The organism is Nitrobacter sp. NHB1, from assembly GCF_036964665.1.
Lineage (GTDB): Bacteria > Pseudomonadota > Alphaproteobacteria > Rhizobiales > Xanthobacteraceae > Nitrobacter.
This window is the reverse complement of record NZ_JBAMDA010000001.1, coordinates 1,960,001-2,074,534: the sequence shown is the minus strand read 5'-3', so window position 1 is coordinate 2,074,534 and position 114,534 is coordinate 1,960,001. Positions and strand designations below refer to the sequence as shown.

The window sequence follows — 114,534 nt, the reverse complement described above, 5'->3', positions numbered from 1 at the left end:
CGTCGCCGGCGACAGCAGCGAGACGGTATTTCTGATCGAGCACAATCATACGCCGGTCGGGGTGGCCGGCGTTGACTGGAGCGAGCCGGATGCGCCCGAACTCGGCTACTGGTTCGGCGTCGATCACTGGGGGCTGGGTTTCGCCACCGAGGCCGCGCGCGCGGTGATCGACTACACCTTCGAGACGTTCGCGATCGACCAGATGATTTCCGGCGCGCGCGTCGTCAATCCCAAGTCGCGCAACGTGCTGGAGAAGTGCGGCTTCCAGTGGAGCGGCGTCGAGTTGCATCGCTTCAGGGCGCTGGGGTCATCGACGCCGGTCGATCGCTTTCGCCTCACGCGCGGCGTGTGGTCGTCGCTGAAGAACTGGAGCAACGCCGCGCGCCGCGAACGCTAGCTCTCGGAACGAACACGTCGTCATCCCGGCGAGGCGGGCGGGGCGAACGCGCGCCGGGAACAAACGACCGAATTCATGGTTTGGGACCTGATTGCCCCATCGCTGGGTGACACGCGATGTCCCGGGGCGTGCCGGTTCCGGCTTGCGCTTTCAGCGCGTCCCGAATGATGACATACTTTCACGCCGGCGGGTTCATAGCGGTTTCGTCGCGGCCGGGGCGGTCGCAATCGTCTGAAGGTGGTACCATAACTGCTGTCCCCTGCGGGTTCGATGGTGTAGCGGTTGGAGGTCCTGGTTCGCGGCGCTGAATTCGAATGACCTTGCTCCTGATCCTCGTGTTCGCGATCGCCGTCATCTCGTTGGCGGAGCGCAGCGTTGCGCATCTCGGGCTGGCGGTTGCCGGACTGTGTTTCAGCGCCGCGCTGCTGCTGTTCGTCGTTGGCGATGCCGGACGAGCCATCCTGCTGGCGTCGATGCTGGCTGCCGCCGTATCAGGCGCATCGATGGTCAAATACAAGCATAGCGGGCTGAAACTGGTCGTGACGGATCTGCCGCTGGCGTTCGCAGGCACCGTGCCGTTCCTTGTGGTGCAATATCCGCTGGCGGTAGTGGAGGTCGTCACCGGCGGCGTCGCGCTAGCGTGCGCTGGTATCGCCACGCTGCTTTATGTGCAGGGCTCCCCGGTTTCATTCGGATGGCAGATCGTTATTTTCATCGCGGCCCTGGCCGGTCTGGTCGCGGCCTACCGGGTGGGCGGCGGAACGGTTGCTTTCCAGCCTATCGCGATACAGCGCCGCTGTTTCCTGTCGGCCCTCATTGCCTCGTTGCTCGATCCGAGGTCCTGGCGGCAGTTCGGCCGTCTGGAACTCTGCGATATCGCCAGCGAGCGGTTGCCGTTGATGCCGGCGGTTCCCGCACGTACCCTGATGTATCCCGACATCATCGTTATCCAGCATGAATCGATTTTTGATCCGCGGACTTACGGACTGCCGGTCGAGCCCGGTGTCGCGGCCTTTCTGTCCCCGGCACATGGCTGCTACGGGAGTCTCAACGTCGATATTTTCGGCGGCGGATCGTGGCAATCCGAATTCAGCCTGCTGACGGGCCTGTCCAGCGCGAGCTTCGGCTCCAACGCGTATTATCTGTTCAAGCGCGGCGTCGGCCGCTTTCATCACAGTCTGCCCAACTGGCTTACGTCGCTGGGCTACAGGACGGTGCTGACGTCAAGTTGCCGCCGCGACTTTCTCAACTACGATGCCTTCTACCGGGCGATCGGAATCGGCGATCGCATGTTTGCCGATGACTTTCCGCCGCCCTTCGATGTCAACAGGTTCGAGACGACCAGTTCCGATGCCGTATTTCTGGACGCCGCCATCGGGGCGCACGTCCGGCGGATCGCCGAAGACGCCTCGCCGCGATTTCTCTACGCACTGACCAATTTCAATCATGGCCCGCACAGCCGGCGGCTGGTCGCGCCCGGACATTTTGAGAGCGAGCGGGCGTTTGCATTATCCAGCAACCCCGATCCGAATTACGCGGAATACTACTCGCGCCTCGCCGAGACCGCCGCGACCTGGAGCAGGCTCAGGGCCGGCCTCGCCGCGCGTTTTCCGGACCGGCCCATGCTGGTCATTCACTACGGCGATCATCAGCCCGTCATGACGCGAAGGATCGAGGCGAAATGCAGACTGGCCCCCGACGCGCGCCGTCAGTTTCGTACCTTCTACGCCATCGAGGCCTTGAACGGCGCTGCCGACGGACTTGTCGCCGGGCGGGGCCGGGCGCTCGATATCGCCTTTCTCGGGACCGTTGCCCTGCAACTGGCGGGTCTGCCGCTGGACGAGATTTTCGCCACGCGCGCGAGCCTGCTCGATCAGTGCGGCGAGGCTTATTTCGCGTCATCGTCGGAGCGCAAGCGCCGTTTCCACCGCACGCTGGTGGAGTGCGGCGCGATTGATGTGGCAGGCGCGCGGGATATCGGCGTCAGGCCGCTAGTCAGTCTCTCGAAGTCCTGAAAACGGCCGCGTTTCGCTGGAATGCCAGTGAAACGGGATGCGAATGTCGAAATCGCACCCTTGGAGCTTGACGGTTGCTCCGCGCGTCCTGCCGCACTACCTATCTCCCATGAAATTCCTCGATGAAGCCAAGGTCTATATCCGCTCCGGCGACGGCGGCAACGGTTGCGTGGCGTTCCGCCGCGAGAAGTTCATCGAGTTCGGCGGCCCCTCCGGCGGCAATGGCGGACGCGGCGGCGACGTCCTCGTCGAGGTTGCCGACGGCCTCAACACCCTGATCGACTATCGCTATCAGCAGCATTTCAAGGCGCCGAAGGGCACCAACGGCATGGGCTCGGATCGGCACGGCGCCAACGGCAAGGCCATCGTGCTCAAGGTGCCGCTCGGCACCCAGATCATCGACGAGGATCGCGAAACCCTGATCCATGACTTCACCACGCTCGGCGAACGCTTCGTGCTGGCCGAGGGCGGCAACGGCGGTTTCGGCAACGCGCATTTCAAGTCGTCCACCAACCGCGCGCCGCGCAATGCCAATCCCGGCCAGCCAGGGGAGGAGCGCTGGATCTGGCTGCGGCTGAAGCTGATCGCGGATGCCGGCCTGGTCGGCCTGCCCAATGCGGGCAAGTCGACGTTCCTGTCAAAGGTCAGCGCGGCGAAGCCGAAGATCGCTGACTATCCGTTCACCACGCTGCACCCGCAACTCGGCGTGGTGAATGTCGGTGACCGCGAATTCGTTTTGGCGGATATTCCCGGCCTGATCGAGGGCGCCCATGAAGGCGTGGGGCTTGGCGACAGATTTTTAGGCCATGTCGAGCGCTGTCGCGTGCTGCTGCATCTGGTGGACGCCACCTGCGAGCATGCGGGCAAGGCCTACAAGACCGTGCGCGGCGAACTGGAAGCCTATGCCGGAACGCTCGCGGAGAAGGTCGAGGTTGTCGCGCTCAACAAGATCGACGCGGTCTCAGCCGAAGACTTGAAGAAGCAGCGCGATCGGCTCAAGCGCGCGGCGAAAAAAATGCCGCTGCTGCTGTCGGGCATCGCCGGCAAGGGCGTGCCCGAGGCTTTGCAGACACTTGTCGCCGTGATCGGCGAGGCGCCGGTGTCGGACAAAGCGAAGGGCGCCGAGGCCGCGGCGGCGCAGGCGATCGTGACCCCGGTGGCGCAGGCCAAGCCGTGGTCGCCGTAGGCGTTGTTGCGCCCAGGGCCGTCCGTCATTTTCCGTAAAGCCACGAGCGCAACCGTCTTGCGATGCAATGATCCGGTCCGGCATTCCGCTTTCCAAGCCGCCGCTTTCCAAGCTGCCGCTTTCATGTGATGAAAGCGGCGATTTCGTTTCGATTGACCGCCGACCGCCATGATCCGTCCGCAACTCAAGAAATTCCGCCGCATCGTCGTCAAGGTCGGCTCGTCGCTGCTGATCGATTCCGATGCCGGCGAGGTACGCGCGGCGTGGCTGTCGGCGCTGGCCGATGATATCGCCGGGCTTCATGGCGAGGGGCGCGACGTGATGATCGTCTCGTCCGGCTCGATCGCGCTCGGTCGCAGCAAACTCAAACTGCCGCGCGGCCCGCTGAAGTTGGAGGAGAGTCAGGCCGCCGCCGCCGTCGGACAGATCGCGCTGGCGCGGATCTGGTCGAAGGTGCTGGCCGATCACGGCATCGGCGCGGGGCAGGTTCTGGTGACCTTGCAGGACACCGAGGAGCGCCGCCGCTATCTCAATGCGCGCTCGACCATCGCAAAACTGCTCGACTGGCGCGCGGTCCCCGTCATCAACGAGAACGACACGGTGGCCACCAACGAAATCCGCTACGGCGACAATGACCGTCTCGCCGCGCGCGTCGCCACCATGGCGAGCGCCGATTTGCTGATTCTGTTGTCGGATATCGACGGGCTCTACGACGCGCCGCCCCATCTCGATCCGGATGCGAAACTGGTTCCGGTCGTGAAGCGGGTCACCGCCGACATCGAGGCGATGGCGGGCAGCGCCGCGTCCGAACTGGCGCGCGGCGGGATGCAGACCAAGATCGAGGCGGCGAAGATCGCAACGACCGCCGGCACGCACATGCTGATCGCCTCCGGCAAGATCGATCATCCGCTGCAGGCCGTCATGGACGGCGGCCGCTGCACCTGGTTTCTGACGCCGGCAAATCCGGTCACGGCGCGCAAACGCTGGATCGCCGGTTCGCTGGAGCCGAAAGGCACGCTGACCATCGATGCCGGCGCGGTCGCCGCGCTGCGCGCGGGAAAAAGCCTGCTGCCGGCCGGCGTGATCCGGGTCGACGGGCAATTCGCGCGGGGCGATGCCGTCATCGTGCGCGGTCCCAATACGCATGAGATCGGCCGCGGCCTCGTCGCCTACGACGCCGAGGACGCGGAGAAGATCAAGGGACGCTCGTCCTCCGATGCGGCGCAGATTCTCGGCATCAGCGGCCGGGCCGAAATGATCCATCGCGACGATCTCGTGGTCGGCGGGCCGCGCGGCGATGCCAGCTAGAGCATTTCCCGGTGAAGTGGAAGCCGGTTCACCGTAAGGAAATGCGACCACTCAACAGTCTAGAGCGGATCAGGTGATTGAATCGCCAAGCCCGGCTTTATGCCGGGCTATGACGCGTGTTGGTTCTGGCTAGGTGGAATGCGGTTTACGTGAAAAAAATACACTCAATCAACAACTTGCGCGTATTATGATCGCAAACCCAACAATGACTGGAGCGAGCCGGAAAACGCATTAGCTCAGGATCGCGTAGATAATTCCCATCACCGTCATGAGAGAGGCGGCAGCCGCTATCGGCAGCAATATCTCGGTCGCCGCCTGCGCGGCGCTCTGCTGGCTGCCCCAAACCGCAAACTTGCCCGTGCTCCAATCCCGGAACGGGACCTCGTTCGGATGCTTGCCGGATTCCGGCTGATGTCTGTACGACACCAGAAACGATCCGCTGAAACACAGGCCGACTACCAGAAACAGCACGGTGATGAAGGCCAGCGGAAGTGCGATGAGGCTCGAGCTCTGCCCGTCAAAAAAGATCCATGCCATCAGCACGAACCAGATAACAAGGCCGGCGGCAATCTTTGGGATGCTGGAGTGAAGCTGAGTGTAGGTCTCGTTCGCCGGATGATTATGATCGACAAGTTCTCTAGACATGGAAGTTGCCTTTCTTGAGAAGGTGCGCAATGCGGGTGAGTGCCGGTTCGAATGGCGAGACGCCACACCGCGGCATTGGGGGCTGGTGCCGACCGCATTGAGCCAACCAGCCGTACAGAAGGAAAACCACTTCGATCGCAGCGGGTTTCAGGGTCACGGAGAATTGTGTTGATGTTGCAAAGCTGATCCTTGGTGCGGTTCTGTTTCCCGCCCTGGGTTTCCGCCTTGCTGCCGGAAGAACTTCCCAGAATGCGGGCATCGAATCGCGCCTCGGATCACCTCATGCTTTCGATGTTTTCACAGGCGCGATGCGACGCGTCATGCGTGGACCAAACCGTTCGAAGAACGGCGCCGCTCCGCCTTGCCTGCGTGTCCCGAAAACCATGCTCTTTTCGGAAGAAGGGATGCTTTCGAAAGAGGCGCGCGCGCCTCGCCGGACACAGATTTCTGTGCTAGGACATGACCTTAAGTGAGAACGGAACCGCCGGACTGCACCCTGACATGACAGCCCCCCTGAAGGCGACCTGCGCCTCGGCCGATCTTCCGGTCCTGATGAACGACCTTGCAACGCAGGCGCGCGCCGCCGCGCGCGTGCTCGGTCTCGCGTCGACGGCGCAGAAAAATCAGGCGCTCGATGCAATGGCGGGCGCAATCCGCGCCGATGCGGCTGCGATTCTCAATGCCAATGCCGAGGATGTCACCGAGGCGCGCGCCGGCGGCGCCACCTCCGCTTTCGTCGATCGTCTCACGCTCACGCAAGCGCGCATCGATGCGATGGCCGATGGCGTGAAAGTGGTGCGCGGGATCGACGATCCCGTGGGCAAGGTCACCGAGCGCTGGCAGCGTCCCAACGGCATGATCATCGAGCGCGTGCGCGTGCCGCTCGGCGTGGTCGCCGTGATCTTCGAGAGCCGCCCCAACGTCTGTGCCGATGCCGGCGTGTTATGCCTGAAGTCCGGCAACGCCGTGATCCTGCGCGGCGGTTCGGACAGTTTCCGGTCGTGCCGCGCGATCCATGCGTGTCTGGTGCAGGGATTGCGCGAGGCGGGATTGCCGGAGGCTGCGATCACGCTGGTGCCGACGCGCGACCGCGCCGCGGTCGGGTTGCTGCTGAGCGGGTTGAACGGCGGCATCGACGTGATCGTGCCGCGCGGCGGCAAGAGCCTTGTGGCGCGCGTCGAGGCCGAGGCGCGCGTACCGGTATTCGCGCATCTGGAAGGCGTCAACCACGTCTATGTCGATGGCGCCGCCGATCTCGCCATGGCGAAGTCGATCGTGCTCAACGCCAAGATGCGCCGTCCCGGCGTCTGCGGCGCGGCGGAGACGCTGCTGATCGATCGCGCCGGCGCGCCGAATGCCCTGAAACCGCTGGTCGAAATGCTGATCGGTGCGGGCTGCGAAGTGCGTGGCGATGCCGCCGTGCAAGGGGTCGATGCGCGCGTCAAGCCCGCGACCGATGACGACTGGGACACCGAATACGAGGACGCGATCATTGCCGCGCGCGTGGTCGATGGCATCAGTGATGCGATCGACCATATCCAGCGTCACGGCTCGCACCACACCGATGCGATCGTGACCGACGATCCGAAGACCGCCGCGCGGTTTCTCGACGAGGTGGATTCTGCGATCGTGCTGCACAACGCCTCGACCCAATTCGCCGACGGCGGCGAATTCGGCTTCGGCGCGGAAATCGGCATCGCGACCGGCAAATTCCACGCGCGCGGACCGGTCGGCGCCGAGCAACTGACCAGTTTCAAATATCGTGTACACGGTACCGGGCAGACCCGGCCGTGAGCGTAACCTCAGTCAAGCGCGCGATGATCGTATCGTCGAACCGCACACACTTCAGCGGATCATGCACAGCGCTGCGCGGAGACTGACTTGGGGCCGCGTTCAGTCGCTTCGTCCGGTGTCATCCCGCTTCATTTCGACGGTATGCGCATCGGTCTGCTCGGCGGCTCGTTCAATCCGCCCCATGCCGCGCATCGCGCCATCAGCCTGTATGCCCTGAAGCGGCTGCAACTCGACCGGGTCTGGTGGCTGGTATCACCCGCCAACCCGCTCAAGGATGCGCGCGCACTGCATGACCTCGGCGAACGCGCCGCTGCGGCGCGGGCGATGGCCAGCGATCCGCGGATCGACGTCAGTTGTCTCGAGGCTGTCATCGGTACGCGCTACACCATCGATACCATTACCTATCTGCGACGCAGGTGCTCCAACGTGCGCTTTGTCTGGATCATGGGCGCTGACAATCTGGAGCAGTTCCATCGCTGGGAAAACTGGCGGCGGATCGCCGCCGAGGTGCCGATCGCGGTAATGGATCGCCCGCCGCACAGTTTCCGTGCCCTCGCGGCGCCTGCCGCGCAGACACTTGCGCGGTGGCGTCTGCCTGAAGCCGGGGCCGACCGGCTGGCCACGCATCGTCCGCCGGCCTGGGTCTTTCTCACCGGGATGAAATCGAGGCTGTCCTCGACCGGGCTGCGGAACCGGGATGGAACATGGAAAGGCGGGAGCCTGAAAACATGAAGCCGCCGCATCACTGGAATATTGAAACCATCGACGCTACATGCCTAATATAACCATCCGGCGCCAAGGATTCGGCGTTCGCGATACAGCGAAAGGAAATGGTCCCTGACCGCACCTGTATTGTCCAGGTCTGCCTCGTCCTCTGCACCCTCGTCGGCGCCGAAGCGAACGACATCGAAGACCGCCAGGTCGAGAGCACCCAAGACTTCGGCAGACGCTGCTTCGGCAGACACTACTTCGGCAGACACTGTGGTTGCGAAGGCGCGACCCGACGTCGAAGAGACCCTCAAGCTGATCCTTTCCCGCCTCGAGGATATGAAGGCGGAAGATGCAGTCACCATCGACCTTCGCGGCAGATCGGCGTTTTCGGACTACATGGTCATCGCCACCGGCCGGTCCAACCGGCACGTTGGTGCGGTCGCCGAAAGCGTCGCCAAGGGCCTCAAGGAAACCGGAGCCAAGACCGTCCATATCGAAGGTCTGCCCAATTGCGACTGGGTGCTGATCGATTCCGGCGATGTGATCGTGCACGTGTTCAGGCCTGAGGTTCGCGAATTCTACAATCTCGAGAGATTGTGGATGCAAAACACGGCGACGGCGAAGACGGTCTGAACCGTCGCGCCTGCCAACTGATGGAGCGCGTGCTAGCTTGCGCGGATGCGACTCGTCGTCATTGCCATTGGGCGTCTCAAGCAGGGTCCGGAGCGGGAACTTGCCGATCGCTATCGCGGACGCCTTGATGATATCGGCCGCAAGCTCGGCTTCCGTGGCCTCGACGTCCATGAAATCCCGGAAAGCCGCGCCCGCGATGCCGGACAACGGATTCGCGAAGAGGCCGCGGCAATTTTCGCTTTGGTCCCCGAGGGAGCGGCCCTGGTGGCGCTGGACGAAAAGGGCAAAAACATCGACAGCGCCGCATTCGCGGATCATCTCGGCCGCTGGCGGGATGAGTCGGTGGCCAGCACTGTTTTCGTCGTCGGCGGCGCGGACGGACTTTCGCCCGAATTGCGGCGCAAGGCTAGATTGAGCGTCGCGTTCGGCGCGGCCACCTGGCCGCACCAGATCGTGCGTGTGATGCTGCTGGAACAGATCTACCGGGCCGCGACCATCCTGGCCGGCCATCCTTATCACCGCGGTTAGCGCGCCCTGCCGGATGCGCTGACGCGATCGGGTTAACATGGTACGAACAAGCCGGCGCCTATCACCTGACATGCGGCCGATCCAGGGCCTTCGTTTGGAAGCGCGCGGCGGACAACCGCCGTCGGCTACCATGCTTGTCATCTCGGCTTGCCTGCTCGCAGGCTTTTCATCCGCGGTTTCTTCGTCCGCGATGGCGCAGGTGGCCGGGACGCCTGCGCCGGCTGCCGCTCCGTCGGCGGACGACATCAAGCAGCGCGAGCAGGAACTGGAGGCGGTGCGGTCGCAGCAAAAGAGCGCGGCCAAACTGCAGGAGCGACTGAAGGTCGATATCGCGGCGATTGGTCAGAACCGCGCCAAGCTCAATCAACAGTTAATCGATGCTGCCGCCGGGGTCCGCGCCATCGAGACCAAGATTGCTGAGGCGGAAGCGCGTCTGCTGCCGCTCGACGCGCGCGAAAAGGAAATCCGCGGCTCGCTCGATTCGCGGCGCTCGGAAATCGTGGAAGTGCTTGCCGCCCTGCAGCGCGTCGGCCGTCGCACACCGCCCGCTTTGCTGGTGCGGCCGGAGGATGCGTTGCAGTCGCTGCGTACCGCGATACTGCTCGGCTCCGTGGTGCCGGAGATTCGCGCGCGCGCGAAAAAGCTTGTGGCTGATCTCGAGGAACTCGTCGGCCTGCGCAAATCAATCGCCGCCGAACGTGATCTGATGGCGGTCGATCGCGACAGGCTCAAGGACGACCAAACCCGTCTGGCGACGCTGGTGGATGAACGGCAACGGCAGCAAAGCAGCATCGAAAAGGACATGGCCGCGGAGAGCGCGCGCGCGATTGAACTGTCGCACCAGGTCGACAGCCTGCAAGGCCTGATCGCCAAGATGGAGCAGGATCTGAAGAGCGCGGCCAAGGCGGCGGCGACAGCCAGCCGGCAAGGCGCTCCCGCTCCGCTCAACGGCAAGCCGAATCTGGCCGCGCTCAAGAATCCCGGCCGGCTCAGTCCGGCCATCGCCTTTGCGTCCGCCAAGGGCTTGTTGGCGTTTCCGGTTAACGGCACGAAGATACGTGACTTTGGCGGTTCCGACGGCGTCGGCGGTGTGGAAAAAGGCATTTCGTTGGCAGCCCGTCCGGGTGCGCAGGTCACAACACCGTGTGATGGCTGGGTGGTCTATGCCGGACCGTTCCGCAGCTATGGACAACTCTTGATCCTCAATGCCGGGGGCGGGTATCATGTGCTGATCGCCGGAATGGAGCGTATTTCGGTTAACATCGGCCAGTTCGTGTTGACCGGAGAACCGGTAGCGACGATGGGATCGACTTCCCGTGTCGCCTCGATTCTCGCGGCAAACGTGAGTCAGCCTGTTCTCTACATCGAGTTCCGTAAGGACGGCACTCCCATTGATCCTGGCCCGTGGTGGGCCGCAAATAAAGGCCAAAAGGTTCGCGGATGATGCGCAAGGTTTCCCTTATTCTTCTCAGCGTCGCCGCGGGTGCGGCGCTGACGCTGTTCGTGACCCAGCCGCGGTCGGTGCTGATGGGATCGAGCGCGCGAGCCGCGACTTCGGATACCTATCGCCAGCTCAACCTGTTCGGCGATGTGTTCGAGCGGGTCCGTAGCGACTATGTCGAGAAGCCCGACGACAGCAAGCTGATCGAATCGGCCATCAGCGGCATGCTGTCGGGTCTCGATCCGCATTCGAGCTACATGGACGCCAAGAGCTTCCGCGACATGCAGGTGCAGACGCGCGGCGAGTTCGGCGGCCTCGGCATCGAGGTCACGATGGAGGACGGCCTGGTCAAGGTGGTTTCGCCGATCGACGACACGCCGGCATCCAAGGCGGGCATCCTGGCCAACGACATTATCACCAATCTTGACGACGAGGCGGTGCAGGGACTCACCCTCAACCAGGCCGTCGACAAAATGCGCGGTCCGATCGGCACCAAGATCAAGCTGAAGATCGTCCGCAAGGGCCAGGACAATCCGATCGATGTGACGCTGGTGCGCGACAACATCCGCGTCCGCTCGGTGCGCTCGCACGTCGAGGCCGACGACATCGCCTATATCCGCATCACCACCTTCAACGAGCAGACCACCGAAGGCCTCAAGAAGTCGATTTCCGACCTGCAAGGCCAGATCGGGGACAAGCTCAAGGGCTACATCATCGATCTGCGCAACAACCCCGGCGGATTGCTCGAAGAAGCGGTGACCGTTTCCGACAGCTTCCTCGATCGCGGTGAGATTGTGTCGACGCGCGGCCGCAACGCCGAGGAAACCCAGCGTCGCAGCGCGCATCCCGGCGACCTCACCAAGGGCAAGCCGGTGATCGTTCTGATCAACGGCGGGTCGGCATCGGCTTCCGAAATCGTCGCCGGTGCGTTGCAGGACCACAAGCGGGCGACACTGATCGGCACCCGTTCATTCGGCAAGGGTTCCGTGCAGACCATCATTCCGCTCGGGTCGGGCAACGGCGCGCTCCGCCTGACGACGGCGCGCTATTACACGCCGTCGGGCCGCTCGATTCAGGCCAAGGGTATCGTTCCGGATGTCGAGGTGCTTCAGGATGTGCCCGATGAACTGAAGTCGCGGACCGACACCAAGGGCGAGGCATCGCTGCGCGGCCATCTGCGGAACGGCAACGACGAAAAGACCGGCTCGCAATCCTACGTTCCGCCGGACGCCAAGAACGACAAGGCGCTCAAGATGGCCGATGACCTTCTGCACGGCATCAAGGTCAACGCCTCGTCGCCGGCTCCCGGCGACAAGGCGGCGATCGAGAAGCCCGCGAAAAAGGCAACGAACTGAAATAAGTTGGATTTTTCGGATTCGGGCGTCCTTTGGACGCCCGTTTTCCTTTTTCCGCCAAGGTCGATTGGCCGGCGACTACGCGTGATCGCGGCCTGCCGCCTTTGCGAGCGTCCATGGTATCGTCGAATCGGATGATTCGGGGAGCTCGATGGCCGACACGACGGACGATCTCAGCGCGCCACTTGGACAGAACTCCGCGCCCAAGCGCCGTTTCCGGCTCCCTTTCACGTTGCCACAGGCAACGGCGGTTTTGCTCGGATTCATTCTTGTCGTCTTCGTGGGCTTTGCTCTTTTCAACCACGATCCTCTGGGCGGCGAGCCCACGGCGCGGGTTGCGATCCGGCAAACCGTGGCCCCCGAGGACAAGTCCGCGACGACCCCACCAGCGTCACAAAAGCCGGCCAGCGCCACCGCCGTCGCCGCACAGCCCGAGGCCGGTCGGAAAACCATCACCATCATCGACGGCTCCAGCGGAACGCGCCAGGATGTCGTTGTCGCGGGCGCGGATTCCGGCACGGCTGGCGGCGGCGCCGCGCCGGTGACGATGGCCGGAATCGATCCGCGTCTGTTGGAGAAGTCGCGTTACGGAATGATCCCGGTTGCCGCCGACGGGTTGAAGCCCTTCAAGGCTTACGCGACGGGCACCGATGCGGATCGCGCGAAGGCGGCGACGATGCCGGTGGTCGCGATCGTGGTCGGCGGTCTCGGCGTCGGCGCGGCCAAAACCACCGATGCCATCATGAAACTGCCGCCGGCCGTGACGCTGGCGTTCACGCCTTACGGGTCCGATCCGGGCGAGCTGGTGGAGCAGGCGCGCGCGCAACGCCACGAGATTCTGTTGCAGGTCCCCATGGAGCCCTATGACTATCCCGACAACGACCCCGGACCGCAGACCCTGCTGACGACGCTCGGTACTGAACAGAATATCGATCGCCTGCATTGGCACCTCAGCCGCTTTCAGGGCTATGTCGGTCTCGCCAATTTCATGGGAGCCCGATTTGTCGCCGCCGCTGCGGTCATGCAGCCGATCATTCGCGAAGCAGCCAAGCGCGGCCTTGGCTATCTTGACGACGGCTCCACTCCGAGGAGCGTCGCGGGTCAGCTCGCGGAGGGGCAGGCGATGCCGTTCGCCAAGGCCGACCTGACCATTGATGCCGTCCCGACCTCGGTGGAAATCGACAAGGCGCTCGCAAGACTTGAAGACCTGGCGAAGGAGCGGGGGGCTGCCATTGGCATGGCTTCGGCGCTTCCGGTTTCCATCGCCCGAATCGACGCCTGGACCAAGGGTCTCGAAAGCCGTGGCGTGATGCTTGTGCCGTTGACGACCGCGATGCTGAAATCAAAATCGGGCTAGACTCCGATCCAACTGCGTTGAATCGGAGTCTAGCCTTATCCTTTTGATTGAGCATAATCTTACCCGAAACCCGGTTTCCACTTTTCGGGATCCTGCTCTGATATCCGAATCCGCGTCCCGTCGTTTTTCAAAAGCGGGGAGGCGCGAAAGGCATTGACGGAAATGGCACGCTACGACGATCTACCCTACCGCACTTGCGTCGGCATGATGCTGATCAACGAGGGGGGACTTGTCTTCATCGGTCGCCGGGCCGGCGGCATTGAGCACGTCGACGACGAGCATGTCTGGCAGATGCCGCAAGGTGGCGTCGACCCCGGCGAGGACACATGGCTCGCGGCGAAACGCGAACTCTATGAGGAAACCAGCGTTCGCTCGGTCGAGAAGCTCGCCGAGGTATCCGACTGGCTGATCTATGATATTCCGCGCACGGTGGCCGGACGGGCCTGGAAGGGCCGCTATCGCGGACAGCGCCAGAAGTGGTATGCGATGCGCTTCACCGGCAAGGACAACGAGATCGATGTCGCCAATCCGGGCGATGGCCACAAGCCGGAATTCATCACTTGGCGCTGGGAGCCGATGCAGAACCTGCCCCGGTTAATCGTGCCTTTCAAGCGCCCGGTCTATGAGCGTGTTGTCGAGGAATTCGCGAGCCTCTCGAGCGGTTAGAGCGTTCCCGAGCGAAGTGGGTACCGGTCGCGCGAAGAAAACGCGTCAAATCAAAATCATAGAGCCACGCTTCTGATTCCATCAGAAGCGAAAAGCTCTTCTTGATGGCATGGAATCGATCTGTGTTCCGGCGTCATGCGGGCGCATAGCCGTTCGAGGAACGGCGTTGCGTCTGCTCGCCTATGACCCGCGCATCCAGCTTCTTTCGAAGATTGATGGATTGCCGGGTCAAGCCAGGCAATGACGGCAGTGCGGCGCATCCGAAAACGATGCTCAGCTATGAGGCTCAGTGCAGCGCCGTCGTATTGAGCTGGCTCTGAATGCTCTTGAAGTGATCCAGCCGCTCGATGGCCTTGTCGAGTTCGGAGCCTTCCTTTTCCGCCAGCTTGGCCTCCATGCTCGCGATCCTGTCAGCGAACTGGGCGCGATCAATCTCCTCGATGGAGGTCGCGACGTCGGCGAGCACTGTCAGGCCCTTTTCTGAGACTTCGGCCAGACCGCCGAGCACGATGATCTTCTGTTGCCTGCCGCCAGCGGTGACGGTCAGGATTCCGGGACGGATCGCCGCGACGACGGGTGCGTGGCCGGCAAGAACGCCGAAGTCGCCCTCGACGCCGGGAATGTCGACCTGATCGACCTCGCCGGAGAAGGCGAGCTTTTCAGGGGAGACAAGATCGAAGTGGAAGGTGGCCATGATCAATTAGCGAATAGCGAATAGCGAATAGCGAATAGATCGCGCTTCATTCTTCACCGGTTCCTATTCGCTACTCCCTGTTTGCTATTCGCCCAGCTTACGCCGCTTCGGTCGCGAGCTTCTTGCCCTTCTCGACGGCTTCCTCGATGGTGCCGACCATGTAGAACGCTGCTTCCGGCAGATGGTCGTATTTGCCTTGGCAAAGGTCGCGGAAGCCCTTGATGGTGTCGGCGAGGTCGACGAATTTGCCGGGCGAGCCGGTGAACACTTCGGCGACGAAGAACGGTTGCGACAGGAAGCGCTCGATCTTGCGGGCGCGGGCCACGGCCACCTTGTCCTCTTCGGACAGTTCGTCCATGCCGAGAATGGCGATGATGTCCTGCAGGGACTTGTAGCGCTGCAGCACCTGCTGAACCATGCGCGCGGTCTGATAGTGTTCCTCGCCGACGATCAGCGGCGACAGCATGCGGGAGGTCGAGTCGAGCGGATCCACCGCGGGATAGATGCCCTTTTCGGAGATCGCACGGTTCAGCGTCGTGGTCGCGTCCAGGTGGGCGAACGAGGTTGCCGGCGCCGGGTCGGTCAGGTCGTCGGCTGGCACGTAGATCGCCTGAATTGAGGTGATCGAGCCCTTGGTGGTGGTGGTGATGCGCTCCTGCAGCGCGCCCATGTCGGTCGCGAGCGTCGGCTGATAACCCACGGCTGACGGAATACGTCCGAGCAGCGCCGACACTTCCGAGCCAGCCTGCGTGAAACGGAAGATGTTGTCGACGAAGAACAGCACGTCCTGGCCCTGATCGCGGAAGTGCTCGGCGACGGTCAGACCGGACAGCGCAACGCGGGCGCGAGCGCCCGGAGGCTCGTTCATCTGGCCATAGACCAGCGCACACTTGGAGCCTTCGCCGCCGCCCTTCTTGTTGACGCCGGATTCGATGAACTCGTGATAGAGGTCGTTGCCCTCACGGGTCCGCTCGCCGACGCCGGCGAACACCGAGTAGCCGCCGTGCGCCTTGGCGACGTTGTTTATCAGTTCCTGAATCAGCACGGTCTTGCCGACACCGGCGCCGCCGAACAGGCCGATCTTGCCGCCCTTGGCGTAAGGCGCCAGCAGATCGACGACCTTGATGCCGGTGACGAGAATTTCGGCTTCGGTCGACTGGTCGGTGTAGCTCGGCGCTTCCTGATGGATCGCGCGCAGGCCGTCTGACTTGACCGGACCCTGTTCGTCGACCGGCTCACCGATGACATTGATGATGCGGCCCAGCGTGCCAACGCCGACCGGCACCATGATCGGGTTGCCGGTGTCGGTGACTTCCTGACCACGGACCAGACCCTCGGTGGTGTCCATGGCTATGGTGCGCACAGTGGATTCGCCGAGATGCTGGGCAACCTCGAGAACCAGGCGGTTATTGCCGTTCTTGGTTTCGATGGCGTTGAGAATGGCCGGCAGGTGGCCTTCGAACTGCACGTCGACGACGGCGCCGATGACTTGCGTGATGCGTCCGGTCTGATTGGCGGGGGATGCCATTAGAAATATCTCCTGAGAACTCGTTTTAGTTGGCGCGTGATCTAATCCGGGAACTGGTTTCCACTTTCCGGGATCAAGCGCTTTAGACGGCGGTCAATTTGACGGGCACGTTGCCCTTGGTCGCCTTGGAATAAGGACAGATGGTGTGAGCGTCTTCGATCAGCGCTTGCAGCTTGGCCCTGTCGGCACCGGGCAGCGCAACCTTCAATTCGGCAGCGAGCGAGAATGCGCCGTCATTGACATTAAGCGTGACTTCGCAGGTCACCTTGGCGGCCTGCCCGTCGAGGCCATGCTTCTTCGCCAGAACGAGAATGGCCTGTCCAAAGCAGGAGGACCAGCCAAGCGCGAACAACTGTTCCGGGTTGTGGCCGTCGCCGGCACCGCCGAGATCTTTCGGCAGCGCCATCGCCAGTGCCAGCGCACCGCCGTCGAGGACGGCGCGGCCGTTGCGGCCGCCGCTCGTTGTCGCCTTCGTGACGTAAGCCATGAACGCTCCTGCTGCTAGATGGCCTCGGCGCCGGAGATGATTTCGATCAGCTCCTTCGTGATCATCGCCTGACGGGTCCGGTTGTAAACCAACGTCTGCTTGCGGATCATGTCGCCCGCGTTCCGCGTCGCGTTGTCCATCGCGCTCATCTGCGCGCCGTAGAACGACGCGTTGTTTTCCAGAAGCGCGCGGAAAACCTGCACCGCGAGATTGCGCGGAAGCAGCCGGTTGAGAATTTCATCCTCTTCCGGTTCGTATTCGTAGGACGGCGCAGAATCGCCAGTCCCGGCCGAGGCTTCAATTGCCAGCGGAATGATCTGCTGGGCGGTCGGAACCTGGGCAATGACCGACTGGAAGCGCGAATAGAACAGGGTGCAGACGTCGAACTCGCCGGCCTCGAACCGTGCCAGCACCTTCTTCGCAATCGCCTCGGCATTGACGAAGCCAAGCTGGCGCACCGAACGCAGTTCGACGGTCTCGACGATCTGTTTCTCGAAGATACGGCGAAGCTGCTCGAAGCCCTTGCGCCCGACGCAGAAGAACCTGACCTCCTTGCCCTGGTTCATCAGGGCGAGCGCCCTGTCACGGGCGAGGCGGACGATGGCCGAGTTGAATGCTCCCGACAGGCCGCGCTCGCCGGTGCAGACCAGCAGCAGGTGAACCTGATCCTTCCCGGTGCCGACCAGAAGCGGCGACGCATTGGGTGAGCCCGCTGCGGCGCTGGCGATGTTGGAAATCACCGCGTCCATCTTCTGGGCGTAGGGCCGCGCTGCTTCCGCGGCGTTCTGCGCGCGGCGGAGCTTGGACGCCGCCACCATCTGCATGGCCTTGGTGATCTTCTGCGTCGCCTTGGTCGAGGCGATGCGGACGCGCATGTCTTTAAGGCTGGCCATCGGTAACTCTGTCTATCCTCTTGCTCGGCCTTTTCCCTCTCCCGCATGCGGGCGAGGATTAGGGAGGGGGCCGAAGTCTATCGCAAAATCCCCCACCCGACCGGCTGCGCCGGTCGACCTCTCCCGCGAGCGGGAGAGGTGAAGAACGATCAAGCGAAGGTCTTGGCGTAGCCCTCGACGGCAGCCTTGAGCTTGGCGGCGGTATCGTCGCTCAGATCACGGCTTTCGCGGATGGTGCTGAGGACGTCGGCGTGCTTGCCGTGCAGCAACGACAAAAGCCCGTCCTCGAACGCGCGCACCTTGTTGAGGGGGAGCTTATCGAGATAGCCGTTGGTGCCGGCCCAGATCACCACCACCTGCTCCTCCATCTTCAGCGGCGAGAATTGCGGCTGCTTCAGAAGCTCGGTCAGGCGGGAGCCGCGGTTGAGCAGACGCTGGGTCGAGGCATCGAGATCGGAGCCGAACTGCGCGAACGCCGCCATTTCGCGGTATTGCGCCAGTTCGCCCTTGATCTTGCCGGCGACTTTCTTCATCGCCTTGGTCTGCGCCGACGAGCCGACGCGCGACACCGACAGACCGACGTTCACCGCCGGGCGGATGCCCTGGAAAAACAGGTCGGTTTCGAGGAAGATCTGGCCGTCGGTGATCGAAATCACGTTGGTCGGGATGTAGGCCGACACGTCGTTGGCCTGGGTCTCGATCACAGGCAGCGCGGTCAGCGAGCCGTTGCCCTGGCTGTCGTTCAGCTTCGCGGCGCGCTCCAGAAGGCGCGAATGCAGGTAGAACACGTCGCCCGGATAGGCCTCGCGCCCCGGCGGACGGCGCAGCAACAGCGACATCTGGCGATAGGCGACGGCCTGCTTGGAGAGGTCGTCATAGATAATGACGGCGTGCATGCCGTTGTCACGGAAGTATTCGCCCATGGTGCAGCCGGTGAACGGCGCGAGGTACTGCATCGGGGCCGGATCGGAGGCGGTCGCCGCGACCACGATCGAATATTCCAGCGCGCCCTGCTCCTCGAGCACCTTGACGAACTGGGCAACGGTCGAGCGCTTCTGGCCGACCGCGACGTAGACGCAATAGAGCTTCTGGCTCTCGGGGGCGCCCGCGACGTTCAGCGGCTTCTGATTGAGAATGGTGTCGAGCGCGATTGCGGTCTTGCCGGTCTGACGGTCGCCGATGATCAACTCGCGCTGGCCGCGGCCGATCGGGATCAGGGCGTCGATGGCCTTGAGACCGGTGGCCATCGGCTCGTGCACCGACTTGCGCGGAATGATGCCGGGCGCCTTGACGTCGACGCGCTTGCGCTCGGTGGCCTGGATCGGACCCTTGCCGTCGATCGGATTGCCAAGCGCATCGACGACGCGGCCGAGCAGACCCTTGCCGACCGGCGCATCGACGATGGCGCGGGTGCGCTTGACGGTCTGGCCTTCCTTGATCTCGCGGTCGGCGCCGAAAATCACGATACCGACATTGTCGGTTTCGAGGTTCAGCGCCATGCCGCGCGTCCCGTTTTCGAACTCGACCATCTCGCCAGCCTGGATGTTGTCGAGGCCATAGACGCGGGCAATGCCGTCGCCGACGGACAGCACCTGTCCGACTTCGGAAACTTCGGCCTCCTTGCCGAAATTTTTGATCTGGTCCTTCAGGATCGCGGAAATTTCCGCGGCGCGGATGTCCATCAGCCTGCCTCTTTCATCGCGTGCTTGATCGAATTGAGTTTGGTGCGGAGCGAACTGTCCACCATGCGGCTGCCGAGCTTGACGACAAGCCCGCCGATGATGGACGGATCGACCTTCACGCTGAGCGTGATGTCCTTGCCCGTCACTGATTTCAGCGCGGTCGTCAGCGCGTCCAGATTCTTCTTATTAAGCGTTTCGGCGACGGTGACCTCTGCCGTGGCCTCGCCCTTGAACTTCGCGACCAGCGCGCGGAACGCCCGGATCACGTCAGTGACCGCAAACAGCCGGCGGTTGGCAGTCAAAACTTTCAGGAACTTCGCGGTCGTGCCGCCGATTCCGGCCTTGTCGAGCACGGCGCCGAGCGCCTTGGCCTGCGTATCGGCGCTGAAAACCGGGCTGCGCACCAGGCGGACCAGTTCAGGGCTGTCCGCCAGCATGGCATCGAGCCTGTCGAGGTCGGCCTTGACGGCGTCTATCGATTTGTCTTCGCGGGCCAGTTCGAACAGGGCCGTCGCATAACGGCCGGACACACCGGAAACCGAGGATTCTACAGCAGCCACCAGAGCGCTCTTCAAGCTGTCAAATTCGCAAGGGAAAAGCCGTCGCCAACAAGCGGCGCTAAAAGCGGCCCAAGCCCTTGGAATTCAAGAGGGACTTCGATTTCCGACCGACACAAGCGTATCGGCAGCGTTAAAATCGCGGCTTTGCTAACATAGCGCACGCGCAGGTGCAACATGACGGCAGCGTGCGGCGATACCTTGTCGCATGGCGGGAATTCGCCAGGCCGGACATTCAGCCGAACGATTGGAGCGCGAGGGTGCGTTTCCGCCGTACAGTAATTCAGACGGGCATGCCGGTGTCTGAAGAAGCGCAAGTTAGTCCCGTGCGGCAGCGGTTTTCTCTCCGGCTTCCGATCGGGCCGGTGTCGAAACGCGCTGTAATACTTGCTGAATGGTTACCGGTGCCGTGACAGGGCTTTCTTTTACAGTACATGCAAGCACAGCGTCGTACATATTCTATTAAAATAAGTATTGATACGATTAGTTGGTCACTACCTGCCGATCAAAAGATATTTCAGCCGAGTCATGAAGCAGTTTCCTGCCTATTTTACGCCTTAGTTGGAGGTTTAACGCTGCGGCGACTCAACGGTTAGGGGTTTCACTTGCCGCAGAGGCGGCAATACTTTTAAGGGGTCCTTCAATATGGTGCACTCGCTAAAGTCGACGTGGGGGTTTCTAATCCGGCCGCGCACGGTAGCTGCCGTGATCGCCGCTACCGTTCTGATTGCGGGGAGCGTGACCGAGGCATCGGCCCGCTCGCGCAACCATCACCGGCATCATCATTATCATCATCACCATCACGACCGGGCACATCATGCTGCGGGCCACGGCACCGCGGGCTCGTCTTGGATGAACGCCAATGCGTCCTTGGGGCGTTCCGCCGGTTCGCACCGGTCGTTCTCCGGCATGGCCTCCTATTACGGCAGTGAGTCCGGCAGCCGCACCGCGTCCGGCCAGCGCTTCAACCAGAACGCCATGACCGCCGCCCATCGCAGTCTGCCGTTCGGGACCAGACTGAGGGTCACCCATGGCAGCCGCAGCGTGGTCGTCACCATCAACGATCGCGGTCCGTTCATCCGCGGCCGCGTGCTGGATCTTTCGAAAGGCGCCGCCCGCGCGATAGGGTTGACCGGCCGCGGCGTCGGCCGCGTGGTCGCCGAGGTGATGTAAGCGCCGCGTCAAGGCGCTCTCCGGCGAAGCGGGTGTCGGTCCGGATGAGGGCGGCGCGTCAGGATGCTCACGCTGCGTCCGAAATGCGGAGCAACCTCAAAGAAAGCTCTGGGGATCGACGTCGATCTCCAGCTTGAGATTGCCTTTGGTCTTCGGTCCCGCGGCGAGCCATTCGCGCAAATAGCCGGACAGATCCACGCCGCGCGCCGACTTCACCAGCAGCCGGAAACGATAGCGGCCCTTGATCACGGCGAGCGGCGCTTCCGCCGGTCCGAGCACCTGAATGCGCTCGTCGATCGGCGTGATCGCCGCCAGGTGGCGGGCAAAACTCTCTGCGGTCGGGCGGTCGCCTGCGGAAATAATCAGGCTCGCCAGCCGGCCGAACGGCGGATAGCCCGAGCGCTCCCGTGCCTCGATCTCGCTGGCGTAGAACGCTTCGCGGTCGCTTGCGACCAGCGCCCTCATCACCGGATGTTCGGGCTGATGGGTTTGCAGATAGCCGATGCCGTGGCCCTGCTCGCGGCCGGTGCGGCCGATCACCTGGTTGAGCAGTTGGAAGGTTCGCTCCGCGGCGCGAGGATCGCCGTTGCCGAGTCCGAGGTCGGCGTCGATGACGCCGACGAGGTTCAGGCGCGGAAAGTGATGTCCCTTGGCCACCAGTTGCGTGCCGATGATGATGTCGACGCGGCCCTCCGCGATGTCATTGAGTTCCGAGCGCATGGTTTCGATCGAGGTGACCAGATCGCTCGACAGCACCAGGGTGCGGGCCTCGGGAAATAGCGCGGCGGCTTCTTCCTGCAACCGCTCGACGCCGGGGCCGACCGCCACCAGCGATCCCTCGGCGGCGCAATGCGGGCATTGGTGCGGGCGCGGCATCGAGAAGCCGCAGTGATGGCACACCAGCCGCTGGCGGAAGCGGTGATCGACCAGCCATGCATCGCAGATGGTGCAGGCGAAGCGATGGCCGCAGGCCCGGCACAAGGTCAGCGGTGCATAGCCACGGCGGTTGAGAAACAGCAGCGCTTGCTCCCGCCGTTCGATGGCGGTGCGAATCTCGCCTGCGAGACGCGGGGAAATGAAGCGGCCGCGCGGCGGTCCCTCGCGGCGCAGATCGATCAGCTCGATCTGCGGCATGTGCTGACCGCCGAACCGGGACGTCAGCGCGATGCGCTGGTAGCGTCCCTTGCGCGCATTGACCTCGCTCTCCACCGATGGGGTCGCCGACGCCAGCACGATCGGGATTTTCGCGATATGCGCGCGCACCACGGCCATGTCGCGGGCGTGATAGTGCGTGCCTTCGTCCTGCTTATAGGCCTGGTCGTGCTCCTCATCGACGATGATCAATCCGAGATCGGCATAAGGGAGAAACAGCGCCGAGCGTGCGCCGACCACGACTTGCGCCTCGCCCGCCGCGAGGGCAGCCCAGTTGCGCGCGCGGGTGCGCGGTGTCAGTTCGGAATGCCACTCCAGCGGCCGCTCGCCGAAGCGGGCGGCGAAACGGTCACGGAACTGCCCGGTCAGCACGATCTCCGGCATCAGGATCAGCGCCTGTTTACCGCGGCGGATGGTTTCGGCGACTGCTTCGAAGTAGACCTCAGTCTTGCCCGAGCCGGTGACGCCGTCGAGCAGCGCGACGTGGAACGTGCCGTTCGACGCCAGCGCGCGCATCGCGTCCACGGCCGTCCGCTGCGATCGGGAAAAATCCGGCACGGCGAAGTCCGGGTCAGGCGGCGGTGGCGGCGACGGCCGCGGCATCGGCTCAATCGTCAGCGTGCCCTCGTCGACGAGCCCGTCGACGACGCCGGCGCTGACGCCGGCCTCCTTTGCCGCGTCGGATTTTCCGTGCAGCAGACCATCGGACAACGCCGCGATCAGCCGCTGTCGCGCCGCCGTCATGCGCTGCGGCGGTTCGCCGGTCAGCCGCACGCCGGGGCGCGCCCGCTCCGGCCCTAAGTGCTCGCCCATTCGCAGGCTCATGCGCATCACCATGCCGCGCGCCGACAGCGTGTAGTTGGCGACCCAGTCGACCAGCGTGCGCAGTTCATCCTTGAGCGGCGGCACGTCGAGTTTTTCGCCGATGTCTTTCAAGCGGTTGTGCAGGCGCGGATCGGGTGCGGGGTTCTCGGCCCAGACCACGGCGATCACCTCGCGGGGTCCGAGCGGCACCGTCACCACGTCGCCGGGCGCAACTTCCATGCCGCGCGGCACGCGATAGGAATAGGCCTGATCGATCGCGACGGGAACCAGCACGTCGACGACGCGTGTCGTCGATGACGATACCGGGGACGTGTCGTTGCGCGAGAAATGATCCATCCAAGAATCGGCTTCGATTGTGAGTGCGCGCTAAAGTTAGGCGGCGTCGCCGCAGGAGGCCAGCCATGGTCCGGAAAGTTAGCGAACGATAAACGAAGGCGGTGCGATATAATCACCGGAATCGTCGCGTTCGAGCCATTTCGCTCGAAAACGCTATATGGGGACGAATCATGGCCAAACCCGCGCCAGAGCCGCTTCCCGATCTCGCCTGTGCGGCCCCGGATCTGGGGCAGCAAATGGTGCGATGGCTGGCGCATCTGCGGGCCGAGCGCCGGCTATCGCCCAAGACGTGTGAGGCCTATGCGCGGGACGCCCGGCAGTGCCTGATGTTTCTCAGTCAGCATTGGGGTGGGTTGGTGACGCTAAAGCGCTTTGCTTCGCTGGAGGCGAGCGATGTCAGGGCCTTCATGGCCGCGCGCCGCGCCGATGACATCGGTGGCCGCTCGCTGATGCGGGCGCTGGCGGGCCTGCGTTCGTTCGCGCGATTCCTGGAACGGGAAGGGCTCGGCAAGGTCGGCGCGTTAAGCGCGATCCGCGCGCCGAAAGTCGGCAAGAGCCTGCCGAAGCCGATCCATATCAGCGCGGCGAAGCGGTTTGCGGACGCGTCCGAGCGGGCCGGCGAGGATCGCGAGCCCTGGATCTGGGCGCGCGATGCGGCGGTGATGGCGCTGCTATACGGATCGGGCTTGCGAATTTCCGAAGCGCTCGGGCTGAAGCGCCGCGATGTGCCGCAACCTGGCGCGGGCGACGTTCTGGTCGTCACCGGCAAGGGCAACAAGACGCGGATGGTGCCGGTGCTGCAAAACGTGCTGGCGCTGGTCCAAGAATATGTAGCGATGTGCCCGCATTCGCTGCCGCCGGAAGGGCCGATCTTCGTCGGTGCGCGGGGCGGCCCGCTTAAGGCCCGCATCATCCAGCTTGTCATGGCGCGAATGCGCGGCGCGCTGGGCCTGCCCGACAGCGCGACGCCACACGCGTTGCGCCATTCATTTGCGACGCACCTCTTAAGCCGCGGCGGCGACCTGCGCGCGATCCAGGAACTGCTTGGCCACGCCTCGCTCTCGACCACCCAGATCTACACCGGCATCGACAGCGAACGGCTGTTTGAGGTCTACAAGACCGCCCATCCTCGCGCCTGATGGCATGACCCGCAGCATCACATGTGGATGGCGCGTTTGCCTACGGCGAGGGCGGCTTCCTTGATGGCTTCCGATCGCGTCGGGTGAGCGTGGCAGGTGCGGGCGAGGTCTTCCGCCGAGCCGCCGAATTCCATCAGCACGCAGGCCTCGTGGATCATCTCGCCGGCCTCGCGGCCGATGATGTGCACGCCGAGCACGCGATCGGTCTTGGCATCCGCGAGAATCTTCACAAAGCCGTCGGTGGTCTGGTTGACCTTGGAGCGGCCATTGGCCGTGAACGGAAACTTGCCGACGGTGTAGGCCGTTCCCGCCTGCTTCAACTCGTCCTCGGTCTTGCCGACCGAGGAGACCTCGGGCGTGGTGTAGATCACGCCGGGTATCACGTCGTAGTTCACATGGCCGGCCTGGCCGGCGAGGATTTCCGCGCAGGCCACGCCCTCGTCCTCGGCCTTGTGCGCGAGCATCGGTCCCGCGACCACGTCGCCGATGGCATAGACGCCTTTCACATTGGTCGCGAAATGCGCGTCGATCTCGACACGGCCGCGATCGTCGAGCGCGACACCCGCTTCCTTCAGGCCAAGGCCGTCGGTGTAGGGCGTGCGGCCGATCGCGACCAGCACCACGTCGGCTTCGATCGTCTCGGCCGCGCCGCCCGCGGCTGGCTCGACCTGCGCCACCAGCGTCTTGCCTGAGGTATCGACGCCGGTGACCTTGGCGCCGAGCTTGAACGCAAAGCCCTGCTTTTCGAGGATGCGCTGGAATTGCTTGGCGATCTCCCCGTCCATGCCGGGCAGGATGCGATCGAGGAATTCCACCACCGTGACCTGCGCACCGAGCCGGTGCCACACCGAGCCGAGTTCGAGGCCGATCACGCCGGCGCCGACGATCAGAAGCTTGCCCGGCACCTTGTCGAGCGACAGCGCGCCGGTCGAGGACACGATGCGCTTCTCGTCGATGTCGATGCCCTTGAGCTTCGCGACATCGGAGCCGGTGGCGATAACGATGGTCTTGGTTTCCACGGTTTGCTTCTTGCCGTCGGCGCCTGACACCTCGACCTTGCGGGCGGCGAGAATCCTGCCCGTGCCGCTGATGACGTCGATCTTGTTCTTTTTCATTAAAAACTCGACGCCCTTGACGTTGCCGTCGATGCCCTGCTGCTTGAAGTTCATCATCGTTGGCAGGTCGAGTTTCGGCGCGGAGACCGTCACGCCCATCTTTGCAAACGAATGCCCGGCTTCCTCGAACATTTCCGAGGCGTACAGCAGCGCCTTCGAGGGCATGCAGCCGACATTGAGACAGGTGCCCCCGAGCGTCGGGTTCTTCTCGACCACGGCGACCTTCATGCCGAGCTGTGCCGCGCGAATGGCGCAGACGTAACCTCCAGGGCCGGTGCCGATAACGATGAGGTCGTAAGTCGCCATAGTCTCAAATCCTGTCGTTTCAATCCTTGTGACGCGCCTGGAGCTTTGCTTCTGAGGGGATCAGAAGCAAAGCTCCAGGTTGTTGTTTTGGCGCGTTTTTTTTCACGCGAACCAGTATCCATCCTCGGGTCAAGCCCGAGGACATACTTCGCTCGAAAACGCTATAGCATCCGCCGGAGACGTTCGTCGTCATGCCAGCGACACAGGAGGCTTCGTCAAACAACAGTCTGGCGATGGCGTTGGCGATTTCATCCGCGGTGCCGCCGCGCTGCGGCCAATACGAAGCTCGAACTGCGTGGTTTCAAGAGCGCCTCTCAACCCGTTTGGTCCGGTCCGGGGAGCAATTTTGCACGCTGGTCGAATAGCAATCCGCCGACTAGTCGGTTGACCTCGTCTGGGTCGGCTCCGTCGGTGATCAGCTTTCGCCTCAAAGAGTGCGCCTTGTCGAGGTTGTCGAGCTTTTTCTCGATCGCCAGTTGATGCTTTTCTTCAACTTTCGCGTTTTCCGGATCGGCCTTCGCCCGTCGCCTCTGGTTGTCATGGTAGAACAGAGTTCGCGACAAGACCCAGTCCGCGGATTTTTTCGAGATGTTTTCGAAAGATCCAAGAGCGTTGAAAGAGTTTTCACAGTCAATGCTTTTAATTTCCCCGGCGTATTCGAAGGCGTAAATCTTTGCAGCGGATGGCCCATGCTCAAAGCTCAAGCAAGCCAAATAAAACAGTTCTAAAATGACTGCATTCAGCTCCAGATCGATTGAGGTCAAATGACCAAACTCGGTGGTTTTGGTGTCGGACTTCAGCAAGATTTGCGTCATGTGGTTCCCCCTTAGCTTGAACTACAAATCCAGCACCAGTCGGGCCGGGTCTTCAAGCGATTCCTTGACGCGCACGAGGAAGGTGACGGCGTCCTTGCCGTCGATGACGCGGTGGTCGTAGGACAGCGCCAGATACATCATCGGGCGGATTTCGACCTTGCCGCCGATCGCCATCGGCCGCTCCTGAATCTTGTGCATACCCAGAATGCCGGCCTGCGGCGCGTTCAGGATCGGCGTCGACATCAGCGAGCCGTAGATACCGCCATTGGTGATGGTGAAGGTGCCGCCCTGCATCTCGTCGATCTTGAGCTGACCGTCGCGGGCGCGGCGGCCGTAATCGGCGATGCTTTTCTCGATCTCGGCGATCGACTTGCGGTCGCAGTCGCGCACCACGGGCACGACGAGACCCTTGTCGGTGCCCACTGCAATGCCGATGTGGTAGTAATTCTTGTAGATCAGGTCGGTGCCGTCGATTTCGGCGTTGGCGGCGGGAATGTCCTTCAATGCCTGCACGCAGGCCTTGGTGAAGAAGCCCATGAAGCCGAGCTTGGAGCCGTGCTTCCTCTCGAACGCCTCCTTGTAGTGCGTACGGAGCGTCATGACGCCGGTCATGTCGACCTCGTTGAAGGTCGTCAGCATTGCGGCGGTGTTCTGCACCTCCTTGAGGCGGCGCGCGATGGTCTGGCGCAGCCGCGTCATCTTCACGCGCTCCTCGCGCGCGGCGTCGTCGGCGGGCGAGGGCGCGCGCACCTGCACGGCGGCGGCCGGCTGGTTGACCGGGGTCGCCGTGGATGCGGCCTTCTCGATCGCGGCCAGCATGTCGCCCTTGGTGACGCGGCCGTCCTTGCCGGAGCCCGGCACGGTCGAGGCGTCGACGCCGCTCTCAGTGGAGAGTTTTCGCACCGAGGGCGCGAGCGGCGCGTCGGATGGCGGCGATTTTTGCGCCGGGGCAGGGGAAGCCGGAGCAGTGACAGCAGGCTGCGCCGCCGGTGCGGCAGCCTTCGCGGGTGCCGCACCTTCGGAAATCTGCCCAAGCAGTGCGCCGACGGCAACCGTCTCGCCGTCCCTGGCGACGATCTCGCCAAGCGTGCCGGCGGAGGGTGCGGGCACTTCGATGGTCACCTTGTCGGTTTCGAGCTCGACGAGCGGCTCGTCGACGGCCACGGCGTCGCCTGGCTTCTTGAACCATTTTCCGATTGTCGCCTCGGTCACCGATTCGCCGAGCGTCGGAACGCGTATCTCAATCATTGTTGTTTTGTCCTCAATAAAACTCCGCAGTGACCATCCGCGAACGCGGATGATAGTCCGAGGCGCGTCATGCGGGAGCACCGGCGCTGCATGGTACTGGATGCCTCGCTTTCGCGGAGCATGACAATTCCTCAGTCCAGGGCCTCGTCGATCAACGCCTTGAGTTGCGCAAGATGCTTCGACAGCAACCCGGTCGCGGTGGCCGCGGCGGCGGCGCGTCCGGCATAACGCGGGCGCTTGTTGGGTGCGTCGATCTGGTTGAGAACCCATTCGAGATAGGGTTCGATGAAGTGCCACGCGCCCATGTTGCGCGGCTCTTCCTGGCACCAGACGATCTCGGCCTTCTTGAAGCTGCCGAGGACCTGCACCAGCGCCTTCAGCGGCACCGGATACAACTGTTCGATCCGCACCAGGTAGACATCGGTGATGTCGCGCTTCTCGCGTTCCTCGTAGAGGTCGTAGTAGACCTTGCCGGAGCACAGCACCACGCGGCGGATCTTCTCGTCCTCCACCAACCTGATTTTCTGGTCCGGCAGCATCGCCGCGTCGTCGTAAAGGATACGGTGGAATGCGGTGTCGGCGGCGAGCTCGTCGAGACGCGATACCGCCCGCTTGTGACGCAGCAGCGACTTCGGCGTCATCATGATTAGCGGCTTGCGGATCTGGCGGTTCAACTGCCGGCGCAGCGCATGGAAGTGGTTTGCCGGCGTGGTGAGGTTGACCACCTGCATGTTGTCTTCCGCGCACATCTGCAGGAATCGCTCCAGCCGCGCCGAGGAATGCTCCGGTCCTTGGCCTTCATAGCCGTGAGGCAGCATGCAGACGAGGCCCGACATGCGCAGCCACTTGCGCTCTCCGGCGGAGATGAACTGGTCGAACACCACCTGCGCGCCGTTGGCGAAATCGCCGAACTGCGCTTCCCATAGCGTGAGCGTGTTGGGCTCCGCGAGCGAATAGCCGTATTCGAAGCCGAGCACCGCTTCTTCCGACAGCAGCGAGTTGATGACCTCGTAGCTGCCCTGGTCCTTGCCGAGATGGTTGAACGGCGTGTAGCGGCTCTCGTCCTGCTGGTCGAACAGCACCGAATGCCGCTGCGAGAAGGTGCCGCGCTCGCTGTCCTGGCCGGACAGCCGGACGTTATGGCCCTCCAGCACCAGGGTGCAAAACGCCAGCGCCTCGGCCGTCGCCCAGTCGAGACCGACACCGCTGTCGATCGCCGTGGCGCGGTGGTCGAGAAAGCGCTGCACCGTGCGATGCACGCGGAAACCGTCCGGCACCCGCGTGATGCTGCGGCCGATCTCCTTCAGCGTCGCGATGTCCACGCCGGTGATGCCACGGCGCGGCTCCTCGTCCTGCTCGGCGAGCTTGAGGCCTGCCCACTTGCCGTCGAGCCAGTCGGCTTTGTTCGGCTTGTAGCCGGCGCCGGCCTCGAATTCGGCGTCGAGCCGTGCGCGCCAGTCGGCTTTCAGTTTTTCGATCTCGCCCTCGGTTATGAGGCTCTCAGCGGTCAGCCGCTTCGCGTACAGTTCGAGCGTCGAGGGGTGCGTCGCGATCTTCTTGTACATCATCGGATTGGTGAACGACGGCTCGTCGCCTTCGTTATGGCCGTGACGGCGATAGCAGAACATGTCGATCACCACCGGCTTGTGGAACTTCTGCCGGAATTCGATCGCCACCTTGGCGGCGAACACCACGGCTTCCGGATCGTCGCCGTTGACGTGGAAGATCGGCGCATCGATCATCTTCGCGAGGTCGGACGGATAGGGCGACGAGCGCGAGTAGCGCGGATAGGTGGTGAAGCCGATCTGGTTGTTGACGATGAAGTGGATCGAGCCGCCGGTGCGGTAGCCCTTGAGGTCCGACAGCGCGAAACATTCCGCCACCACGCCTTGCCCCGCGAAGGCGGCGTCGCCGTGCATCAAGAGCGGCAGCACCGAGTCGCGCTGGTCGGGCGGATCGCCGTGCTGGTCCTGCTTGGCGCGCACCTTGCCGAGCACTACCGGATCGACGATTTCGAGGTGCGAGGGGTTGGCGGTCAGCGACAGGTGGATCCGGTTGTTGTCGAACTCGCGGTCCGACGACGCGCCGAGATGATACTTGACGTCGCCCGAGCCCTCGACCACGTCGGGATTTGCCGAGCCGCCCTTGAATTCGTGGAACAGCGCGCGGTGCGGCTTGCCCATCACCTGCGTCAGCACGTTCAGCCGTCCGCGGTGCGGCATGCCGATCACGATTTCCTTGACGCCGAGGTTGCCGCCGCGCTTGATGATCTGCTCCAGCGCCGGAATCAGCGATTCGCCGCCGTCGAGACCGAAGCGCTTGGTGCCGGTGAACTTGACGTCGCAGAACTTCTCGAAGCCCTCCGCCTCAACGAGTTTCTTCAGGATGGCGCGACGGCCTTCCGGCGTGAAGCTGATCTCCTTGTCCGGCCCCTCGATGCGCTCCTGAATCCAGCCCTTCTGCGCGCCGTTCGAAATGTGCATGAACTCGACGCCGAGCGTCTGGCAGTAGGTCCGCTCGCAGATCGCCACGATCTCGCGCAGCGTGCCGTATTCGAGGCCGAGGACGTGGTCGAGGAAGATCTTGCGATCCATGTCGGCATCGGTGAAGCCGTAGGCGCGCGGGTCGAGTTCTTCGTGATCGCGCGGAGGTTCGAGACCGAGCGGGTCGAGCCTGGCATGGAAATGCCCGCGCATGCGATAGGCACGGATCAGCATCAGCGCGCGAACCGAATCGCGGGTGGCCTGGTTGACATCGACGCCGGCCAGCGCCGAATCCCTCTTCTCCTTTGCCTTGGCCTGTACCTTGGCGCCCACGGCCTTCTCGACCTGCGTCCAGTTGCCGTCGAGCGCGGAGGTGAGGTCGTCCTGCGGCGCCGGCGGCCAGTTCGCCTTCTCCCAGGACGGGCCTTTTGCGTTCTTCCGGACGTCCTCGGGAGAGTCCTTCAGGCTTTTGAAGAAGTCCTGCCACTCGGCATCGACCGAGCCGGGGTCTTTCTCGTAGCGGGCGTAGAGGCCGTCGATATAAGTGGCATTCGCGCCCTGCAGGAACGAGGAAAGGGCAAATGCTGCATTCGCGTTCTGGCGAGACATATCGCGTCCTGACGAATTTTGGCCTTGCGCGTAACAGACGGCGCGTCCGCCGATTCCGGGCCGGGATCAGCGCGAATTCGAACTTTTTACCTTATTTGGGGCGAAACTTCGCGCCGAAAAGAACCAAAGTTTGAATCATGACTTCAATTTTTCGACAAGAGTCTTTCCGAGCCGCGCCGGAGACGGAGAGACGCTGATGCCGGCCGCTTCCATGGCTGCGGTCTTGGATGCGGCATCGCCCTTGCCGCCGGAAATGATCGCGCCGGCATGGCCCATGCGGCGGCCGGGAGGCGCGGTGACGCCGGCGATAAAGCCGACCACGGGCTTGTTGCGGCCGCGCCTGGCCTCGTCGATCAGGAACTGGGCGGCGTCTTCCTCGGCCGAACCGCCGATCTCGCCGATCATCACGATCGAGCTGGTCTTGGGGTCGGCCAGGAAAATTTCCAGAATATCGATGAATTCGGTGCCCTTGACGGGGTCGCCGCCGATGCCGACCGCCGTGGTCTGACCGAGGCCTTCCTGGCTGGTCTGGAATACCGCCTCATAGGTCAGCGTGCCCGAGCGGGAGACGATGCCGACATTGCCCGGCTTGAAGATGTTCGCGGGCATGATGCCGATCTTGCATTGTCCGGCCGTCACGACGCCCGGGCAATTCGGTCCGATCAGCCGCGATTTCGATTCCGACAGCGCGCGCCTGACGCGCACCATGTCCAGCACCGGAATGCCCTCGGTGATGCAGACGATCAACGGGATTTCGGCGTCGATCGCCTCGCAGATCGCGTCCGCCGCACCCGGCGGCGGTACGTAGATCACGCTGGCGTCGGCGCCTGTCGCCTCGCGCGCTTCGCGGACGGTGTCGAACACCGGCAGGTCGAGGTGCTTGATGCCGCCCTTGCCCGGCGAGGTGCCGCCGACCATCTTGGTGCCGTAGGCGATGGCGGCCTCGGAGTGAAACGTGCCGTTCTTGCCGGTAAAGCCCTGGCAGATGACCCTGGTGTTCTTATCGATCAGAATGGACATGCTGGGATCGCTTTCACGAAACGGTCTTTGGAGGACGAGCGGAGAGCCTTAGCCCCTCACGGCCTTGACAATCTTCTGTGCGGCGTCGTCGAGATCGTCGGCGGGTAGCACGTTGAGGCCGGATTCGCGGATGATCTTTTTGCCGGCATCGACGTTGGTGCCTTCGAGACGAACCACCAGCGGGACATTGAGGCCGACCTGCTTCACGGCGGCGACGACGCCCTCGGCAATGACGTCGCATTTCATGATGCCGCCGAAAATGTTGACCAGAATGCCCTTCACGTTCGGATCGGCGGTGATGATCTTGAAGGCGGCTGCGACCTTGTCCTTGGTGGCGCCGCCGCCGACATCGAGAAAGTTCGCAGGCGCCATGCCGTAGAGCTTGATGATGTCCATGGTCGCCATGGCAAGGCCGGCGCCGTTGACCATGCAGCCGATCTGGCCGTCGAGCGCGACGTAGCTCAGATCGAACCTCGACGCCTCGATTTCCTTGGCGTCCTCCTCGCTCTCGTCGCGTAGCGCCACCGCGTCGGGATGGCGGTATAGCGCGTTGTCGTCGAACGACACCTTGGCGTCGAGCACGCGCAGTTCGCCCTGCCTGGTGACGACCAGCGGATTGATCTCCAGCATCGCCATGTCCTTGGCGATGAAGGCGTTGTAGAGCTGCGCGACCAGCTTCTCCGCCTGCTTGCCGAGATCGCCGCGCAGTCCCAGCGCCTTGGCGACAGTGCGGCCGTGGTGGCTCATCACGCCGGTGGCGGGATCGACCGAGAAGCTCACGATTTTCTCAGGCGTGGTGTGGGCGACGTCCTCGATGTTCACCCCGCCCTCGGTGGAGACCACGAACGCGACCCTTGAGGTTTCGCGGTCGACCAGCGCGGAGAGATAGAACTCCTTGTCGATGTCGGAGCCTTCCTCGATGTAGAGGCGGTTGACCTGCTTGCCGGCGGGGCCGGTCTGCACCGTGACCAGCGTCGCGCCGAGCATCTGGCTGGCGAACTGCTTCACCTCGTCGATCGATTTGGCGAGGCGGACGCCGCCCTTGTCGCCGGCGGAGGCTTCCTTGAACTTGCCCTTGCCGCGGCCGCCCGCGTGAATCTGGCTTTTCACCACCCAGACCGGGCCGCCCAACGTTTCCGCCGCGGCCTCGGCTTCCGATGCCTTCAGCACCGGGACCCCGCGCGAGACCGGCACGCCAAATTCGCGCAGCAACGCCTTGGCCTGATATTCGTGGATGTTCATCTGGATGCCCCTTATGGCGTCAGTGCGAGCGTAGCGAAGCAATCCAGAAACCACAAAATTAAGAACTGGATTGCTTCGTCGCGTCGCTCCTCGCAATGACGGATCGATGAAAGTCCTATTTCGGAAATGTCACTTCCCCAGCAGATCGGGCGCGATCTTCTTGCAGGCATCGACGAGCCCCTGAACCGCGCCGACCGATTTGTCGAAGGCCTCGCGATCCTTGCCCGCCAGTTCGATCTCGACAACGCGCTCGACGCCCCTGGCGCCGATCACGACGGGCACGCCGACATACATGTCTTTCACGCCGAACTCGCCGTTGAGATAGGCGGCGCATGGCAGCACGCGCTTCTTGTCGCGCAGGTAGCTTTCCGCCATCGCGATCGCGGAGGCCGCGGGCGCATAGAACGCCGAACCGGTTTTCAGCAGGTTGACGATCTCGGCGCCGCCGTTGCGGGTGCGATCGACGATCTCGTCGATGCGCGCCTGCGAGGTCCAGCCCATCTTGACGAGGTCCGGCAGCGGAATGCCGGCCACGGTCGAGTACTTCACCAGCGGCACCATGCTGTCGCCGTGACCGCCGAGCACGAAGGCCGTGACGTCTTCCACCGACACGTCGAACTCGTCGGCGAGGAAATAGCGGAAGCGCGAGGAGTCCAGCACGCCCGCCATGCCGACCACCTTCTTCGCCGGCATACCCGAGGCTTTCTGAAGCGCCCACACCATGGCGTCCAGCGGATTGGTGATGCAGATGACGAAGGCGTCGGGCGCGTACTTCTTGATGCCGGCGCCGACCTGCTCCATCACCTTGAGGTTGATGCTCAAGAGATCGTCGCGGCTCATGCCCGGCTTGCGCGGGATGCCGGCGGTGACGATGCAGACCTTGGCGCCCTCGAGCGCTTCATAGGAATTGGCGCCGGTCAGTTTGGCGTCGAACCCGTCCACCGGGGACGACTGCGCGATATCGAGAGATTTGCCCTGTGGAATGCCTTCGGCGATATCGAACATCACGACATCGCCGAGTTCTTTCAGTCCGATGAGATGAGCAAGCGTTCCTCCGATCTGACCGGAGCCGATCAAGGCAATCTTGTCGCGCGCCATGGAAATCTGTCCTTTGATGACAACAGAGGCAGGAAGGAAAAATCTCGACAAGATCGTGGTTAGACCTTTCGTCTCGCCCGTTCAAGTCGCCGCAACGTGCATTCGTTCCATACCCGGATTTCGACCTCGCAATGACGGAATCAATGTCACGTTTCCACCAATCCGGTGGCCGCTCCGCTGGCGGCGGAATCGCTGCGGCCGTGGGCCTGCGCCAGATAGGATTCCGAGCCCATCTCGATCAGACGCGAGGAGGTGCGCTTGAATTCGTTCGCCTCATAGCCGTCGGTGGCGCGATAGAGCGACAGCGGATCGGTATCGCTCGACGCCATCAGTTTCACGCCGGTGTCATAGAGCGTGTCGATCAAGGCGATGAATCGCTTGGCGGCGTTGCGGTCGGCGTAGTCCATCACCGGGATGCGGTCGATCATAAGCGTGTGATAGTCGTGCGCGAGCCGTAAGTAGTCGGAAGCCGCAAGCGGCTCCTCGCAGAGTTCGGCAAAGGAAAACCGGGCGACGCCGTGGGCCGAGCATGGCACATGCAGGATGCGGCCCTTGATCGCGATGTCGCGCGGCCTGCAGGGCGCACCGCCGGTCATGAGCGCCCAGGCCTTGTCGAGCGCCGTTTCGGCGGCAGCGTCGGCGGGTGTCAGCCACATCGTGACGCCGGCGAGCTTTTCCATGCGGAAGTCGGTGCGGGCATCGAGACGCAGCACGTCCATGCGCTCCTCGATCTGTGCGATGAACGGCAGGAACAGTACGCGGTTGAGGCCACCCTCATAGAGGTGTTCGGGCGGGACGTTGGATGTCGCCACCACGACCGTGCCAAGTTCGAACAGCCGCGCGAACAAGCGGCCGAGGATCATGGCATCGGCGATGTCGGTGACATGGAATTCGTCGAAGCACAAAAGCCACGCTTCCTCGAAAATCGAGATCGCGGTGAGGTGAATGACGTCGGCGTCCGCCATCTCGCCGCGTGCGATGGTCTGGCGGAAGGCGTAGATGCGTTCGTGAACGTCGGCCATGAACTCGTGGAAGTGAACACGGCGTTTGTGCGCGACCGGACTCTCCTGGAAGAACAGGTCCATCAGCATGGTCTTGCCGCGTCCGACCTCGCCGTAGATATAAAGTCCCTTCGGGGCAGGTTCGTCGTCGGAATGGAACAGCTTGTCGAGAAAGCCGCCTTTGCCCGCCGGCTTGTAGGCCGTGAGCCGCTCGTCCAGCGTGGCGAGAGCTTCCACCGCTTGCGCCTGCGCAGGGTCCGCCTCGATCGCGCCTGACGCGACGAGGGCCTGATAGTGTTCGCGGAACGAGGGCGGCGAGGCCGAATGCATCGAATACCTTACGGTCCCATACGCGCCGAAATGCAAGCCGTGAATTGGTTGAAGATCTGTGCAGATCGGGCGATCACGCGCTGAGCGCGTAGGAGTCCTCGACCACGTAGGGGCCGCCGCCGACCGACGCGCGCGAGGAGAACAGCACGAATCGCTCGGCGGTGAACGCCCTGGCCGGGAAATAGCCGCGCACCGACAGATAATCCGCGACGTCCTGGTTGGACGCATCGCGCAAGCGCGCCAGCGTGACGTGGGGCGTGAACTTGCGGCCCTCGGGATCGAGTCCGCAGCGCCGCATCAGCCGTTCGAGCTCGCCCTGCAATTCGACCAGCGGGCTGCTCGGCTCCACTGAGGCGACGACGGCGCGCGGTTTCTTGCCGCCGAAACTCGACAGTCCCCGCAGCGTCACCTCGAACGGCTTGCGGTTGACCCGGAACAGCATCGACGCGATCTCGTTGGCGGAGGCGCCGTCGATATCGCCGATGAAGCGGAGCGTGAGGTGGTAGTTTTCGGGATCGATCCAGCGGGCGCCCGGCAGGCCGCCGCGTAAACTCGACAGCGTCTGGCCGATATCGGGCGGAATCTCCAGCCCGGTGAACAAACGCGGCATCGCAAAACCCTCGATGCTTAGGCTCGCCCCCGAAAAGTGGCTCGGCGAAAATCGAGCCTCGAAATCAATCCGGTGACGAATCACCGATATCCGTTTTTATCGTAGTTATGTGACGGTGCAAGGGCGAGGCGTGGGTGCGGTGTAACGTATGCTCTTTCTCAACCCTTCGGCGCATGGATGGCGCTGAGAAAGGCTTCAACCGTGGGCAGGATACGGCCGACGATCACCGCTATGCCGGCGGCGGTCGGATGCATTCCGTCGGCCTGATTGAGCCTTGTATTCGCCGCGACGCCGTCGAGGAAGAACGGATAAAGCGGCACGTCGTAGGTCTTCGCGAGATCGGGAAAGATCGCATTGAACTGAGAGACATACTCGGCCCCGTAATTCGGCGGCGCGATCATGCCGCACAGCAGGACCGCGACATCGCGGGCCTTCAGCCGCTTCAGGATTTCTTCCAGTGCGGCGCGCGTCACCTTGGGATCGATGCCGCGCAGGGCATCGTTTGCGCCCAGTTCGAGGATCACGCCCTGCGTGCCGGCAGGCACCGACCAGTCGAGCCGGCCGAGACCGCCGGACGCGGTGTCGCCGGAGACGCCAGCATTGTCGATCGCCACGTTCAGGCCTTTGTCTTTCAAGGCCTTTTCCAGTTGTGCCGGGAATGCGTCGGCGGCCGGAAGTCCGAGTCCGGCGCTCAAGGAGTCGCCGAGCACGACGATCTTGACGGGGCCATCGGCCGCCTGTGCCGGCACTGCCATGGCGATGCCCGCGCCAAGCAGCAGCCACGCGAACGTGCGCATCAACCTCTCGACCGCCGCAAAAAAAGTGCCATATGACATTTGCATGGATAGTCTCATCGAACGCTCGTCACCGGCCGGTTATTCCGAAATTCCGGACACCATCGCCATCTCCAATGTCAACCTCTCGCTCGGCAGCGGCGCGGCTCGGGTCCACATCCTCAAGGACATCGATCTCCGTATTGCCCGCGCCGAAGCCGTCGGTCTGATCGGCCCGTCGGGGTCGGGAAAATCCACGCTGCTCATGGTGATGGCGGGGCTGGAGCGTCCCGACAGCGGAGAGGTAGTGGTCGACGGCACCGCTTTCAATGCTCTCGACGAAGACGGTCTGGCGCGATTTCGCGGCCGTCACGTCGGCATCGTGTTCCAGTCCTTTCATCTGATTCCGACCATGACGGCGCTGGAGAACGTCGCGGTGCCGCTCGAACTCGCAGGCATTGCCGACGCCTCAAAGCGCGCCGCGCGCGAACTGGAGACTGTGGGTCTCGGCGAGCGGCTGCATCATTATCCGGCGCAGTTGTCGGGCGGCGAGCAGCAGCGCGTGGCGCTGGCGCGGGCGCTCGCGCCCGATCCCGCGATTCTCGTCGCCGACGAGCCGACCGGCAATCTGGATGAGGCGACCGGTCAGCAGATCGTCGATCTCCTGTTCACCAAACATGCCGAGCGCGGCATGACGCTGGTGCTGGTCACGCACGATATCGCGCTCGCGCAACGCTGCGACCGCGTGGTGCGGCTGCGCTCGGGACGCATCGATGGGACGGCTCGATGAGTTATCGTTACGTCATTCCGGGCCGCAAACCATCCGTCATTCCGGGGCGTGGCCGAAAGGCCACGAACCCGGAATCCATACGCCCGGTCTGTGTTCATGGATTCCGGGTTCGCGAACTTCGTTCGCGCCCCGGAATGACGAAGTAGACGAAGATGAGTCGCGCGCCTTTCCTTCCCCTGCGTCTGGCATTGCGCGAACTGCGCAGCGGCCTGCGCGGCTTCTATGTCTTCATCACCTGCATCGCGCTCGGCGTCATGGCGATTGCCGGCGTCGGCTCCGTGGCGTCGAGCCTGTCGGACGGCCTGGCGCGTGAGGGCCGCACGCTGCTTGGCGGCGATGTCGCATTTTCGTTGATTCAGCGCGAGGCGAAGCCGGACGAGATCGCATTCCTGCGCGCGCGAGGAACAGTCTCGGTGGCGGCGACGCTGCGCGCGATGGCGCGCGCGCCGGACGGCAAGCTGGCGCTGGTCGAGCTCAAGGCGGTGGATCGGGCCTATCCCATGCTCGGCGCGCTGACGCTGGCGCCAAACATCCCGATGGCCGGTCTGCTCGCCGAACGTGACGGGGTATTCGGCGCGGCCGCCGATCCGACCCTGCTGGCGCGGCTGGATCTCAAGGTCGGCGATCGTGTTACGATCGGCAGCGCCACCTTCGCGATCCGCAGCGCGGTCGACGCCGAGCCCGACAAGCTGGCCGGCCGTCTTGGATTCGGTCCGCGCTTTCTGGTCAGCATCGACGGTTTGCGCGCCACCGCCTTGCTGCAGCCCGGCAGTCTGGTGCGCTGGACTTACAGGGTGCGGCTTGCCGGCGACGGTGCCGACGACAAGGCGGCGACGGCGCTGGCCGACGATGCGCGGGCGGCGCTGCCGGAGGCGGGCTGGGATATCCGGAGCCGCAACAATGCCTCGCCGCAACTCGAGCGGACCATCTCGCGGTTCACGCAGTTTCTGACCCTGGTCGGGCTCGCCGCCTTGCTGGTGGGGGGCGTCGGCGTCGGGAATGCGGTCAAGAGCCACATCGACCGCCGCCGCGATGTCATTGCATCGTTCAAGGCGCTGGGCGCGACCGGACGCGATGTGTTTGCGATCTATCTGACGCAGGTCATGGTGCTGGCCGCTCTCGGCTCACTCGCCGGTCTGGTTGTCGGCGCGGCGCTGCCCTTCATCATCGTCGGCGCGTTCGGCCATCTTCTGCCGTTGCCGGTGGTCCCGGCGCTGCACCCCGAGGCATTGGCGGTATCGGCCGTATATGGCCTGTTGACCGCGCTGGCGTTCGGCATCTGGCCGCTGGCGCGGGTCCATGACATTCCGGTCGCGGCGCTGTTTCGCGATACCGTCGCAAATGAAGCCTACCGGCCGCAGACCCGCTACCTGGTCTGGATGGCGCTCCTGATCGCGCTTCTGGCCGGGATCGCCATCGGCCTTTCCTACGACAAGCGCGTGGCTTTGGTGTTCGTGGCGGCGTCGGCGATGGTGTTCGCGTTGTTGCGCGGCATCGCCTCCGCCCTGATGGTGCTGGCGCGCCGGCTGCCGCGATCCCGGATCACCATGGTGCGGCTTGCGATCTCGAACATTCATCGTCCGGGAACGCTGACGCCGTCGGTGGTGCTGTCGCTCGGTCTCGGGCTTGCCGTGCTGGTCACGATCACCCAGATCGACGGCAATCTGCGGCGGCAGTTCCTGGCGGCATTGCCGGAGCGCGCGCCGTCGTTTTTTTTCATCGACATTCCCTCCTCGATGGCGGATCGGTTCACGGCATTCCTCAAGCAGCAGGCGCCGCAGGCAAAGGTGGAGGACGTGCCGATGCTGCGCGGGCGCATGGTCGCGGCGCGCGGCGTCAGGGCCGAAGACCTGAAACCCTCCCACGATGCCGCATGGGTGCTGCAAAGTGATCGCGGCCTCACCTACACCGGCGAGGTGCCGAAGGGGTCGAAGGTGGTCGAGGGCGAGTGGTGGGGAGCGGACTATGACGGGCCGCCGCTGGTATCGTTCGAGAAGAAGATCGCCGACGGGCTCGGGCTTAAGCTCGGCGATACCGTCGTGGTGAATGTGCTCGGCCGCGACATCACCGCCACCATCAGCAACATGCGCAGCGTGGACTGGCAGAGCCTCGGCATCAATTTCGTGCTGGTGTTCTCGCCCAACGCCTTTCGCGGCGCGCCGCACACCCATATCGCGACCCTGACCGAGACACATGACAGCGTTGCCAAAGATACCGCCATCATCAAGGCCGTCGCCGACGCCTTCCCGATGGTGACGAGCGTGCGGGTCCGCGAGGCCATGGAAACCATCGGGACCGTCGTCACCAACCTGGTGCTGGCGATCCGCGGTGCCAGCTCCGTTACCCTGATTTCGGCGATTCTCGTCCTCGGCGGCGCGCTGGCGGCCGGCCATCGCCATCGTGTCTACGACGCGGTGATCCTGAAAACCCTCGGCGCCACCCGGCTGCGGCTGCTCGGCGCCTACACGCTGGAATACTTGATGCTCGGCGCGGCCACCGCGGTGTTCGGTGTGGCCGCCGGTTCCATCGCGGCGTGGCTGATCGTGACGCGGCTGATGACGCTCGGCTTCGAATGGCAGGCGGGCAGCGCGGTCCTGGTGGTGGCCGCCGCGCTGCTGGTCACGGTCGCGCTGGGGCTGACCGGCACGCTGATGGCGCTCAACCAGAAGCCGGCCTCGGTATTGCGGAATTTATGACAAAATTAATGACGATATGTGGCATGCGTCACGGCGACCGTATCCACGGTTCCAGCCATGAGACGGGATCAAGGATTCTCTTGCGGGTTTGGCGCTTTTGGCGCATCGGTCTGCCGTGGATGGGGCCGATACCCTCGCCGGAGGGCGACATTCAGCCGCGCGTGGAAGCTTGCGCCGATTGTGCTAGTTTCCCACATACAGCTTGGGTCGGATACTGGCCTGATGACCAAAAATCAATATCAGCAGGCCAAAGGCATCCGAGACAGATTCGAACTGGCGCGTAAATCCTTTGCGGCGCCAGACAACCACGGGAATTCGACCATGTCGGACTTAGACCGTAACTATGCCTCTCCGTTTGGCCGGACCGCCGGGCGCGTTGATCGCGCGGCCGTCGACGCCGGTCTGCGTGCCTACATGCTCAAGATCTACAACTACATGTCGATCGGTCTCGCTATCACCGGCCTGGCCGCGCTCGGCGTGTACATGTTCGCCGTGACCGGTGACGCTAACCTTGCAGCCAAGTCGGCGACGGGTGCTTCGCTCGCCCTGAAGGGTGGACAATACCTGACGCCATTTGGCTTTACGATGTATGCCAGCCCGCTGAAGTGGGTGTTCATTTTTGCACCGCTGGCGATGGTTTTCGCCATCTCGTTTGGCATCAACCGGCTGAAGCCTGCAACCGCGCAAATGCTGTTCTGGGCGTTCTCGGCGCTGATGGGCGTGTCGCTGTCGTCGATCTTCCTGGTGTACACCCACACCTCGATCGTGCGGGTGTTCTTCATCACGGCGGCCTCGTTCGGCGCGCTGAGCCTCTATGGCTACACCACCAAGCGCGACATGACCGGCATGGGCTCGTTCCTGATCATGGGCCTGTTCGGCGTCATCATCGCGAGCGTCGTCAACATCTTCGTGGCGAGCTCGATGCTGCAGTTCTTGGTGTCGATCGTCGGCGTGCTGGTGTTCGCAGGTCTCACCGCCTACGACACCCAGCGGCTGAAGAACGACTACATCTACGGCTACGCCTCGCAGGGCGGCGAGATCGCGGAGCGCGCGGCGATTACCGGTGCGCTATCGCTCTACCTGAACTTCATCAACCTGTTCACGCTACTCCTGCAGTTGCTCGGACAGCGCGAATAGGCATGATCCCGAAAAGGGGTCTTCCGGTTTTCGGAGGATCATGCCTCAACGAACAACCAGACGATCTGACACGCGAAGCCCCGGCCAAGGCCGGGGCTTTTTCGTTGCGCCTGGGCACCGTCGAGCGCCGGGACTCGAACGGCTCCAGCGCCCGCTTATTGCGCCGGGACAAGCCGTCGCGCGAAGCCGACCGGCTGGAGACACTGAAGCGGATGTGACGTCCGGCGTCACGAGCGCGATCGGACGCAAAACCGGAATCCACTTTTGCTGATCGCGCTCCATGACCATTGACGGCGGAATGCTGGTTCCCCATCTGCCTCACACTGTTTATGGTTTATGCTGCTGATATGCGCGGGCGCTGACGCCCGCAGGAGAGCCACGATGCCGAACGACGACACCAGGAACTTGCGCGTCAGCCACGACAGCCTGTCGCGTTTCCTGGGCGGCTCGCCGCTGGCGGTTGCGTTTCGCCTCATCCTGCTATCGACGCTGGTCGGGGTAATGCTCGCGGCGATCGGCTTCGACCCCTGGAATATCGTGCAAAGCATTCGCCTGCTGGTCGAACGGGTCTGGAATCTCGGCTTCGATGCGATCAACGGATTGTGGCGCTACTTCGTGCTCGGCGCCGTCATCGTGATCCCGATCTGGCTGTTGTCGCGCTTGTTCGGCGCGCCACGCGGGCGGTAGAGCATTTCCCGGTGAAGTGGAAAAACCGGTTCACCGTAAGGAAATGCGATCACTCAACAGTTTGAGCATGATCCCGAAAAGTGGAAACCGGTTTTCGGATAAGATCATGCTCAATCAAAAGGATAAGGCGAGAGCGTTTCGAGCGAAGCATGTCCTCGGGCTTGACCCGAGGATGGGTAGCGGTTCGCGTGAAGAAAACGCGTCAATTCAAAATCATAGAGCCTCGCTCCTGATTCCATCAGAAGCGAAAAGGCTTTAGCCCGGCCAGTCTTCCGCCGTAATTGTCGCGGCGTCCGCGCCGACGATGTCCGACAGCGAGTCGTGTCCCGTCCGCAGCAGCGTGGACATCAGATCGCGCTTGATGTCGTCGACCAATCCGAGTCCCTTGTAGACCAGCGACGAATAAAGCTGGATCAGGGTAGCGCCGGCGCGAATCTTGGTCAGTGCGGCGCCACCGGAGTCGATGCCGCCGACCCCTACAAGCGGGAACGCGCCCTCGGTGCGCACATAGGTCTCCGCCACCATCCGGGTCGACAGCCGGAACAGCGGTCGTCCCGACAGCCCGCCCTGTTCTTTCGCACGCGATTGATCGCGCAGGGTTGATGGCCGCGCCAATGTCGTGTTGCCGACGATCATGCCGTCGATACGGCGCGAGCGTGCGATGTGAACGACGTCGTCGAGTTCTGCCAGTGTCAGGTCGGGTGCGATCTTGAGCAGCACCGGCGTGTCGCCGGCATTCTGACGGACCCGCTCGCGGGCGTCGATCACCTTCGCCAGCAGTTCGTCGAGCGCCGCCGCCTGCTGCAGGTTGCGCAGGCCCGGCGTATTGGGCGACGACACGTTGACGGTGAAGTAGCTCGCCACCGGCGCGAAGATTTCGATCAGTCTGACATAGTCGGCGACGCGATTGCCCGAGTCCTTGTTGGCGCCGACGTTGACGCCGATGATGCCGCCGGAATGCGCACGGGCCGCCAGCCGGCGCAGCACGACGTGGGCGCCGTCGTTGTTGAATCCCATGCGGTTGATCACGCCCTCGTCGCGTTCGAGCCGGAACACACGCGGGCGCGGATTGCCGGGCTGCGGCCTCGGCGTCACCGAACCGATCTCGACAAAGCCGAATCCCAGTTTCAGCAGCGCGTCCGGGACTTCGGCGCTCTTGTCAAAGCCGGCGGCCATGCCGATCGGGTTGGGAAAATTCAAACCGAAGGCGCGCACCGCGAGTTTCGGATCATCGGCGCGCTGGCGTATCGGCGGCAGCAGCCGCAATCCCTGCAACGCCATGCGATGCGCGTCCTCGGGATCGAGCCAGCGCAACAGCGGCAACGAGAAATTGTCGAAGGCGCGGATCACGGCGCAAGCTCCGGGATGTCGTGGTAACCGTCCGCTCGTGCGCGCATGTCCAGCACCGCCGTGACATGGCTGAGATGGAGTTCGCCATAGAGATGGGGAAACAGTTCGCCGCCGCGCGATACCTCCCAGCGCAGCGCCTCACCGAGTGCATCGGCATCGATCGCGATCAGGAGCAGATCGGTCTGGCCAACGAAGTGCTTGCGGGCCGTGCCTTCGAGCTGAGACGCGGTGGAAAAATGAATGAACCCGTCGCGCAAATCGTCGGCACTGCCGCGAAAAACGCCGTGCCGCTCGGCCTCCCGCCAGGCCGAAGCAGGACAGATTTTGTAGATCGTGCGCACGTGTGCCCCGAGCCCGTCATTGCGCCCCCAAGATACTGAAAAGCGCATGATTATGTGTCCACTCGCTTAAATTGCAGCGGATCATGCGTGACCGTATCGGGGGCCCGGTCACACTTCAAGAGCCGCGTTTTATCTGTCCGGTGCATTGCAGGCTCGCGTCGGTTGAGGTAATAATTCCTAGTCTTTGACAGAATTCACCGCCCCGGGGAGCGGACATCAGGACGCGCCACATGGCCATGCTGACACACGCCCAGATCTGGATGGCGCTGGATCGTCTCGCGGAGCGCTCCGGCCTGTCGCCATCGGGCCTCGCGAGAAAAGCCGGGCTCGACCCGACCACCTTCAACAAATCGAAACGCATCACCGGCGACGGCCGCGAGCGCTGGCCTTCCACCGAGTCGGTCGCGAAAGCGCTCGCGGCTACCGATACCGCGATCGACACCTTCGTGCAGTTCATCGAGGATACGGCGCGTGCCGCGCAGGCGGTGCCGCTGCTCGGTTTTGCCGAGGCCGGCGCCGGCGGGTATTTCGACGACGGCGGCTTTCCTGTCGGCAAGGGCTGGGACGAGGTGGGTCTTCCCTCCGTCCACGATGAGCACGCCTATGCGCTAGAGATATCCGGCGACTCGATGAAGCCCGCCTATCGCGACGGCGACGTCATCGTGGTCTCGCCGGGGACGCCGATCCGGCGCGGCGACCGCGTGGTGGTCAAGACCCGCGACGGCGAGGTGATGGTGAAGGAACTCAAGCGCCGAACCGCGAAGATGATCGAACTGCAATCGCTCAATCCGAATCACGTCAACCGCACGCTGGCCGCCACCGACGTGGAATGGATCGCTCGGATCGTGTGGGCGAGCCAGTGATCCTCTGTCCTCCGCGCTATAGCGGTTCATGTTTGACGGAAATATCTCGATTATCCGTCATTGCCGGGCTTGACCCGGCAATCTATCAGTCTTTCGAAGAAGATGGATGCGCGGGTCGAGCCCGCGCACGACGCCAGAGTACGGAATGATTCCGTCTCAAATTAAAAGGATCAGAGTCTGGTTCGGACTCTGAAGCGGGAAGAACGATGTGCTGCTTCAATCGATCTACGCCACGGCGCCGTCCTTCTTGTTCTGACGATTCTTGACGAGGTCGGTGACGACGCCGGGATCGGCCAGCGTCGTGGTGTCGCCGAGGCTGGACGGCTCGTCCTCGGCAATCTTGCGCAGGATGCGGCGCATGATCTTGCCGGAGCGGGTTTTCGGCAGGCCCGGCGCGAACTGGATCAGGTCGGGCGACGCGATCGGGCCGATGTCCTTGCGCACCCAGGCGACCAGTTCCTTGCGCAGCGTCTCGCTCGGCTCCACGCCCTGCATCAGGGTCACGTAAGCGTAGATGCCCTGGCCCTTGATGTTATGGGGATAGCCGACCACGGCGGCCTCCGACACGCTCTCATGTGCCACCAGCGAGCTTTCGACTTCCGCCGTGCCCATGCGGTGGCCGGAGACGTTGATGACGTCATCGACGCGGCCGGTGATCCAGTAGTAGCCGTCGGCGTCGCGGCGGCAGCCGTCACCGGAGAAGTACTTGCCTTTGTAGGAGGAGAAGTAGGTCTGCTCGAAGCGGGCGTGATCGCCATAGACCGTGCGCACCTGGGCCGGCCACGACCGCGCGATACACAGATTGCCGCTGCATTCGCCTTCCAGCACCTTGCCGTCGGCATCGACGATCTCGGGCACGATTCCGAAGAACGGCTTGGTCGCGGAGCCGGGCTTCTGCGCGATCGCGCCCGGCAGCGGCGAAATCATGATGCCGCCGGTCTCGGTCTGCCACCAGGTATCGACCACCGGGCAGCGGCTGTCGCCGACCACGCGGTAATACCATTCCCAGGCTTCCGGATTGATCGGCTCGCCGACCGAACCAAGCAGGCGTAGGCTTGCGCGCGAGGTTTTCTTCACCGGATCGTCGCCCGCCTGCATCAAGGCGCGGATCGCGGTCGGCGCGGTGTAGAAGATGTTGACCTTGTGCTTGTCGATTACATTCCAGAACCGCGAATTGTCCGGATAGTTCGGCACGCCCTCGAACATCATCGTGGTCGCGCCGTTGCACAGCGGCCCGTAGAGAATGTAGCTGTGGCCGGTGACCCAGCCGACGTCCGCGGTGCACCAGTAGATGTCGCCGTCGTGATAGTCGAACACGTACTGGTGCGTCATCGACACGAAGATCAGATAGCCTGCGGTGGTGTGCAGCACGCCCTTGGGCTGTCCGGTCGAGCCCGAGGTGTAGAGGATGAACAGCGGGTCTTCCGCGTTCATCGGCTCGCACGGGCATTCGCTTTCGACCACGGCCGCTGCCTCGTGATACCAGACATCACGCGTCGGGTTCATGTTGACCTTGCCGCCGGTTCGCTTGACGACGATTACCCAGTCGACCTCGCCGTTGACCTTCTCGATCGCGGTATCGACGTTGGCCTTCATTGCGATGGTGCGGCCGCCGCGCAGGCCCTCGTCGGAAGTGATGACGACGCGGGATTTGCAATCGCGCAGGCGTCCGGCGATGGAATCGGGCGAGAAGCCGCCGAACACCACCGAGTGGATCGCGCCGATCCGCGCGCAGGCGAGGATCGCGTAGGCCGCTTCCGGAATCATCGGCAGGTAGATGGTGACGCGATCGCCCTTCTTGACGTTGCGCAGCCGCAGGATGTTGGCCATCTTGCAGACTTCGTCGTGCAGTTCGCGATAGGTGATGTGCTTCGACTGCGAGGGATCGTCGCCTTCCCAGATGATCGCGGTCTGGTCGCCGCGCTTTTCCAGATGCCGGTCGATGCAATTGTAGGCGGCGTTGAGCACACCGTCCTCGAACCATTTGATCGACACCTTGCCGAGTTCGAACGAGGTGTTCTCGACCTTGGTGAAGGGCTTGATCCAGTCGACCCGCTTGGCTGCCTCGGACCAGAATCCGTTCGGGTCCTTGATCGAGCGCGCATACATCTCGCGATATTTGGCGTCGTCGACCCAGGCCCGCTTGGCCCAATCCGCGCTTACGTCATAAATCTTGTCGGACATTGTTTTTGCTCCACCGCAGGACCCGCGTTCGCAACAGAGCCGGGTCCGTCTTCACCGTTGCGACAATTATGCGTCGCGACGCGGTACGGCGACAAGCCGTCAGCACTAGATTCTGATTTAACGGCATTAAACCAGAATCCGGCCGCACCCTTTTGATTGAGCATGATCGGATCCGAAAACCGGTTTCCACTTTTCGGGATCATGCTCCAGAACCCTGGTCGGACGGTCGTGCTGCTGCGCGTCTGGTAACATATAACCATACCGCGGCCGAAATTCGAGGTTGTTCGGGCTCATTTTGGCCGATTCTATCGTTGTGCCACTGGAAACTCGCTTGCGGCACCTCGTCATCGCGCTCGAGTCGCGAATTCTCGCCTTTACTTTCCAAAAGTGGATTGCCGGGATCAGGTCCGGCGGCGACTGGCGCCCCCTTATAGTCCTCCCATCTTGCAGACCATTTTCCATTCCGCCGGCGTCACCGGCTGCACCGAGAGGCGCGAATATTTAACCAGCGCCATCTCGGTCAGGCGCTTGTCGGCCTTGACGGCGGTGATCGTCACCGGCGTCTTCAGCGGCTTGTCCGCCTTGATGTCGACGCAGACGAACCTGCCGGTCTTGTCGGTGGGGTCGGGATAGGCCTCGCGAATGATTTCGGCGATGCCGACGATCTCCTTGCCCTCATTGGAATGATAGAAGAAGGCCTGGTCGCCTTTTTTCATGGCGACGAGGTTCTGCCGCGCGGTGAAGTTGCGCACGCCGGTCCAGGCCTCGCCCTTGGCGCCTTTCGCCATCTGCTGCTGCCACGACCACGCCGAAGGCTCCGATTTCACCAGCCAGTACGCCATCGCTATCCCTCCGCCCGGAACGGCCGCGTCAGCAGATTGTCGATGGCCGTCTCGATCGTCAATCGGCCGGCGAGAATGGCCGCGACCGCGTTTGCGACGGGCATCTCGACACCATTCGCCGCCGCCAGTTCGAGCAGCGCCGGCGCGGTGAACGCGCCTTCGCTGAGTTTGCCGCGCGGCGCGCTTTCGCCACGCCCGAGCGCAATGCCGAGCGAGAAATTGCGCGACTGCGGGCTCGAACAGGTGAGGATGAGATCGCCGAGGCCGGACAGACCGGAAAGCGTCTCGCTGCGCGCGCCGCAGGCAAGTCCAAGACGGACCAGTTCGCTGAATCCGCGCGTGGTCAGCGCGGCCTGCGCCGATGCGCCGAGTTGTTTGCCGACCACGATTCCGGCCGCGATCGCGAGGACGTTTTTCGCGGCGCCGCCGATCTCGACCCCGCGCAGATCGGTGGTGTGATAGGGACGGAAGGCGGCCGAGCCCAGCGCATGGACCAGCGCGACCGCCATCGCTTCATTTTTCGCCGCCAGCGTCACCGCGGTCGGCAGCCCCCGCGCCACGTCGTCGGCAAAACTCGGTCCGGACAAGATCGCGGGCACAGTTTGGGGCGCGGCCTCTTCGATCACCTCGGTCATGAAGCGCCTGGTGCCGTGCTCGATGCCCTTGGCGCTGGCGATGACGGGCGTCCCGGCTGCGAGATGGGGGGCCAATGCGGCGACCGCCATGCGCGAATTTTGGGCGGGGACCGCGATCACGACGATATCGGCGCGGCCGGCAGCGGCGATGTCGTGCGTCACGACGATGCTGCGGTCGAGGGGGATGCCGGGCAGTCGCGGATTGTCCCGCGTTGCCGAGATCGCCGCGGCCGTCGCCGCATCGCGCGCATACAGCATCACCTCGCGTCCCGCGCGCGCGGCGACGCCGGCCAGCGCCGTGCCCCAGGCTCCGGCGCCGATCACGCAAACGCGGTTGAGAGGTTTCATCGCGACAACGCCTTCAAAATCCGGCGCGGGTCTTGGCGAAGCCCGCGGGGGCGTGAGCGTTGGCGTCGAGCAGCCAGCGGGCGCGCGGAGGAGCCTCGAGGGTGTCGGTCAATCCGGCCGCCAGCCGTTCGGCGCCGGCCCATGCGATCATGGCGCCATTATCGGTGCACAAGGCCGGCGGCGGGATGATGAGCGTGGTCTGTGCCTTGGCGGCAACGCCCTCGAGCGCGCCGCGGATCGCCTGGTTGGCGGCGACGCCGCCGGCGGCGACCAGCGCGCGCGGCGTACCAAATCGCTCCTGAAACAGTCTGAGGCCGACACTGAGCCGATCCGCGGTCGCCTCCAGCACCGCGGCCTGAAACCCGGCGCAGAGGTCGTTGATGTCCTGCGGCTCCAGCGGGTCGATGCGGGCGGCCTCGTTGCGCACCGCCGTTTTCAGGCCGGAGAGCGAGAAGTTGGCGTCGGGACGGCCGAGCATCGGCCGCGGAAAATTAAATCGCGTGGCATCGCCATCAGCCGCGGCGCGCTCGACCTCCGGGCCGCCGGGGTAAGGCAGGCCGAGCATCTTCGCCACCTTGTCGAAGGCTTCGCCCATGGCATCGTCGACCGTGGTGCCGAGCCGGACATAGTTGCCGACGCCGAGTACCGCGACGATCTGGGTATGGCCGCCGGAGGCGAGGAACAGGCAGTAGGGAAATTCCAGCGCGCTGGTCAACCGCGGCGTCAGCGCGTGGGCTTCGAGATGATTGACCGCGATCAGCGGCGTGCGATGCACCAGTGCGATCGCCTTGGCCGTGGTCAGCCCCACGATCACACCGCCGATCAGGCCCGGTCCGGCGGCGGCCGCGACCCCGGACAGCCGGGAAAAACCGACGCTCGATTGCTTCATCGCGCTGGCGACGATGCCGTCGAGCATATCGACATGGGCACGCGCCGCGATTTCCGGGACGACGCCGCCGTAGGGGGCATGTTCTCCGGTCTGGGATCGCACGATATTGGAGAGAATCAAGGCGCCGCCGTCCGCCCGGCGCTCGACCACGGCGGCTGCGGTTTCATCGCAGGTGGTCTCGATCCCTAGCACCAGCATCGGCGTGTCGTACCTAGATATAGGCCCTTGCGTTATCGGGCAAACCAGCGTTTCCCTCTCTTCACGGCGTAGCATTATGAGGTCTTGGCGTGCAATCCTCCGGTGAAACAGACATTCTGGCGACGATAGGCACCCGGGGTAGCGCGCTGGCGCTGGCGCAGGCCAATGAGGTGCGGGACCGGCTGGCGCGAGCGCATCAGGTGGCGCCCGAGCGGATCGCCATCAAGACCATCCGGACCTCGGGCGATGCCATTCAGGACCGGCCGCTGTTCGATGTCGGCGGCAAGGGACTTTTTACCAAGGAGATCGAGGAAGCCCTGTTGGCCGGCAGCATCGACTTCGCGGTGCATTCGTCCAAGGACGTGCCGACGTTTCTGCCCGATGCCACCTGGCTGCCGGCGTTTCTGCCACGCGAGGACGTGCGCGACGTCTTCATCAGTCCGCGCGCCGCGTCATTGAACGATCTACCGGCGGGCTCGATCGTCGGGACCGCGTCGCTGCGGCGGCAGGCCATGGTGCTGCGGCTGCGCCCGGATCTGAAAGTGAGCGTCATCCGTGGCAATGTCGAGACGCGCCTGCGCAAGCTCGTAGCGGGGGAGGCCGACGCCACGCTGCTGGCGCTGGCCGGCCTGAACCGCCTCGGCTTGCAGGACAGGGCGACGCGCATTCTCGAGACCGACGAATTCCTGCCGGCGGTCGGGCAGGGCGCCATCGCGATCGAATCGCGGCGTGACGACGACCGCATCAACGCGTTCGTAAAGGCGATCGGCGATTCTGATACGGAAGTGGCTTTGAGCGCCGAGCGAAGCTTTCTGGCGCTGCTCGACGGCTCCTGCCGCACGCCGATCGGCGGCCATTGTCGCGTCAACGGCGACCGCATTCATTTCCGCGGCCTCATTATTTCTCCCGACGGCACGCAGTCCTACGAGACCACGCGCGAAGGCGCGCGCGCGGATGCCGCCGCGCTTGGTGCGGACGCGGCGCATGAATTGCGCGAGCGCGCAGGCGAGAAATTCTTCACGCTGTTCGCCGGAGCCTGAGGCGTGGCGGTTCTCGTCACGCGACCTGAACCGGACAATGAAGCCACCGCCGCCGTCCTGCGGGCGAGGGGGCTTGAGGTTCTGTTGTCGCCGGTGTTGCGCTTCGAGGCGGTCGCTTTCGAAATCGATCCGGATGCGCGCTATGGCGCCGTCGTCGTGACCAGCGGCAACGCGTTGCGCGCGCTCGCCGCCCATCCGGCTCGAGAGTCGCTGCTGAAGCTGGCGGTGTTCGCGGTGGGCCGGCACACCGCGGAGGCCGCGCGCCAGGCCGGATTTCAGGATGTGGTCGCGGCAGGCGGAGATGCGGTGGCATTGCGCGAACTCATTATAAAGAGTGCTCGCGCGAAACCCCTGGCGAAGGGGGCGAGGATTCTTTATCTCGCAGCGGCCGATCGCTCATGCGATCTCGCCGGAGAGCTCGGAGCGCGCGGTTTGGCTGTCGTGACGGCGACGTGTTACCGGATGGCGCCGGTGGCGATCCTGTCGCGCGAGGTCTGTGATGCGTTTGCCGCGCACCGGATATCGGCGGTGCTGCACTATTCGCGACGCAGCGCCCGGGCGTTCCTGGACGCCGTCCGCACCGGGGGCGTCGAGATATCGGCTTTGGCGGTCCCGCAATGTTGCATCTCCGGCACCGTGGCCTCGATTCTGCGAGACGCCGGCGCTCCCCATGTGGTAATGGCGCGCGCGCCGGCCGAAAATGCGGTATTGGAGGCGCTGGATTGTGCGTTGCGGCCGCTATCGCGGTAAGCCGCTATCGCGGTAACTAGTGCGTTACGGCCGTTATCGCGGTAATAGGGAGATGGGTCTCGATCTGATACTGATGTGTCGCCGCAATGGGGAACCGTGACGATGGCAGACGACAGGCACGATGACGTGTCGCAGGAGGGGAGCTCGCAAAAGCATTCGCTTCCCACGGACATTGAAACGACTGGAGCTTCCGCGTCAGCGGATCATGCCGGTCCCGGGGACGCGGGCTGGCAGGACCTCTCGTCTCCCGCAGACCTCGAAGCCAACCGAATTTCCGGGACGGCGGATGATGCCGGTTCAGGGGATGCGGACGGAGCGGCTGACGATCGACAGCCCATCGGCGAGCAGCCGGCTCCTCCGCGCGCACCGTCCCGCGCTTTGTCGGCCGTGATCGCCGCGGTCGCCGGTGCGGTCGCCGCCGGGCTCGTTGTTGGCGGCACGTGGCTGACGGGCTGGCCGCCGTTATCCTCCGCACCCTCTGCTGCGCCGCAAGCGCAAGTCAGTGCGGCGGAATTTGGCGCTCTTTCGAATCGGGTAGCCAGTGTCGAGTCGAGGGCCAGCAAGCCGGCTGCTCCGGCGCCCGATCCGGCCGCCGCGGCGCGTATCGGTGCTCTGGAAAAATCCGTTGCATCCTTGCGCGGCGAACTGGCAACCGTTCGCGGTCAATCCGACAAGTTGGCTGCGGCCTTGAAGGACGGAGCATCCGTGCCGCATGGCGCCGAGCAGGCGTCTGACCTTGCGGCCATCAGCGCGCGGCTCGCCCAAGTCGAGCACCAGGTCGAGCAGACGACGCAAACCCTGACCGCCGAGGCAACCAAGCATGGCGCTGCTCCGGCCGACGACGTGCCGCTTCGCCGGGCCGTGGCGGCGACGCTGCTGAACGTGTCGGTGCGCCACGGGCAGCCTTATGGCGATCTGCTGGCGGCATCGAAGGCCCTGGTTGCCGACCCCGACGCGTTGAAGCCGCTGGAGACGTTCGCGGACTCGGGCGTGCCGAGCGCGACCGTGCTGTCTCACGAACTGCTTGCGATCGTGCCAAAGCTCGCGCCGGCACCGGCACCGGTCCTGGCGACGACCGGCAGCAGCCTCGTGGACCGGTTGCAGGAGGGCGCCGCGCGTCTGGTGCGTATCGAACGCATCGATGCTTCACCCGCGGATTCCACCGGCGCCGTGGTTGCGCGCATCACGGCATCGGCAAAGCAAAACGATGTTGCTGCCGCGAAGGCGGAATTGAACGCGCTTCCTCCAGCCGATCGCACTGCCGCCGAGCCCTGGATCGCCAAGGCCGACGCATACGATGCCGCTCTTGCCGCGTCGCGTCAGTTCGCAGCCGACGCGATGGCGGCGCTGACCAAACCAGCGCCATAGGTTTCAGATGTTTCGCATCATCCTGTTCCTCGTTCTAATCGCGCTCGCGGCATTGGGCGCCACCTGGGTTGCCGATCAGACCGGCACGATCGTGATGTCGTGGGATGTCTGGCGAATCGAGACCACGCTACCGGCTTTCGCACTTGGGTTGGGCCTGCTTGTCGTTGCCACCCTGCTGGTGTGGAGCATCGTGCGGGGTCTGTGGCAAGCACCGAGACGCATCCGGCGTGCGCGCCGGGAGCGTCGGAGCAGGCGCGGCCGGGACGCGATTACCCGTGGCCTGCTTGCGATCGGTCACGGCGACGCCGCGGCCGCACGGACGCATGCCAAGGTTGCCCGGCGTCTGGTGTCGCACGAGCCGTTGGCGCTGCTATTGCACGCGCAGTCCGCGCAGCTCGACGGCGATGCGGACCGCGCGCAGCGTGCGTTCCGCGCCATGGCAGAGCGAGCGGATACGCGGTTATTGGGCTTGCGCGGGCTTTTCATCGAAGCCCAGCGGGCCGACGATCCGCAGGCTGCGGTGGCGATCGCCGAGGAAGCGCTGAAGGTATCGCCGTCCTCGATATGGGCCTCGCAAGCCGCGCTGGGCTTTCGCTGCGCCAGGGGCGACTGGACCGGCGCACTCGCCATCCTCGAGAAAAACGTCGCGTCGGGTCTGATCGACAAGGCGCTGTACCGCCGTCAGCGCGGCGTGCTGTTGACCGCGCGGGCGCTGGAGCTTGAAAAGTCGGATCGCGATGCGTCGCGCAATACGGTGATGGAGGCGGTGAAGTACGCACCGACGCTGATTCCGGCCGTGGTGCTTGCGAGCAAGTATCTGAGCGAAGCGAATCAGATGCGGCGTGCGATGCGGATCATCGAGACCGCGTGGCTGGCACAGCCGCATCCTGATCTCGCCGACGCCTACGCTCATGTCATGCCCGGCGATTCGGCGCGGGAGCGGCTGGCGCGTGTCGAGACGCTGGCGGAAAATGCGTCCGGTCATCCGGAAAGCGTGATGGCGATTGCGCGCGCGGCGATCGATGCCAGCGAATTCGCCCGGGCGCGCGAGGTGCTGGAGCCGCTGATCGCAGCGCCGACGCAACGCGTTGCGATGCTGATGGCCGAAATCGAGCACAACGAGCACGGCGACAGCGGCCGCGCCCGCGCCTGGACGCTGCGTGCCGTGCGTGCCCTGCACGATCCGGTCTGGACCGCGGATGGCTACGTGTCGGACCACTGGCGTCCGGTTTCGCCGGTGACCGGCCGGCTTGACGCGTTTCAGTGGCAGGCCCCGCTGGCGGCGCTGCCTTCGAGCAGGCCCGCCTTGGTCGAGGCGGAGTTTTCGGACCAGATCGCGGGCGATGCGCCGCGTTTCGAAGCGCTGCCCGCAGCATCCCAGTCCGCCGCTCAGGACGGTGCAACGGTTGCGGTCGAATCGTCATCGTCCGAAACTGTCGCCGCGTCGGCCGAGGCCGCGACATCGCCGACCTTTCGCACGCAATCGGACCCGAACAAGGCCGAGGCCGCATCCGACATCCCTGCCGTGATCGCGATCGTTCGCGCTCCCGACGATCCGGGCGTGGATGACAGCCCCCAAGATGATGGATTTGCTGAAGAAACCTCCCAGGTCGCGCGCCAGGCCGGTGGGTTGCGCGGGTTGCTGTCGCGCCGGGGAAGCTGACGGCGACCGGGCGGCGATATATGCCGGCGGCGCGGCGGCGGGTTCTTGCAAAGGGGGACGGTGCCCGATATCAGAGGCTCGGCGCGCCGGACCGTTGCCGGGTGCGCCGCAACGCACCATAGTATGGCGTGTGTGAAGGGTTAAGCCGCTTTAGCTCAGTTGGTAGAGCACATCATTCGTAATGATGGGGTCAGGTGTTCGAGTCACCTAAGCGGCACCACCTCACTTCCACGGTGCAGGGATGACCTTTTCCAAGCATAACAGTTTCGCTTCTGCACCGCCAATCACAGTAAGAACAGATGCGCCCGACGGATTGCGCTTTGCCGTAATTCAGAATGCATACGATTGCGGTCCAAGTTATGGCCAGATTCGATCTGTCGTTTGCCGAGTGCTGCTAACCGCTCCAGCCCCAAATAACTGGAGCGAAGTCCCGAATATTCGCGACGAGGTGCTCTACGACATTCGCCAGTGCGTCTGATACAAAGTCTATGACTTGCCGAAGCCGCTAGATGAAGCGGTAAGCAGCTATATGGATTCGCCTCGCAACACGGGCGACATGTCAGCGAGCAAAGCAGACCAGCGCCGGAAGACGCAGAATTGCTTGTGCAGGTATCCTGCGCGATCTGCACATACCTGTCCAAGAGGAACCCCTAAGGGAGTTCTTGAAAACAAGGCAGCAGCAAGCTGACCAACGGAGAGACGTGCCTATTGATGTAGATCAAATCATGCATCTAAAAGCGATGTTAAACGGATGCTGGTCGGCCCTGCACGGGGCTGTCACGAATCGCCGGCCAGGAGACCAGCCCGGCGATGTTGAGGCCCGCCCTGGGCCTGTTTCCTCCTCTGACTTAGCCCGGCCGCTTTAATCGGCGGTCGGGTCTTTTGTTGTTTCAGGACTGCCCCAGCAGATTCGCGATTTCCTCGAGATTTTCGAGGGTCTTCGCTGCCTAGCGGCCCCCACAAGACGCTTGTCATCGCGATGGTCAGCGGGAGCGCCCGGATTCGCCGGAGGCTCCATGTCCTGAGAGGGGTGGGGTGGGGCGGATATCGCTAACGTGGTTCGGTTGACCTGACTAGCCGGATCGCATCAAAAGTCAGCACGATCAATTGTGCGCCGCCGTATATCAAGAACGCTAAATAGAATTTTGGCGGGCTACCGTCTGCTGCGGAGGCTAACGCTCCCGCGACCACGACAATTATAGCGCTCACGGCATTGACGAACACGGCCTTGCCGATTGTGTTCGGCCACCTCTTGGCAGCCAGCCCAACCAGCCGCGATATCAAGTAGGCCGCCACCAAAGCCACGACGATAACAAAGAGCATCGATCCTCCGACGTGAATCCAAAATTGGTTGCACCCCAAAGGGGTGTACCAATTCAGCGAGAAGGTGCAGGCGGAGCTTTACACCTCCCGCCAAAGGGTGTTGCCGAGCCTGTTTGGCCCAAGGGCGATCATTGCCGAGATCATCAGATTGGGCAAGGATCCCGCCATTTCTCTAGCAGGCGTTCCAGTCCTTCTCTTCTGAAGTAGACGATTACGCGGTCGCCGGATCGGTCTTCCTTTTTATACGCGACTAGCTAGCGCCACGTCATCGCCATCCAGAAACGTCGCCAGGGCGACCTTGCTGACGATCCATTGACCACCGCCGACGCGGCGCCCAATGCCATCCTCGATGCACCAGTAGACCGCGAGCAAGCGAAGTATAAAAACGAGCAGTGGGTCGTTTTGAATAAGGCAGCGAACGAAACGACTTGCGGGATGGACCAAAGGGCGCTACTCGCCTCTTATGGCCCCGAAGCGTCCCAAACCTGGTGTGCGAGCCCGCGATGGCGGTGAATATACCTGTCCCGGTTGCGGGGCCGTCTACAAAGTGACGGTCTTTACCAGCCCATTCAAGGACACAGGCCATGCAGAGTGTGACGTCTGCAACCTGCTCATTAAAAGCTGGAACCAGGCGACTGCATGGTGGTCCTATAAGTTGACCAGGCGGCCACGGGCAGGGTCGAATTCACGATGAAGCGGCCGAAGAGCGCGGTGGCGAGAGATTGACGCCAATCTCCGGTCTGGCCCTCCTATTCGGGCCTCAGATGAGCCTCGATCAATTCCCGTGCAGCTTCGTAGATGCGTTCCACGGCGGGATCATCGCCCTGCTGCGTTTCGATCATGAGCAGGGCATTTTCATAAATTTCACGCGCACCTCGCGGCGATAGGACGCCGGTATTGACCAGCGCCGGTATTAACGCTGCAATCAGCGACGCGGAAACCAGCCCGGACGCCGCGACGGATTCGAGAGGGTCTAGGTCCGGCATCTGTGGGCCTCCGCTCGGCGGTGTTAGCGCGGACACATGGCCACGCGCAGATTCAAAATCGCAGTGTCGCGCGGGCCTAAGCGAGGGCGCCGGACCGCGGCGGGAACGCTGTCCTGGGGTGTTGCTCATGGAGCACCACAGCCAGGCGACGCCGGGTGTCGAGGTCGCTTGATGCGGCCTCGAAGATTCGTTCCTGCATATCTCGCGGTAGGTCCGGCCAGAGCCGAAACACTGCCCGACCAAGCAATCCTTCCAAGTCGTTCATCGTGTCGCTCCATTGGCGCTGTGCGCTGGCCAGGGGTTTGACGGCCGGTCGCGTAGCATTGCACTTCCAGGAAATCGAAGCCGCCGTCGACCCCAGGTCGAGCCGACGATCGGCAAGATCGAGTCCGAGTGACTGGTCTTCATCCCATTGTCTTCATCCCATTAGCGAGCGGCGCCGCAACCGGTAAGAGCGCTCAGTATAGCATGCTCGGATCGAGGCCAGCATCAATGCCGCTTGCCGAGGTGGTGGGCGCTGAAGGGCCGCCCTTGGCGTCGCCCGGCTCCAGGCGGCCGGACGCGGCAACGTCCGGTTGCTCGAGTCCCGAAGCCGTGATTGGCGTGAGCTAAAACATCCGAGTACGTATTCGCAGGGGGCGGCCCTGGGAGACCCTAATCATGTCGGTTGATTCCATTCTCATTCTCGGAGGTCTGATCGCGGTCTTTTTGGCTTTAACCCTGAGCTTGGCTTGGGGGAGCTATCAGACCAGTAGGCGCGACTAAAACTGGCGTCGCGCGATGCTCGGATTGCTTAAATTCATGAAATGAACTGTCGCGTTGACCGGGCAGAGCGCGGGATCGTACGACGCGATTTACGCGACTTTCGCCCGCCGTATGTCCGGTGATGAAGCGAAGGCCCGCGCCGGGAGAGCAATTGCGTGACGCCTTGTGAGCCTTTGTTTGCCTATGCTATGTGTTTCGTAATAATGGGGCCGCGTGTTCGAGCCACGCATGCGGCGCCAGTCCCTTCATCGTCCGGCCCAGGACGCGTGCGATATTTTGGTGCCGGCAAGCGCCGGTCGATTGACAGGGTGCAGCCAGATTTCAACCCGACTTGATGGAGCGTCGATGATTCGGTTTGCCGCCATTTTATCGCTTCTTCCCCTTCTCGCGATGAGCGCAGCGGCGTCGGCGCGAACCGCCGCGGAGAAACACCATTCCGAGTGCGCGCGTGACGTGGCGCGGTATTGCCGGGCCAAGATGAACGACGACGATATGGTCGTTCTCGCGTGCTTGAAGGAACACCGTGCCAAACTTAGCAAGAAGTGCGCCAGGACCTTGGCAGAGCACGGCCAGTAGGCACACCACCTCCGCGAGCCGCTGCCTTGCCGAAGTGTAATCTCCTCGCGGGGAACGCTGGCAAAGGGCGCATGTTTTACTTCGGCCCGTGTTGTGAACGCGGCCATATGACCCAAACATTGCGGCAGGCGGATCGATGCTCGATAGATTGCGTCATTTCATCACCGAGGTTGTAACCCTCGAAGCCCCAGAGCATCGGTCATTCGATGAAACAGGGTGCAAACTTGCGGCAACGGCGCTGTTCATCCATGTCATTTCGCTCGACGGCGAACCTTCCGATGTCGAAATCCGCAAACTGCACGAACTGATCGAAAGCCGGTTTGGGCTGACCCCGGGTACCGCTGACAAGCTGATCGCGTCGGCTGCGCTGGAGGAGGGCGAGGCGGTCGACCTCTATCGTTTCACCAGCGTGCTCATGCGCTCGCTGAATGACGAGGACCGCTTGCGCATCGTCGAAATGATGTGGGAACTGGTCTATGCGGACGGTCGCGTCACCGAATTCGAGGAGAACGTGGTGTGGCGCGCCGCCGATCTCCTAGCTATCTCCTCGCGTGATCGCATCGAGCTCAAGCATCGCGTCGCCGGCAAAGGGTCGGCGATCGATCCCGCGACCTGAGGGGGCGGTCACAAAACGCAGAGCGCCGATCCGCGCTGCGCCGGGCCAACCCCGTCTTTATTTCGGACATTGACGTTGATATCTGGCAGTTCGTTTCAAGAGCGTGGATCGTGACCCATCCGGTGACGTTGATAACAGGCGCTTCCTCCGGGATCGGCGCCGAACTGGCGCGGGTGTTTTCCGCCCATGAGCATCGGGTGGCTCTGGTCGCCCGGCGGGCCGATCGCCTCGAAGCGCTGGCGGCCGAAATCGGCGCAGCGGGCGGCGCGCCCCCGATCGTGATTCCGTGTGACCTCGGCCGCACCGATGCCGGCGACAGGATTGCGGCGGCGCTCGCTGCCGAGAGCGCCGACGTCGAATATCTCGTGAACAATGCCGGCTATGGGCTGTTCGGCAGTGCCGCTGAACTGGATCGCGCCGATCAACTCGCGATGATCGACCTCAACGTCCGGGCGCTGACGGATTTGTCGCTGCGGTTTTCCGAAAGCCTGATCCGGTTGCGCGGCGGCATTCTCAACGTCGGGTCGATCGCGGGATTTCTGCCGGGTCCCGGCATGGCCGTCTATTATGCGTCGAAGGCCTATGTCCTGTCGTTCAGCGAGGCGCTGCGCGGCGAACTCGGCCCCCGCGGCGTCCGTGTCACCGTGATCTGTCCCGGCCCGGTACCGACGGAATTTCAGGCGCGGGCGGGCGTGAAGCCCGGTTTCGACTCCGCGATCCTGAACGTGTCCGCGAAGGACATTGCTCGGGACGGCTACCGCGGTCTGATGGCTAACAGAAGGGCCGTGCTTCCCGGCCTCGGGATCAAGTTGGTGCCGTTTCTGCTTCGGCTGTTTCCGCGCGACGTCATCCTGCGAGCGGTCACCGGCTTCCAGATGCGAAGGCGATCGTGACGTTCGATCTGCGGCTCCTCACCACGCGTAGCGGACGATGCCCTTGCCGGCGTAGGATTGTGTGACGTTGGAGAGCTCGCCCTCGAAGGTGGCGGCCATTGACCAGTTGTTGATCCATTTCATCTCGGCCGCGCCGGTGACGAGCGCTGCGTCGGAGGCCATAGCTGTGCCGTTCACGACGAAGCTGGCGCCAGGCAAGGTCTGGAATGTCGCGGCGACGGTGCGATCCGGATTGAAATCGTGCGCCCATGCAAGACGTCCGCGCAGGGTCAGGATCGCGTCCTGCACCGCGTAGGATTTGTCGGTGCGGACACCGAGTTCGCTGCGGGGATCCGTCACGCTCTTGGCGTTATAGGCCTGCGCAAACGTGTTGGCGCCGGACAGAATGCTTTCGGCGTAAGCCGGCAGATCGAAGGTGGTGAACTGGCCAGCCGCATAAGGCGTGATCCCGACGCCGCCCATCGCCGGGCTGACCACGCGATAGCCGCCTTCGACACGGCCCGACCATGCGTTGGCGCTGAAGCGCGCCTGCAACCGGTCGGAGCCGGCGATCGTCACGATGCGGTTGGTGGTGATGTCCTGCCAGCCGTAAGCGAGCGCTCCGGAGAGATAGGCGGCGCCGGTGTTGTGGCGAATGAAGGCGCCGGCCTGGAACAGGTCGGAGTGTCCGCTGCCCCGCCCGTTGGCGACATTGAAGTTGGTGCCGCCGCCCGCCATTGCGAAGCCGGCGGTCGTGGACAGCGAGATGAGGTAGTCGGCGCCGACCGCGACGCCGGCGACACCTGAGGTCGTCGTACTGGAGCCGAGCGATGCATTGCCGCCGGTGCTCTGCGAGCCGCCGTAGCCTGCGGCCCACACGCTCCAGCGCGGGTTGAGGGGATAGGCCATTGCAGGCGCCTTGCGATAGATCGCGGCATAGGCCGGGGCCGCACCGTTTGCGGTTGCGCCATTGCCGCGGCCGGCGACGAAGGGATCGCTCAAGATCCCCAGGAACAGGTTCATTGCATTGAAGGTTGCCTGCTGCGAGCCGGTCGCCACTTCACCAGAGACCTGCGTCAGGCCTGCTGGCGTCAGCGTACCGAACACCAGCGGAATGCCGCCGGCGGTGTTGAAGGAATTGGTCAGCGCATTGGCGACATTGCGCTGGTTGGGGCTGGTAAAGGCCCTCGCCGGCTGCGGAATAAAGTTCAGCGTCAGGTTGAGATAGGCATGGGTCGGGTCGTAACTCAGGCTGGTCGTGAAGTTCGCGGGCAGGTTGGTGTTGGCCAGCGAGCCGAACGTGCCGCTGACGTTGCCTGCCGTGAGGATGGTATATTGCTTCGAGATATAACTGCCGTTGGCATAGACCGCGTTGACGGTGGCGTCACTGAGCGTCGCTGCACCCGTGACATTGGCGGATGACGCGGTGGCGGGGTTGAGCATCACCACATACATTGCGCCCGCGTGCAGTGCCAGTCTGCCGAGACTCATCAAGGAGCCCGGCGTGCCGTCGCCCGGCGCCAGCGTGCCGCCGCTGTTGATGCCGACGCTGCCGACGCTGCCGGTGCCTGCAAGCACCGCCCCCGTGTTGACGCTGATCGGACTTGACGCCGCCAGCGAGCCGGTGACGTCGAGCGTGCCGGCATCGACCGTGGTGGCTCCGGTATAGAGGTTGGCGCCGGCGAGCGTCAGCGTCCCCGTTCCGGTCTTGACCAGCGAGCTGCCGGTGGCAGGCTTACCACAATCATGGCCGGTCGGCCCGCAGTCGCTGATGACGCCGCTGACGATGGTGCTCAGATTGTTGCCGCCGACCGTGAGTTGATTGGCGCCGAGATAGAATTGCCCGCTGCCGGCGATCGAGCCGGCGGAGAGCTGCCCGTTGTTGACCGGTCCGCTCGACTCCGAGAAGTCGGTCAGCGCGCCGGCAGCCCCATTGGTGATGCTGGCGTTGCCGGCCGTGCTGCTGGCGGCGAACTGCAGGAACTTGTTGTTGGTGATGCTGGCGTCGCCGGCTGTGCTGGAGTCAGTGAACTGCAGGAGATTGTTATTCGTGATGCTGGCTCCGTCGGCTGTGCTGTAGTGAGAGAATCGCAAGAAAACGTTGCTGGTAATGCTGGCGCTGCCGGCCGTGCTGCCGTTGTAGAAGTACGCGCTGCCCTTATTGATGATGCTGGCGTTGCCGGCCGTGCTGGTGTCGAAGAACTCCATGACGCTGTTATTCGTGATGTTGGCGCTGCCGGCCGTGCTGCTGTGGAAGAATTGCAGGAAACCGATGTTAGTGATGCTGGCGCTGCCGTCGTTGACGACGATACCGGCTCCCGTGAAAATCAGAGCATGGTTGTTGGTAAAGGTATAATTCGAAGCGCCGGCGTCGAAGGTCCACCCTCCCAGGGTGGTGTCATTTGCGAACGTAATGTTCGTGCCGGTCGACGTGCCGAACGATGCGGTGCCGGTCGGCACGGTGATCGGGGTCCAGTTCGCAGCGTCGTTAAAATTGCTGCTGGGCGGAGCGGCGAGCCAACTCGCATCCTGCGCTTCCACTGGCGCTGCCCACGTCAACGCCAAAGCGAGCCATGCCACCAAGCCCGACTTGTCCATTGACAGCCTGCCCATGCCCCGTTCCTCCGGCGGCATGCTGGAGGCCGCCAGCAAAGCCGTGACCGAATCGCGCAACTGATATTATTTTACCTATGGCTAATATTGTGTTACCTGCCGTCGGATCTGACATCCCGCGCCGCTCTCGACCAGCCGGCGCGTTCCGATTCAGTCGCGGTGTTGCACTTGGGTGACATGGTTAACGGTACCCTGCGATGCAGCATTCCACTATGCCGCGACGCCTTGCAAACGTCGGGTTTGCGGTAACGCGGATCGCCGAGGAAACGCGGCCATAGAATGCCCCACGACGAATTCGATCTACACGGGACGTGGCAGGATTGTTGTCGAGCTTCACTTCGAAGATCGAGCAGTTCAAGGGCTCAAAAGCGAGCGCGTCGCAATCGACGGCAGCCGACACCAGGATGACGGTTGCCTCGAAGGATACCGCTGGTGGAGCCAGGCGGGATCGAACCGCCGACCTCGTCATTGCGAACGACGCGCTCTCCCAGCTGAGCTATGGCCCCGTCCACGGTCGGCGGCGAAAGATGCGGCGGACCGGAAACGCCGCCATTTACAGTCCTCGCCGACGGCAAGTCAAGAACGGCCGGAATCGGCATTTTGAGCCTTATTTCCCGGACTTCCCTTGTTTGGCGGGAACCGAAACGATAGTTTGCAGGCTCGTATTCCTGAGTTCGAAGTTCGCAGCCATCGCTGCCCACCCAAGGGCGAACTTCGAATTCCAGGGGACGAGAGCCCAATACGCCTCGTTTTCGGTTCAGAAGCTCTCTTGACGGACTTGGCAAAGGTGAAGAGAACTTCTGAACCGCCACGCTAGCGGTTCGATTCTAACGTTCACTTTCCGTCTCAGCGAGCCTTCTTGCTCCACTCGTCGAATCCACGACCAAACCCGCGAGCCAATCCCCCATGCGAGCCATACTGGATATCGTCCTCATCATCCTCGACCTCTATGTCTGGCTGCTGATTGCCTCGGCGATCCTGTCATGGCTGATTGCCTTCAATGTGGTGAATACCCGCAATCAGTTCGTGGCTGCGGTGGCTGAGTTTCTGGAACGGATCACCGAACCCCTGCTGGCACCGATCCGTCGGTTACTGCCGAATCTCGGTGGGCTCGACATTTCCCCGATCATTCTGATTCTGATCATCCTGTTCATGCAGCGGGTCATCACCTATTACATCTATCCCGCCGTGTTCTGATCGGCGGCCCGATGGAGCCGTGGAGGTATTCTCCGCAGGGCCTCAGCATCGCCCTGCGGGTGACGCCGCGCGGCGGCCGCGACGGGATCGACGGCATTGAAATGCTGGCCGACGGACGCCCGGTGGTGAAGGTTCGGGTCCGCGCCATCGCCGAAGGCGGCGAAGCCAATCGCGCTGTCATGGCGGTGCTGGCGAAGGCGCTCGGCGTGCGGAAAATCGATGTCCGGATAGTTACGGGAGCGACGTCGCGGCTCAAGCAGGTCGCGGTCGGCGGCGATCCCGTCAAGCTCGGCAATGCCCTGCGCGCGTTGACCGCGGCTCAACCGGGATAATCCGAACTGAGGATCAGCATGACGGCCAGCATCATCGATGGAAAAGTCATCGCCGCTGATTTGCGCGCGCGGGTGGCCTTTGAGGTGGCGCGGGTGAAGCGCGATCACGGGCTCACGCCGGGCCTCGCCGTGGTGCTGGTCGGCAGCGATCCCGCCAGCGAAGTCTATGTCCGAAGCAAGCACAAGCAGACCCAGGCTGCCGGCATGGCCTCGTTCGAACACGTCCTGCCGGCCGATGTAGCGCAGCCGGATTTGCTGGCGCTGGTCGCCAGACTGAACGCCGATCCCGCCGTGCACGGCATTCTGGTTCAACTGCCGCTGCCCAAGGGGCTCGATACCGAGACGATCATTGCTGCCATCGATCCGGCGAAGGATGTCGATGGGCTGCATCCGCAGAACGCCGGCCGCCTCGCCGGCGGCCTGCCCGCATTGTCGCCATGCACGCCGCTCGGCTGCATCATCCTGACCAAGACCGTGCATTCCTCGCTCGAAGGCATGGACGCCATCGTGATCGGCCGCTCCAATCTGGTGGGAAGGCCGCTGGTGCAGTTGCTGCTCAATGAAAATGCCACGGTGACCATCGCCCATTCGCGGTCGCGCAACCTGCCCGAACTTTGTCGGCGTGCCGATCTGGTCTATGCGGCGGTCGGCAAAGCGGAGATGGTGCGCGGCGACTGGATCAAGCCGGGCGCGACCGTGATCGATGTCGGCATCACGCGGGCGCCGGCCGCCGACGGCAAGACGCGGCTGATCGGCGATGTTGCGTTCGACGAGGCCATGGAGATCGCGGGCGCGGTGACGCCGGTGCCCGGCGGCGTCGGTCAGATGACGGTGGCGTGCCTGTTGGTCAACACGCTGCGCGCCGCCTGCGCGATCAAGGGGTTGCCGGCGCCGGAGGTGTAGGAGAAACCAGCAAATAGCGAGCGGCGCGTTTTCAGTTGCGTCATTGCGAGAACCACTTGCGACGAAGCAATCCAGTTCATCGCAACCTAAAACTGGATTGCTTCGCTTTGCTCGCAATGACGAGGTGGAATCTTATTTTGTTGTCGCCCCGGCCCGCGCGATGCCCTCCAGAATCAGCCTGTGGGCGTCCTCCGCGCCGCCCCAGCGCAGCACCTTGACCCATTTGCCGGGTTCGAGATCCTTGTAGTGTTCGAAGAAGTGCTGAATCTGCTGCAGTGTGATGTCCGGCAGGTCGTTGTGATTTTTTATCTTGTCATAGCGCTGGGTCAGTTTCGAGGTCGGGACCGCGATGATCTTCTCGTCGCCGCCGGCCTCGTCCTCCATTAGCAGCACGCCGACCGGCCGCACGCTCATCACGGCGCCGGGCACGATGGCGCGGGTGTTGGCGACCAGGACGTCGCAGGGGTCGCCGTCTTGCGACAGCGTGTGCGGGATGAAGCCGTAGTTACCGGGATAGCGCATCGCCGTGTAGAGAAACCGGTCGACCACCAGCGTGCCGGCGTCCTTGTCCATCTCGTACTTGATCGGCTCGCCGCCGACGGGCACCTCGATGATGACATTCACCTCAAACGGCGGATTGGGTCCGATCGATATCGCGTCGATACGCATGGGTGGCCCCGTGATTGAAGAGCGTCGTGTCAGTCAACACATGTCATACGCGGGCTTGACCCGCGTATCTATCCATCTTCGAGAAGAGTCTCCGGAAAAGGATAGATTGCCGGGCATAGGCGGGCGCAAGCGCCGCCGTTCTTCGAACGGCTATGCCCGGCGATGACGGAGGGGCCAAACATTGACCGGGGACCGGACTTCTAACTCGTCCAGGCGAACGCCACCTTGTCGAGCGACTTCGGCCCGAACTTCTCGGAGGAGCGGGCGACCATGCGGCCGCCGAGCGCGCGGTAGAACTCCGTCGCCGGCTCGTTGTCGGACAGCGCCCAGGTCACCATGCTTTCCAGTCCGCTCTGCGTCAGATCGCGCCGGGCGGCGGTGAACAGCCGCCGGCCGAAGCCGAGGCCCTGGAACTCGGGGCGCAGGTAAAGCTCGTAAATTTCGCCATCGTACTGCAGGCTTCGGGCGCGGTTGCGGCCATAATTGGCATAGCCGGCGACCTTGTCGCCGAACACCAGCACGCTGACGCGGCTGCCTTTGCGGATCGCGCTGTCCCACCAGTGCGGGCCGCGCCGGTTGATCAGCTTTTCCAGTTCCGCGCCGGGAATGATGCCCTGATAGGCCGAACGCCAGGCCTCGTCATGGGTCGCTGCGACCGCGGATGCATCCGCGACTTTGGCCGGCCGGAGTTCGATCAGGGTCGTGCTCATGCCGCAATCAAAGCAAGTCGGCGCGCGGTCTTCAAGGTCCATCATTAATTATCGGTTAAAATGTTGATTGTCGGCATCACCGGTGCGACGTTTTGTATCGAAAAGGGACAGTCCGCGGGGCGCTGCGCCGCGGACCGGTGCAGAACCGGGCCGAAGCAGGGACATCCGCAACGGCAGACCGGCTCGGCTCGATTGGCCCAGCACGGCACGATGGTATCGGAGGAAGTCACCGGCGCGAATGATGCGACGAGTCACACCACGACAACGCTTCGCGTCAGCGTTTCGGCAATCGCACCGCATCCATCACTTCTCGCGCCGCCCGCTCGCCGCTGTCGCGCGCGCCGTGCGCGGTTGAGAAGAAATGCGGTGAAGTGGCCTCTCCCGCGAAAAACAGCCGGCCGTCGACCGGCGCAGCGAGCGTGGCGCGCGCTCCCGCATGGCCCGGCAGCGCGTGGGAATAGGCGCCGAGCGCGAAGGGATCGCGGGCCCAGCGTGATTCCGCCAGCGCTTTGAGTTTGCTGCGATAAGTCGAGCCGAGCAGCGCCACGATCTCGTCGATTGCCTGCGCCGCGAACGCGCCGTCGCCGGCATCTTCGAGTTCGCGCGCGAAGCTGCCGCCGAAAAATCCCTCGATGCAGGACTGGCCGAACGGGCGCAAATGGTAGGTGCCCATTTTCGTCCGCATGGTCGTGCCGCGGAGATTGCCGTCGTTGGGGAGCGCGCTCTCGGAATCGTCGAGCGCCAGCATCACCTTGTCGTCGATGCCGAGCGGCAGGCCCGCGGCCGCGTCCACTTTCGCGGGTAACTCGGGATGAAAGCGGATCGATTGGTTCGCGATCAGATTGGTCGGCACCGTGACGATCACCTGCGCAGCCGAAAGCGCGCCTTTCGAAGTTTCGATGCGAATGCGCCGGCCGGAATGATCGATGCGCCACACCCGCGTGTTCAGCGCGAGCGGGCAAGGCCGGCCGTAGGCTGCTATCAGCGCGCCGTAGCCGCGGCGGACGCGCCAGTTGATCCCGGTATCCTCGTAGGCGTTGCTGTCACGAACGGAAACGGCATCGAGTTCGCAGCCGTTCACGTAGGTCGAGATGGCGTCGATCATCGGATTCCAGCGGTTGCCCGGCGCGAGATACAGGCTGGCGGCGCTGTCGGTGTCGCTCTCCGCGGCTTCTTCCGCTCGCTCGTCGAATGCATCGAGCGCGGCCATGAAGTCCTCGCGCTCCGTCGTCGGGAATCCGGCGTCAAAGCTCTGCTCGCGCCACGGGGGGCGCGTCTTGTCGACGGCGAAGCCGAGTTGCTCCGCGATTCCGACGAATGAATTCCTGTCGGCCGAATGCAGCCAGCCGCAGCCGAGATCGAAGATGATGCCGGGGGCGGGGACAATGGTGTGAGCGCGCCCGCCGACGCGGTCGCGGGCTTCCAGCACGATGATCGAGAGGCCGAAGTCTTTCAGCGCATTGGCCGCGCCGAGCCCGGCAGCGCCGGCGCCGACAATGGCGACATCGATGGTGGATGGGCGATTTTGAGGCATGGCGCAAACAACAAAGGATGATGTCGTCCCCGCCAGCGGATCGGCGCAAAGCGCACCGTCCGGTGACAGGCTCTGGCCGGGAGCGATACGCCGCGCCCTCCTGCTCGACGTTAAGGCGCGCGCCGATATTTTTCAATGAATGCGGCTATGGCTTCGGCAGTTTCGCCTTCAGCGCATAAAGCGCCTCCAGCGCCTCGCGCGGCGACATCTCGTCGGGATGCAAGGCTTGCAGTGCCTCGATCAGTGGCGTGGCCTCGCCCGGCGCCGCGGATTCGCCGGCGGCGCGTGACGGCACCGCGAACAGCGGCAGATCGTCCACCAGCGCGCGCACGGTCGATCCGCGATCCTGCGCCTCCAGTTTGGCCAGCACCGATTTTGCGCGCGCGACGACCGACAGCGGCAGGCCGGCGAGCTTCGCCACCTGGATGCCGTAGGAACGGTCGGCGGCGCCGGGCAGCACCTCGTGCAGGAACACCACCTCGCCGTGCCATTCCTTGACCCGCACGGTGGCGTTGAACAGCCGCGGCAGCTTTGCCGATAGCGCTGTCAGCTCGTGATAGTGCGTCGCGAACAGTGCGCGGCACTTGTTGGCCTCGTGCAGATGCTCGATTGCCGCCCACGCGATCGACAGGCCGTCGAAGGTCGCGGTGCCGCGTCCGATTTCGTCGAGGATAACCAGCGCGCGTTCCGATGCCTGATTGAGGATGACTGCGGTTTCCACCATCTCGACCATGAAGGTCGAGCGCCCGCGCGCCAGATCGTCGGCTGCGCCGACCCGCGAGAACAGCCGGTCGATGATGCCGATGCGGGCGCGCGTCGCCGGCACGAAGCTGCCGATCTGGGCCATCAGCGCGATCAGCGCGTTCTGGCGCAGAAACGTCGATTTGCCGGCCATGTTGGGGCCGGTGAGCAGCCAGATCTGGCCCCAGGTCTGGCCTGTGCCCGCCGACAGGTCGCAGGCGTTGGCGATGAACGGCTGGCCGGCGCGCTTCAGCGCCTGTTCCACAACAGGGTGCCGGCCGCCTTCGATGGCGAAGCCGAGAGAAGCATCGACCTCCGGGCGGGTGTAGTTCTCGTCGGTCGCGAGTTTCGCAAGCGACGCCGCGACATCCAGTTGCGCGAAGGCGTGCGCGGCGCTGCGTAGGTGGTCGCTGGCCTCCACCACCATCGCGGCAAGGCGGTCGAAAATCTCAAGTTCAAGGCCGAGCGCGCGGTCGCCGGCATTGGCGATCCTGGCCTCGATCTCGCCGAGTTCCGACGTGGTGAAGCGCACCTGACCGGCCAGAGTCTGGCGATGGATGAAGGTGGCGTTCAGCGGCGCGCTCATCAGTTTATCGCCGTGCTGCGCCGTCACCTCGACGAAATAGCCGAGCACGTTGTTGTGGCGGATCTTGAGCGTCTTGACGCCGGTCTCCTCAGTGTAGCGTGCCTGCATCGCAGCCACGACGAGGCGCGAGTCGTCGCGCAGTTTTCGTGCCTCATCGAGCGCCGGCTCGTAGCCCTCGCGGACGAAGCCGCCGTCGCGCTTCATCAGCGGCAGGTTTTCGGCCAGCGCCTCGCCGAGTTCGCGCGCAAGCTCGCGGGACGGCCGCCGCAGCGCCTCCATGACCGCGGCGATATCCTGCGGCGCATCAGGCATCGCGCCGAGCCGCGCGAGCGTCTGGTCCGCAGCCATGATGCCGTCGCGGAGGCCTGCGAGGTCGCGCGGGCCGCCGCGCCCGACCGAGAGCCGCGCCAGTGCCCGCGACATGTCCGGAGCGGTCCGCAGGATGGTGCGGATATCGTCGCGCGCCGCGCTGTCGGATGCGAACGCGGCGACGGCATCGAGCCTGTGTGCGACGGCGGCGGTATCGGTCAGCGGCGCCGCCAGCCGCTGCGCCAGCAGCCTCGACCCCGCCGCCGTCGTTGTGCGGTCGATGGCGTCGAGCAGCGAGCCGCGCCGTTCGCCGGCGAGCGTGCGCGTCAGTTCGAGGTTGGCGCGGGTGGCGGGATCGATCGCCATGGTACTGCCGGATGCTTCGCGCGAGGGCGGCGACAGCGGCGGCCGTTTGCCGATCTGGGTGCGGTCGATGTAGGTGACGGCGGCGGCGGCGGCGGTCGCTTCCGGCCGCGACATGGCGCTGAGGCCGTCCATGGTGGCGACTGCGAAATAATCGCACAGCCGCCGTTCGGCGGTGGCGCTGTCGAACACGTCGCGGGTCAGCGGCGTCACCGACGGCAGTTCGCGCAGCAGCGCGCCCAGGTCGGCATCGCCATAGAGCGCGTCGGAAACGATCACCTCATTCGGATTGATGCGCGCCAGCGTGGCCGCGAGCTCGCCGGTACCGCATTCGGTGACCATGAACTCCGCTGTCGAGATATCGATCCAGGCGAGCGCGACGCGGTCGCCGCCGGACGAGGCGCGGGCACGCGCCAGCGCCAGCAGATAGTTGTTGGCCCTGGCATCGAGCAGCGTGTCTTCGGTCAGCGTTCCCGGTGTGATGAGGCGAACCACATCGCGGCGAACCACGCTCTTGTTGCCGCGCTTGCGCGCCGCGGCCGGATCCTCCATCTGCTCGCACACCGCGACGCGGTGGCCGGCTGCGATCAGCCGATGCAGGTAATCGTCCGAGCGTTCCACCGGAACGCCGCACATCGGGATGTCCGCGCCCTGATGCTTGCCGCGCCTGGTCAGGGTAATGCCGAGCGTGCGGGAGGCGATTTCGGCATCCTCGAAGAACAGCTCGTAAAAATCGCCCATCCGGTAGAACAGCAGCAAACCGGGATTGACCGCCTTGATTTCAAGGTATTGTTCCATCATCGGCGTAACCCGCGCCGCCTCGGGGGCAGCGTTGTTCGGCGATGTCGGGACGGCGGGCTGGATCGTCATGGCGGCGAAGCTACAAAGTTTCGGTGCCGGTTCCTATGGCATTGCGGCGATGGTGCGCGTTTTCCACGCATCGGTTCGCGATTGCGCTGACAGCAAGGGCAGCCTGTTTTTTCGCCTTATTCCATCACCGCGGCATGATCCGCGGACGGCGCGCGCATCGCCGCCTTGGTCGATTTCAGCAACAACACCAGCGGAATCGCGCAAATCGCCACCAGCGCGACCAGCTCGAAGTCCTGCGAGAAGGCGATGATCTGCGCCTGCGTACTGAGGATCAGATCCATCATCGCACGGCCCATGTCGGTGTTCAGGTTGATGGTGCCTGTGACGTTCGGCATCTGCAGTGCGTCGTTGAACGGAGTGATGTGCTCGGCCAGCACGGCATGGACGCGAATGGTTCCGCTCGTCAGTTGTGCGATGACGATGGAAATGCCGATCGAGCTCGCGACGTTGCGCACCAGCGTCAGCATCGAGGTGCCGTCGGTGCGCAGATGGTCGGGCAGCGTCATGAAGGCGGCGGTGGTCATCGGCACGAAGACGAGGCCGATGCCGTAACCCTGGACGATGCTGTTGATGGCAATGGCTCGCACGGAAATATCGGCGGTCCAGCCGGTCATGTCGTAAAGCGTGATCGCGATCAGCGAGAGGCCGACTGCGATCAGGGTCCGCGCCTCGAAGTAGGTCATGAGTCGGCTGACCATCATCATGGCCACAAACGTTCCGATGCCGCGCGTTGCGAGCAGAAAACCGGCGGTCAGGATGGGGTAGCCGTAAGCGCTCTGGAACAGCGGCGAGGTTAACGCCAAGGTCGAGAACAGCACCACGCCGATCACCGCCATGAAGATGAGGGCAGTCGCGAAATTGCGGTCCTTGAAGATTGCGAACTGGACGAAGGGCCTCTTCGTGGTGAACGAGTGCGCGAGGAAATAATAGAAGCCGACGGCCGAGACGATGAACTCGATCGTGATCTCCCAGGATTCCAGCCAGTCGAGTTGCTCGCCGCGATCGAGCGCGAGTTGCAGCGCACCGATGCCGATGGCGAGCGCGCCGAAGCCTAACCAGTCGAATTGCAGCTTGGTGTCGAGTCTGGTCTCTTCCATGAAGATCAGCAGGCCCGCCACCGTGACGATGCCGAACGGAAGATTGACGAAAAACACCCAGTGCCAGCTATAGGTCTCGGTCAGCCACGCGCCGAGCGTCGGACCCATGATCGGACCCATCATTACGCCCATGCCCCAGATCGCCATCGCCTTGGCGCGCTCGTGTAGCGCGTAGCTGTCGAGCAGCACCGCCTGCGATAGCGGCACCAATGCGGCGCCGAACATGCCTTGCAGCAAACGGAACAGCACCATCTGGGTGATGTCTTGCGACAGTCCGCACATCACCGATGCGAGGGTGAACCCGGCGGAGCAGAGGATGAAGATGCGCTTGCGACCGAAGCGGTTGGCGATCCAGCCGACCGGTGCGGTCATGATCGCCGCCGCCACGATATAGGACGTCAGCACCCAGTTGATCTGGTCCTGCGACGCCGACAGCGATCCCTGCATGTAGGGCAGCGCGACGTTGGCGATCGTGGTGTCGAGCGCCTGCATGATGGTCGCGGTCATGGCGCAGATCGTCACCATGTTCCGGCGCAGGCCGGGGACCGCAACCGAATGTGCGGCGGCCGCCGACATTGTTCTAGTCCTGCTTCGCGCGCGACAGGCCGAGCAGGCCCGCAAGCGTGCGGCGATGGTGGGTATCGATCGACGCGTAGACGCTCATGCCGGATTTCAGCCTGGCGACCATCGGATCGTCCTTGTCGAAATAGATCCGGACAGGAATGCGCTGCACGACCTTCACGAAGTTTCCGGTGGCGTTCTGCGGCGGCAGGATCGCGAATGTCGCGCCGGTGCCAGGACTGAGCGACCCCACCGTGCCCTTAAAGACATGATCCGGGAAGGAATCGATGGAGAGGGTGACGGGCTGCCCGACGGCCACGTAGGTGAAGTCGGATTCCTTGGGGTTCGCATCGACCCATGGGTGGCCGAGAGCGATGATGCTGAACACCGGGGTTCCGGCGGCAACGAAGCGGCCGAGCTGGATGTTGTCGACCTGCGTCGCGATGCCGTCGATCGGCGCGCGCAGCTCCGTATTCGCAAGGTTGCGCTGCGCGTCGGCCAGCGCGGCCCGGGCCTGGGCATAGTCCGGGAATTTCGCCAGCGGCAAATCCGGATCGCCGAGCAGTTTGTTGCGCGTATTGTCGATCTGCTGCTGCAGAATCTGGTTCACGCCCTCCGCCTGCACCAGCGCGCTCAGGGAATTGTCGAGGTCGAGCTGCGATCCGACATTGTTTTTCGCGAGCGCGCTCTTGCGATCGACGTCGCGTCGCTTGACGGTGATGCTCTGCTCGGCAAGCGCCGTGGACTGGGCATAATTGGCGAGGTTTGATTTCAGCGTGTTGTATTCGATGGTCGCGTCGTTCAGTTTCGCTTGCGCCTGCTGGACGGCGAAGCGGAACGGCGCGGGATCGATTTCGAACAGCGGGTCGCCGGTCTTGACATGCTGGCCCTCCGTCACCGTCACGCTGTCGATCTTGCCGGAGACCTCAGGTGTGATCAGAACCTTCTGCGCGCCGACATAAGCGTCGTCGGTGGTCACGTAGCGGCCGCCCGACAGATAGAACGCCAGCCCGGCGATCAGCGCGATCAGCGGCAGCACGACCAGAAGCAGCGGCCGGCGGTAGCGGCGCATCGAAGCCAGCAGCCGCCGGCGTGGCTTGGCGTCCGTTGTCGGCGGCGGCGGCGCCTCCGCCTCCGTGGGGGCGTCCTTCCGGTCGGACGGAAATTTCAGGGCCGGCTCAGCCATAGCGCCGCTCTTTCGTTTTATCATCGTTGACGTGCCCGCCGCCTTGCAGCGCGTTGCGGACATTGTCCTTGACGGTTTCGAGTTGCCCGATCAGACGGTGCGCGTCGGAGGCGCTGATATCGGCGAGCGCGGCTCGGGTGATTTCGCTGCGTAGCGCGGCGAGGTTCGCCAGCAAAGGCCGCGCGGTCCTGGTCAGGTAAAGACGATTGACGCGGCGATCGGTTTCATCGCCGCGGCGCTCGATCAGACCGGCCTTGCAGAGCTTGTCGATCAATCGCGTCAGTGTGATCGGTCGCATTTCCATCAATTCGGCGACATCCGCCTGCTTCAGCCCTTCGGTGCGCTCCAGTTTGGCGAGCACTGCCCACTGCGCCCGGTTCAGGCCGTAGCGCGAAGCCTGCTTGTCGGCGAAAAGCCGTAGCAGGCGTTGCACCTCGAACAGGGCAAACAGAAAGTCACTGTGGGTCGAACGGTCGGTCACATCGACACTCCTAACGTTCGTTATAATAAGCTAGCTTATGAATGAGTGTCACCCCCGGCTATGGGAAGCTGACTTGCAGGAGTCTCATGGCTTCGGCCGAGAGGGCCGTTCCCGTTGATTCCCCGACCGGGTCGGTATGTTGCGCCGCAATAAGAGAGGCGAGCCGCGAAATTGTCATGGGCGACGCTGCTGAAATAGGGGCGAAGCCGGCTTAAATCGGTTAGACGGGTGTCAGATGACCGCGACCAGACCGACATTCCCCGTGCCGGGGCACGATCACGACCGCTGCGCCGCAGAGGCGATCAGCCATGCGGAGCGGGTTTGTGCGCGGCGCGCGCAGAAATTCACGCCGATCCGCCGCCAGGTGTTGCAGGCGCTGCTGTCGAGCCATCGGCCGCTTGGCGCTTACGAGGTGATCGAGGAACTGGCGAAATCGATGCCGCGCCCGGCTCCGATCACGGTCTATCGTGCGCTCGATTTCTTGATGGAGAACGGCCTCGTTCACCGCATCGAAAGCCGCAATGCGTTTTTGGCCTGCGGGCACGACCATGATGCGAGCGCGATGGTGGCGTTTCTGATTTGCGAGCAATGCGGATCGGTCGGCGAAATTCCGGCAAGCCGCGTGGCGCAGAGTCTGACCGACGCCGCTCGCGCCACCGGCTTCACCCCAAAACTGTCCGTGGTCGAGATCACCGGCACCTGCGCACATTGCCAGACAGCGGCTTAATCGACGCCAGTCGTTCGGTGCGACCGCGGCCTGGCCGCCGGCGGGACCCTGATCCGGATTCCCGGGGCGCTGGCGCTGATGGCCTGTCAGGCGGTCTGGGTGCCCGTACTGACATTTTTGATATGGTTTTCAATGGTTAAGACCTATTCCGCCAGCAAATTGTCGGCTTTTACCGTCATCACCCCTTTGTTTGGCGTCGCGGCTGGCTATCTCATCGTGCATGATCGGTTGACGCCGGCCTTCGGCGCCGCGGCGCTTTTGGTGATTGCTGGGCTTTATCTCGTTAACCGGCCGTCCCCGCCGGCCATTGATCCGTTGCTGAAACTCACAAAAACCTGATATTTGAAACCCTATGAACAAGCTCGAAAACCCGTCGCAACGCGACGTCGCAGGCCCAAGTCCGCGGCACACAACCACGCAGGTGATGGTCGGCAATATCGCCGTCGGCGGCGGCGCGCCGATCGTGGTGCAGTCGATGACCAACACCGACACCGCCGATGTCGAGGGCACGATCGCCCAGGTCGCAGCATTGTCGCGCGCCGGTTCGGAACTGGTCCGCATCACGGTGGATCGCGACGAGGCCGCCGCCGCCGTGCCGCATATCCGCGACGGCCTGCGCAAGCGCGGCATCACCACGCCGCTGATCGGTGACTTTCATTACATCGGCCACAAGCTGCTGGCCGATCATCCGGCATGCGCCGAGGCGCTCGACAAGTACCGCATCAATCCGGGTAACGTCGGTTTCAAGGACAAGCGCGACAAGCAGTTCACCGACATCGTCGAGATGGCGATCAAGTACGGCAAGGCGGTGCGGATCGGCGCCAACTGGGGCTCGCTCGATCAGGAATTGCTGACGCATCTGATGGAAGAGAACGCCAATTCGGCTGCGCCGCTCGATGCCCGCGCCGTGACGCGCGAGGCAATGGTGCAGTCGGCGCTGTTGTCGGCGAAGCGCGCCGAGGAGATCGGCCTGCCGAAGACCAGGATGATCCTGTCGGCCAAGGTCTCGGCGGTGCAGGATCTGATCGCGGTCTACCAGACGCTGGCGTCGCGCTCGGACTACGCGATCCACCTCGGCCTCACCGAGGCCGGCATGGGCTCGAAGGGCATCGTTGCCTCAAGCGCCGCGCTCGGCATCCTGTTGCAGCAGGGCATCGGCGACACCATCCGCATCTCGCTGACGCCCGAGCCCGGTGGCGACCGCACGCGGGAAGTTCAGGTCGCGCAGGAACTGTTGCAGACCATGGGCTTTCGCACCTTCGTGCCGCTGGTCGCGGCGTGTCCCGGCTGCGGGCGCACCACCTCGACCACGTTCCAGGAACTGGCGCGATCGATCCAGGACTTCATCCGCGACGAGATGCCGGGCTGGAAGACGCAGTATCCCGGCGTCGAGCAGCTCAACGTCGCGGTCATGGGCTGCATCGTCAACGGCCCCGGCGAATCCAAGCACGCCGATATCGGCATCTCGCTGCCGGGCACCGGCGAGGCGCCGGCGGCGCCTGTCTTCGTCGACGGCAAGAAGTTCAAGACGCTGCGCGGCCCCAACATCGCCACGGATTTCAAAGCGCTGGTGATCGACTATATCGATCAGCGCTATGGCGCCGGCAGCAAGACGCCGGCCGATGCGGCGACGGCGGCGGAGTAGTCGCGCGTCTCGAGAATCAAAATGCCGGCCATTGAGCCGGCGTTTTTTTATTTGGTGCGTGTCCCCCAGGCTCACTGATTAGCCAGGGCGTTTGACGTTGGCGGAAACACTTCCAGTCGTCATTGCCGGACTTGACCCGGCAATCCATCTCTTTTGAGGGTGGATGCCCGGATCAAGTCCGGGCATGACGGAATGGCAATCCATCAAAAGTCTCTACAGCGGCGTATGCTTTTCCCGATTGTTCACGACCGCTTCTTCCAGATCGAGATCCCGCTCGATCCGGCGGCGGGTCTCGTCGGTGATCTTGCCCTCGCGCAGCAGTCTGTGCAGATGCGTGCGCTCGATGCCGATGATTTCCCGCACCATGGATGATCCCTTGGTCGCCGGCGAATGTTCGTCGCCCTCGCCCGGCGGCTCGGGCAACGCCCGCATCCGGGTTTCGTGCCGTGCCTCGAGAAACTTGGCGAGGCCTTCGGGCAGCTTGCGCTCGGCGATGATCGTGGTGAGGGTGCCGCGCGCGGCCTCGATGATGGTGCGCCGCGCCGCGATCTCGGCGTCGCGTTCGTTCAGTGCCTCGCGGCGGCCGTGCTGCGAGACGCCGAGCAGGTTGACGACGAAGGGCAGCGTCAGGCCGATGCCGAACAGCGTCACGAAGATGACGCCGAAACTCGTCAACTGAATAAGGTCGCGGTAGGGGAAATTCTGCCCGTCCGGCAGTGTCAGCGGCAAAGCGAGGGCGACCGCGAGCGACACCACGCCGCGAATGCCGGTGAAGCCGATGACGACGACATAGCGCCATGACGGCGTCGGATCGCGCCGCCGGACCCGCGCGCTCAGGATGCGGGTCAGGTAGGTGCCCGGAAACACCCAGATGAACCGCGCCGCGATCACGATGGCCGAGGTCAGCGCGATCGCCACCAGCACCTGGTCGAGCGGGACCGCCTTGGCCTTTTCCATCAGCACCCGGACCTCGAAGCCCATCAGCAGGAACAGCACGCCCTCGATCAGCCAGATCGCCAGATCCCAGAAGAAGATGCCCTGCAGCCGCGTCGCCGCCGAGATCAGCAGCGGTCCGTTCCAGCTCACATAGAGTCCGGCGACGACGGTGGCGATCACGCCGGAGCCGCCGAGATGCTCGGGAACCCAGTAGGCGAGATACGGGGTCAACAGCGACAGCAGGATTTCCACCCGCTCGTCATGGGCCCATTGCCGCAGCCGCAGGCTGAGCCAGCCGACCAGTGCGCCGAACGCGATTTCGCCGAGCAGGATGAGGCTGAACGATCCGGCGGCGGATGGCAGCGAAAACGTACCGGTCGAGACCGCCAGCACGGCGAAGCGATAAAGGATGAGCGCGGTGGCGTCGTTGGCGAGGCCTTCGCCCTCGAGGATGACGAGGATTCGGTGCGGCAGATGCAGGCGTTTGGCGATAGCGAGCGGCGCCACAACGTCGGGCGGCGAGACGATGGCGCCGAGCACGAAGCCGACGCCCCAGGGCAGGCCGAGCAGCCAGTGCGTCGCGGCGGCGACCGCGCAGGTGGTGAAGATCACGCAGCCGATGGCGAGCAGGGCAATCGGCCGCAGGTTGGATTTGAATTCGCGCCAGCTCATGGAGACGCCGGCCGAATAGATCAGCGGCGGCAGCACCATCAGCAGCACGCTTTCCGGCTGCATTTCGATCGGCGGAAGACCTGGCACGAAGGCGAGAACGATGCCGACCACCAGAAACACGATGGCGGGCGCCGTCACCAGCCGCCGGGCCAGCGCGGCCGATGCGGCCAGCACGGCGAGAACGAGCAGGGAGTTCAGAAAGGTTTCGGTCATGTCGAACGGAGGCCCCTGTTCCTCAGATGGCGTGGCACAGCGGCGGGGTCAACAATGCCTGATTTCGATGGGACGCGCGAGTAGGGCGGCGCAACTTCGCAGATTGTAGCGACAGATCTGGACACGGTTGAACGTTTCGTGGGCTGCCGTCGTCCTATTTGCACGCGCCGACGGATCGTTCGGACCCGGCGGATGCTTGAGAGCTTTGAGAGCATAGCGCGAACCCGTACCCATCCCCAGGCCGGGCCCGAGGATATGCTTCGCTCGAAAACGCTATAGAGTCAGATCGCGCTCGCCGCGATATTGACCATCAGCGCCAGCAGCGCGGTGTTGTAGACGAACGAGATCACGCCATGCGCCGTCGCGGTGCGGCGAATGATCTTGTCGGTGATGCCGACATCGGACACCTGCGCGGTCATCCCGATCACGAACGAGAAATAGACGAAATCCCAGTAGTCGGCGTCCTCGTGCCGATCGCCGCTCGGAAATTGCAGACCGCCGGGTTTGGCCCCGCGATAATATTCGTGCGCGTAATGCAACGCGAAGGTGGCGTGTACGGCGGCCCAGGACAGCGCGATGGTCAGCGTCGCCAGCGCCAGTTCCGGTCCGCTATGGTGTTGCGCGCCAAGCTCGAACACGATCGCGGCGATGCTGGCGAACGCGCCCATTGCGGTCACCAGCAGGATCACGAAGCGGCCGTCGTCCTGAAGCCGGGCGTTGCGGCGGATGTGGGTGAGGCCGCTGCCGAATACCACGGTAAAGACCAGAATGAGATAGAGCGCGGCGAAGACGTCCCAGCCGATCAGGAGCCGCGTCACCAGCCGCAGCGAATGCGGCAGCAGCAGGCACGCGACGACGCCGGCGGCGAAGGCGATGAAGGTGCGCGGCCGGGCATAGATCACGCGCACCGGCGCCGGCATCTTCCTGAAGCGAAGCAAGAATTCCTCGTCGGTATCCTTGCCCGCCATCGCTACCTTCAGTTCTTGCGGTCGGCGACGAAATGCGCGGCGGCGCGCAGCACGTCGCCGCGCGCGCCGAAGGCCGACAGCGCCTCGTCCGCTTTCGCCAGAAGATCGCAAACACGCTTCTTGGCGCCGTCGATGCCGAGCTGGGTGACGAAAGTGGTCTTGCCCAGCGCCGCGTCGGCTCCGGCGGGCTTGCCGAGCGCAGCCGCATCGCCTTCGACATCGAGCAGGTCGTCGGCGATCTGAAAGGCTTCGCCGAGCGCGCGGCCGTACGTATCGAGCGCCTGATGGTCCTTCTGCGAGGCCTGGCCGAGCAGCGCGCCACTGATGCAGCCGAAGCGGAGCAGCGCGCCGGTCTTCATCTGCTGCAAACGCGCCACATCCACCGGCTCGCGGTCGCCGAAGCGTCCTTCGCCAGCGAGATCGAGCATCTGTCCGCCGACCATGCCACCGATGCCGGCGGCGCGCGCTAGCGCGCGCGTCAGCAACAGGCGGACGGCCGCATCCTTGTGGACCTCGTCGCGGGTGACGATGTCGAAGGCGAGCGTCAGCAGGCCGTCGCCGGCGAGGATCGCGGTGGCGTCGTCGGTGGTCTTATGTAGGGTCGGGCGCCCGCGGCGCAGGTCGCTGTTGTCCATCGCCGGCAGGTCGTCATGGATCAGCGAATAGCAATGGATGCATTCGAGCGCCGCTCCGGCCAGCAGCGCGGCCTCGCGGGGAACTCCGAACACGGCAGAGCTTTCGACCACCAGAAACGGCCGCAGCCGCTTGCCGCCGCCGAGCGAGGAATAGCGCATGGCGTCCATCAGCCGCTTCGGGCGCGCGATCTCATCAGACAGGGGCGTATCGGACAGCAATGTCCCCAGCAGGGCCTCGGTCTCGTCCGCCGTCCTGTCGAGGCGTTTTGCGAAATCGGCGGATGAAAGTCCTGACGTCATCAAAAAAGGCTCCAAGAACACAGAGACGGCCCGGAAATGGCGGCAAGGGTCCATCAACAGTCGACCAGGTCGATTTCGGCAGGACAATCGTTCATGGTGCCGGCTTCGTCAATTCCGACCGATCCGCCAAATAAGGGAGATCTCGATGCCCTCTTTCGTCCGCTTCGGTGCCGTCAATCGCGATTTGACGCACGGTCTGCGTCGCGGACCGGGGGAATCTGTCTGCGGTTCCGTTGTCGAAGGCGCTGCAGCCTGATGCGGCGGGCGATCCGTATCATGGTGCTGGTCGTGTTCGGCCTGCTGCTGGTGCCCTATTTGCTGACGCCATTTTACCGGACCGGCCATCCGGTCTCGACGCTGATGATGTGGCGCAAGCTCTCCGGTGCGCCGATGTCGCGGCAGTGGATCGATTTCGCGGCGATGTCGCCGGTGCTGCCGCGCTCCGTGATTGCGTCGGAGGATGCCAGGTTTTGCAGCCATCACGGCATCGACTGGGGCTCGCTGCGAGGTGTGCTCGACGATGCCGATGACGGCGGGGTGAAGCGCGGCGCCTCGACGATCACGCAGCAGGTGGCGAAAAATCTGTTCCTGTGGCCGGGACGCAGCGTGATCCGCAAGGCGCTGGAATTTCCGTTGGCGATGTGGATCGACGCCGTCATGCCCAAGCAGCGGATTCTTGAAATCTATCTGAATATCGCGGAATGGGGCCCGGGCGGCCAGTTCGGGGTCGAGGCCGGCTCCCGTTATGCCTTCGGGCGCTCCGCGGCCAACCTGACGGCGCGGGAAGCCGCGCTGATGGCCGCGATCCTTCCCAATCCCGTCAGGCGCAGCGCCCGAAAACCCGGTCCCGGGGTTCGCCGGCTGGCGGGGACCTATATGGTCCGGGCGCGGGCTGCCGAACTGGGCAGTTGCTGGCGCGACAATCGCGGTTCCTAGAGCATTTGCGGCGATTTTGACCGACCCCAGCCCTAGCTTTGGGGCATTCCTTGCATTATAAGCCCGGCCTTATCAGCATTTCAGCTCCCGTTCGGGACCGGGCGCGCCTGCCCATGGGCGTTCCCAGATCCGGGAACTCCGACAACCCCCTGCAAGGACACCGGATATGGCCGTTCCAAGAAGAAAAACATCGCCGTCGCGGCGTGGCATGCGCCGTTCGGCGGATGCGCTTAGCAAGCCGACCTATGCCGAGGACAAGGATTCCGGCGAACTGCGCCGTCCCCATCATCTCGACCTGAAGACCGGCATGTACAAGGGCCGCCAGGTTTTGAAGGCCAAGAGCGACTCCTGACGGCAGCCTCATTTCAGGCTTCTGGCCCGGATCAATGCGGGCTCGGAAGGAAGGGGCGCGAGCGGCGGAGGGATTAGGCACAAGCTCACCCCTCCCGCTTGAATGAAGGAGGCCTTGCCGATGTCCGTGATCGGTTTCCCGCTGCTCCTGGTTCCTCTCGCGATCTGCAACATCATCGTCTTCCTGATGCCGGGCGTCCTGTTGACGGAGCCTGTTGTCACGTTGACGCTGGTGTCGGGTGTGGCATGGCCGGTGACGCTCGGCGACGTGCTGCTTGCGCTCGGCATCCTCCTCCTGCTGTTCGAGGTCATCAAGGGCTTCCGTGCCGGTGGCAAATACCTCACCGACCATTTGCTGTCGCTGGCGGTGTTCGGAGGCGCTGCGGCGGAATTCGTGATGCTGCCGCAATTCGGCTCATCCACCTATTTCATGCTGACGCTGCTGTCGCTGGTCGACTTCCTGTCCGGTGTTGCCTTGCGCGCGCGGCGGCCGGCCCGCGCGGTTGCCGTACCGCCACCGTCGCAAGGGCCGCCTGAAGCCGCAGCACCTGAATCGCGTTCCGATCCGGCGCCGGTATCTGCGCCGGCATCCGTTTCGTCTATTTCGTCGCCGGCGCCTGCCCCCGCCGTTGCAACGGCGGCGCCCATGGCCGAATCGATTCCGAAGAGCGTGCCGGAGCCGGTGATCGTTCACCCGGAGACCACCGCGGACGAGCAGCAACCGGACATTCCAGCGCCCGACATCCAGCCCGGCAGCGGGACGCCGGTGTCTCCCGATCAGCCCAGGCGCTAAATTCAGATCACGCGGAGCAGCCGCGGGCTCGTTTGTGCGCTGCCTGGATTTCGTTCGCTCGCTGAATGATAGGCGGCGTGAGCAACCTGCGGCGCGGCGCGGCGCAACACTCGCGTCTGCGGACTGTGCTGCGCCATCGCGATCAGTTGCGTGACAAAGAGCGCGTCGTGGCGCGGCGCGGAACGCCAAACAGGCGGGCGCTCGACAGGCGCTATGACGGATACCGGCGCGGTATCGTCGGATCGTCTCGCAACGCCATTGTCCCGCGCGGCATTTGCGGCGATTGCAGCTATCCGGCCCGCTCCCGCGATCGTCATCGTTAATCCGGCCCTGTCCGAATGTGTTGTTCCGGGACATCGTGTCCGCGCTCGCGATTGGCCTCGCAAGGGTCGTGCCGGGCGCCATTGAGGCCAGCGCGACCCGGTTTCGGCGGCGAATGACCGGCTTTCCGAAGCATTATGAGCTATGCCTGGCGGCGGGGAGGTCTTATTCTTCGGCAGGAATCACCTGACCGCGTCCCAAAACGAGGCGACCGTGACATCCATTTCACCGGCAGCCAATCCCTCGTCCGGCGCAGATGCGTCACAAGCCGTCAACGCGCCGGCGGACCGGCCCCAAGCTCCCCAAGTACAAGTGCCCCAAGTACAAGCGCCCCAAGTATCGGAGATTCTTGCCGCGCTCGGTCGGGCTGCGTTCGCCTGGGATATCGCAAGCGATGCCATCACCTGGACCGAGCAGGCTGCGGCGATCTTTCAGGATATCGACCCGGCCTTGCTCGCAACCGGTGCCGGGTTTGCCTCCCTGATCGAGCCGTCGGGATCGATCCGCGCCGACGTCTTGCTTGCCGCGCCGCCCGCCCGGCGGCGCGGTGAGGGGGTGCCCTATCGCATCGAATACGGCGTGCGCGCCAGCGCCTCGGCGCCGATGCTCTGGATCGAGGAATCCGGCTGCTGGTTCGCCGGCGCCGACGGCAAGGCGGTGCGCGCCGAGGGTATCGTGCGGCTCGAGAATGAGCGGCGCGCGCGCGACGAGCAGCTTATCAGGCTGTCGCGCAACGATGCCCTGACCGGCGAGCTCAATCGCACGCATCTGACGGCGGCGCTCGCCGAGGCGATCGAGGAAGCCGCGCGCTACCGGTCGTCTTTTGCCTTCATGATGGTCGGGATCGATCACCTCGCGCGCATCAACGACGCTTTCGGCTTCGATGTCGCCGACGAGGTGATCGGCGATGTCGCCAGGCGTATCCGCGCGCGCTTGCGCGGCGGCGACGTGCTTGGCCGTTTCTCTGGCAACAAGTTCGGAGCGGTCCTGAAGAATTGCACGGTCGATGACATGAGTGTCGCCGCCGAGCGGCTTCTGGCAGGCATTCGCGACGAGATCGTGCCGACCAGATCCGGCCCGGTCTCGGTCACCGCCTCGATCGGCGCGGTCCTCGCCCCGCGCTACGCTCGCACCGCCGATGAAGCGATCAACCGTGCCCAGGAAACTCTCGAGGCCGCGAAAAGTCGCCGCAGCGGCTCGTTCGCGGTGTGGCGGCCGAGCGTCGAACGCGACGCGCAGCGCCGGATCAACATCCGGGTCACCGACGAAATCGTCACCGCGCTGAACGAGCGTCGCATCGTCACCGCCTTCGAGCCGGTGGTCGATGCACGCACCCGCGATCCGGCGTTCTACGAGTGCCTGGTGCGGATGCATCAGCGGGACGGTCAGGTCCTGCTCGCGCCCGATGTCGTGCCGGTGGCGGAGAAGCTCGGCCTGATCCGCCTCGTCGATCATCGCGTGCTTGAGCTTGTCATCGCCGAGTTGGCAGAAGCGCCCGGCGTCCGGCTCAGCCTCAATATCTCGCCGGAGACCACCATGGACGCCGACTGGTGGGCGGCGATCGAATCGTTGATGGGCGCGCATCCCGGCGTCGCCGAACGCCTGATCGTCGAGATCACCGAAACGGTGGCGATTCAGGATATCGACGACGTCAGGGAATTCGTTACGCGGCTGAAGAACTTCGGCAGCCGGATCGCGATCGACGATTTCGGCGCCGGCTACACCTCGTTCCGGAATCTGCGCAAGCTCGGCGTGGACATCGTCAAGATCGACGGCGCGTTCGTGCAAAACATCGCGCGCTCCCCCGACGACCGGGCGTTCGTGCAGACGCTGATCGATCTGGCGCGGCGGCTCGATATCAGGACGGTGGCCGAGTGGGTTCAGGACGAGCAATCCGCCCTCATGCTGCGTGACTGGGGTTGCGACTACATCCAGGGACGGCTGATCGGTCTTGCCTCGCCGGAACGGCCGTGGAACGGCCCGGAAGCCGTTCCCGCCGAGAGATGAAGCGTTTCGGTTTGGCATTGAAGGGCGGCCAACGGCTCTGCACCGCTCCCGCCGGGGCCGTTACGTGGCGTTGACACGGCGGAATCCGTTCCACATGGCGGTGGCGGCGCCCGATGTCAGCACCGGCAGGACGCGCGCGGTCTGATAGTTTCCGTTAAGGGAAATTCGCGGCAGTGCCGTCGGATGCTCAGCATTTTCAGGAAAAATCATGCCGGGTCGCGTGGTGACGGCGGTATTAAAACCCACCGTCCTGGCATAAGCGAACTCGCGCGGTCCCGCAGCGCCGCGGTCGCCGTAAGGGTAGGCGAGGTGGACGACCCGACGCTGCAAGACGGCTTCGATCCGCGTCCGGCTGACGGCGATCTCCTGAAGCGCCTGCTGCTCGCTTCGCTTCGCGAGGTTGCAGTGGCTGATGGTATGAGCGCCGATGGTGACCAGCGGATCGGCGGCGAACGGTTTCAACTCGTCCCAGGATAGACACAGCTCCCGGCTGATGCCCGCCTCATCGACGCCATAGCGTGCGCACAATCCGCTCATCTCGCGCGCGATGTCGCGATCGTCCGGCAGTTCGCGCAGCAGATCGTGGATTTGAGCGAACGCTGCCTGCTTGTCTTCGACCGTGCGGGTGTCGAGATGGACGGCGGTGTCGCCGATCGTGCTGTCGATCCGGTCGGCGGCGGCGACGATGCGTTCGAGCGCGACCCACCAGAGGCGGCCGGCTCCGTCCGCGAAGTCGTTCGCGACATAGACGGTGAGCGGCGCGTCATATTCGCGCATCGCCGGCAGCGCGAAGTCGCGGTTGTCGCGGTAGCCGTCGTCGAAGGTGAAGCATGCAAACCGTCGCGAGACGTCGCGTTCGATCAGCCGGCGGTGCATCTCGTCGGCGGTCACGATGTCGATCCCGCGCGATCGGACATGGGCCAGGGTCATGCGCAGAAATTCCGGAGTCACTTCCAGGTGATGATTGGGGTGGAACGGGTTGTTTCGGCGCGGCCGCACATGGTGCAGCATGAAGACCGTTCCGATGCCTGCGAAGATCGGCCGCAGCAGATGATGAGCGCCGCTGAAATACAGGGCCTCCAGTCCAACGCGGATGACGGTGTTGCGGAGTTGCTTCATCGAATTGACCGGCCGACCCCTTTCTGTTGAACGACGTCTATAGTAGGAACGGCTGAAGAAATGGTTATTTGGCGCCCATGAAGCGGCGATGGAGCTTCTGCTCTGTTTCCGGTTTGACAGCCCCACAAGGGTTTGTTTTCTCTTCATTTCCAGACACAGCGGCAGTCGGCTGAACCGGCATCCGGCTTTGCCCGGAGCGCGCTTTGGACGTTGAATCGGGTTGCACGATCTCGTCGCCGGTCCGCCGGCGAGCCGGCAGGTCTTGACAGGATAACAAATGCGCGGATTTTTCAGGTGGAGCAGCAAGTGGTGGCCGGGCCTGATCCCGCTTGCCATCCTTTGGGCGGTGGCCGCCTGGACGACAACAGCTCCGCTGGAAGCCGATCTGAGTGCGCACGCCGCCGCCGCGCTCAAGGACAGCGTTCTCGACAAGACCACGATCAGCGTCGCCGGCCGCGACGTCACGTTCTCCGCCGAGGCATTTTCGGAGCAGGAACGCAGCAACGCGGTGGCCTCGGTCGAAGCTGTGCCGGGTGTGCGGCTGGTCAACGATCACACCGCGCTCGTCGCCGAGGCCAAACCGTTTGTCTGGACCGTCGAACGCGAGGTCGGAAAGGTGACGCTCAGCGGCAGCGCGCCGTTGCCGGTGGTCAGGAACAAGCTGCTGGACGTCGCGCGTGCGACGTTTGCCGGTATCGACATCGCCGATCGCATGAATTTATCGCGCGGCGCGCCGCCGCGGTTCGAGACCGCAGCGGCATTGCTGATCGGCGAGATCGGCAAGCTCAAGACCGGCAAGGCCACGATTTCCGATGGAACGGTGAACCTGTCGGGCATGGCGCGCGAACTGGGCGGTCGCGAGGCGATTGCGGCGGCGCTGAAAAACCTGCCCGACGGATATTCGGTCGCCAACGACATTCATGGTCCGCCATATATCTTCGAGGCCAATAAGGATCCGGTGGCCGCAACGCTGACATTGACCGGATATGTGCCGGACAATGCCGTTCATGCGGCGATCGTCGCATCCGCCGGCCGCAAGTTCGGGGAAAAGGTCGTCGACAAGCTCAAGGCGAGTCTCGGTGCGCCGACAGGGTTCGATGCCGTCGTCACGCGGGCGCTCGGATCGTTATCGCGACTGTCGACGGGAAGACTTGTCGTCTCCGACCGGGACGTCGATCTCTCCGGCGACGCGCTGTATGATGCAGCGGGAAGGCAGATCCGCGCTGATCTGCCCAAGGACCTGCCGCGGGGCTGGCAAACGAAAATGGAAGTGTCGGTCAAGCCGGCGGCGGCACCGGTCGATCCGGGAGTCTGTCAGCATTTGTTCGCCGATCTGCTGGGCAAGCGCACGATCCAGTTCGAAACCGGCCAGGCCACGCTGGATCCGGATTCCATCGGCCTGTTGGACCGGCTGACGGAAACCGCGCTACGCTGTCCGACGGCCACGATCGAGATCGTTGGCCATACCGATAGCGATGGCGACGCTTCCTTTAACCAGGCGCTGTCCGAGCGGCGCGCGCAGGCGGTCGTGGACTATCTGGTGAAAGCCGGGATGCCTGCGGATCGATTCAAGCCGATGGGCTACGGCAGTGTGCAGCCGATCGCCACCAACGACACCGACGAGGGCAAGGCGAAGAATCGCCGCATTGATTTCATTGTGAGGCAGTAAAGATATGGTTTATCTGGCGGTGTTTCACTGGGGTTGGCTCGCTGGATCGCTGCTGCTGGGTTTCGCCATGGGCTGGATCGCGGTGGTCCATCGCGGCCGGGGGGTCACGAAGCGGGTTGCGCAGTTGCTGTCGGTATTGGCCGCAGCGCTGATTGTCGCAGCGCTCACGCATGTGGTTCCCGGCCGATTCGGTTACTGGCTCGACCTTGGACTGGCGATGCTCGGGGTTTATCTTGCAGGTTGCGCGGTCGGCTCGTGGCTGCGCGATCGGGTGGTCTCCCGCCAGGCGGCGTCCGGCGGATCGACGGGACACTCTAATGTGTTGGAATGAAGGGTTTTGTTAAGGCCGACGGAATTCCACTAGGAACCGAAACACGCTACGACACTGTCCACGTGAATGAATGCGGAACGGCGACGGCTTTGCCGTGGACCGCAATTCGAGGTTCTCGATGCTAGGATCAATACGCAGAGCGATCTCGGTTCTGCGCCGGAAGCAAATCCTGCACAAATTGGGTGTTGCGATCAGCGTCACGGTCATCGTGGTCGCGTTCTACGTGCTCTTCCATATCCTCAGGGATACCGATATCGACGAGGTGATAGAGGCTGTCCGACAGACCGAGCCGCGCTTGATCGCGCTGTCGGGCCTGTTCGTTGCCGCCGGCTATTTCACGTTGACATTCTATGACCTGTTCGCGGTACGGGCGATCGGCGTCACGCATATTCCCTACCGCGCCACGGCATTCGCGGCCTTTACCAGCTATTCGGTTGGCCACAATGTCGGCGCCAGCGTCTTCACCGGCGGAGCGGTGCGCTATCGCGTCTATTCCGCCTGGGGACTGAGTGCGGTCGACGTCGCAAAGGTCTGCTTTCTGGCCGGTCTCACCTTCTGGCTCGGCAACGCGGCTGTACTCGGGCTCGGCATCGCCTATCACCCGGAGGCCGCGACGAGCATCGATCAGCTTCCGGCCTGGTGCAATAGGCTGATAGCGATCGCGATCATCCTCGGTCTGATCGGGTATGTGGTCTGGGTCGGAATCCGGCCGCGTCGCGTCGGCAGCGGGCCATGGACCGTGGTTCTGCCGGGCGGTCCGCTGACGCTGCTGCAAATCCTTATCGGAATCGTCGATCTGGGGTTTTGCGCGCTCGCGATGTATGTGCTGGTTCCCGACCAGCCCAATGTCGGCTTTGTCGTTGTCGCAGTGATTTTCGTGTCCGCAACGCTGCTCGGCTTCGCGAGCCATTCGCCGGGCGGGCTCGGCGTGTTCGACGCCGCCATGCTGGTCGGCCTCTGGCAGATGGACACAAAAGACCTGCTGGCCGGGATGCTGCTGTTCCGGCTGCTTTACTATGTCGTGCCCTTCGTGATTTCTATCATCTTGCTGACGCTTCGGGAAATTATCATCAGCGCACGAATGAAACGCGTGGGGAACGCGCGGCTCGGATCGAGCGCCGGGCCAACGGGTAAAATCGGGCCAACGGGCAAATTGTCCTGTCTGAGGGAGCATGGCGACTCCGGCGCCTGACAGCATTCGACCGACCGCGGAAGGAGCCGCCCAGCCGACTCCTGTGCCCGCTTCCGCTTCGAGGTTTGCATCCTGGACGGACCGGTTGCGCCGTTCGGCGCTCATTCTGCTGGTTGCCGGGCTCGTGCTGGCTGCGCTCGCCGTGTTCGGCGGCTTGCAGCCGTCCCGCGCCATCGCCGCCTTTGTCTGCATCGTCGGCGCGGGGCTGGTGCCCTGGCAGGTTCACGATCCGGCCGCGTCGCGCGAAGCCGACCTCGGCGCTAATCCGGTGGACACTGCGGCGGTTCATGCCATCGTTGCCGGTATGCCGGATCCCAACGTGCTGCTCGATCGGGCCGGCCGCGTGATCCATCTCAATGCCGCGGCGGCGCAGCTTGTGCCGGCGCTGCGCCAGCACGGGCTCGCGCAATTCGCGCTGCGATCGCCTGAGATTGTCACGGCGTTGCGCGAGGCGGTCGCGACGAGGGAAACGCGGCGGACGACCTATCTCAATCATGTCCCGGTCGATCGCTGGATGGAACTGATCATCACGCCGATTCCGGTGCCGACCGCGTTCGGCGGCGTCGACCATTGCATGCTGTTGACGTTCCACGATCAGACGCCGTTGCGACGGGTCGAGGAAATGCGCGCCGACTTCGTCGCCAATGCGAGCCACGAATTGCGCACGCCACTGGCGGCGCTGTCGGGCTTCATCGACACGCTGCAAGGCCCGGCGCGCGAGGATGCCAAGGCGCGTGAGCGCTTTCTCGGCATCATGCATGCGCAGGCCACGCGCATGGCGCGGCTGATCGACGATCTGCTGTCGCTGTCGCGGGTCGAACTGTCGGCGCATGTGCGGCCGGATACGCCGGTCGACCTTATCCCGATCGTGCGTCAGGTCGTCGACGGGCTCGAGCCGCTGGCGGCGGAGCGCCAGGTCAGGATCGAAGTCGAACTGCCGCAAACGCCGGTGATGATCTGCGGCGATCGCGAGGAACTGCTGCGGCTGTTCGAGAACCTGATCGAGAATGCGCTGAAATACGGCGCGTCCGGCGGCAGGGTCGTGGTGTCGTCGATGATGGACGTCTCGCTGGACGGCGCGCCGGAATTCCGGGTGGCGGTGCGGGATTTCGGTCCCGGAATCGCGCCGGAGCATTTGCCGCGCCTCACCGAACGCTTCTATCGCGTCGACGCCGGCGACAGCCGGGCTCAGGGCGGCACCGGCCTCGGCCTGTCGCTGGTGAGACATATCCTGAACCGTCATGGCGGCCGCCTGCTGATCGAAAGCGTGGCCGGCCATGGCGCGACCTTTACGGCGGGTTTCCCACCGGCGCAGGCCGTGACCGCAACGTGAAGTTAAATGATTGCAATGGTTTATCTCTGTCATCCGACTGTCGTCAAACCTTCGTAAAAGCAGCATCGACCGCACTTAGACGGACGCCATGGGCGCATCTGCGCTCTGCTCAATCTCGAGGGAGACCACACATGAATTTCTTCAAGGCCATCGCCGCCGCCGGCCTCGTTGCCGCCTCGGCGTCCGCGTTTTCGCTTCCGGCGAGGGCGGCTGACATCACCGGCGCGGGGGCGACCTTCCCGTTCCCGGTCTATTCCAAATGGGCCGATGCCTACAAGAAAGAGACCGGCAATAGCGTGAACTATCAGTCGATCGGGTCGGGCGCCGGCATCAAGCAGATCCTCGCCAAGACCGTGACCTTCGGCGCGACCGACGCGCCGCTGAAGGCCGACAAGCTCGACAAGGACGGCCTGCTGCAGTGGCCGATGGTGATGGGCGCGATCGTCCCCGTCGTGAACGTCGAAGGCGTGACGCCTGGCGAACTGGTCCTTTCGGGTGAACTGCTCGGCGACATCTTTCTCGGCAAGGTTACCAAGTGGGACGACCCTGCGATCGCAAAGCTCAACCCGAAGCTCAAGCTGCCTTCGGCTTCGATCGCGGTTGTGCATCGTTCGGACGGATCGGGCACCTCATTCAACTTCACCAACTATCTGTCCAAGGTGAATGCCGAGTGGAAGTCCAAGGTCGGTGAGGGCACTGCGGTGGAGTGGCCGGCGGGCGTCGGCGCCAAAGGCAACGAAGGCGTGTCCGGCAATGTCGGCCAGACCAGGAACTCGATCGGCTATGTCGAGTATGCCTATGCCAAGCAGAACAAGCTGACCTACGCCGCGCTCATCAACAAGGCCGGCAAGGCCGTGCAGCCGACCGTCGCCTCCTTCCAGGCTGCGGCGGGCAACGCCGACTGGGCGCACGCGCCGGGCTACTACGTGATCCTGACCGATCAGCCAGGCGATGCTTCCTGGCCGATCGCCGCGGCGACGTTCATCCTGATGCACAAGGAGCCGATCGACAAGGCGGCCTCCGCCGAAGCCATCAAGTTCTTCAAGTGGTCATTCGAGAAGGGCGGCAAGATGGCCGAGGATCTTGACTACATTCCGATGCCGGACCCGGTCGTGAAGCAGATCGAGAAAACCTGGACCTCCGAGATCAAGAGCTGATCCCGGGCCGTGGAGGAGCGCCAGGGCGCTCCTCCATTCTCCCTTGCGAGAAGGCGTTTTCCGCAGGTTGCCCGGACATCATGCGTTGCAGGAAATAGGGGATTGGCGTGGCGGAAATGGCCGTTCATGGTAGCGCGATGGAGGCAGCAGGCCGCTATGACCGCACCCGTGCGCTGAACGCCTTCAAGTTCGGCGACACGGCGTTCTACTGGACCACGCGCATCAGCGCGCTCCTGGTTCTGATGCTGCTCGGAGGAATCATCGTCTCGCTGATCGTGGGGGCCTGGCCCGCGATTGTGGAGTTCGGAAGCGCGTTCCTGACGACGCAGCGCTGGGCGCCGTCCGCCGATCCGCCGGTGCTGGGCGCGCTGAGCCCGCTGTATGGCACGATCCTGACCTCGGTCATCGCTATGACAATCGCGATCCCGGTCGGCATCGGCATCGCGGTATTCCTCACCGAATTGTGCCCGCTGTGGGCGCGCCGGCCGATCGGCATGGCGGTCGAGCTGCTCGCGGGCATTCCTTCGATCATCTACGGCATGTGGGGCTTCTTCATCCTCGGCCCGTTTCTTGCCAATTCGGTGCAGCCCTTCTTCATCGACCTGTTTGCAGGGGTGCCGATCCTCGGCTCGATCTTCGGCGGGCCGCCGTCTTATTTGAGCCTGTTCAACGCCTCGCTGATCCTCGCGATCATGGTGTTGCCTTTTATCACCGCGATTTCGCGCGACGTGTTCGCGACCGTACCGCCAGTTCTGAAAGAGGCGGCCTATGGCGTCGGCTGCACCACCTGGGAAGTCGTCCGCCACGTCGTGCTGCCCTATACGCGCGTCGGCGTCATCGGCGGCGTCATGCTGGCGCTCGGCCGCGCGCTCGGCGAGACGATGGCGGTGACCTTCATTATCGGCAACTCGTTCCGTATCTCGCCGTCGATCTTTGCGCCCGGCACCACGATTTCCGCGGCGATCGCCAGCGAGTTCGCCGAGAGCGACGGCCTGCATCAGTCTGGTCTGATGCTGCTCGGTCTGCTGTTGTTCGTGCTGACATTCTTCGTACTCGCCGCGGCGCGGCTGATGCTGATGCGGCTGGAGAAGAAGGCGGGGAAATAGGCATGATCCGTAAAAGCGGAAGCCGGTTTTTCCGAACCAACGAAATCGTTGGTCCGGAGATCATGCCTGTTCAGGTGAAGCCATGAATCCGATCTATGCGTCCCGCCGCCGTCGAGACCTCATCGTTCGCGTCCTGTGTTTTGCCGCCGCCGCTTTCGGCGTCTCCTGGCTCGGGCTGATCCTGTTTACGCTCTTCTATAACGGTCTCGCCGGGATGAGCTGGCAGATTTTCACCCAGAACACGCCGCCGCCCGGCGCTTCCGAAGGGGGCCTGTTGAACGCCATCGTCGGCTCCATCATGATGACCGTGATCGGGGTGGGCATCGGCGCGCCGATCGGCATGTTTGCGGGTACCTATCTTGCCGAATACGGCAAGCACGACCGCCTCTCGCCGGTCATCCGTTTCATCAACGACATCCTTCTCAGCGCGCCCTCGATCATCATCGGCCTGTTCATCTATGGCGCGGTCGTGGTGCCGATGGGAGGTTTCTCGGCGCTCGCGGGTTCGCTCGCGCTCGCCGTGATCGTCATTCCGGTCGTGGTGCGCACGACGGAGGACATGCTGAACCTGGTGCCGAACTCGTTGTGCGAGGCGGCCTCCGCGCTTGGTCTGCCGCGCTCGCTGGTCATCAAGCGCGTCGCTTATCGCGCCGCGCGGGCGGGACTGATCACCGGCGTGCTGCTTGCCACCGCGCGCGTTGCCGGCGAGACCGCACCGCTGCTGTTCACCGCGCTGAGCAATCAGTTCTTCAGTATGGACCTGACCCACACGATCGCGAACCTTCCCGTCACCATCAACAACTTCGTGCAGAGCCCCTACGCCTATTGGAAAGATTTGGCGTGGAGCGGCGCGCTGCTGATCACGCTGGCCGTACTGGCGCTGAACATCGGTGCAAGGTTGATCGGCTCTGAGAGGACCGCAAAATGACCGACGTTTCCGCCGCTGTCTCGCGCCCGGCCGTTCCGCCATCGGCGATCGATCCCGATGCTCCGGCCAAGATCGCCGCCCGTAACCTCAATTTCTATTACGGCCAGAACCACGCGCTGAAGAATATCGACCTCTCGATCGCCGCCAATCGGGTGACGGCCTTCATCGGTCCCTCGGGTTGCGGCAAATCGACCCTGCTTCGCATCTTCAACCGCATGTACGACCTCTATCCCGGCCAGCGCGTCGAAGGGCAGGTGTTGCTGGACAATACCGACATCCTCGACCCCAGGCTCGATCTCAATCTTCTGCGCGCGCGGGTCGGCATGGTGTTCCAGAAGCCGACGCCGTTCCCGATGACGATCTATGAGAACATCGCGTTCGGCATCCGCTTGTACGAGAAGCTGTCGCGGTCGGAGATGGACGGTCGGGTGGAGAAAGCGCTGCGGGGCGGCGCCTTGTGGAGCGAGGTCAAGGACAAGCTCAATGCCAGCGGGCTCAGTCTTTCCGGCGGTCAGCAGCAGCGCCTGTGCATCGCGCGAACCGTCGCGCTGCGGCCGGAGGTGATCCTGTTCGACGAGCCGTGCTCGGCGCTCGATCCGATCTCCACGGCCAAGGTCGAAGAACTGATCGACGAGCTCAAGGAGCACTACACCATCGCGATCGTCACCCATAACATGCAGCAGGCGGCGCGTGTCTCGGATACCACCGCATTCATGTATCTCGGTGAGATGGTCGAGTTTGGGCCGACCAACAAGCTCTTCACCTCGCCGGTCGACCGCCGCACCCAGGATTACATTACAGGCCGCTTCGGCTGAACGCGCGTATGCGCGGGGAGAATTGAAATGGCTTTCGAACACACCGCCAAGGCTTTCGACGACGATCTCCAGGAGCTGACGCGGCTGGTTGCCGAGATGGGCGGTCTCGCCGAACGGCAGATCGTCGAATCCCTGGATGCGCTGATCCGCCGCGACACCGCATTGGGCGCCCGCGTCGTCGCCGCCGATGCCGAAATCGACCGGCTGCAGCGCACGATCGAGGAACGCGCCGTGCTCACCATCGCGCGGCGGCAACCGATGGCGGTCGACCTGCGCGCGATCGTCGGCGCCATGCGGGTCGCCGCCGATCTGGAGCGGATTGGCGATCTCGCCAAGAACATGGGCAAGCGCGTGGTTGCGCTCGATAGCGATTTCCATCCGATGAAACTGATCCGCGGCCTCGAGCACATGACCGACCTCGTGCAGTCCCAGGTCAAGTCGGTGCTCGACGCCTATGCGGCGCGCGACCTGCCGTCGGCGATGGCGGTCTGGAAGGGGGACGAGGAGGTGGACGCCATCTGCACCTCTTTGTTCCGCGAACTCCTGACCTACATGATGGAGGATCCGCGCAATATCGGGTTCTGTATCCACCTGATGTTCTGCGCCAAGAACATCGAGCGGATCGGCGACCACGCAACCAATATCGCGGAGACGGTGTTCTACATGATCGAGGGCCAGCAGATGCTCGACAAGCGTCCCAAGGGGGACACGACGGGTTTCGCATCGGCGGCGCCGGGAAACTGAAACCAGAGCAGGCGAGAACACGATGAGTGCACGCATTCTGGTGGTCGAGGACGAGGAGGCGCTGACGACGCTGCTGCGCTACAATCTCGACGCCGAAGGTTACGAGGTTGAAACGGTGGCGCGCGGCGACGAGGCCGATACGTGGCTGAAGGAGCGCACCCCCGATCTTGTGGTGCTGGACTGGATGCTGCCTGGCCTGTCCGGCATCGAACTGTGCCGCCGTCTGCGGGCGCGCCCCGAGACCAGGCAACTTCCGATCATCATGCTCACCGCCCGCGGCGAGGAGAGCGAGCGGGTGCGGGGGCTTGCGACCGGCGCCGATGACTACATCGTCAAGCCATTCTCGGTGCCGGAGCTTCTGGCGCGGGTGAAGGGGCTGCTGCGGCGCGCGAGCCCGGAGCGGCTCGCCACGATCCTGAGCTTCGGCGACATCGAGCTCGATCGTGACAAACACCGCGTCGCGCGTTCCGGCCGCCCGATCGATCTCGGTCCGACCGAGTATCGCCTGCTGGAATTCTTCCTCGAGCATCCCGGCCGGGTGTTCAGTCGCGAGCAACTGCTCGACAGCGTCTGGGGCCGCGACATCTACATCGACGAGCGCACCGTGGACGTTCATATCGGGCGGCTGCGCAAGCTGCTCAATCCCGGCGGCGAGCAGGATCCGATCCGCACAGTGCGCGGCGCAGGCTACGCGTTGGACGAGCGGTTTCAGAAAGCGGTCGAGTAAGCAAACCGCTATCGCCCCTGCGAACGCAGGGACCCATACGCCAGGACATTTCCGTTTTGGCAGGCGACTGGGGCCAGCGCCGTTGTTACAACGCGTGGCGGTGGCTATGGGCTCCTGCGTTCGCAGGGACGACGCTCATGAAAGTTGCTGAAGTCTTACCGCACCTTCGGCGGCTGGCGGCGGCGGTCGGCGGCGGGCTGATAGGCAATGCGCGAGTGGTGCGCGCAATAGGGTAGGCCGTTGAGTGCCTTGCCGCCGCAGAAGAAGAATTCCGGACTCGAGGGATCGCCGACCGGCCAGTGGCAGGTGGCTTCGCTGAGTTGGAGCAGAGACAGCCGCTGGCTCATCGGCACCACATTGTCGAAGGCGATCGGATCCGGCTCGAGTTCGACCTCGAAGTCGTGCGCGAGCGCGGTGTTGCCGCGGGAGACCGGGCGCGATACCCGCATGACGTGCTGGGCCGGACGGGCCTTGCGCGGCCGCGACACCGCTGACGAAGGACTCTTGGCGCGGCCCGACAGACCGAGCCGGTGTACCTTGCCGATCACCGCATTGCGCGTCACGTTGCCGATCTCAGCGGCGATCTGACTTGCGGAGAGGCCCGCTTCCCAGAGCTTCTTCAGTTGTTCGACGCGGTCGTCGGTCCAGGTTATCACCGTCATCGCACGTTTTCCCTTGTGTCACGCGTGCCTCCGCTAAGGCCGCACCTGAAGCGTCCCCCTGAAAACCCGTGTGGACAGAATCCCTTAACCCTCGCCGGGCGGGAAAACCGCCCGGGCGCTTACGCCGAGAACAGGACCATCGAGGATCAAAGCCGCCGCACGAGATGTCGTATCCGACGGTCCTAACGCTACAATATGCCGTGACTCGCGCGCAAGAGTCCGGCCTGGCGGCGTCCACATGTTCTGCAAGAAAATCGGAAAGATCGGCTCTCTCTGCGACTTTCGCGCATCACCGGCGTGTTCTGGAACCCAGAGCCTTTTCGCTTCTGATCGAATCGGAAGCGAGGCTCTATGATTTTGAATTGACGCGTTTTCTTCACACGAACCGGTGCCCACTTCGCTCGAAAACGCTCTGGTATTGCCGCTGGTCCCGTTCCTGCATTCACAAAGGCGCTCGCTGGACCGGGATGCGAATGCTGAAATCGGACCACTGGAATATTGACAGTGATCGCCGCGCACCTAGAATAACCCTCACGTGCCGCCGGAAAGGCGGCACGTTTCGTTTCCGGGGCTGACAGTTCATCGATCGCGCCGCAGCGCAGTCGGATCGATCCGCCCCCCCATCAACCGGCAAAACCGTCATGACCAGAGCCGCGGCGTCCCATCTGTTGCCCGTTTTCGCAAGGGCCGATCTCTCATTCGACAGCGGCGAAGGCGCCTGGTTGGTCGGATCCGACGGTGGACGCTATCTCGACTTCACCAGCGGCGTTGCCGTCAATGCGTTGGGCCACTGCCATCCGCATCTCGTCGCCGCGCTTCAGGCGCAGGCGGCAAAGCTTTGGCACGTCTCGAACCTGTTCAAGTCGCCGGACGGCGAGCGGCTGGCGGCACGGCTGTGCGAGCAGAGCTTCGCCGACTTCGTCTTCTTCGCCAATTCCGGCGCCGAGGCGGTGGAGTGCGCCATCAAGGTGATGCGCCGCTATCATGCCTCCAAGGGTCATCCGGAACGCTATCGCATCGTCACCTTCGAGGGCGCCTTCCATGGCCGCACGCTGGCGGCGCTGGCGGCCACCGGCTCGAAAAAATATCTCGACGGATATGGGCCGCCGGCGGACGGCTTCGACCAGGTGCCGCTCGACGATATCGAGGCTGTGAAGAAGGCGATCGGCCCCGCGACCGCCGGCATCCTGATCGAGCCGCTACAGGGCGAAGGCGGCGTGCGCGAGCCGTCCCATGCGTTCTTCCGTGCGCTGCGTCAGCTCTGCGACGAGCACGGCCTGCTGCTGGCATTCGACGAGGTGCAGACCGGCATGGGCCGCACCGGCGATCTCTTTGCCTACAGGCGCATCGGCGTCGCGCCGGACGTGATGTCGCTGGCGAAGGCGCTCGGCGGCGGTTTTCCGATCGGCGCCTGTCTTGCGAGAGCGGAAGCCGCGTCCGGCATGACGCCGGGCTCGCACGGCTCGACCTTCGGCGGCAATCCGCTGGCGGTCGCCGCGGCCAATGCCGTGCTCGACGTGATGCTGGAGCCCGGCTTCTTCGAGCGGACGCAGAAGATGTCGCTGCTGCTGAAGCAGAAGCTGGCATCGGTCGTCGATCGCCATCCGGATGTGCTGAGCGAGGTGCGCGGCGAGGGCCTTCTGATCGGCCTCAAGGCCGTGGTGCCGTCGGGCGATCTGGTCGGCGCGCTGCGCGAGGAAAAGCTGTTAACGGTCGGCGCCGGCGACAACGTCGTGCGTTTGTTGCCGCCGCTGATCGTCAGCGAGGCGGAGATCGAGGAGTCGGTGCGGCGGCTGGAGCGGGCCTGCGCCAAACTCTCCGGCGCATCCGCGAAGAAGGAAGCGGCGCAATGAGCAAGGCGCCACGGCATTTTCTCGACCTGTTCGACGTGCCGACGACGGAACTGCGCGCGATCCTCGATGCCAGCGTGGCGATGAAGAAGCGACGCAAGGAGGGCCGGATCGCCGACAAGCCGCTCGACGGCAAGACGCTGGCGATGATCTTCGACAAGCCCTCGACGCGCACCCGCGTGTCGTTCGATGTCGGCATGCGCCAACTCGGCGGCGAGGCGATCATGCTGACCGGGGCCGAAATGCAGCTCGGACGCGGCGAGACCATCGCGGATACCGCGCGGGTGCTGTCGCGCTTTGTCGATATCATCATGATCCGCATCCTCAGCCACGACGCGCTGACGGAGTTGGCCACGCACGCAACCGTGCCCGTCGTCAACGGGCTGACGCGGCGCTCGCACCCCTGCCAGGTGATGGCCGATGTGATGACTTTCGAGGAGCATCGCGGGCCGATCGAGGGCCGCACCGTGGCGTGGACCGGCGACGACAACAACGTGCTGGCGTCGTGGGCTCATGCGGCCGAGCGCTTCAGCTTCAATCTCAACATCGCGACCCCGCCGGAACTCGCGCCGAACAAGTTGCTGAAGGACTGGATCAGGTCGAGCGGGGCGCCGATCAGGCTCGGCACCGATCCGGAAGCGGCGGTGCGCGGCGCCGACTGCATCGTCACCGATACATGGGTATCGATGGGCGACAAGGACGGCGAGCATCGTCACAATTTGCTCAAGCCCTACCAGGTCAACGCCAAGCTGATGTCGCTTGCCAATCCGGACGCGCTGTTCATGCACTGCCTGCCGGCGCACCGCGGCGACGAGGTCACCGACGAGGTGATCGACGGACCGCAGTCGGTGGTGTTCGACGAGGCCGAAAACCGGCTGCACGCCCAGAAGGGCATTCTGGCCTGGTGCCTTAACGCGGCGGGATAAGTGCGGTGCCGCTTCGCCTGGCGTTTTCGTTCAGATGTCATTGCGAGCCAACGGGCCGGCGCAAAGCGCCGCCGATGATAAACTCCGCGAAGCAATCCAGTTTTTCTTTCGAGGCTTTCTGGATTGCTTCGGCGCGAGGCGCCTCGCAATGACGCGACTTATAGCGTTTTCGAGCGAAGTGGATATCGGTTCGCGTCAAGAAAACGCGTCAAATCAAAATCATAGAGCCCCGCTTCTGATTCCATCAGAAGCGAAAAGGCTCTAAGTGCGGCTCTGGAAAAGTGCCGTAGGCCGCTCGTGGACGACGATCATCGCAGGATGATCCTTACGCCACCATCTCCTTGGTCTTCTCGGCGCGCTTGCGCTCGTTGGCATCGAGGTGCTTCTTGCGCAGGCGGATCGACTTCGGCGTCACCTCGACCAACTCGTCGCCCTCGATATAGGCCAGCGCTTTTTCCAGCGTCATCCTGATCGGCGGCGTCAGCCGCACCGCCTCGTCCTTCGACGTGGTTCGGATATTGTTGAGCTGCTTGCCCTTCAGCACGTTGATCTCGAGGTCGTTGTCGCGGGTGTGCTCGCCGACGATCATGCCCTTGTAGACCTTCCAGCCCGGCTCGATCATCATCGGGCCGCGATCTTCCAGCTTGAACATGGCGTACGCAACGGCTTCGCCCTGGTCGTTGGAGATCAGCACGCCGTTGCGGCGGCCCTGGATATCACCCTTGTAGGGCAGGTAGTTATGGAACAGGCGGTTCATGATAGCCGTGCCCTTGGTGTCAGTCATCAGTTCGCCCTGATAGCCGATCAGGCCGCGGGTCGGCGCGTAGAACACCAGCCGCAGACGGTTGCCGCCGGACGGACGCATCTCGATCATCTCGGCCTTGCGTTCGCTCATCTTCTGCACGACGACGCCGGAGAACTCCTCGTCGACGTCGATGACGACTTCCTCGACTGGCTCCAGCAGCTGGCCGTTCTCATCCTTTGTCAGCACCACGCGCGGACGTGACACCGAGAGTTCAAAGCCTTCGCGGCGCATGGTCTCGATCAGGATCGCGAGCTGCAATTCGCCGCGGCCGGAAACCTCCATCGCATCCTTGTCGGAGGCCTCGACCACCTTCAGCGCGACGTTACCTTCGGCCTCGCGCAGCAGGCGGTCGCGAATCATGCGACTGGTGACCTTGTCGCCTTCGGTGCCGGCGAGCGGCGAGTTGTTGACAATGAACGACATCGAGACGGTCGGGGGGTCGATAGCCTGCGCCTGGATCGGTGTTTCCACCGAGGGATCGCAGAAGGTATCGGCGACGGTGCCTTTCGGCAGGCCTGCGATGGCGACGATGTCGCCGGCTTCGGCGAATTCCACCGGCTGCCGCTCGAGGCCGCGGAAAGCGAGAATTTTCGTGATACGCCCGGTCTCGACCACCTTGCCGTCGCGCGACAGCACCTTCACCGACTGGTTTGGCTTGACCGAGCCGGAGGCGATGCGGCCGGTGATGATACGGCCGAGATAGGGGTTGGCTTCGAGGATGGTGCCGAGCAGGCGGAATGGGCCTTCCTCGACCGCCGGCGGCGCAACGTGCTTGATCACCAGTTCGAACAGCGGCTTCATGCGATCGTCGTGCGAGGCGTCGGGAGAGTTGCCCATCCAGCCGTTCTTACCGGAACCGTAGAGGATCGGAAAATCGAGCTGTTCGTCCGTGGCATCGAGCGCGGCGAACAGATCGAACACCTCGTTGACGACTTCCGTGACGCGCGCGTCCGGGCGATCGACCTTGTTGATCGCGACGATCGGCTTGAGGCCAAGCTTCAGCGCCTTGCTGACCACGAATTTGGTCTGTGGCATCGGACCTTCGGCAGCATCGACCAGCACGATCACGCCATCGACCATCGACAAAATGCGCTCGACCTCGCCGCCAAAGTCGGCATGGCCAGGGGTGTCGACGATGTTGATCTGGGTATCTTCCCAATGCACCGAGGTGCACTTGGCGAGAATGGTGATGCCACGCTCTCGTTCCAGATCGTTGGAATCCATCGCGCGTTCGACTTGGCGCTGGTTGTCGCGATAGGTGCCGGACTGCTGCAGCAACTTGTCGACGAGAGTGGTCTTGCCATGGTCGACGTGGGCGATGATGGCGATGTTACGGAGGTTCATGGAACTGGTTTCTTTTTGATCGGGAAGACCACGCATCGCCCAAATATTAGGCGGCGTTCTCGTCTTGCGGGTGAAGGTCAATCGAATGGGGCGCGGCGTGATCAAATCACGCGGCGAAAGCGGTTAAAGGGTCGTCGCTTCCGGCCAAGTCATTGGCGCCACTTCTTTTCTCAAACGCGGTTAGACACGAATAACCCGAGTTACAGCTCCGGGCACCTTCGCTGCAACGCGATATAGTCAGAAATGGTCAAAAAAACAATGCGTCGTTTGCCGTTTGTCGAACTCATTTTGCAGATGATAGGGGCTGCTGCGCAGGTTGTGCTTCTTCGATCGGGTAAACCCCCCGTAAAACCTCCTCGAAATGGCTTTTGACCGCGTTGTTGCAGAGGCAGGCGCGGAGGGCCAAAGCATCGCGGTTACGCACCAGGAGGGCGCCGCGCCGGGTCTCCAGAACACCTTCGGCCTTGAAGGTCTGGATTACCCGGCTGGCGTAGCTGCGGCCGACCCCCAGCATGGTCGACAACTGCTCGTGGGTGAGCGGTACGAGATCGCTGTCGGTCCGCTCCATCGCCGAGAGGATCCACTTGGCCGTGCGCTGCTCGATCGAATGGATGGCGTTGCAGGCGGTGGACTGAAAAACCTGGGCCAGCATGCAGTCGGCATAGCGTGCGAACAGGTTGCGCAGCGTGGGCGATTTGGCTTTTGCGGCTTCCAGCTTGGCGATGCGCAATCGCACAAACGGGCCGCCGACCTTGATCGTGATCCGCGTATAGGCCGGCAAAAATCCATGGCTGACGATGCCGCCAACAGCGCCCTCACGCCCAACCAGAATGGTTTCGACATCGCGGCCGTCCTCGTTGGGGACGAGATAGGATGCAAGACTCGGTCCGCATGGGAAGTGGACGATCTCGACATTGTCCCCGGGATTGTAGAGGAGGTCGTCGCTTGCTCCGGTCACGGTGACGAGAAATGGTTCGATCAGCTTGAAATCGGCGTCGCTGAGCCTGCGCAGGAGGTTGTTGAACGGGCGATTATGGTTCGTCGGTAGATATTGCTGTGCGGCCATGCGGCGCCATCCTGTTCCCAGGATTCTAACAAAAGCGTCTGTTGAGTTATGTTCAAAAGTGAACAGACAACACCTTGGCGGTATGGTCGGTTCCGGACGGGAACCGGAAAGGGGGCGTCCTCATCCGGTGTCCAGGAAAAATTCCAGCCATCATTGGGTCAGACTTATGAAGCCTATCGTTCCCGTTGCTTCGGCGGCGGTGCCAGGCGCCACCCCCGGCGACGTTTTGATCGTCGAGGACGATGCCATCATCGCACTCGACTTCGAGCAGACCGTCGCGGAGTTCGGCGTGACATCGGTCCGGATCGCCTCAAATGTCGCGCAAGCGCTGGCGATGATCGCCGAACGTGCTCCGGACTTTGCGCTTCTCGACATCGGGCTCTCCGAGGAAAAAAGCTTTGCTGTCGCTAGGCGGCTGGCCGTTCTGAAAATCCCGTTTGCCTTTGTGACCGGCTACAGTGGCGACAGGGCCTTTCCGCTGGAATATTCGGACCGGCCCAGACTCTCAAAACCGTTTTCGCGCGATGAACTGTTTGCGATTCTGTCGGATTGGCGAAGCGGCGACGCCGGATGATTCGGATTTAGTCGGCCTGTTCGATACGGTCTATGCGACCCCGGCTCCCTCACCCAGGCTGAGCCGAACCTCCCGGTTTGCGTCAGCGCAACCTCATGCTCGCGCATCGAGGATACCGTCCTCCGCGGCCGGCGACCCGTGCACCGACAGTGCGTTGGCTGCTATGATCGGACGGAACGATGAGAGGATGTCGCATGGCCATGTCAGACGTGGAGAAGGCGAGAAACAGGCCGCTGGCGATCTGGACGATCGGCTTCAGACCGTTTTTTCTGATGGCCGGCATCTGGTCGGCGGCGGCGCTCGCCGGATGGATTGCCATGCTCACGACGGGGCTCACGCTCCCCAGTCGCTTCGATCCGCTGGCATGGCACATCCATGAAATGCTGTTCGGGTTCGTCCTGGCGGCAATCGCCGGCTTTTTGCTGACCGCAATCCCGAACTGGACCGGCCGGGCGCCGATCAACGGCCGGCCGCTTGCCGCGCTGGCGGCGTTATGGCTCGCGGGCCGCCTCGCGTGTCTCATGTCGGCGTCGATCCCGCTCTGGCTGGCCGCGGCAACGGATCTCGCCTTTCCGTTCGTGCTTTGCGCCGTCTGCGCCCGCGAGATCGTCGCCGGCCGCAATTGGCGCAACATGCCCATGCCGCTTCCTATTGCCGTTCTCGGTTTTGCCGACCTTCTGATGTATCTGGAGCTTGCCGGTTTCTCCGTGCCCGCGGGGCTGGGATGGCGCCTCGCCTTGACGGCGATCATCATCCTGATTTCGGTCGTCGGCGGACGGATCATTCCGGTGTTCACGCGCAACTGGCTCGTCAAACAAGGCGCGGCTAACCTTCCAGCCGCGCACGGCCGGGTCGATAACGTCGCACTCGGTGCGCTCCACGCCGGGATGATCGGTTGGGCGCTTTTTCCGGCGTTCGCGCCTGTCGGCGGGCTGCTGCTTCTCGCCGCTGCGCTTAATCTCTGGCGGCTCGTGCGCTGGCGCGGCATTGCCACCGGGGCCGAACCGCTGTTGATCGTTCTTCATGTCGGCTATCTCTGGGTCGTCATCGGCGCGGCTTTGTTGGGCGCATCGATGTTGACCGGTCATGTGGCGGAGGCTGCCGCGATCCACGCGCTGACCGCCGGCGCCATCGGCACCATGGTTCTTGGAGTGATGACCCGCGTTTCGCTCGGCCACACCGGCCGCACGCTCACGGCGGATCGGACCACCGCCGTGATCTATCTGCTTGTGTTCCTGGCCGCTGTGGCGCGCGTCGCTGCGGCGGCCAGTGGATCGCTTCCCGTGTTGATCGAGATTTCGGCGATGCTTTGGATCGGCAGCTTCGGCCTGTTCGCCCTGCGATATGGACCGATATTACTGGCGTCCCGCGTGTAGCCGGTGGAAGGGCCATCGCTGAACGCAGCAAACATTTGGCCGCGGCCCGCGGCGTCATCACGCGGCGCGCAAGGTCGGACGACTTCATCACCTTGGCCTGGCGCGTATTCCGGAAAAGCAGGTGCCGGTTTTGCGATCAGAATACGTGCAAATTATAAGAGCATTTTCTTGCGGATCACCGAATTCCAATTAGCCGGAAAATGCTCTGGTGACGTTACCGGTCGACGTTCAGCACCTCGCCGGTGTTGGCGTCGACGTCGACTTCCATATACTGGCCGGATATGTCACGCCCCTCGATCTGCCATTCGTTGCCGGCGAACTCGGTGTCTGACACGGTTGCAAGCCCGATATCCATCGCGACGCCGAGCGCCTCATCCATCGAGAGAAGGCTACCGGTATCATAGGCCATCGCGGGGGCGGCCGCGCCGAGCGAGACAGCGGCAGCCAGGGACAGAATATAGGTTCGCATAGGGTACTCCTCATCGAGGTTCGATCCGTTGCGCCGTCGCGCGAACGCAACAGCGATAAAACCGGCAGCCTTCCATTGAGTTCCCGTGTTTTATTGGCGAGTTTGCGCGACTGTTTTCTTGGCCGTATGTTGGCGAGTGGAAGACAAAAGCATCGGCACTCGATCCGGCATTGCATGATGCTTTGCAGCCCGGTGCCGAGGAACGCGATCTCCGCTTTTCCATCGAACGTGCGGAGGCTGGCTCGCATTCAGGAGCCGCCATCATCCCATCCGAACGACATCACAAATTCGTCAATCCGCGCCGAAAGCATGCGCTTTCTCGTTTTGCATGACCACGTCTGCATTTCCGCGGTAGACGACCACGCTGTATCGATCTACATCCCCGATGCCGGGGAAGGTGGGGGAGAATCGAAATGGCGCGGCGCTATCGTAAGCACCTGAACGTTCTCATGCCTGTCGTCGTCGTGCTTGGCATCATGATCGGGCTCGTGGCCTACTCGCCGGAGCTGTATCGTGTGTTCTGCAGTGCGACCGGATACGGAGGAACGACGCAGCGGGTGTATTCGGATCCGACCGCTGTCTCCGGCAAGACCGTCACCGTTAGGTTCGATACTAATGTCGCACCGGGTCTGCCGTGGCGGTTCGAGCCGGAACAGCGTTCCGTGACGGTTCATCTCGGGGAGCAGAAGATGGTTTTCTTCACGGCCGAGAATCTCGGCAATGAGCCGATCGTCAGCCATGCGACGTACAACGTCTCGCCGGACACCAGCGGTCCCTACTTCAAGAAAATACAGTGCTTCTGCTTCAACGAGGAGCGCCTCGACCCGCATGAGAAGATCGAAATGCCGGTTGTCTTTTTCGTCGATCCGGCCTTTGCCAAGGATTCGGACAACAAGTCGGTCGACACGATCACCCTGAGCTACACGCTTCTTCGTTCGGTGAATCCGTCGGAGAGCAAGAACCTGTCGCGCTTCCTGCCCAATGCGCCGCCTGATCCCCTCCATGGCAAGCAGCTTTTCAGCGAACGATGTGCCGCATGTCACGCGCTGGACGCCGACAAGGCAGGCCCTCGGCTGGGCGGCGTGGTCGGCCGCAAGGCAGGCACTGTCTCCGGCTATCACTATTCGCCGGCGCTCAACAGCGCCGGTCTGGTTTGGTCCCCAGACAATCTGGAGCATTGGCTGGCCGATCCGAAGAAACTCGTGCCCGGCTCCCGCATGCCGGTGCGCGTGCTCGACGCGCCCTCCCGCCACGATATCGTCGCGTATCTGCAGACGGTGGGCCAGGAGCGCAACGAGCGGGCCGGCTCGAACCCGCCCGCGCCCGGCGGAGAACTTTAGATCGCGTTCAGACGTCAACGCACGCGGCGCGGTGGATGAGAGCGTTTTCGAGCGCAGCATGTCCTCGGGCTTGACCCGGGGATGGGCATCGGTTCGCGTGAAGAAAACGCGTCAATTCAAAATCATAGAGCCTCGCTTCTGATTCCATCAGAAGCGAAATGCCCCCCGCCCGCGCGACGTGAGGGCTGGCGCCCACAGGGTGCCGGCAGGGCGGCATTTTTGCCGGGAAATGGGGTATAATTGGGTATACCCGCTGTCTTCCCGTATAAATCGCCGCGAACCTCATCATCGTCAGGAGTTTGGCTGGATCGCCATGGACACATCACATTTAGCCGAACATCTTGGAACCATCGGCAGTCTGGCCGCCTCGTTCTTCGTGGTCGCCACCTACACCATGCGGACCATGATTCCGCTCCGTGTCTTCGGCATGCTGGCCAATCTCGTGCTGATGATCACCGCGATCTCGCTTCACAACGTTCTGCAGTTCGGGCTTCACGCCGGGCTGTTTTGCCTTAACGGCTATCGCCTGCACCAGATGCTGCTGCTCGTGCGCGAAGTGAAGAAGTCCGTGAACGGCGACCTGTCGATGAACTGGCTGAAGCCCTTCATGACCAAACGCAAATGCGAGGCCGGCGACATGCTGTTCTACAAGGATGAGAAAGCCGAAACGATGCTCTACATCGTCAGCGGCCGCTATCGTCTGGTGGAGTCTGGCATCGAGCTTCCGGTCGGCTCCATTGTGGGTGAACTCGGGATGCTATCGCCTTCCAACGAGCGCACCCAGTCGCTCGAATGCATCGAAAGTGGCACGGTGCTCAGCGTCAGCTATCGCCAAGTGGAGGAGCTTTACGTCCAGAATCCCGAATTCGGCTTCTACTTCCTACGGCTGGCCAGCGCGCGGCTGTTTCAGAACATCGGCAAGCTCGAGGAGCGGCTCGCCGACCGTACGGCGCCGGCGGCCGCGACACCCGAGTTGGCATGAATCCCGGCGCTCCCAAAGCCGCCGGTGCTCTTCCCGCGATCCGCTCGATCTTCGCTGCTGTCCTCGGCGACGACGACAATCCAGTGCCGGCGCTGCCCGCTGGTCTGCCCGACGGGGTGAGGCCGGTCGCGGCCGAAGCCGTGAACCGCCTGATCGATTATCAGGGACCGAGCTACGCGCAGCTCTATGTCGCCCGGCTGAGGCGCTTCATCGGCCGGCGCAATGTCGATGACGCGGTATTCGCCGACATCGCGCGGCTGATGGCCGTGCGCATGGCTTACGACGACGTCGTCCGGATGGCGCAGCTCAAGCTTGCCGGAGCCGCGGCGGGTCCGGGCGTTCCGCCGGACGATGTCCGCAAGCTGCGTCTCGACGAACTGGTATCGTCGCTGCCGGAAAGAGTGGCCGGTCCCGTGCTGCGGGCATTGGAGTATCCGGGATGGCTGCACCTGCCCGTCACTATGCGGTTCAGCGCGGCAAGCGGCTTCGGGCGTCGCCGTCTCAGAATCAAAGCCTCGCTCAAGCGATGGCGGTTGTCCTCACTCCGCTATGCCAGGGAGCGCGTCTGGGTCGAGCGCTGGCTGCACATGGTCGATCGCAGCCTGACAAAGCAGCCTGCGGCAGTCGCCGCCGTGGTCGCGACGGCCGAGATGATGCAGGGCCATGGCGAGGGTTACACGCAGAGTTTGAGGGACTGGAATTTGATCGTCGACCAAATCGTCAAGCCGACGTTCGACGGCACGCTGGCCTGTCCGGATGTGGCCGGCGCCATAACCGAGGCCCGCGCAGCCGTGAATTCCGATCCGCGGCAGGAATCCTTGAAACGCGTCATCGCCGGGATCAGGGAGCGGGCCGGCGCCGGTCCTTAAAAAATATGCGGGTAGCTTTCGCACGAGGGAGTGGCCGGTGAGAAACTCGGGCCGTCATTCCCCAAGCCGTGTCAGCGGCTATCGGGAATCCAGTAACATGAGATAGTCTGTGGATACTGGATTCCGGACCCGTATCTTCGGTGTGTGCGAGTCTATTTTTATTAAATATAATTAAAGGGCGTCCGCGTGCTGCTTCCCTCATTGTCGTCGTCGATCGCGGTGGGTCCGCTGGCTGGCTGGATGGCCGTGCTGACCGTCAAGCACGTGATTGCCGATTTCGTGTTGCAGAATTCCTGGATGGCGATCGGCAAGGATCAGAAGACCGGCTGGGCGCTGCCGCTGCTCGCGCACTGTCTCGTGCATTTGGCGCTGGCGCTGGTCCTGATCCTCGTCATCGCGCCGCGATTCTGGTTCATCGCATTTATCGATTTTGCGATCCATATCGTCGTGGATCGCGTCAAGGGGTTCTGCGCCTCCACCTTCAACGTGACGCAGGAGGGGCAGCATCCGTGGTTCTGGACGCTGATCGGCGTCGATCAGGCGCTGCACCATCTCACCGGCTTCGGCTTGTCCGTTGTCATGGCGTTCAACGCCTGACCGGCGGCGTTCGCGAATCGGCCCATGACCGTGGTTCCGATTCGGAACCGGATTGCAAGGCCGTCCGCGCATCCTTCGCACGCGTGGTTAACTCCTCGTTAGGAAATTGCGCGGCATCCTCATGGTCGAGGAGAATCCCGCATGTCGAGCCGCGACGCATTCGAGAACGATCTCTGTCCGGTCAACGACGATCTGTTGGGGACCATGTATCGTGCCAACGAGCATGGATTGCCGCAGCTCATCGCCAGCATTGCTCCGGATGTACGAGCGATGCTGGCGATGTTCTGCTACCGCCGGAGCCATCTGCACGCGCTGGCGCTGTCGGTCGCATCGAGCTGCTCGGAGCGCGATCTGGTTCAGCTTGGCGGCCGCGTCGGCTCCACGCTGTTCGCGCTGTCGCGCGAAGCACGGCAGCCCCATGGGGTGCCGGCTGTGCACGGTCAACGCAAGCCGATCACGCTATCGACCAGACCGCTCACCACGTTCGCTCCGCTCGACGATCAGGTCGACGACGATGAGGTCGCGCTGATCTCGGCGTAACGCGCCGCGCTGCAACAGGCATTGGCCGGAAAAGCGTTCGCGGTTCGAGTCTCTCTGTTTTTAACGGCATCGTCATGCCCGGACTTGATCCGGGCACCGATCTTTTTGGCGATGCCCGGCAACGACGTTTCCGGGCGCTTCTGTCCGATCGGGAGAACGTCATGCAGTTGGAAGGTCGCACGATCCCGTTTCCGCACCGGCTTCTGTGCGCGCGGACGCGCTCAACGGTCGATCGCCGGTCGCATGTGCTGATGCTGACCGACAAGGGCCGCGCCGTTCTGTCGCGCGCCAGGAAACTGATCTCGACCAGGCACGAAACGCGCCTCAACGAATTGCTGGGGGCGGAAAATCGCGAGGCGCTGCTCGTCATGCTGGCGAGGATCGCGCGCGACTTCTGACGCGGGTTGCGTGACGACGACACATGCAGCGACAGCATCACCGGATCAGACGGCATCCACCAGGATGACCCGGATGTCATTGACGTTGGTGAGCGTCGGGCCGGTCAGCAGCAGATCGCCGGTGGCGGCGAAAAAGGCGGTGGCATCGTTGTTGGCGAGATAGGCGGCAGGGTCGAGCTTTTGCGCGCGCATCGCCGCGAAGGTGCGGGCGTCGATCACGGCGCCGGCCGGATCGGAGGCGTTGCCCGCGCCGCCGTCGGCGCCGTCGGTGTCGGCCGCCAGCGCGGAAATATCAGGCGTGTCTCTGAGCTGTGACACGAGCGACAGCGCATATTCCTGATTAGGCCCGCCGCGTCCGTTGCCGCGCACCGTGACCGTGAGTTCGCCGCCCGACAGGATGGCGAGCTTTCGGCCGTCGGCGCGCGCCCGGAGCGCCAGTTTCGCATGATCCGCGGCGACATCGCGGGCCTCGCCTTCGAGATCGGCGCCGAGATCGAGTACCTCGTAGCCGGTATCGCGCGCGATCCTGATGGCGGCGTCGAGCGAGGTTTTGGGGCGCGCGATGATCTCGAAACGGGCACGCGCGAAGGCGGGATCGCCGGGCTTGCAGCTCTCATTGACCGGATCGTTCAGGGCACGGATGACGGCATCGTCGAGTGCGAGGTTGTATTTTTCCACCAGCGCGCGGGCGTGGGCCAAGGTCGTCGGATCGGGCACGGTCGGGCCGGAGGCAATGGCGGCCGGCTCGTCGCGCGGCACATCCGATATCGCCAGCGTCACGATCCCGGCGCGCCGGCCGGCCCGCGCCAGTCGCCCGCCCTTGATCCGCGACAGATGCCTGCGCACCGTGTTGACGTCGCCGACCGGGGCGCCGGAGCGGAGCAGGGCACGGTTGACCTGCTGCTTCTGCGCCAACGACACCCCGTCCACAGGCGCAATCCAGTTCGCCGAGCCGCCCCCGGACAGCAGCACCAGCAGGAGGTCGTCGGCGTTCGCGGTGCTCGCGAGCTTCAGGCTGAGGTCGGCGCCGCGCAAGCTTGCCTCGTCGGGCACGGGGTGGCCTGCCTCGATCACTTCAATGCGGCGTGTCGGCACGCCGTGGCCATGACGTGTCGTGGCGACGCCGGTCAAGCGCGCGGGATCGAGACCGGCGGCGCCGAGGTAGTGCCGTTCAGCGGCGGCCGCCATGGCGGCGGCGCTTTTTCCCGCGGCAAGGCAGATCACGCGGCCTTTCGGCGGTCGCGGCAAATAGGCATCGAGAATGTCGTCCGGATGCGCGGCTGCCACAGCCGCATCGAAGATCGAACGCAGCAGCTTGCGGTGGTCGGTCATGGCTCGGATGTTGCAATTCTGCAAAAGATAGAGAGGTGAAAAGTCGAACAGGTCGCCGTTAGTTCACAGCACGCCGATGCGCCTGTGTGCTCAGCGGTTGGTGACCTGCCGGGCCTGCGGCAGGGCAGGGGAGCCAGCGGCATCCGACACCAGGGCGCTGGCATTGTGGCTGTTCATCATCGCATCGAGCCGGTTGCGTTCCTTCTCGAAACTGGCAAGGACCGGACCCTCCAGTGATCGCCCGCGCGGGAGCCTGACGCGCATCGGATCGACGAAACGGCCGTTGACCAGAATTTCGTAGTGCACATGGGGGCCGGTGGAGCGGCCGGTCGAGCCGACGAAACCGATCACCTGGCCCTGCCGCACGCGCTTGCCGGGCGCCATGCCTTTCGCGAAGGCCGACATGTGACCATAGGCGGTTTCATAGCCGTTGTTGTGCTTGATGCGGACGTACTTGCCATAGCCGCCTTCCCATTCGGCCTTTTCGACGATGCCATTGCCGGCTGCGAAGATCGGCGTGCCGTACGGTGTAGCCCAGTCGACGCCGGTATGCATTTTCACATAGCCGAGGATGGGGTGACGACGAATGCCGAAGCCGGACCGCATGATGGCGCTGGCGACCGGTTTGCGGACCAGGAATTTCTTCGCGCTCTTGCCGGTCTCGTCATAGTAATCGACGATGGCGTCGTCAGGGGTCTGGAAGCGATAGTATTTCTTGGTTTCGCCGCCCACGGTGAGCGAGGTATAAAGCACTTCATTCTTCTCGGTCGCCGGCGTTCCTTCGTCGTCTCCGGCGTAGAAGACGTCGAATGAATCGCCAGGCTGCACCTTGCGCTGGAAATCGATGTCGTAGGAGTAGATCCGGACCATGTCTTCGATGACGGCAGGCGGCACCTTGTCGCGTAGCGCGGTCTCGTAGACGCTTTGATAAAGCCGGACACCGCTGCCATCGTCGTCGTTGTCACTGTTGTCGGCGATCTCTCCTGCTGAATTCATGCTCGCGACGTCGACGGCGACGTATTTGCCGAGATCCGACAGCGCGGCGACGGCCTCGATCGTCGAATCGTTCGCCACGATCACGCGATAGGGCTGAAGTCGCTGGCCGGGAGCGGCAGGCGCCATCAGGATGCGCAGTTTCTGCCCTTCCTTAAGACCGCCGTTGCGGCCGCGCGGCCCGAGCGTCGCCGCGATCGCCTGCGCTTCTTCCGTTGTCGCGCCCTGGTCCCGCAGCACCGAGACGACGGTGTCGCCTTTCTTGACCAGATGCACGCGCTCGCCGACCGGATTGCCGCCGGTGAGTTGCTCCTTGGTCTTCGGGAGCAACGTCACGTTTTCAGGGACGATGCGGGCCTCGAATCCGGCATAGGGATCGACGCCACCTTCCGCGGCGTAGGCCATCTTGATGCTCGACGTTGCGCCGGCGGCGTCGGCCGTGGCGTCGGCCATGGTGTAGCGCACGCCGCCATTGCCGCGCCAGTTCGAGGCATCGCGCACCTGCATCAGGACTTCATCGATCGGAACGGTTGCTGCGATCTTCGCCTTCGGCAGGATCGGCGCAAGATCGCGGGTCACAAAGGAGACTTCGGCGTCGGGCTCCGCTGCCGCCGCCGCGGCGGCGTCGCTGGCATCTTCGGCGGTCGGAGCGTGGCTTCCGGCGTCGGCCATCAGGCGTTGGGCGTTGAATGGCGGGATCTTCGCGCTGAGATCGCTGGTCGCCATCGACAGGTTGCCGGATACGCGAACGAAGGGCCGAACCCGCATCACGTCGCGGTTGCCGGCGCGGGTCACAGTCGAGACACGGATAACGTGCTTTGCGGCGGCGGCCTCGCTCGGCGGTGGCAGGCGATCGCTCTTGTGAAGGCTGGTCTGATGGTCGCCGGCTCCAAACGAGCCGCGCAGCGCGCCCTCCACGTGCTCGGGCATCCTCGCAAAGGTGGTCTCGCCGTCGAGCGACGCAAAAACGGCGCCGCCGATGAGAGCCGCGCCGCACAGACCTGTGAGAATGGTGCCGCTGAACCACTGCACGGAGACGCGGCGGCGGTCGATCACGGCGGCTTCGGATCCGTCGGCGGAAAGCGGCGGCTCGTGGCCGAGATCAATAATCCCGGTCTCGCGCCCGCGATGTCCACCACGTGATGTATTCAACCCGCCGTCCCCCAAAGTTCCATCTGCGACCGCCGAAATTCCTGCGCTTTGCGGACTCCAAACCCCTCCGGAAGAGAGACGTGGGGAAGTCTCGCGTATTTCATGCCGGCCCGGGAATCACGCGCAGGTGGCGCGGGAGTCACGAACATCCGAGGATCACGAACCGGGAATCACGAACATCAATGGCGCCTGAACCCCTCGATGTGTTGCGGTTCCCCGGATGAGGCGATGCGGTCATGGACGATCGCCGTCTTCTGAAGCCACCGAATGGCCGATACCCCTAGCAATCGGCGATTCAACACTTAATTTCCCGATGAGAACGTCGCAGGAATGTGGCTCAAGTACGGCGCAAATGCCCGATGGCTCGGGGCTTTTCACGCTGCAATTTTGTTTTTGCCCAGTGCAACATTTTGTTGACGATGGGCGTTGACAAGCGTCCGAGGGTGAGGCTATAAACCGGCCACTGAGCGCGGCGCTGCTTCGGCTCTTGCCAAGACGCTTTGCCGCGCCGGTAAGTTCCTCACTAGGTTGAGCGAATCAACAACCGATAACCATCGGTTGTTATTTGTCGTCCGGTGAGCGCTTTGCGAAACTTCCAGAGATGGAAGCGGATCTTCTGGATCCGGGCTGTTTGACAAGTGAAGATGAAGAAAGAGAAACGTGGACGGCGGAGTCCTTGCGGGTCTCGATCAGCGGAGGCTTCGGCTTTCGGGGATTGAGACCGGACGAAAGACTTCGGCGGTACACGTTTCAAAGGTTACACCATCGTCATCAGCGATGTGAATCGCGGATGGCTGTCGGCTTCGGTTCGAAAGAATTTGGGTCGGCAAGAATGGTGGGACCTCGTCAAACGTTGTGATCAGCCGGCTCAAAGTTTCAAGTCCAACTTGAGAGTTTGATCCTGGCTCAGAGCGAACGCTGGCGGCAGGCTTAACACATGCAAGTCGAACGGGCGTAGCAATACGTCAGTGGCAGACGGGTGAGTAACACGTGGGAACGTACCTTTTGGTTCGGAACAACTGAGGGAAACTTCAGCTAATACCGGATAAGCCCTTACGGGGAAAGATTTATCGCCGAAAGATCGGCCCGCGTCTGATTAGCTTGTTGGTGAGGTAATGGCTCACCAAGGCGACGATCAGTAGCTGGTCTGAGAGGATGATCAGCCACATTGGGACTGAGACACGGCCCAAACTCCTACGGGAGGCAGCAGTGGGGAATATTGGACAATGGGCGAAAGCCTGATCCAGCCATGCCGCGTGAGTGATGAAGGCCCTAGGGTTGTAAAGCTCTTTTGTGCGGGAAGATAATGACGGTACCGCAAGAATAAGCCCCGGCTAACTTCGTGCCAGCAGCCGCGGTAATACGAAGGGGGCTAGCGTTGCTCGGAATCACTGGGCGTAAAGGGTGCGTA

The 114,534-nt window shown here is 63.5% G+C and carries 99 protein-coding genes, 2 tRNA genes, 1 rRNA gene and 2 pseudogenes (2 of these 104 only partly in view); 58 read left to right on the top strand and 46 right to left on the bottom strand.

Annotated features, from left to right (window positions below; genetic code table 11):
- The 4 genes from V4R08_RS09655 to proB all read left to right on the top strand — a co-directional run.
- Positions 1 to 397 carry the 3' portion of a GNAT family N-acetyltransferase gene (locus V4R08_RS09655; RefSeq protein ID WP_335579159.1) on the top strand. It extends 206 nt beyond the left edge of the window, so only the last 397 of its 603 coding nucleotides appear in the window; its start codon lies off the left edge, out of view; it ends in the stop codon at positions 395 to 397.
- A gap of 314 nt (positions 398 to 711) precedes the next feature.
- Positions 712 to 2,412, top strand: a complete 1,701-nt coding sequence (locus V4R08_RS09650) for a sulfatase-like hydrolase/transferase (protein WP_335579158.1) — start codon at positions 712 to 714, stop codon at positions 2,410 to 2,412.
- 109 nt (positions 2,413 to 2,521) lie between these two features.
- Positions 2,522 to 3,598, top strand: coding sequence for a GTPase ObgE (gene obgE / locus V4R08_RS09645; protein WP_335579157.1), 1,077 nt, complete (start codon positions 2,522 to 2,524; stop codon positions 3,596 to 3,598).
- A 168-nt stretch (positions 3,599 to 3,766) separates the two neighbouring features.
- Positions 3,767 to 4,906 carry a glutamate 5-kinase gene (gene proB, locus V4R08_RS09640; RefSeq protein WP_335579156.1) on the top strand — a complete coding sequence of 380 codons (1,140 nt, stop codon included), beginning with the start codon at positions 3,767 to 3,769 and terminating at the stop codon, positions 4,904 to 4,906.
- Between the two features lie 231 nt (positions 4,907 to 5,137).
- Here proB and V4R08_RS09635 read toward each other — a convergent pair whose 3' ends face one another.
- Positions 5,138 to 5,551, bottom strand: a complete 414-nt coding sequence (locus tag V4R08_RS09635; RefSeq protein ID WP_335579155.1) for a hypothetical protein — start codon at positions 5,549 to 5,551, stop codon at positions 5,138 to 5,140.
- Positions 5,552 to 6,052: 501 nt separating this feature from the next.
- On the opposite strand from V4R08_RS09635, the gene V4R08_RS09630 reads away from it, so the two are divergent.
- From V4R08_RS09630 to V4R08_RS09595, 8 genes are all read left to right on the top strand, one after another.
- Positions 6,053 to 7,345, top strand: a complete 1,293-nt coding sequence (locus V4R08_RS09630; RefSeq protein ID WP_335579154.1) for a glutamate-5-semialdehyde dehydrogenase — start codon at positions 6,053 to 6,055, stop codon at positions 7,343 to 7,345.
- Positions 7,346 to 7,486: 141 nt separating this feature from the next.
- A complete protein-coding gene (locus V4R08_RS09625; protein WP_335580230.1) occupies positions 7,487 to 8,077 on the top strand; it encodes a nicotinate-nucleotide adenylyltransferase in 591 nt (196 codons plus the stop codon).
- 249 nt (positions 8,078 to 8,326) lie between these two features.
- A complete protein-coding gene (gene rsfS / locus V4R08_RS09620; protein WP_335579153.1) occupies positions 8,327 to 8,689 on the top strand; it encodes a ribosome silencing factor in 363 nt (120 codons plus the stop codon).
- Positions 8,690 to 8,734: 45 nt separating this feature from the next.
- Complete coding sequence (gene rlmH, locus V4R08_RS09615; RefSeq protein WP_335579152.1) at positions 8,735 to 9,217, top strand: 23S rRNA (pseudouridine(1915)-N(3))-methyltransferase RlmH; 483 nt, start codon at positions 8,735 to 8,737, stop codon at positions 9,215 to 9,217.
- A 190-nt stretch (positions 9,218 to 9,407) separates the two neighbouring features.
- Entirely contained in the window at positions 9,408 to 10,661 is a 1,254-nt protein-coding gene (locus tag V4R08_RS09610) for a murein hydrolase activator EnvC family protein (RefSeq protein ID WP_335579151.1), read from the top strand.
- Complete coding sequence (locus tag V4R08_RS09605) at positions 10,658 to 12,013, top strand: S41 family peptidase (RefSeq protein ID WP_335579150.1); 1,356 nt, start codon at positions 10,658 to 10,660, stop codon at positions 12,011 to 12,013. The genes V4R08_RS09610 and V4R08_RS09605 overlap by 4 nt, the downstream gene beginning before the upstream one ends.
- Positions 12,014 to 12,164: 151 nt before the next feature.
- A complete protein-coding gene (locus tag V4R08_RS09600; protein ID WP_335579149.1) occupies positions 12,165 to 13,370 on the top strand; it encodes a divergent polysaccharide deacetylase family protein in 1,206 nt (401 codons plus the stop codon).
- Positions 13,371 to 13,532: 162 nt separating this feature from the next.
- On the top strand, positions 13,533 to 14,036 hold the full coding sequence (locus V4R08_RS09595) for an RNA pyrophosphohydrolase (RefSeq protein WP_335579148.1): 504 nt from the start codon (positions 13,533 to 13,535) through the stop codon (positions 14,034 to 14,036).
- A 286-nt stretch (positions 14,037 to 14,322) separates the two neighbouring features.
- On the opposite strand, the gene V4R08_RS09590 is transcribed toward V4R08_RS09595, so the two are convergent.
- The 6 genes from V4R08_RS09590 to V4R08_RS09565 form a co-directional block, all read right to left on the bottom strand.
- Positions 14,323 to 14,730, bottom strand: coding sequence for a F0F1 ATP synthase subunit epsilon (locus V4R08_RS09590; RefSeq protein ID WP_335579147.1), 408 nt, complete (start codon positions 14,728 to 14,730; stop codon positions 14,323 to 14,325).
- 97 nt (positions 14,731 to 14,827) lie between these two features.
- Positions 14,828 to 16,258 (bottom strand): F0F1 ATP synthase subunit beta, encoded by a 1,431-nt coding sequence (gene atpD, locus V4R08_RS09585; protein ID WP_335579146.1) that lies wholly within the window; start codon positions 16,256 to 16,258, stop codon positions 14,828 to 14,830.
- Positions 16,259 to 16,340: 82 nt separating this feature from the next.
- Positions 16,341 to 16,745 (bottom strand): organic hydroperoxide resistance protein, encoded by a 405-nt coding sequence (locus V4R08_RS09580; protein ID WP_335579145.1) that lies wholly within the window; start codon positions 16,743 to 16,745, stop codon positions 16,341 to 16,343.
- 14 nt (positions 16,746 to 16,759) lie between these two features.
- A complete protein-coding gene (locus tag V4R08_RS09575; protein WP_335579144.1) occupies positions 16,760 to 17,638 on the bottom strand; it encodes a F0F1 ATP synthase subunit gamma in 879 nt (292 codons plus the stop codon).
- Positions 17,639 to 17,787: 149 nt separating this feature from the next.
- Entirely contained in the window at positions 17,788 to 19,320 is a 1,533-nt protein-coding gene (gene atpA, locus V4R08_RS09570; protein WP_335579143.1) for a F0F1 ATP synthase subunit alpha, read from the bottom strand.
- On the bottom strand, positions 19,320 to 19,880 hold the full coding sequence (locus V4R08_RS09565; RefSeq protein ID WP_335579142.1) for a F0F1 ATP synthase subunit delta: 561 nt from the start codon (positions 19,878 to 19,880) through the stop codon (positions 19,320 to 19,322). Before V4R08_RS09565 ends, atpA begins: the two co-directional genes overlap by 1 nt.
- A 642-nt stretch (positions 19,881 to 20,522) precedes the next feature.
- Here V4R08_RS09565 and V4R08_RS09560 point away from each other — a divergent pair.
- Entirely contained in the window at positions 20,523 to 21,050 is a 528-nt protein-coding gene (locus V4R08_RS09560; protein WP_335579141.1) for a septal ring lytic transglycosylase RlpA family protein, read from the top strand.
- A gap of 96 nt (positions 21,051 to 21,146) precedes the next feature.
- On the opposite strand, the gene V4R08_RS09555 is transcribed toward V4R08_RS09560, so the two are convergent.
- Positions 21,147 to 23,363, bottom strand: a complete 2,217-nt coding sequence (locus V4R08_RS09555; protein ID WP_335579140.1) for a primosomal protein N' — start codon at positions 23,361 to 23,363, stop codon at positions 21,147 to 21,149.
- A 170-nt stretch (positions 23,364 to 23,533) separates the two neighbouring features.
- Between V4R08_RS09555 and V4R08_RS09550 the strand changes: the two genes are divergently transcribed.
- Positions 23,534 to 24,502, top strand: a complete 969-nt coding sequence (locus V4R08_RS09550) for a tyrosine recombinase XerC (RefSeq protein ID WP_335579139.1) — start codon at positions 23,534 to 23,536, stop codon at positions 24,500 to 24,502.
- Positions 24,503 to 24,519: 17 nt separating this feature from the next.
- Here V4R08_RS09550 and lpdA read toward each other — a convergent pair whose 3' ends face one another.
- The 10 genes from lpdA to V4R08_RS09500 form a co-directional block, all read right to left on the bottom strand.
- A complete protein-coding gene (gene lpdA, locus V4R08_RS09545) occupies positions 24,520 to 25,923 on the bottom strand; it encodes a dihydrolipoyl dehydrogenase (protein ID WP_335579138.1) in 1,404 nt (467 codons plus the stop codon).
- A gap of 314 nt (positions 25,924 to 26,237) precedes the next feature.
- Positions 26,238 to 26,738, bottom strand: a complete 501-nt coding sequence (locus V4R08_RS09540; protein ID WP_335579137.1) for a hypothetical protein — start codon at positions 26,736 to 26,738, stop codon at positions 26,238 to 26,240.
- 21 nt (positions 26,739 to 26,759) lie between these two features.
- Positions 26,760 to 27,986 carry a 2-oxoglutarate dehydrogenase complex dihydrolipoyllysine-residue succinyltransferase gene (odhB, locus tag V4R08_RS09535; protein WP_335579136.1) on the bottom strand — a complete coding sequence of 409 codons (1,227 nt, stop codon included), beginning with the start codon at positions 27,984 to 27,986 and terminating at the stop codon, positions 26,760 to 26,762.
- Between the two features lie 131 nt (positions 27,987 to 28,117).
- Positions 28,118 to 31,078 (bottom strand): 2-oxoglutarate dehydrogenase E1 component, encoded by a 2,961-nt coding sequence (locus V4R08_RS09530; RefSeq protein ID WP_335579135.1) that lies wholly within the window; start codon positions 31,076 to 31,078, stop codon positions 28,118 to 28,120.
- 135 nt (positions 31,079 to 31,213) lie between these two features.
- Complete coding sequence (gene sucD, locus V4R08_RS09525; RefSeq protein ID WP_335579134.1) at positions 31,214 to 32,098, bottom strand: succinate--CoA ligase subunit alpha; 885 nt, start codon at positions 32,096 to 32,098, stop codon at positions 31,214 to 31,216.
- A gap of 48 nt (positions 32,099 to 32,146) precedes the next feature.
- Positions 32,147 to 33,340, bottom strand: a complete 1,194-nt coding sequence (sucC, locus tag V4R08_RS09520; protein ID WP_335579133.1) for an ADP-forming succinate--CoA ligase subunit beta — start codon at positions 33,338 to 33,340, stop codon at positions 32,147 to 32,149.
- A gap of 129 nt (positions 33,341 to 33,469) precedes the next feature.
- On the bottom strand, positions 33,470 to 34,438 hold the full coding sequence (gene mdh, locus V4R08_RS09515) for a malate dehydrogenase (RefSeq protein ID WP_335579132.1): 969 nt from the start codon (positions 34,436 to 34,438) through the stop codon (positions 33,470 to 33,472).
- A 146-nt stretch (positions 34,439 to 34,584) separates the two neighbouring features.
- Positions 34,585 to 35,769 (bottom strand): cell division protein ZapE, encoded by a 1,185-nt coding sequence (gene zapE / locus V4R08_RS09510; protein ID WP_335579131.1) that lies wholly within the window; start codon positions 35,767 to 35,769, stop codon positions 34,585 to 34,587.
- 73 nt (positions 35,770 to 35,842) lie between these two features.
- The gene (thpR, locus tag V4R08_RS09505) at positions 35,843 to 36,379 is read right to left on the bottom strand and encodes an RNA 2',3'-cyclic phosphodiesterase (RefSeq protein WP_335579130.1); all 537 of its coding nucleotides are present in this window, start codon (positions 36,377 to 36,379) and stop codon (positions 35,843 to 35,845) included.
- Between the two features lie 158 nt (positions 36,380 to 36,537).
- Positions 36,538 to 37,221, bottom strand: a complete 684-nt coding sequence (locus tag V4R08_RS09500) for an arylesterase (RefSeq protein ID WP_442935645.1) — start codon at positions 37,219 to 37,221, stop codon at positions 36,538 to 36,540.
- Between V4R08_RS09500 and V4R08_RS09495 the strand changes: the two genes are divergently transcribed.
- The 4 genes from V4R08_RS09495 (at position 37,220) to V4R08_RS09480 (ending at position 42,462) form a co-directional block, all read left to right on the top strand.
- Positions 37,220 to 37,942 (top strand): ABC transporter ATP-binding protein, encoded by a 723-nt coding sequence (locus tag V4R08_RS09495; RefSeq protein WP_335579128.1) that lies wholly within the window; start codon positions 37,220 to 37,222, stop codon positions 37,940 to 37,942. The two genes, V4R08_RS09500 and V4R08_RS09495, sit on opposite strands and share 2 nt — an antisense overlap.
- Before the next feature lie 152 nt (positions 37,943 to 38,094).
- Positions 38,095 to 40,638, top strand: coding sequence for an ABC transporter permease (locus V4R08_RS09490; protein WP_335579127.1), 2,544 nt, complete (start codon positions 38,095 to 38,097; stop codon positions 40,636 to 40,638).
- A gap of 321 nt (positions 40,639 to 40,959) precedes the next feature.
- Positions 40,960 to 41,775 carry a Bax inhibitor-1/YccA family protein gene (locus V4R08_RS09485; RefSeq protein WP_335580229.1) on the top strand — a complete coding sequence of 272 codons (816 nt, stop codon included), beginning with the start codon at positions 40,960 to 40,962 and terminating at the stop codon, positions 41,773 to 41,775.
- A gap of 381 nt (positions 41,776 to 42,156) precedes the next feature.
- A complete protein-coding gene (locus V4R08_RS09480) occupies positions 42,157 to 42,462 on the top strand; it encodes a DUF6460 domain-containing protein (RefSeq protein ID WP_335579126.1) in 306 nt (101 codons plus the stop codon).
- 255 nt (positions 42,463 to 42,717) lie between these two features.
- On the opposite strand, the gene V4R08_RS09475 is transcribed toward V4R08_RS09480, so the two are convergent.
- Together V4R08_RS09475 and V4R08_RS09470 are read right to left on the bottom strand one after the other, a co-directional pair.
- Entirely contained in the window at positions 42,718 to 43,812 is a 1,095-nt protein-coding gene (locus tag V4R08_RS09475; RefSeq protein ID WP_335579125.1) for a quinone-dependent dihydroorotate dehydrogenase, read from the bottom strand.
- The gene (locus V4R08_RS09470) at positions 43,809 to 44,153 is read right to left on the bottom strand and encodes a DUF952 domain-containing protein (protein ID WP_335580228.1); all 345 of its coding nucleotides are present in this window, start codon (positions 44,151 to 44,153) and stop codon (positions 43,809 to 43,811) included. The genes V4R08_RS09475 and V4R08_RS09470 overlap by 4 nt, the downstream gene beginning before the upstream one ends.
- A 236-nt stretch (positions 44,154 to 44,389) precedes the next feature.
- Here V4R08_RS09470 and V4R08_RS09465 point away from each other — a divergent pair, with 236 nt between their 5' ends.
- Positions 44,390 to 45,016, top strand: a complete 627-nt coding sequence (locus tag V4R08_RS09465) for a S24 family peptidase (protein WP_335580227.1) — start codon at positions 44,390 to 44,392, stop codon at positions 45,014 to 45,016.
- 225 nt (positions 45,017 to 45,241) lie between these two features.
- Here V4R08_RS09465 and acs read toward each other — a convergent pair whose 3' ends face one another.
- From acs to tsaD, 4 genes are all read right to left on the bottom strand, one after another.
- Positions 45,242 to 47,200 carry an acetate--CoA ligase gene (gene acs, locus V4R08_RS09460; RefSeq protein WP_335579124.1) on the bottom strand — a complete coding sequence of 653 codons (1,959 nt, stop codon included), beginning with the start codon at positions 47,198 to 47,200 and terminating at the stop codon, positions 45,242 to 45,244.
- A 428-nt stretch (positions 47,201 to 47,628) separates the two neighbouring features.
- Entirely contained in the window at positions 47,629 to 48,042 is a 414-nt protein-coding gene (locus tag V4R08_RS09455) for an EVE domain-containing protein (RefSeq protein WP_335579123.1), read from the bottom strand.
- Positions 48,043 to 48,044: 2 nt separating this feature from the next.
- Complete coding sequence (locus tag V4R08_RS09450) at positions 48,045 to 49,025, bottom strand: NAD(P)H-dependent glycerol-3-phosphate dehydrogenase (protein ID WP_335579122.1); 981 nt, start codon at positions 49,023 to 49,025, stop codon at positions 48,045 to 48,047.
- A 13-nt stretch (positions 49,026 to 49,038) separates the two neighbouring features.
- Positions 49,039 to 50,112 (bottom strand): tRNA (adenosine(37)-N6)-threonylcarbamoyltransferase complex transferase subunit TsaD, encoded by a 1,074-nt coding sequence (tsaD, locus tag V4R08_RS09445; protein WP_335579121.1) that lies wholly within the window; start codon positions 50,110 to 50,112, stop codon positions 49,039 to 49,041.
- Between the two features lie 89 nt (positions 50,113 to 50,201).
- On the opposite strand from tsaD, the gene hemC reads away from it, so the two are divergent.
- The 5 genes from hemC (at position 50,202) to V4R08_RS09420 (ending at position 55,153) form a co-directional block, all read left to right on the top strand.
- Positions 50,202 to 51,152 (top strand): hydroxymethylbilane synthase, encoded by a 951-nt coding sequence (gene hemC / locus V4R08_RS09440; protein ID WP_335579120.1) that lies wholly within the window; start codon positions 50,202 to 50,204, stop codon positions 51,150 to 51,152.
- A 3-nt stretch (positions 51,153 to 51,155) separates the two neighbouring features.
- Positions 51,156 to 51,902 (top strand): uroporphyrinogen-III synthase, encoded by a 747-nt coding sequence (locus V4R08_RS09435; protein WP_335579119.1) that lies wholly within the window; start codon positions 51,156 to 51,158, stop codon positions 51,900 to 51,902.
- A gap of 387 nt (positions 51,903 to 52,289) precedes the next feature.
- Positions 52,290 to 53,270 carry a COG4223 family protein gene (locus V4R08_RS09430; RefSeq protein ID WP_335579118.1) on the top strand — a complete coding sequence of 327 codons (981 nt, stop codon included), beginning with the start codon at positions 52,290 to 52,292 and terminating at the stop codon, positions 53,268 to 53,270.
- 7 nt (positions 53,271 to 53,277) lie between these two features.
- A complete protein-coding gene (locus V4R08_RS09425; RefSeq protein ID WP_335579117.1) occupies positions 53,278 to 54,933 on the top strand; it encodes a heme biosynthesis HemY N-terminal domain-containing protein in 1,656 nt (551 codons plus the stop codon).
- A 144-nt stretch (positions 54,934 to 55,077) separates the two neighbouring features.
- Positions 55,078 to 55,153 (top strand) — tRNA-Thr (locus V4R08_RS09420).
- 830 nt (positions 55,154 to 55,983) lie between these two features.
- Here V4R08_RS09420 and V4R08_RS09415 read toward each other — a convergent pair.
- A complete protein-coding gene (locus tag V4R08_RS09415; RefSeq protein ID WP_335579116.1) occupies positions 55,984 to 56,256 on the bottom strand; it encodes a hypothetical protein in 273 nt (90 codons plus the stop codon).
- Positions 56,257 to 57,005: 749 nt separating this feature from the next.
- Positions 57,006 to 57,242: a hypothetical protein gene (locus V4R08_RS09410; protein ID WP_335579115.1), complete on the bottom strand. Its 237-nt coding sequence runs from the start codon at positions 57,240 to 57,242 to the stop codon at positions 57,006 to 57,008.
- 1,110 nt (positions 57,243 to 58,352) lie between these two features.
- Between V4R08_RS09410 and V4R08_RS09405 the strand changes: the two genes are divergently transcribed.
- The 3 genes from V4R08_RS09405 (at position 58,353) to V4R08_RS09395 (ending at position 60,092) form a co-directional block, all read left to right on the top strand.
- Positions 58,353 to 58,583, top strand: coding sequence for a hypothetical protein (locus V4R08_RS09405; RefSeq protein WP_335579114.1), 231 nt, complete (start codon positions 58,353 to 58,355; stop codon positions 58,581 to 58,583).
- 136 nt (positions 58,584 to 58,719) lie between these two features.
- Entirely contained in the window at positions 58,720 to 59,199 is a 480-nt protein-coding gene (locus V4R08_RS09400; RefSeq protein ID WP_335579113.1) for a tellurite resistance TerB family protein, read from the top strand.
- A 110-nt stretch (positions 59,200 to 59,309) separates the two neighbouring features.
- Complete coding sequence (locus tag V4R08_RS09395; protein ID WP_335579112.1) at positions 59,310 to 60,092, top strand: SDR family NAD(P)-dependent oxidoreductase; 783 nt, start codon at positions 59,310 to 59,312, stop codon at positions 60,090 to 60,092.
- A gap of 18 nt (positions 60,093 to 60,110) precedes the next feature.
- Here V4R08_RS09395 and V4R08_RS09390 read toward each other — a convergent pair whose 3' ends face one another.
- A complete protein-coding gene (locus V4R08_RS09390) occupies positions 60,111 to 62,684 on the bottom strand; it encodes an autotransporter outer membrane beta-barrel domain-containing protein (protein WP_335579111.1) in 2,574 nt (857 codons plus the stop codon).
- Positions 62,685 to 63,114: 430 nt separating this feature from the next.
- A tRNA-Ala gene (locus V4R08_RS09385) sits at positions 63,115 to 63,190 on the bottom strand.
- Positions 63,191 to 63,590: 400 nt separating this feature from the next.
- Here V4R08_RS09385 and V4R08_RS09380 point away from each other — a divergent pair.
- Genes V4R08_RS09380 through folD form a run of 3 tightly spaced genes read left to right on the top strand, consistent with a single transcriptional unit; the run spans position 63,591 to position 65,116 of the window.
- The gene (locus V4R08_RS09380; protein ID WP_335579110.1) at positions 63,591 to 63,881 is read left to right on the top strand and encodes a YggT family protein; all 291 of its coding nucleotides are present in this window, start codon (positions 63,591 to 63,593) and stop codon (positions 63,879 to 63,881) included.
- An 11-nt stretch (positions 63,882 to 63,892) separates the two neighbouring features.
- Complete coding sequence (locus V4R08_RS09375) at positions 63,893 to 64,213, top strand: DUF167 domain-containing protein (RefSeq protein ID WP_335579109.1); 321 nt, start codon at positions 63,893 to 63,895, stop codon at positions 64,211 to 64,213.
- 18 nt (positions 64,214 to 64,231) lie between these two features.
- Complete coding sequence (gene folD, locus V4R08_RS09370) at positions 64,232 to 65,116, top strand: bifunctional methylenetetrahydrofolate dehydrogenase/methenyltetrahydrofolate cyclohydrolase FolD (RefSeq protein ID WP_335579108.1); 885 nt, start codon at positions 64,232 to 64,234, stop codon at positions 65,114 to 65,116.
- 132 nt (positions 65,117 to 65,248) lie between these two features.
- On the opposite strand, the gene ppa is transcribed toward folD, so the two are convergent.
- The 7 genes from ppa to V4R08_RS09335 all read right to left on the bottom strand — a co-directional run bounded on the left by ppa (position 65,249) and on the right by V4R08_RS09335 (position 74,223).
- A complete protein-coding gene (ppa, locus tag V4R08_RS09365) occupies positions 65,249 to 65,785 on the bottom strand; it encodes an inorganic diphosphatase (protein WP_335579107.1) in 537 nt (178 codons plus the stop codon).
- A gap of 200 nt (positions 65,786 to 65,985) precedes the next feature.
- Positions 65,986 to 66,495 (bottom strand): GNAT family N-acetyltransferase, encoded by a 510-nt coding sequence (locus V4R08_RS09360; RefSeq protein WP_335579106.1) that lies wholly within the window; start codon positions 66,493 to 66,495, stop codon positions 65,986 to 65,988.
- Positions 66,496 to 66,769: 274 nt separating this feature from the next.
- Positions 66,770 to 68,029: a flavin monoamine oxidase family protein gene (locus tag V4R08_RS09355; RefSeq protein WP_335579105.1), complete on the bottom strand. Its 1,260-nt coding sequence runs from the start codon at positions 68,027 to 68,029 to the stop codon at positions 66,770 to 66,772.
- A 145-nt stretch (positions 68,030 to 68,174) separates the two neighbouring features.
- On the bottom strand, positions 68,175 to 70,898 hold the full coding sequence (gene mutS / locus V4R08_RS09350; protein WP_335579104.1) for a DNA mismatch repair protein MutS: 2,724 nt from the start codon (positions 70,896 to 70,898) through the stop codon (positions 68,175 to 68,177).
- Positions 70,899 to 71,014: 116 nt separating this feature from the next.
- Positions 71,015 to 72,571: an MDR family MFS transporter gene (locus V4R08_RS09345; protein ID WP_335579103.1), complete on the bottom strand. Its 1,557-nt coding sequence runs from the start codon at positions 72,569 to 72,571 to the stop codon at positions 71,015 to 71,017.
- A 4-nt stretch (positions 72,572 to 72,575) separates the two neighbouring features.
- Complete coding sequence (locus V4R08_RS09340) at positions 72,576 to 73,742, bottom strand: HlyD family secretion protein (RefSeq protein ID WP_335579102.1); 1,167 nt, start codon at positions 73,740 to 73,742, stop codon at positions 72,576 to 72,578.
- Positions 73,735 to 74,223: a MarR family winged helix-turn-helix transcriptional regulator gene (locus V4R08_RS09335; protein ID WP_335579101.1), complete on the bottom strand. Its 489-nt coding sequence runs from the start codon at positions 74,221 to 74,223 to the stop codon at positions 73,735 to 73,737. The genes V4R08_RS09340 and V4R08_RS09335 overlap by 8 nt, the downstream gene beginning before the upstream one ends.
- A 235-nt stretch (positions 74,224 to 74,458) precedes the next feature.
- Between V4R08_RS09335 and V4R08_RS09330 the strand changes: the two genes are divergently transcribed.
- From V4R08_RS09330 to ispG, 3 genes and pseudogenes are all read left to right on the top strand, one after another.
- Positions 74,459 to 74,950 carry a Fur family transcriptional regulator gene (locus V4R08_RS09330; RefSeq protein ID WP_335579100.1) on the top strand — a complete coding sequence of 164 codons (492 nt, stop codon included), beginning with the start codon at positions 74,459 to 74,461 and terminating at the stop codon, positions 74,948 to 74,950.
- A 60-nt stretch (positions 74,951 to 75,010) separates the two neighbouring features.
- Positions 75,011 to 75,289 (top strand): annotated as a pseudogene (locus V4R08_RS09325) (EamA family transporter); the annotation flags it as partial.
- A 13-nt stretch (positions 75,290 to 75,302) separates the two neighbouring features.
- Complete coding sequence (gene ispG, locus V4R08_RS09320; protein ID WP_335579099.1) at positions 75,303 to 76,595, top strand: flavodoxin-dependent (E)-4-hydroxy-3-methylbut-2-enyl-diphosphate synthase; 1,293 nt, start codon at positions 75,303 to 75,305, stop codon at positions 76,593 to 76,595.
- 213 nt (positions 76,596 to 76,808) lie between these two features.
- On the opposite strand, the gene V4R08_RS09315 is transcribed toward ispG, so the two are convergent.
- The 3 genes from V4R08_RS09315 to V4R08_RS09305 all read right to left on the bottom strand — a co-directional run bounded on the left by V4R08_RS09315 (position 76,809) and on the right by V4R08_RS09305 (position 80,319).
- Positions 76,809 to 78,416 carry a Na+/H+ antiporter gene (locus V4R08_RS09315; protein ID WP_335579098.1) on the bottom strand — a complete coding sequence of 536 codons (1,608 nt, stop codon included), beginning with the start codon at positions 78,414 to 78,416 and terminating at the stop codon, positions 76,809 to 76,811.
- 281 nt (positions 78,417 to 78,697) lie between these two features.
- On the bottom strand, positions 78,698 to 79,384 hold the full coding sequence (locus V4R08_RS09310; RefSeq protein WP_335579097.1) for a DUF1345 domain-containing protein: 687 nt from the start codon (positions 79,382 to 79,384) through the stop codon (positions 78,698 to 78,700).
- Between the two features lie 8 nt (positions 79,385 to 79,392).
- On the bottom strand, positions 79,393 to 80,319 hold the full coding sequence (locus tag V4R08_RS09305; RefSeq protein WP_335579096.1) for a polyprenyl synthetase family protein: 927 nt from the start codon (positions 80,317 to 80,319) through the stop codon (positions 79,393 to 79,395).
- Between the two features lie 255 nt (positions 80,320 to 80,574).
- On the opposite strand from V4R08_RS09305, the gene mtgA reads away from it, so the two are divergent.
- From mtgA to V4R08_RS09290, 3 genes are all read left to right on the top strand, one after another.
- Positions 80,575 to 81,255 carry a monofunctional biosynthetic peptidoglycan transglycosylase gene (gene mtgA, locus V4R08_RS09300; RefSeq protein WP_335579095.1) on the top strand — a complete coding sequence of 227 codons (681 nt, stop codon included), beginning with the start codon at positions 80,575 to 80,577 and terminating at the stop codon, positions 81,253 to 81,255.
- Positions 81,256 to 81,421: 166 nt separating this feature from the next.
- On the top strand, positions 81,422 to 81,607 hold the full coding sequence (gene rpmF, locus V4R08_RS09295) for a 50S ribosomal protein L32 (RefSeq protein WP_009798498.1): 186 nt from the start codon (positions 81,422 to 81,424) through the stop codon (positions 81,605 to 81,607).
- 120 nt (positions 81,608 to 81,727) lie between these two features.
- Entirely contained in the window at positions 81,728 to 82,399 is a 672-nt protein-coding gene (locus tag V4R08_RS09290; RefSeq protein ID WP_335579094.1) for a hypothetical protein, read from the top strand.
- Between the two features lie 2 nt (positions 82,400 to 82,401).
- Here the strand turns inward: V4R08_RS09290 and V4R08_RS09285 are convergent, their stop codons facing one another.
- Positions 82,402 to 82,716, bottom strand: coding sequence for a hypothetical protein (locus V4R08_RS09285; RefSeq protein WP_335579093.1), 315 nt, complete (start codon positions 82,714 to 82,716; stop codon positions 82,402 to 82,404).
- Between the two features lie 316 nt (positions 82,717 to 83,032).
- Between V4R08_RS09285 and V4R08_RS09280 the strand changes: the two genes are divergently transcribed.
- Positions 83,033 to 84,727, top strand: coding sequence for an EAL domain-containing protein (locus V4R08_RS09280; protein WP_335580226.1), 1,695 nt, complete (start codon positions 83,033 to 83,035; stop codon positions 84,725 to 84,727).
- 60 nt (positions 84,728 to 84,787) lie between these two features.
- On the opposite strand, the gene V4R08_RS09275 is transcribed toward V4R08_RS09280, so the two are convergent.
- Positions 84,788 to 85,846 (bottom strand): polysaccharide deacetylase family protein, encoded by a 1,059-nt coding sequence (locus tag V4R08_RS09275; RefSeq protein WP_335579092.1) that lies wholly within the window; start codon positions 85,844 to 85,846, stop codon positions 84,788 to 84,790.
- A 277-nt stretch (positions 85,847 to 86,123) separates the two neighbouring features.
- Here V4R08_RS09275 and V4R08_RS09270 point away from each other — a divergent pair, with 277 nt between their 5' ends.
- From V4R08_RS09270 to phoB, 10 genes are all read left to right on the top strand, one after another.
- Positions 86,124 to 87,515 (top strand): OmpA family protein, encoded by a 1,392-nt coding sequence (locus V4R08_RS09270; RefSeq protein ID WP_335579091.1) that lies wholly within the window; start codon positions 86,124 to 86,126, stop codon positions 87,513 to 87,515.
- 4 nt (positions 87,516 to 87,519) lie between these two features.
- Positions 87,520 to 87,846, top strand: a complete 327-nt coding sequence (locus tag V4R08_RS09265; RefSeq protein ID WP_335579090.1) for a hypothetical protein — start codon at positions 87,520 to 87,522, stop codon at positions 87,844 to 87,846.
- A 118-nt stretch (positions 87,847 to 87,964) separates the two neighbouring features.
- Positions 87,965 to 89,038 carry a putative bifunctional lysylphosphatidylglycerol flippase/synthetase gene (locus V4R08_RS09260; protein ID WP_335579089.1) on the top strand — a complete coding sequence of 358 codons (1,074 nt, stop codon included), beginning with the start codon at positions 87,965 to 87,967 and terminating at the stop codon, positions 89,036 to 89,038.
- On the top strand, positions 89,019 to 90,371 hold the full coding sequence (locus V4R08_RS09255; protein WP_335579088.1) for an ATP-binding protein: 1,353 nt from the start codon (positions 89,019 to 89,021) through the stop codon (positions 90,369 to 90,371). The genes V4R08_RS09260 and V4R08_RS09255 overlap by 20 nt, the downstream gene beginning before the upstream one ends.
- Before the next feature lie 131 nt (positions 90,372 to 90,502).
- Positions 90,503 to 91,528: a phosphate ABC transporter substrate-binding protein PstS gene (pstS, locus tag V4R08_RS09250; RefSeq protein ID WP_335579087.1), complete on the top strand. Its 1,026-nt coding sequence runs from the start codon at positions 90,503 to 90,505 to the stop codon at positions 91,526 to 91,528.
- A gap of 116 nt (positions 91,529 to 91,644) precedes the next feature.
- Entirely contained in the window at positions 91,645 to 92,634 is a 990-nt protein-coding gene (pstC, locus tag V4R08_RS09245) for a phosphate ABC transporter permease subunit PstC (protein WP_335580225.1), read from the top strand.
- A gap of 82 nt (positions 92,635 to 92,716) precedes the next feature.
- Entirely contained in the window at positions 92,717 to 93,562 is an 846-nt protein-coding gene (pstA, locus tag V4R08_RS09240) for a phosphate ABC transporter permease PstA (protein WP_335579086.1), read from the top strand.
- Complete coding sequence (gene pstB, locus V4R08_RS09235) at positions 93,559 to 94,377, top strand: phosphate ABC transporter ATP-binding protein PstB (protein WP_335579085.1); 819 nt, start codon at positions 93,559 to 93,561, stop codon at positions 94,375 to 94,377. The genes pstA and pstB overlap by 4 nt, the downstream gene beginning before the upstream one ends.
- Before the next feature lie 27 nt (positions 94,378 to 94,404).
- Positions 94,405 to 95,121, top strand: a complete 717-nt coding sequence (phoU, locus tag V4R08_RS09230) for a phosphate signaling complex protein PhoU (protein WP_335579084.1) — start codon at positions 94,405 to 94,407, stop codon at positions 95,119 to 95,121.
- Positions 95,122 to 95,143: 22 nt separating this feature from the next.
- Positions 95,144 to 95,848, top strand: a complete 705-nt coding sequence (gene phoB / locus V4R08_RS09225; RefSeq protein ID WP_335579083.1) for a phosphate regulon transcriptional regulator PhoB — start codon at positions 95,144 to 95,146, stop codon at positions 95,846 to 95,848.
- A gap of 155 nt (positions 95,849 to 96,003) precedes the next feature.
- On the opposite strand, the gene V4R08_RS09220 is transcribed toward phoB, so the two are convergent.
- On the bottom strand, positions 96,004 to 96,510 hold the full coding sequence (locus V4R08_RS09220; RefSeq protein WP_335579082.1) for a GcrA family cell cycle regulator: 507 nt from the start codon (positions 96,508 to 96,510) through the stop codon (positions 96,004 to 96,006).
- 641 nt (positions 96,511 to 97,151) lie between these two features.
- Between V4R08_RS09220 and V4R08_RS09215 the strand changes: the two genes are divergently transcribed.
- The gene (locus V4R08_RS09215; protein ID WP_335579081.1) at positions 97,152 to 98,363 is read left to right on the top strand and encodes an aspartate aminotransferase family protein; all 1,212 of its coding nucleotides are present in this window, start codon (positions 97,152 to 97,154) and stop codon (positions 98,361 to 98,363) included.
- Positions 98,360 to 99,286, top strand: a complete 927-nt coding sequence (gene argF / locus V4R08_RS09210; RefSeq protein ID WP_335579080.1) for an ornithine carbamoyltransferase — start codon at positions 98,360 to 98,362, stop codon at positions 99,284 to 99,286. The genes V4R08_RS09215 and argF overlap by 4 nt, the downstream gene beginning before the upstream one ends.
- 325 nt (positions 99,287 to 99,611) lie before the next feature.
- On the opposite strand, the gene typA is transcribed toward argF, so the two are convergent.
- Positions 99,612 to 101,435: a translational GTPase TypA gene (typA, locus tag V4R08_RS09205; RefSeq protein ID WP_335579079.1), complete on the bottom strand. Its 1,824-nt coding sequence runs from the start codon at positions 101,433 to 101,435 to the stop codon at positions 99,612 to 99,614.
- Positions 101,436 to 101,718: 283 nt separating this feature from the next.
- On the bottom strand, positions 101,719 to 102,501 hold the full coding sequence (locus V4R08_RS09200) for a Crp/Fnr family transcriptional regulator (protein WP_335579078.1): 783 nt from the start codon (positions 102,499 to 102,501) through the stop codon (positions 101,719 to 101,721).
- A 166-nt stretch (positions 102,502 to 102,667) separates the two neighbouring features.
- Between V4R08_RS09200 and V4R08_RS09195 the strand changes: the two genes are divergently transcribed.
- Positions 102,668 to 103,075, top strand: a complete 408-nt coding sequence (locus V4R08_RS09195; RefSeq protein WP_335580224.1) for a response regulator — start codon at positions 102,668 to 102,670, stop codon at positions 103,073 to 103,075.
- A gap of 194 nt (positions 103,076 to 103,269) precedes the next feature.
- The gene (locus V4R08_RS09190) at positions 103,270 to 104,451 is read left to right on the top strand and encodes an NnrS family protein (protein WP_335579077.1); all 1,182 of its coding nucleotides are present in this window, start codon (positions 103,270 to 103,272) and stop codon (positions 104,449 to 104,451) included.
- Positions 104,452 to 104,665: 214 nt separating this feature from the next.
- Here V4R08_RS09190 and V4R08_RS09185 read toward each other — a convergent pair whose 3' ends face one another.
- Positions 104,666 to 104,920: a PepSY domain-containing protein gene (locus V4R08_RS09185; RefSeq protein ID WP_335579076.1), complete on the bottom strand. Its 255-nt coding sequence runs from the start codon at positions 104,918 to 104,920 to the stop codon at positions 104,666 to 104,668.
- A 413-nt stretch (positions 104,921 to 105,333) separates the two neighbouring features.
- On the opposite strand from V4R08_RS09185, the gene V4R08_RS09180 reads away from it, so the two are divergent.
- The 6 genes and pseudogenes from V4R08_RS09180 to V4R08_RS09155 form a co-directional block, all read left to right on the top strand.
- Positions 105,334 to 106,260, top strand: coding sequence for a cytochrome c oxidase assembly protein (locus tag V4R08_RS09180; RefSeq protein WP_335579075.1), 927 nt, complete (start codon positions 105,334 to 105,336; stop codon positions 106,258 to 106,260).
- A 313-nt stretch (positions 106,261 to 106,573) separates the two neighbouring features.
- Positions 106,574 to 107,242: a Crp/Fnr family transcriptional regulator gene (locus V4R08_RS09175; protein ID WP_335579074.1), complete on the top strand. Its 669-nt coding sequence runs from the start codon at positions 106,574 to 106,576 to the stop codon at positions 107,240 to 107,242.
- Positions 107,239 to 108,111: a DUF6537 domain-containing protein gene (locus V4R08_RS09170; protein ID WP_335579073.1), complete on the top strand. Its 873-nt coding sequence runs from the start codon at positions 107,239 to 107,241 to the stop codon at positions 108,109 to 108,111. Before V4R08_RS09175 ends, V4R08_RS09170 begins: the two co-directional genes overlap by 4 nt.
- Before the next feature lie 186 nt (positions 108,112 to 108,297).
- Positions 108,298 to 108,708, top strand: a complete 411-nt coding sequence (locus tag V4R08_RS09165; protein WP_335579072.1) for a DUF3307 domain-containing protein — start codon at positions 108,298 to 108,300, stop codon at positions 108,706 to 108,708.
- A 141-nt stretch (positions 108,709 to 108,849) separates the two neighbouring features.
- Positions 108,850 to 109,248, top strand: coding sequence for a hypothetical protein (locus V4R08_RS09160; RefSeq protein ID WP_335579071.1), 399 nt, complete (start codon positions 108,850 to 108,852; stop codon positions 109,246 to 109,248).
- Between the two features lie 197 nt (positions 109,249 to 109,445).
- Positions 109,446 to 109,646 (top strand): annotated as a pseudogene (locus V4R08_RS09155) (winged helix DNA-binding protein); the annotation flags it as partial.
- A gap of 45 nt (positions 109,647 to 109,691) precedes the next feature.
- Here V4R08_RS09155 and V4R08_RS09150 read toward each other — a convergent pair.
- Positions 109,692 to 110,978, bottom strand: a complete 1,287-nt coding sequence (locus V4R08_RS09150; RefSeq protein ID WP_335579070.1) for a glycerate kinase type-2 family protein — start codon at positions 110,976 to 110,978, stop codon at positions 109,692 to 109,694.
- A 90-nt stretch (positions 110,979 to 111,068) separates the two neighbouring features.
- A complete protein-coding gene (locus V4R08_RS09145; protein ID WP_335579069.1) occupies positions 111,069 to 113,123 on the bottom strand; it encodes a peptidoglycan DD-metalloendopeptidase family protein in 2,055 nt (684 codons plus the stop codon).
- An 883-nt stretch (positions 113,124 to 114,006) separates the two neighbouring features.
- On the opposite strand from V4R08_RS09145, the gene V4R08_RS09140 reads away from it, so the two are divergent.
- A 16S ribosomal RNA gene (locus tag V4R08_RS09140) occupies positions 114,007 to 114,534 on the top strand (it continues 961 nt past the right edge of the window).

Coding starts and splice junctions, on each gene's coding strand:
- V4R08_RS09265 (WP_335579090.1), top strand. CDS start 87,520: ATGGTTTATCTGGCGGTGTTTCACTGGGGTTGGCTCGCTGGATCGCTG.
- atpA (WP_335579143.1), bottom strand. CDS start 19,320: ATGGACATCCGCGCCGCGGAAATTTCCGCGATCCTGAAGGACCAGATC.
- V4R08_RS09605 (WP_335579150.1), top strand. CDS start 10,658: ATGATGCGCAAGGTTTCCCTTATTCTTCTCAGCGTCGCCGCGGGTGCG.
- V4R08_RS09180 (WP_335579075.1), top strand. CDS start 105,334: ATGGCGCGGCGCTATCGTAAGCACCTGAACGTTCTCATGCCTGTCGTC.
- V4R08_RS09500 (WP_442935645.1), bottom strand. CDS start 37,221: ATGCAAATGTCATATGGCACTTTTTTTGCGGCGGTCGAGAGGTTGATG.
- thpR (WP_335579130.1), bottom strand. CDS start 36,379: ATGCCGCGTTTGTTCACCGGGCTGGAGATTCCGCCCGATATCGGCCAG.
- V4R08_RS09345 (WP_335579103.1), bottom strand. CDS start 72,571: ATGTCGGCGGCCGCCGCACATTCGGTTGCGGTCCCCGGCCTGCGCCGG.
- V4R08_RS09355 (WP_335579105.1), bottom strand. CDS start 68,029: ATGCCTCAAAATCGCCCATCCACCATCGATGTCGCCATTGTCGGCGCC.
- V4R08_RS09160 (WP_335579071.1), top strand. CDS start 108,850: ATGTCGAGCCGCGACGCATTCGAGAACGATCTCTGTCCGGTCAACGAC.
- V4R08_RS09625 (WP_335580230.1), top strand. CDS start 7,487: ATGCGCATCGGTCTGCTCGGCGGCTCGTTCAATCCGCCCCATGCCGCG.
- V4R08_RS09455 (WP_335579123.1), bottom strand. CDS start 48,042: ATGGCGTACTGGCTGGTGAAATCGGAGCCTTCGGCGTGGTCGTGGCAG.
- V4R08_RS09190 (WP_335579077.1), top strand. CDS start 103,270: ATGGCCATGTCAGACGTGGAGAAGGCGAGAAACAGGCCGCTGGCGATC.
- V4R08_RS09425 (WP_335579117.1), top strand. CDS start 53,278: ATGTTTCGCATCATCCTGTTCCTCGTTCTAATCGCGCTCGCGGCATTG.
- argF (WP_335579080.1), top strand. CDS start 98,360: ATGAGCAAGGCGCCACGGCATTTTCTCGACCTGTTCGACGTGCCGACG.
- odhB (WP_335579136.1), bottom strand. CDS start 27,986: ATGATTGAGATACGCGTTCCGACGCTCGGCGAATCGGTGACCGAGGCG.
- atpD (WP_335579146.1), bottom strand. CDS start 16,258: ATGGCATCCCCCGCCAATCAGACCGGACGCATCACGCAAGTCATCGGC.
- V4R08_RS09375 (WP_335579109.1), top strand. CDS start 63,893: ATGGAGCCGTGGAGGTATTCTCCGCAGGGCCTCAGCATCGCCCTGCGG.
- proB (WP_335579156.1), top strand. CDS start 3,767: ATGATCCGTCCGCAACTCAAGAAATTCCGCCGCATCGTCGTCAAGGTC.
- obgE (WP_335579157.1), top strand. CDS start 2,522: ATGAAATTCCTCGATGAAGCCAAGGTCTATATCCGCTCCGGCGACGGC.
- V4R08_RS09305 (WP_335579096.1), bottom strand. CDS start 80,319: ATGACGTCAGGACTTTCATCCGCCGATTTCGCAAAACGCCTCGACAGG.
- V4R08_RS09540 (WP_335579137.1), bottom strand. CDS start 26,738: ATGACGCAAATCTTGCTGAAGTCCGACACCAAAACCACCGAGTTTGGT.
- V4R08_RS09595 (WP_335579148.1), top strand. CDS start 13,533: ATGGCACGCTACGACGATCTACCCTACCGCACTTGCGTCGGCATGATG.
- V4R08_RS09600 (WP_335579149.1), top strand. CDS start 12,165: ATGGCCGACACGACGGACGATCTCAGCGCGCCACTTGGACAGAACTCC.
- typA (WP_335579079.1), bottom strand. CDS start 101,435: ATGAACCTCCGTAACATCGCCATCATCGCCCACGTCGACCATGGCAAG.
- V4R08_RS09170 (WP_335579073.1), top strand. CDS start 107,239: ATGAATCCCGGCGCTCCCAAAGCCGCCGGTGCTCTTCCCGCGATCCGC.
- sucD (WP_335579134.1), bottom strand. CDS start 32,098: ATGTCCATTCTGATCGATAAGAACACCAGGGTCATCTGCCAGGGCTTT.
- rlmH (WP_335579152.1), top strand. CDS start 8,735: ATGCGACTCGTCGTCATTGCCATTGGGCGTCTCAAGCAGGGTCCGGAG.
- V4R08_RS09560 (WP_335579141.1), top strand. CDS start 20,523: ATGGTGCACTCGCTAAAGTCGACGTGGGGGTTTCTAATCCGGCCGCGC.
- ispG (WP_335579099.1), top strand. CDS start 75,303: ATGAACAAGCTCGAAAACCCGTCGCAACGCGACGTCGCAGGCCCAAGT.
- V4R08_RS09390 (WP_335579111.1), bottom strand. CDS start 62,684: ATGGGCAGGCTGTCAATGGACAAGTCGGGCTTGGTGGCATGGCTCGCT.
- V4R08_RS09200 (WP_335579078.1), bottom strand. CDS start 102,501: ATGGCCGCACAGCAATATCTACCGACGAACCATAATCGCCCGTTCAAC.
- rpmF (WP_009798498.1), top strand. CDS start 81,422: ATGGCCGTTCCAAGAAGAAAAACATCGCCGTCGCGGCGTGGCATGCGC.
- V4R08_RS09285 (WP_335579093.1), bottom strand. CDS start 82,716: ATGACGATCGCGGGAGCGGGCCGGATAGCTGCAATCGCCGCAAATGCC.
- V4R08_RS09480 (WP_335579126.1), top strand. CDS start 42,157: ATGCCGAACGACGACACCAGGAACTTGCGCGTCAGCCACGACAGCCTG.
- pstS (WP_335579087.1), top strand. CDS start 90,503: ATGAATTTCTTCAAGGCCATCGCCGCCGCCGGCCTCGTTGCCGCCTCG.
- V4R08_RS09610 (WP_335579151.1), top strand. CDS start 9,408: ATGGCGCAGGTGGCCGGGACGCCTGCGCCGGCTGCCGCTCCGTCGGCG.
- V4R08_RS09410 (WP_335579115.1), bottom strand. CDS start 57,242: ATGCCGGACCTAGACCCTCTCGAATCCGTCGCGGCGTCCGGGCTGGTT.
- acs (WP_335579124.1), bottom strand. CDS start 47,200: ATGTCCGACAAGATTTATGACGTAAGCGCGGATTGGGCCAAGCGGGCC.
- tsaD (WP_335579121.1), bottom strand. CDS start 50,112: ATGCTGGTGCTAGGGATCGAGACCACCTGCGATGAAACCGCAGCCGCC.
- V4R08_RS09550 (WP_335579139.1), top strand. CDS start 23,534: ATGGCCAAACCCGCGCCAGAGCCGCTTCCCGATCTCGCCTGTGCGGCC.
- V4R08_RS09530 (WP_335579135.1), bottom strand. CDS start 31,078: ATGTCTCGCCAGAACGCGAATGCAGCATTTGCCCTTTCCTCGTTCCTG.
- V4R08_RS09330 (WP_335579100.1), top strand. CDS start 74,459: ATGACCGCGACCAGACCGACATTCCCCGTGCCGGGGCACGATCACGAC.
- mdh (WP_335579132.1), bottom strand. CDS start 34,438: ATGGCGCGCGACAAGATTGCCTTGATCGGCTCCGGTCAGATCGGAGGA.
- V4R08_RS09450 (WP_335579122.1), bottom strand. CDS start 49,025: ATGAAACCTCTCAACCGCGTTTGCGTGATCGGCGCCGGAGCCTGGGGC.
- mutS (WP_335579104.1), bottom strand. CDS start 70,898: ATGACGATCCAGCCCGCCGTCCCGACATCGCCGAACAACGCTGCCCCC.
- lpdA (WP_335579138.1), bottom strand. CDS start 25,923: ATGGCGACTTACGACCTCATCGTTATCGGCACCGGCCCTGGAGGTTAC.
- V4R08_RS09255 (WP_335579088.1), top strand. CDS start 89,019: ATGGCGACTCCGGCGCCTGACAGCATTCGACCGACCGCGGAAGGAGCC.
- V4R08_RS09635 (WP_335579155.1), bottom strand. CDS start 5,551: ATGTCTAGAGAACTTGTCGATCATAATCATCCGGCGAACGAGACCTAC.
- folD (WP_335579108.1), top strand. CDS start 64,232: ATGACGGCCAGCATCATCGATGGAAAAGTCATCGCCGCTGATTTGCGC.
- V4R08_RS09310 (WP_335579097.1), bottom strand. CDS start 79,384: ATGGCGGGCAAGGATACCGACGAGGAATTCTTGCTTCGCTTCAGGAAG.
- V4R08_RS09215 (WP_335579081.1), top strand. CDS start 97,152: ATGACCAGAGCCGCGGCGTCCCATCTGTTGCCCGTTTTCGCAAGGGCC.
- V4R08_RS09380 (WP_335579110.1), top strand. CDS start 63,591: ATGCGAGCCATACTGGATATCGTCCTCATCATCCTCGACCTCTATGTC.
- V4R08_RS09290 (WP_335579094.1), top strand. CDS start 81,728: ATGTCCGTGATCGGTTTCCCGCTGCTCCTGGTTCCTCTCGCGATCTGC.
- V4R08_RS09495 (WP_335579128.1), top strand. CDS start 37,220: ATGGATAGTCTCATCGAACGCTCGTCACCGGCCGGTTATTCCGAAATT.
- zapE (WP_335579131.1), bottom strand. CDS start 35,769: ATGCATTCGGCCTCGCCGCCCTCGTTCCGCGAACACTATCAGGCCCTC.
- V4R08_RS09185 (WP_335579076.1), bottom strand. CDS start 104,920: ATGCGAACCTATATTCTGTCCCTGGCTGCCGCTGTCTCGCTCGGCGCG.
- V4R08_RS09315 (WP_335579098.1), bottom strand. CDS start 78,416: ATGACCGAAACCTTTCTGAACTCCCTGCTCGTTCTCGCCGTGCTGGCC.
- V4R08_RS09270 (WP_335579091.1), top strand. CDS start 86,124: ATGCGCGGATTTTTCAGGTGGAGCAGCAAGTGGTGGCCGGGCCTGATC.
- V4R08_RS09590 (WP_335579147.1), bottom strand. CDS start 14,730: ATGGCCACCTTCCACTTCGATCTTGTCTCCCCTGAAAAGCTCGCCTTC.
- V4R08_RS09465 (WP_335580227.1), top strand. CDS start 44,390: ATGCTGACACACGCCCAGATCTGGATGGCGCTGGATCGTCTCGCGGAG.
- pstC (WP_335580225.1), top strand. CDS start 91,645: ATGGCCGTTCATGGTAGCGCGATGGAGGCAGCAGGCCGCTATGACCGC.
- V4R08_RS09360 (WP_335579106.1), bottom strand. CDS start 66,495: ATGAGCACGACCCTGATCGAACTCCGGCCGGCCAAAGTCGCGGATGCA.
- V4R08_RS09400 (WP_335579113.1), top strand. CDS start 58,720: ATGCTCGATAGATTGCGTCATTTCATCACCGAGGTTGTAACCCTCGAA.
- sucC (WP_335579133.1), bottom strand. CDS start 33,340: ATGAACATCCACGAATATCAGGCCAAGGCGTTGCTGCGCGAATTTGGC.
- V4R08_RS09555 (WP_335579140.1), bottom strand. CDS start 23,363: ATGGATCATTTCTCGCGCAACGACACGTCCCCGGTATCGTCATCGACG.
- V4R08_RS09630 (WP_335579154.1), top strand. CDS start 6,053: ATGACAGCCCCCCTGAAGGCGACCTGCGCCTCGGCCGATCTTCCGGTC.
- mtgA (WP_335579095.1), top strand. CDS start 80,575: ATGCGGCGGGCGATCCGTATCATGGTGCTGGTCGTGTTCGGCCTGCTG.
- V4R08_RS09575 (WP_335579144.1), bottom strand. CDS start 17,638: ATGGCCAGCCTTAAAGACATGCGCGTCCGCATCGCCTCGACCAAGGCG.
- V4R08_RS09650 (WP_335579158.1), top strand. CDS start 712: ATGACCTTGCTCCTGATCCTCGTGTTCGCGATCGCCGTCATCTCGTTG.
- V4R08_RS09220 (WP_335579082.1), bottom strand. CDS start 96,510: ATGACGGTGATAACCTGGACCGACGACCGCGTCGAACAACTGAAGAAG.
- V4R08_RS09150 (WP_335579070.1), bottom strand. CDS start 110,978: ATGACCGACCACCGCAAGCTGCTGCGTTCGATCTTCGATGCGGCTGTG.
- phoB (WP_335579083.1), top strand. CDS start 95,144: ATGAGTGCACGCATTCTGGTGGTCGAGGACGAGGAGGCGCTGACGACG.
- V4R08_RS09485 (WP_335580229.1), top strand. CDS start 40,960: ATGTCGGACTTAGACCGTAACTATGCCTCTCCGTTTGGCCGGACCGCC.
- pstA (WP_335579086.1), top strand. CDS start 92,717: ATGAATCCGATCTATGCGTCCCGCCGCCGTCGAGACCTCATCGTTCGC.
- pstB (WP_335579085.1), top strand. CDS start 93,559: ATGACCGACGTTTCCGCCGCTGTCTCGCGCCCGGCCGTTCCGCCATCG.
- V4R08_RS09490 (WP_335579127.1), top strand. CDS start 38,095: ATGAGTCGCGCGCCTTTCCTTCCCCTGCGTCTGGCATTGCGCGAACTG.
- V4R08_RS09580 (WP_335579145.1), bottom strand. CDS start 16,745: ATGGCTTACGTCACGAAGGCGACAACGAGCGGCGGCCGCAACGGCCGC.
- V4R08_RS09340 (WP_335579102.1), bottom strand. CDS start 73,742: ATGGCTGAGCCGGCCCTGAAATTTCCGTCCGACCGGAAGGACGCCCCC.
- ppa (WP_335579107.1), bottom strand. CDS start 65,785: ATGCGTATCGACGCGATATCGATCGGACCCAATCCGCCGTTTGAGGTG.
- V4R08_RS09260 (WP_335579089.1), top strand. CDS start 87,965: ATGCTAGGATCAATACGCAGAGCGATCTCGGTTCTGCGCCGGAAGCAA.
- V4R08_RS09275 (WP_335579092.1), bottom strand. CDS start 85,846: ATGAAGCAACTCCGCAACACCGTCATCCGCGTTGGACTGGAGGCCCTG.
- V4R08_RS09405 (WP_335579114.1), top strand. CDS start 58,353: ATGATTCGGTTTGCCGCCATTTTATCGCTTCTTCCCCTTCTCGCGATG.
- V4R08_RS09175 (WP_335579074.1), top strand. CDS start 106,574: ATGGACACATCACATTTAGCCGAACATCTTGGAACCATCGGCAGTCTG.
- phoU (WP_335579084.1), top strand. CDS start 94,405: ATGGCTTTCGAACACACCGCCAAGGCTTTCGACGACGATCTCCAGGAG.
- V4R08_RS09195 (WP_335580224.1), top strand. CDS start 102,668: ATGAAGCCTATCGTTCCCGTTGCTTCGGCGGCGGTGCCAGGCGCCACC.
- V4R08_RS09415 (WP_335579116.1), bottom strand. CDS start 56,256: ATGCTCTTTGTTATCGTCGTGGCTTTGGTGGCGGCCTACTTGATATCG.